Consider the following 112,439-nt stretch of genomic DNA (forward strand, 5'->3'; position numbering starts at 1 on the left):
AATGGCGAACCTCACTCCAGGCATCATCATCGATAAGAACACGGATGGTTGCCTGTGCGATTGATGCGCCGCTCAGATGAAACCGCTGCCAAGGCTTTCCGGTGGCTTCCAGCTCCTCAGATTTGCGGATTCCCTGTCGGGCGTAAATGTCGACGGAGAGTTCACCTCGGGGAATGAAGGCATCGTCCACCGTTTCAAAGTCGGCCTTGCCATCTTCAAGCAGCGCCCGGCACTGAGTTCCGGCCGGAATCGGTAGATCAAAATCGAGCGGAGCGGCAAGTGAAAAACGGATGGTGGTGGTAGAAGAGACCGGTGTATCGAGCTGATAGCCGATGAGCTTGCAGAGGTTGATGATATTCTGACGCTGACGGGCTGTCGGCAGAAATGCCTCGGCAGCCTGCGCATCGAGGTAATAGGCCAGCATGTCACCGACTCCACAGAACAGTTCCAGTAGAACAACTCCAAGGTCGGAGTGATTGAAATCGGTCCAGCGATCTGTCAGCTGCGGCACTTTGGCCAGCAGTTCCTGCCGGATCGATTCATAATCCTTGTTGATATATTCAATGCTTGCGCGGCCCATTGTGCCTCCGGTTCGTTCGATGTTTTTTAAGCGGAGCGATAAACTCCGCACACGCCGATTACTTACCGGAAGCCGTCTGGAAGTGTCGGAGGTCTAAGGAAGTTCCCGGAAGAACGGGTAAACGAGGTTTCCTTCGACCTGAGTATGGATGACCCGATAGGAAATGATGACAGGCAGTTGATTGAGGTCTTTGTTGCGGGCGGAATCATCGAAGGACACGTCCGTGATCACCACCCGTTTTTCCCAGCGGCGGATCGCATCGATGACATGATGGCGGATGAGACCTTTGAGCACTTCATCGTTCTGCTCGAACACAAGGTCTTTCAGCTTTGAACCGAATTCCGGGTTCATGAAGCGCTCACCGGGCCTTGTCCCAAGAATCTGAATGATGCTTTCCCGGATATGTTCATGCTCCCGGGAGGTCGATGTGGAGACTTCGGCTCCACCGGATATGGATTGAAAGTTCAGAGGGAATTTCAGCCCTGTACCGAGAAAATCGTAGTTCATAGATCACGCTCCTCACATTCAAGATTACAGAGCCCCTGACAGCTGATGGAGCCGTCATTTGTTGCCGAGCCATCATCCGGAAAGCGGACAATCAAACTGGTGCCGTTTTTCATGGAAAGATGAATGGTGCCGCCGCTCTCGATGAGGCCGCCATGCCCGCTCTCTTCACAGGAGAAACCCTTGGCTCCATCGGCCAGAATGCGGACAGTGATGGTCTCACCGACACCTTCAACACGGGTAATACCGAGGATATCGATGCTGCCCGAGGGATTGATGACGGACAGCGTTTTCATCTGCTGATCAAGTAGCAGCCTGTATGGGGCAAGCTCGATGCTGAAGCGATGCTCGGTCAATTGATCCACTTGGGCCGAGAGCGGGAGCCCCCTTATGCCAGCCTGTTCCACCGTGGTTACGATCCATTCGGGCACCAGTTCAAAGACACGCCCGGGGCTGACCTCCACGGATGTTCCGGGGCCGGGTGTAATGAGATGCGGCTCTCCATCGACAATGACCGAAATAGAGTGATCATCATTGGTTTTGAGAACCATGCCGTCAGACAAGGTAAAGAGACGGTTTCCGTCCGGCAGATCCCGGGGTTCGGTGCCCGCAGGCAATTCGACGAAGGGATAGAAATCCGGTGGGGGTTCGGTCGTGACCTGATCCATATAATCCTGTGTGTTCTGTATGTGTGCTTCCAGCGCCTCCTGTGCCTGCTGTTTCAATGCTTCTGATGCATTATGGGATGCCTCGATAATGGCTTTCATGCCTGCGATTTCAGTTCTGATCCCCGCAAGCTGGATAGCCATATCTCTGAGAATGAAATGGTTTTCTCCGGAATCGGTCTGTTCGATCACGGCTCCAGCCTGAGGTTCTTCTATGGATATCATGAGCGTTCTCCTAAATTCCTACGCTGCCCGGATTCGACTCAAACTCCATCTGGTTGAGGGCGGTGATCGCTCCGGTGGTTCCGTTGATTTCAAATACATTCCAGACGGTCCCGGGTTGATTGGGCACATTGAAGGTGTATTCCCGGCCATCGTAATAAAACACTTTCACGGTCGCGCCTGATCCGGCCAGACCTGTACTGGTGCTCGAGTTGCGGTTGGTGTAGTCGTGAACACTGTAGCGATAGGTTCCGGCCACCAGCCGATGCATGGTGATGGTCTCCGGCCCGTAAGATGAGGTGTCATCCACATCCAGCTCGCCGCAATCCTGCACATAATCTGTCGAGTAATAGACATGAAACGTGCCGCCACCCGGACGGGGACCGCGCAGGTGAGAATCAAGATCCCGGGGATTAAGTCCCCACTGCAAAACGATGCGGGCCACCTGTCCGTTGAGTTCCGGGGAGAGCACGATATTCTGGCCGGAGCTTCCTGATTCGAGGACGTTCAGCAGGCCATGGGCATCGATATAGTTGGGCGTGCTTGCTTCGTAAACATAGAGTCCTTCGAACAGCTCCATTTCATACTGGCCGGAGGCATCGGTGATCTGCTGCGCCACAATCGGACCTTCCTCGCTGCGCCGTATGGTTACCAAAACACCTGCAAGCGGCCGGGCATTGAGTGCATCCACTACAGATCCGATAAGATGCACACTGGTGCCCAGGTCGAGCAAAAAGTCCGGATGGTTGGCGAACCACGAGGGATCTCGGACCTCGACATTCAAATGACGTAGGCTTTGCCGGGCATCGGAATCCCAGGCCATGATCATGGCGTTGCCAATCTGCATTCCGCTGACCAGAAAGCCCTCGTCATCCACATAGGCCACAGCCGGGTTGGATGAAATGAACTGCGGGCTCAAGCCACTGCCGCGAACAGAGAGCGGGATGCGCTGCTCGAAATAGGATAGCGAGAGTCGGATGCTCTGAGGATAAATCTCCCAATAGGCCGGAATGTCGAGTTGTTCGGTCATGAGGGCATTTCTCCTCCGCCCATTGGAGTGCCGTACACTTCAACCTGAACATGGCGAACACTCAGATGATCATCTGAATGCCAGACCATAACAATGGCAGCGCCGGGCTGCATACCGCAGATCACATTTCCAGATTCATCCACCTCGGCGACATCGATGTTGGACGATTCAAACACCGGCGATTCAACCGAGCCCCGAATGGACAGCGGAATGGTTTGCGGCCATTCAGAAGTAGAGACGCGGATCAGTTTGGGGAAAACGTCCCAGTATGGATGTGTCGGTATGGTTGATTCTTCCGGCATGCAAAGCTCCTCAATTGTCTATGGTGTTCGGGCTGCCCGCCACAATAACCGCACCGCAGGCAGTAATGTCGCCGATTCTGGCGTTGGGACTGCCTTCGGTAATGGTGGTCATGCTTCCGGTCACGATGGGAGTAACGCCGTGTCCGGGGATGGGACAGACGTGCAGGTCACCCATGCGGGCCACTGGAATCCCATTCACCATGGTTCGAACGGCCGATGTGATGATCACACCGCCGTGACTGCTGACATCTCCGAGACGTGCCTGTGGTCCGCTCATGGTTTCAGCCTCAAGGTTAAATTGATCAGATAGCCGACAAGCCCGCCGACAGCGGTGCCGATTCCCAGTGTCAGCCCGACAATTTTCCACATGGTCTCCGTACCGACCTTGCCGCTGACCCGGGTGTGGAGCCGGTCAATTTCCTCAGCGTGGCGGTGCAGGTCTGAATTGATGCCGCGAACCAGCACCTCGACATTCTCCTTGTCAGATTTCTTTTCGATTTCCCGTTCGATCTTCTCCAGCCGGTCCTGAATTTCACGGCGGTGGTTTTCCAGAATCCCTCGAAATTCCTTACGCCATGTGTCGAAGGTTCTGGCGAGCATCTCTTCGGATGCAGTCAGCCCGGGTTGATTTGAATCACTCATGCAATGTTCCCTTATGTGTTAATCAATACTTGGTTTGTCGATTTGATGATGATGTTGCCAACGACACCATCCATGAAAATGAGGCTTCCCGCCTTGTCGGTTGCGCTGATGCTTTCCATGCCCGGAGCCGCGTTCATCCTGACCACCTGTCCGGCTTTGTCGGTCAGGCGGATCTGTTCAGCGCCTTTGGTGGAGTCGATCAGAATTTCTTGTGTGCCGTTAAGTCCCCAGATGTGGACCTTTTCCCGGCCTTTGGTGGTATCGATCAGAATCTTTTGCCAGCGGGAACGGCCTTTGTCGCAGGAAAGAATGTGAATCTTTTCCTTGTCATGCCATGCCTCCAGCAGCACCTGCTGACAGCAAAGGTCCGTGAGTTGGACCCGGGCTTTCGATCCGACGATCTGTGAAGCAATATCGAGCTGGTCGCCTTTTTCGGCATCCTTGGTCCCGCGTCTGAGGGCGTTGCCGCTCTGCATTTCCGGTTTGACCTTGGCTTCCATGGTGAGGATCTGACCGGCCCGGTCGATCAGGCGCATCAATTCATCACCATCACGGTCATCGGCCAGAATGGTGTGCCCGGTTTCCGTCTTCATCAGCACCCTGAAACGCGGGCAGTAGTATTCCGGATGGCCATGGTATTTCCGGTGTTCGAGATTGTCGTGGGGATTGCTCTGGTGCTCCAGCTTGTCCTCGCAGTCATGGCAGAAGGCATTGCCGCAGGTTCGCTTGGATTCCTCCGGCTGTTCCCCGGGATTACTTCCCGCGAGCCAGACTCCGGTCCAAATCGGATATTGAACAATGCCGCCTTCAAACTCGGCCCAGACCGAAGCGCCTTCTTCAGGCACGAGGAACATGCCGCAATCATCATTGCCGCCATAGGGAAAACAGGGAGATGCCCAATCCGACCAGTTTTCACGGCCTGTACCCAACACTGCAGGGATTTCGAGCCGAACCCTACCGAGCCGTTCCGGATCATTGTTGTCCCGGACAAAAGCCCGGTACTTGCCGTACCAGCGGTTGCGGTAGCGTTCTTCTGTCTGTTTATCGGAGGTTTCAAGCATGGCTGCCTTCCCTCCGGCGGCTGTCATTCCAAGCCTTCCAGCCACCCACGCGAACAGCCCAATACATCAGTCGGCGTTTCCATGCCGGAACACCGAGCTTGGTCATCAGGTCGAGAAATATGCGGTCGGCTTCAACTCGGGTCACCAGTCCGGTGTGATAGAGAAAGTCATGCACAACGGCAGCCGGAGAATAGCGTCCCCATGGCGGCACAATTCGCCAGAACAGACGCGGTACAGATGCAAAATCCGTTTCAAATCCGGCAGGCACGGTAATGGTTCGGCTGTCAGAGATCCTGACCTTGTAGTCTTTGATCAGACGGGCACTGCGGCCATTGGGCAGCAGTTCAAACTGCAAAGGCCCGTTCAGTCCGATTCCCGAGCCGACGGTGACGGTCTTTTGAAACTCAGTCATTACGCCACCTCGCTTTCCCGGTTGTCCGGACATCGAGATGGACCCATGAAGGATAGATTCCGATGCCGCCTTGTTGAAAAGCCGGAATGGTTTCCGCTGCACGAGCCAGGTCTTCGGCTGTCAGTCCATCCGAGCAGTCGACATCGGCAGCCATTCCCAAGGTGTGAAAACTCTGAGCGGCTCCGCCAACAGATTCATTATGGTGATTACATCGAAAGCCGCTGGTGATGCTCAGCGGCAGGCTTACTTGATCGCGCAGAGCCTGAAGCGCCGAAATCAGTTCAGGCTGTATCGGAGCCGAATGCCCGCAGCAGTTGGTTCCCTTGCAGGCAAATTCGGACCGGCTGAAATTTTTACTCAGATCTCCCATGGTTCCTCCTAAGAAACAGCACCGGAATCCGCATTGATGGTCACCATGGCCGGTGGCTCATTCTGCGGGGTTGCCGGTGCTTCTTTATCGTTTGGTTTTCCCTTGGCCTGGGCGGACTTGTCTCCTGCACCTTTGCCAAGGGCGTTCTTTTTTAGTTTGATTTCACAGGAATAGCCGGATGAACCGATGCTGTGGCGAACCGAGTGGCAGTAGTAAATGCCGGAAAACTTCCGGCCCACGCCTTTCACTTCGAGGTTCTTTTTGGCCCGCAGTGAGGGAATGCCGATGGTAGCGGCGGTGGCCTCCACCTGTTTGAGTTCGGCCTCTCTGAATTTGCCTTCGGCTGTATCCTGAGCAGGCTCCTGTGCCGGTTCTTCATGAAAGGCTTCGGAACGTTCATAGGCTGGAACGACCTGTCCGGTCTCCTGTTCTTTGAAACTGCCTTCACCCGTGTTGCCATCCACCAAATAGGTCTGCTTGCCGAGCGAGGTCCGTTCGGGAGTTGTGGCATTGTTGGCTTTATGTTCCACCACATCCTTTTTGCGGGGATCGACGCCGACTGATTTGGTTTCGACCCCGGCACCTTTGGCTCCCTGTGATTGGGTCGATGGTCTGAAAGAGCGCAGAACGCCCTTGCGGTCGGTGAAATACTCCAGCGTCAAAAGCGGAGCCTGTTCCAGCTCCCTTGGATGGAAGTGGAGCTCGTCGTCCTGAATGAAAAAGGAGTAGCCGCTGACACCCTGACCATCCCGGTCACGGGCTTTGGTTGCCAGCTCCTTGAGGAAGACGGCGTCGGACTGATTGCTCTGGGTTACGCGAAGATGATGGCCTTTGGTGGCCGTCACGACCGGCTTGAGGCCATTGGCCGAAGCGATCTGCTCGGCAATTTCGGAATAGAGAATGCCCGGCGCAGGTTTCTGCCAGACCTTCTGGTTTTCTTTCCCGGCCAGCTTGAAGCCTTTGTCGTAGGCTTTGATACGGATGGTGGGGTCGCCGTTTTCAGGGAAATCGTAATCGATGTCCTTGATGACAGCCTTTTTGCGGGGCGAGAGATTACCCACATAACCGAACCGGGCAATGATCTCGTTGCCTTCCTGAAAAAGCGAGTCATCTACAAACTGCAGGTTGCGGTTTGTGATGGACAGCTCGAGAACATCCAGTTCCTCTTCATTGTCGGTGAAGACAAAAGAAGTGATCTCCTGAGTGATATCCTTTGAGAGCGATTTGCCCTCTATCTGAATCAAAAATGTCGGTTTGAATGTATCGAGTTCCATGCACGTCTCCGGCTGTTCGCAGTTCACTGCTTACATACCGGAAGCGCCGATGGAGTGTCGGGGCTCAGTCGAGAATGTGCATGCTGACGTGGTCCATGGAAGGGATGCGAAGCACCGTGCCCGGCGTCAGTTCCAGCGGAAAAAAGATGTCGTTGTAGTCACAGATGATCCACCAGAGCTTTGGCTCTCCCAGATATCTGTGGGCCAGAAGATCCAGCCGATCACCTTCGGTCACGGTATGAAAGCGGTCATCGAATCGCGGTGATGTATCGATCGGAAAGCGCATGCCAAGGGAATCACCATTGCTGTCTCTGTATCGGAGACATTTAGCGTATCTGGAATCCTTGTCGATCATGAGCGCACCTCCGACCAGTTGACCGATTGATCGACGTATTCTTCGAGGGATATATCCACCTCGGCTCGCTGGGGAGCGAGATTGGTCTGGTCGAAAAGGCCGAAAAAGCGGGCCTTTACCTGTCTGACAATGCAGGTCACGCCGGGATACAGTTCCCCAAAAATGAGAATGACCCGGTGGGGCGCGTTCTTGAGCATGCTGCCAGCGTGTTCGGGATATTGCAGAGACCGCAGCCAGTCGACCTTCTGTTTCACCGGTCCTTTGAACAATTCGACCTTGAAAGTGATCCGACGTGGTTCACCGGCCACATACTGATAACGAGGATGGCTCATGCCGGGAATTTTGATGGCGGCGTAGCTGGTCGATTTTTCGTCGCTGATGTTGTTGGGATTGTATTGGAATTCCAGTCGATCGCCGGTGTCGGCATCAACCAGATATCCCTTTATCGGTTGCCGGTCCCAAGCCATCATTTGACCTCGTGGATTTCAACGACCGTCTTGCCGATCTCTCTGGCATGGGAGAGCTCCTGCTGCATCCCTTTTGAAATGCCGTTTCCGGTAAACGCCCAGACTTCAGAGCAGGTTTCCATGTAAGCGAGGCCGCAGCTGATAGCGGCAGAACGTTGTTGCGGATCATGGTCATCGACAAAGCGTGGGTACAACAGGTGTGGCGCGAATGGCGCATAGCCTTGATCCATGGCCATGCGGCACAGTTTTTTGGCCACTGTAACGTTTCTTTCAATGTCCCCGGCAAAGGGGCTACAAATAAACACTCTTTTCATCGGTTGCCTCACAGGGTTTCATAGTTTCTGATTTTTCGTTCCCGGAGGTCCTTGTAGACCGCCTCGGCCACCTGACGTCCATCGATATGCGTGGCCACGGAAACCTCCACGGGTCGTTCCGAAAGCGCATCGAGCTTGTTCAGCAGCGCCTCCAGAAGGCTGGCCACATCGGGACCTTCCTGCTGGCCTGCTGGCGATGAGACAAACGGACTTGTTCTTGCCGCTGCCAGCTTTTCAGGCGGATGCGGTTCCGGCTGCATTACCGAAGCTGCATTGACATCATGCAACACGCCGGTCCCGGCCGTATCCACCGAAGCTCTGACATCAGCCGGAATGCTCAACGCGGGAATCATCCCCATCGACGGGGCGATCTGCCCGGCAATGGTCACCGGCGGAACCGAGGGGGCCGCAATGGCGTCCGGGAACTGATAAGGCTTACTTACCGGAATTTTCGGTGTAATGTCGGGTGCTCCTACTGATCCTGCATTCACGACCGGCATTGCCGAAGCCATGACCGGCGAAAGCATAAGCACGGCGGAGAACACCGTCGGGATGAGCTTTTTATCGAGACTCGGGATCAGAGCGAATCGTCCGGCGCTTTGCTGAACAACAGAATGTTTGGCAGAAGCAATCTGTAATCTTGGTGCAGCTTTGGCTTCAGGTGCCGGTGAAGAAGAAAATAAGGACTTGATACCGGTCCAAGCACCGCTGAGCAGTCCGGATGCTTTCTGTTTTACTGACTGCATGACACCGCCCACACCGGACTTAACCTGGCTCCAGAGGGCTGTTCCTTTTTCAGCTACCGCAGAGATCCCCGAGCCAATGATGTTTTTCAGCCCGCTGAAGGTGGACGTGAAAGACTGTTTAACCGCCGTGGCACCGGCAGTCAGCTTATTCCAGACACCACTCCAAGAATCCGGCAAAGACAGTTCCGGGATGAGATTGCTTAACGCGCCTTTGATCATGCCACCGGCTTTGGATACCATCGCTCCGGCACCCTCAACCAGTGAACCCCAGAGGTTGCCAGCCGTCCTGAAGGGAGCAGAGAGTAAGTTCATCGCAGTCTGGCCCGCTGATTTAAGACCGTTCCAGACACCAGACAGTGCAGACAGAACTCCACGAGCCGCAAAGGAGAACACTTTTGCAGGCAATGCCAGCGTGGAAACCATTCCATCCGCCAGTGTTGTGAGCAGGGCTTTACCTGAAGCAGTCAGCGTCGAAAGCGGGCCTTCCTTGGCATCGGAGAACGGCAGCAGGCTTCGCAGCTTGCCGAGCGCATTCTTCAGCATGCGGAATGGATAGGTAACCGCCGACCAGATGCCTTCACCCAGCGTGACGAGCATCTTTTTCCCGGCCTCGAAAAAGGTCATGTCGCCTGAGAAGAAGCTTCTCACTGTGGCGAACAGATTCCGCAAAGTGCTGACGAGCGGTAGATTCATAAAGACACTGACGATACGCTCACCGGCAGCAACAAAGAACCGAACCATCCCGTCGAAAACTGAGGTGATAAAGTTCCAGACTCCGCTGATGACATCGCGTGCCCATCTGAATGGAGTAGCCAGAAAATCGAAGACCGCTCCGCCAATGGCCTTCAAACCATCCAGCAGGGAGACATTTCCGGTCAGTATCTGCCAGACGGAATAGATAATCTTCCCGGCAGCCACAAACGCCTGAGCAATCAGTCGGACCGGAAGCAGAAATTTATAGATGAATTTGGTGGCATAGATCAGTGAGCCGACGATCACCTTGCCGACCCAGACGACGCTTCTCACCACGATGGCCAGTGCTTTGACAACCATCGTGATATTCCAGACCACGATGCGGAGTGCATAGGCCAGTCCCTGAAGCAGAACACCGGCAACCGTTCCGACCACGGAACCGAACTGTCGCCACGCCGATCCGTCCGCTGAATTGGCCGAGACACCAAATATTTCCACCACCGAGAAGATGGCTTTGTAAAGGGTGGCATAGGCAGAAACCATCCCCTTTACGGCTGGTTCGAGAATGGCCCGGATTCGACCGAAAGCGTGTGAGAAGGCTTCCCACAGCCCGGAGAGGTATTCCCGCACCCGGTAATAGACTTTGAAGACAGTCACGACAAAACCGAGGAGCCCGGCTGACTTGAGCCGGTTGGCAAGCTCGGCCGACATCTGACCGGTGGAGCCGCTCAGGGATGAGATGAGGGTCTTCACGCCCTCGAAGACCAGTTTGATCTTGTTCCATGTCCCGAGAACGACATCCCGGATTCCTCCGAAATTTGTCTCCCATGCCCGTTTCAGCAGATAGACCGCCAGAACCACACCCGCAATGGCGGCGGTAACCGGCAGAAAGTATGTGGCAATGGCTGAGCCGACACCTGCGGCCGCTGCACTGATAGCAACGAACCCGGCCTTTATTGCCGGAAGCATGAGTCCGACCAGTCCGACGGCTGAAGTGACCGCTCCGGCAACAACCAGCACCGCTCCAAGAGCCATGGAAAGTGTCAAGACTACCCGGGTGACTCCGGGCATGGATTTGGCCAGTTTCTGCAGGAACAGAATAAAGCGGGAAATACCGTTCATCACCGGGGTCACGACTGGCAGCAAGGTGCGACCCAATATCTCGGTCAGGTTGGACACCTGCTGCCGGATCAATCCAAACTGGGCTCCGATATCCTGATTCATGGCACTGGCCATCTGATTGGTGACGGCTGTCCCGGTTTTCATGGCTGCGCCGACTGACTTGATATTGCTTTCGAGCGATTCCGTTCCGGCCGCCATCTGCAGGAGGAACTTGACCGCCTCGTCGGAGCCGAAGGCTTTCTTCAGCTTCACCTGAGCGGCTGCCTGCGACAAATCCGGGAACTGCTGTTTGATCTCCTGCAAAATGGGAATGACGCCTTTGAGACGGCCGGTTGTATCGGTGAACGAGAGCCCGAGCTGATCACCGGCCTCGGCTGCGTTCATGATGAATGCCTTGTAAAGTGTTCCGGCTTCTGAGCCCGGCATGGTGGTCTGCAACTGACCGAGGATTGCCAGCTGTTCCTGCAGAGGAATGTTGTTGGCAGCAGCAACAGCACCGATGTTTTTGATCGCATCGGCCATCTGGGTTCCGTTGGTCTTGAACGATGCCACGGTTTGGGCCATGGCTCCTGAAAAGGCGGTGGCCCATTCCATGTCGGTCATATCCGCCATGATGGGCTTGAATATGCCGTAAGCCGTGGTGAAGGTTCCGACCATCTCCTGTGTGGTCGCTTTGGTGGCTTTGGCTGTGAGACCGGCCATGTTGGTGAAGACACCGACGGCCTCATCGCTAAGATTGGACAACGCCGACTTCACATCGTAGGTAGCCGTGATGAAAGCCGCCTTGTTGGCTCCCGACCACTGGTTGGTGAAGGATTCGGCGGCATCTTCAATGGCACCGAGGTCCTTGACTCCAAGCGATGCCAATTCCCCGAGGGCTTTCTGAGTGGCAGCGGTAGATGCGACCAAGGCAACAGGCGCGGCCATGAGCGCAAGACCGGCACCAACCATCATGGTGCCTTTCTGGATACGATCCAGATTTTTGGTCATGCGTTCACTGGCGGCCGCAACGGTTCCGTCAAGGCTTGTCATCGAACTTTCAATGCGCTGGGCGTTCTGCGAGAACGCATCCTTCATCGATACGACAATGCCCAGCCCAAGGTCGTTATTCATCATCGCTTATCCATTTGCTCCCGTTCAAAATCAATCTGCCGCTCCAAGGCTTCCACAAACTGCTGTCGAAGCCTGAGCGGCAGTGATCGGATTTCCTGATAACTCCAGTGGAGCCCGCCATAGGCGAGAAAGAAGCTGTCGCTTACAAGCGAACTCCTGGAAATAAAAAAGCCGGTTCGGCCTCGAGACGTGTTCTGATCCGGGTGCCGCAGCCATCGCAGTCGACTTCGACCGTTGTATCGATACCGGCATCCACCCGGGCCATTTCCTGTCGCAGGGCACTGCGGTCGCGCATGGGCATTTCAGTGAGGGATTTCTTGCTGGGTGCCTTTCCGTCAATCTCGATGAGTCGAATCATCATGGCCGATGAAATGTTCGGCTCGCGCAAGGCGGCGAGACGCTTTTCCTTGTGGCCATCAAGCAGACCGAAACGGACCGCTTTCTTGGAGCCAGGCAGCTTGAATTCAAACTCACGCTCCTCGGTGTAGGGAGTGACTTTGAGATCCTCCAGATTGACCGTCACATAGTTGGTCATGCGACACGAGGCATTGGGGCACGTCAGTTCCAGTTCGACCTCGTCTCCGAGGGAAATCTGGCGCAGCTTGACCAATGCAAAAAGGCGGTCGCCCGAGAGCAGGTCGAGAATATCGTTCACCGCTGGCTTGTCATTCTCGCCAAGCCGGACGGTACAGTTTCTGAGCACCTGATTGATCGCCTCTCCATTGCGGATAAGACGCTGGTTGGTCAGGAGCTCTTCTTCGGCACCGGTCATCTCCTTGATTTCGATCTCGATGCCACTGGGTAATTCATAGGTATACATTTCTTCACTCCTTGTTTATCAGGTCCAGTACTGGTAGCAGATGGTCAGTTTCTCGATGGTGTTTTCGGTATTGCCGCCTTCGAGCTCGTCGTATTCCAAGGTCTTGATCCATGCGCCATGCAACGTCCAGCGTCTGGTTTCATTGCCGCTGCGGTCATAGCGCACCACATCGATGTCCTTCAGATAATCGGCAGGCAGACCGCCGGTCACCGCATTGACATCGACCTGCTTTTTCACCCATTCACGGGCAGCCTCGTCAGAGCCGTCCTGAAGGATTCCTTTTTCGAGGGTGATGTCCTCAAACTTCACGCGTCCGGCCACCTTCTGGTCGAACATGGAACCAGCAGGCGCAAAGGCCACTTCCTCCAATTCCGTTTTCGGCTCCTGTCCCTTGTGAAACAGGGCCACGTCAAAGCCATTCACCTCGATGGCAAATTGCCAGTTCTGGTAAAGACTCTTGGGCATATTTCCACTTCTCATGGTTGTATCTCCTGATTAAATGATTTCACTGAAGTCCGCGCCGGTGCCGGTCAGAATGAAATTCAGTTCGATGAATTCCGCTGTCTTGGTCGGCTTGACGAACACCCGGGCAATCATTTCATTGCGATCGATAACCGCCGGAGTGTTAGTTTCCTCATCACACTGGAAGGCGTAGTCATAGAGACCGCCTTTCTCCTTGATGTCCTGCAGGAAGGGGTTGATCAGACGACCGAGCGCCCGCCATGTCTGCGGATTGTTCGGTTCGAACACCACAAAACGGGATGACTCGGAAATGGCTTCCTCCATATACATCATCAGACGACGGACATTGATTCGGTCCACCGCTGAAGGCTGACTCTGGAGCGTTTTCTGGCCCCAGATGTTGATACCGGTATCCGGGAAAACGGCAATGACATTGACCCCTTCGGGATAGAGCACATCGCGTTCGCCCCGGCTGGTCTTGTAGGCGACCGATACCGCGTTGAAGATGCGGCCACGATCGATTCCAGCCGGAGCCCACCAGACGTAGGTCTTCTGGTCGCTTCGGGCACAGCACCCGGCTACAGCGCCACAGGGCGGGATGTATTTCTTGCGGGCGGTGATGGGATCGCTGATTTCCAGCCACGGGTAATAGAGAGCCGCGTAAGACGAGTTGAAGGCCGCATGGGTGTAGGTTCCCTGACCCTTCCTGAAGTCAACGACCTCCAGCGGTTCAAGCATGAACGGCGTGTCGGCAATGAATAGCAGGTCCTTGCGGTTCTCCGCATAGGTGATTCCGGCATTGATGACCGGGACGGTTGTAACACCGGGGACCATGAGCAGGTTCAGTGCATCGATCTCATCGAAGGCATAGAGCCCGGTATGCTGGGACGGGTCGCCGATGTAATCTGAATCGGTCATGCCGGAGAGACCGTTGCCGCCACCAATTAGCGGATAACTTCCAACAGCAGGTCTGTCATTTGCAGTCCCTGTAGATGGGGACAAATCACTGACAGTGATGTAATCTGAGACCTCATTGACCATAAGTTCCACATGATTGGCCGACGTCTCATCCATAGATAGGTCTTTGAACACCTCGACGATGTTGTCCTTGTGTTTGACAACAAGATTGAAGGCGTTGGCCGGGTCCAGAGAGCCGTCCTCGACCGTCACGGAAATACGGTCGCCCCATGTTCCGGGATTGGCTGCGTTCACTTGCAATGTGAGCTCAGGCGTTGACCCCCGATTGGAAAGAACGGCAACCGAGTTAACAGCACTCAGGGTGCTCTTGTCGGTAATATCGGTGTAGTGGCCAACGCGGCAGACATAGAGAATCGATCCTCCATTGTCGAAAAAGGCTCTGGCCGCATAAGCCAGGTATCCTTCGTTGATGTAGGAGCCGAATTTATTGATGAACTGCTCCCAGCTCGTTACCAGCACCGGTTTGTTGACCGGGCCTTTTTCAGTGATGCCCACCATGGCAGCTGCCGAGGTGGAGATCTGCTTCACATAAAAACTGAAGTCGGTTTCCCGGGTGTAAATGCCGGGTGATAGATATGCTGGCATCGTTATTTCCTCCGTTTCGTGGTTTTGGGTTCAGTGGTTTCAGCCGTCTCATCTGAAACGGAGGAATTTTTCTCTTCCGGTTTTGAAAGGCCCACCAAGCCGCGTTTTTCAGCAAGCGTGATTTCTGGTGAGATATCCTTTTGTGGAATCGAGGTGCGCTCACGCGGGCCGAGATGCAATGTTCTGTCTCCGGCCAGATTGAAGGTGAGCGGTTGAAACTGAAGGTTTCTGATTTCAATCACTGTTCATCTCCTTTGGGTTCATAGGTTCGTTCTTCATTCACGCTGCCGTGAAACTGGAAAGTTCGGTCCTTGATCAGATGGCCGTTTTGGATTTCGCCATCGTAAACAGGACAGTCTTCAATGCGGATGCGTCCGGAGCTTTGCTTCAGATTGGAAAGGTTGACCCGGTTCAGGCCGCCCAGCGGAGCGATCTCCGTCAGGTTGAGATGGCCCTGATCCGTAATGGTCAAAACGGGATTGCGCTGGACAAAGCGGGAGACCGACTCCTGAAATTCAAGGAGTTCAACCTCACGGTCCACCGTCACAATCAGGTCAAAGTCGAGATGATAGAGACGCGGGAAAGAACACTCCTCGAATAACAGAGCGTCCACGTCCTTTTCAATCAGGCGACTTTGGCTGCGGCGCAGTTTATTTTCACTGACTCTCGGCCCCTGCAAAATGACACTGGGCGTGCGCTGAACTTCAAAAACATCATCAGCCAGCACCAGCACGGCATCCGGGTGGATGTCGGCCTTGACCTGCCTGATCAGTGTTTCTGTAACGGTTCGTATTGTGCTCACGGTAGCCTCCGGTTGTTTCTGCCAGATTACTTACCGGAAGCGCTGCGGATGTGTCGGATCAGAGAATGCCTTTCAGAGCTGTGCGATAATTTTGCTCAATCTCTTTGCGGTATTTCTGCATGACGGGATGAAGAAAGGGTCTGGCCGGGATGATAATGGTCGCCCCGTTCGGATGGTTGATGGTGGCCCCGTATTCCATGACAGCCCCGATATTCACCATGCTTTCACCGTCCTTGTTGACGGTTCCACGGAGAAGACCGACAAATGCCTTGTCCGCCATGATCTTTTGGGTGATGGAATTGATCAGAAATCCGGTGTCGATAAGCGCCTTGCTGGAGCCCTTGCGGGCGATGGTGCTGTCGGCCAGCTTGGCGAAAGCCTGTCCGCCGGGGGCCTGATTGCGGATACCACGCTGAATCTCCCGAACAAGAAACAGGGCATTGCGGATGGTCGCCTGCTGAAGGGCCATGGCGATCCGGGGACCAAGGGTGCCATTCAGCTTTGCTTTGGCCTTGTTCCAGTCGCCGGTCCGCTTAGCGCCCATGGATCTTCACCAGTTTGATGGATTGGTGGGTAATGACTCCAAAAAAGTGTTCTTCTTCGAGTGTCTGTATTCTGTATGTAACTGTCTCTATCTGGAGTCTGTCCTCCGGGAGCACGTCGGCTTCCGGCAGAACAGAGACGGTGGCATCGATTTTTCCGGCGAGATCTTCCGGAGGTGTGTGGACTATTTCCACGGGGATCGAGCCTATTGGACTGTATTTCTGATCGTCGCTTCCATACAGATTTTCACCGGGAACAATGCGAAGCACTGTGGCGGTGATGCCGGAGGAGACAATCAGTTCTCTGACGTCCTTCACGGCCTGTTCTTTTTCCCGAACTGTCAAAAGCATCAGCAATCCTCTTCAAGACAGATTCCCTGTTCATAAATCACCGGAGTAAGGCTGCCGGGGGTGATGATATAGCCATCCTCGTTGACCTCGGTTCCCGGTTTCAAAGCGGCGAGTCTTTTGCGGTATTCCTCCAGCAGGTCCACTTCGAGCTTGGCCCAGTGTTCCGGCTGCTTGGATTTGTCGACCCGTTTGTCGCCACTGGAAAACGAGAAGGCATTGGCGGTGGCAGAGCGCATCACCTGACAGGCATGTATCTGCCCGATCAACAGAAGCAGCTCCCTGAGCTCGCCACTGATATCCGGCAGAATCTGCTCGCCCTCGATGGTCAGCGTAATCTCCGCATCCCGGGACAGCTTAAACACAGCCTTCCGGACGCATCTCTCCAGTGTTGAATCCACAAAGAGAGACGCATCCGGATCGGACAGGTCGATGCGCAGGTCGGCTATGAGCTCAGGAAGCGTCAACGTCAACCTCCGCAAGACGGGTCTTCAACGCGTCGATCACGGTTCTGCGTTTTTCGCCTTCCATATAGCCTTTGAGTTTGGCCGGGTCGGCTTCTTCATTGACCTTGGATATGGCATCGGTCGCGTTGAGCTTACTCAGATCATCATCCTGATCCTGCTTGCCCTGAGAGGAAGGCTTGTCTGCTTTCTCCTTGTCGACCTGAATCACCACTCCGGTTTGCAGGCAGTGTTTGATCTGGTCGGTCTGCTCTTCAACAGGTGTAACCTCTCCGGGAAACAGCTTCAGCCCGGCATCCGGGATGATGAGAATGCCGGGACGGACATTTTTTATCGTCAACATGATTCCTCCTTCGGCATTAAACACCAAGTTTCACTCGGGCCAGAACGTCCGGGCGGGTAATGCCCTGACCGATTTCAGACCATACCAGCCAGCCGGTTTTGAAGCGGGTCTTCTGGTCGATGGATTCGGCTTTGAGCTTCTCACGGACCGGCATTTTGCCCACTTCTTCATCCGGAATGATCAGGATTTCGTCGAGGGGCATGGATGCCGTCAACAGAATGCCGCCGGTGCCGTAGTTCTTGACCACGCCTTTCTGACGCAGCTCCAGCTTGGTCTGAGGATCGAGATCCCAGCCGCGCAGATCGTTGAAGCGGCGACCACGCATGACGATATACTTCACCGACAACTCGAGGTCCTCGATGATTGAGATCGCCTCGTTGAGGGCTTCCTCGGTCAGTGTGTTTCCGGCCACTTCAACGGTATTGGCAGCCGGAACCGCAGCCGACAATACGGAGATGGTTCTGCGGTCCATCTCTTTTCGAATGGCATCCGAGGCACTGGTCTGGATATCCATCAGCGTGCCGATGTTGCCGTTCTTGAGGACGGAGATATCCACCATTGGATTGGAATGGATGCGGTTGGTCGGAAACTCGACTTCATCCTTGCCGATCTCCTGTTCCTGCGCTTCACCGTCCTTGCTGATCCAGTGGGCTTTGACGGTCGGCTTTTTCTGGTAAAGCGGACGTTCACCCTTGGGCAGTGTGTGTTTGGTCAGCAGCAGCGAGGAGATTTCCTTGCGCCGGATCTCCTGTTCAATCGGAGCGGCAATTGCAGCAGCCAACGCCTGCATCCCTTCCGGGGACTCAAGAGCTTCACTCATGAGCCTTGCCATGGTCTCCATGTATTCCTGGCTGTGAATGTTCATTGGGTTGTTCTTCATGTGTACAGCTCCTGTGGTTAAATAAGCAGTTTGAATTTCAAAACGCCGCTCTGGACGGAAATGGCCTGAGCGATGACAAACTCGTCATTCCCGATATTTCCGCCGGTCAACTTACCGGTGCCCGAAACCTTCAGGTCATCCCCGGGATTGATCGTCCCTTCGAAGACGTCCGTTTCGTACACACCGCCGTTGCAGTAAATGCCGGGCATTTCACCGCCTGCGTAATCCTTGATCAGGATGCCGAAAGAACGGACCTCCGGATCGGTGTTGACAGAAAACAGATCGTTTCCCGCCAGACTCACCAGATGGCCAAGCTGGCCATCGCCTTGCATATAGCCGTCACCGTAAGCGAGGCCCCTGTGACATGGATTGATAAAAGACATAGCTCTTCTCCTTGTTAGTTGATTTCCACGGTTTCGTTCGATTCGTTACCGACACGGTTGTTGTAGGCAGCCATGAAGCCGCTGCGCAGGCGATCCTCGAGGGAGAGCTTGCGGTCATCCACGTCGTGCGGTCTCACCCCGGCTGAACTGCGCATGGGTGTTTCGCTCGATGCTTTGGACTTCTGCTTGTCAGGCTCCTTTTCCGGTTCCGGCTGAGCCTTGGCATCCGCCTTCTGGCTTTTGGCCATCTTTTCATAGGCGGCCTCGGTGGCGGCAAAAGCGTCATCCGACAATTCCGCCAGACGCTTGAGTTCCGTGTCGCGGTCTTCGCCGAAATCCATGCCTTGCTTTTCGAGCTTTGAAATCAGCTTGTGGGCGCGGGCTTTCGAAGCGGCAGCCTTCTGTTCGGCTTCCAGTTCCTGAATGCGTTTCTGAAGTTCGGCCACCTGAGCTTTCAGCTGGCGGTTTTCCTTTTCCAGCTCGCCTCCGGGAGCCGGATTGTCTTCCTGCCGTTCCTGTTTTTTCTTAGCGGCGTCGGCGGACGACTCATCTGGTTTCTTGGTTTTTTCGTCCATAGTTGGATCTCCTTTGGGTTGGTGTTCAACAGATGGTTCCTGAACCGACGCCACCTGCAGAATGCGGGCATTTTCATCTGCCCCTTTGCGGTCCAGCAGGCCCAGGCCCGTAAAAGTCACGCCGTGAAGAATCTCGAAGACGGGTTCCCCATCGAGTTCACGGCCTTTAAATTTTCTGAGGTGAGTGCAGTAATCGGCTTTGTTCTTGAAGCGCTTGTGGCAGACGGAGCATTCACCTTCTTCGTAATCACACTCCATCGATACCTGCGTGATGATGCCTCGCTTCATGAGCTTGTAGGCCAGCTGGGCATTGGGCGTGTCTCCGGTATAGAGCTCACCCACGCATTCGACCCGGCCGCCGATTTCATCTTCCAGATAGTCAGCCGCCACAATTCCACCGACGATGTCGCCAAACTCCTGCGAGTGCTGCAGGTCGACTTTCTTGTTGATGACGGTCATGTGCCTAGTGGCCAGCTCTTCAGCGGTGAAATGGTCACCATTCCGATTGGTGCCGGTTCGGCAGAGGATGAAGGTAAACTGCGGATCACCCGGCAGACCTCCGCTCATCGCTTCGGCGTTCAGCCCCGCATTTTCATCGAGACAGAGTTCCACCGGGATGGATGTATGGATATTGGCTGCGGCAGCCATCGGAACAGGCTTTGCCGCCTGATCGGTATCCGCATGGGACTGGTTACCTTTCAGGCAAACAAAAAGGCGCTCCTTGGCACTGGAAGCCTCGCCGTGCTTGGAGGTGATCGAATACTTGTGGTCCTTGGTCTTCATCCGGCTCTGACGCCCCAGACCGCCGATGATCTTTTTCATCTGCTGTTCGTTTGGATAGGCGTGGTCGCGGTATGAGATAAGCCAGTGTGGGATATGGGTGGCATTACCGAGAAACTCCTGAAAGAAGTCGGAGGCGTTGCCCTTGGTCACAGTCACATGGCTGGTTTCGTAGTTTTTGACCTTGGTATCCGCCTTGATGGTCAGGCCATCCCAATAGGTCATCAGCCCTTCGACAAAGTGATAGGCTTTCTCGTAATTGGTGGTCGAAAACTCGGTGGCATACGGCGGATCAAAATAAGCGAGGTCAGCCTTCACCTTGGGAAGGATCTCGTTAACATCCCCGCGATAGGCTTTGTTCTCCTTGCCGTTGTCGAATATCAGGGCGTTGATCCGTTCGATATTCGCTTTCAGGCGCTTTTTGAATTCTTCAGGCGTGTCCTGACGTTTCCCATAGTCGGTGGAAGACGAGAAGTGGCCAAACCCGCCTTTGCCGCTCATGCAGGTTTTGCCGAGAGCAAACAACGCGATGTCCTTTTTGTAACCGGACAGATCGTCGCAATTGGCTCTCAGCGAGTCGATGAGTGCGTGGACACCTTTGGCAAAGAAGATCCCTTTGAAATTATCCTGAACAAAGGTTTTGGCTTTGGGGTTGTCCGCCAGCAGTTTTTCGATCTCTGCCTCGGACAGCCTCGTCGAGCTGTTTTCGATAATGGCTTTGGCTGCGTGGTGACTGTAGCGAAGACGGTCATTGGCAAAAACTCGCAGCCCTTTGGATTTGTACATGTAAGCAACAACGGCCGAGCCGGAAAAGGCATCCATAACGGAGGAAACTCCGTCCGGGGTGTTACGCCAGATCCAGTCGACCAGTTTCTGTTTGCTGCCGATGTAATTGGTGATGTACTTGGGGCGTTTCTCCGGGGGCTGCTCTTCAGGAGCGTTCTGTTCGGCTGCATCGGTCCCGAGCTCGTCGGGATCGATAGCGAGCGCCGCATCTGCCTCAAGGAGGAACGCCAGCCTTTCCAGGTCAGTGGCAAACATTTCCATCAAATTCTCCGGTTCAATCACTGTTATTTGCCCCGATCGCACCGGGCGAGCGGGAGGTTTCAGCGATTACTTACCGGAAGGCTTTGAAATGTGTCGGAAAGGCGTCTCAAATATTTTTCAGCTTGATATCACTCAACACAGGAAGGTTGGTGCATCTGCAGAATGGATGTGTCGGTTGCCCCGGAAATTTATCAATTGGGAAGGTTTTACCATTGAGCGGACCACAGACCGGACAGGTCCGCTCGTCACCCATGGTCATCCACTCCAGCTTTTCAATTCCGACATGCTGGTGAAACTTGAGTCGCCCCATGTTGTGCGCCCGCAACACCTCGGTCCGGGCGATCATTTCCATACGGTACTGCGCCTTGCTGAAGACTTTTGTTCCGGCCTGCTTGAAGGAGTCTTTGTAGATGACAACCCGTCCGAGGTCCCGGACAATTTCATCCGTACCTTTTCCTTCTATTATTCCCTGCATGATGACGCGCTTTATGCCGTCGGCCAGTTCCCGATTTACGTCACCGGCCAGCGTCATGTTGTACTGGGTCATGAAGTCGAGGGCATTGGTATCGACGATGGAGAATACTTTGGTTGCCAGTTTGTCGATGCCATCAGGCTTGATGTCGGCATAGAAAGGCAGTGATGCGGATGTCAGCTCGGTGATGCCCTGAGCAATGCCACCTTTGAACGCGTCCTTGGTGCTTTTGCGGAAAACAACCGTCTGGTCCCGCTTCAACTGGCTCAGTATCTCGTTCAGCTCTTCCTGCAGCTTTTCCAGACCTTTCAAAGCAGCAAGCTTGTTGTCCGGCAGAGATCCCAGACTGCGGTATTTCAAAATGGCCTGAGCCACTTCCTGTTCAGCCTTGTTGAGGGACTGAGTCAGTTGGGCGGTAATGGAATCATTGTAACGATTGCGGGATTTCAGGCTCTTGAGCGTTGCCGCCTGAATGCGCTCTTTAAGGTCGGAGGGCATGATCAGGATTCCCGGCGGTCAATGAATCGACAGGCCGGGGAATCGAAGGTGCGCTCGCTGTTGTGTACCCGGCAACGGTTGGAATCGGGATTGAAGTGGCTGCATTCATCACACAAGGAAGTTGCCGCCGTTGCTTCCAGCTCCTCAGAATACTGATGGTGGGCCTCAGTATCGAGATCATTACCATCAGCGGGAATGCCGAGCATCTTTCTGGCGCTGGGCACACTCATGATGCCAGACACCACCATGTCGACGACCGGCTTTACCTGTTTTTCATCCATCAGGTCGATGTTCTTGCGCTCGGTCTCACAGTTGGCGGCCTCGATATCAGGGTCCAGATCCATCTTGAGCTGCAGGCTGGAACGGCTGATCAGTTTACGGTCATAGAGTTCGATGAGCAGCTTCTTAAAGTCGACGGCATCGCTTGGATCGAGGTCGTTGAAGATGAACTGCAGGGACTTGTCGGCGTGGCCTTTCAGTTCCATCCAGTCATCGAAGACCCAGTCGAGCAGTTTACGGGCGGCCTGTTTGATCTCCCGGATCATGACCATCATCTTCTGCATACTCACAGAGGCCGTGGCAAAGTTAGGACCGTCTCCGGTCACCAAGGAACGGGAAAGGCCAAGAGCCACCACAATGTCTTCTTTGACCTCCTTGACCTTGTCCTCGACGTTGAGAACCTGGCCGTCGGTGCCGTGAGTTTCCACATTCACATAAAACGGGACCACAAGGCCGCTTTTCATATCCATCTTGTTGACCATGTCACGGACCTGTTCCAGCATTCGCTGGTCCGGCATTACCATCTTCTGTCCGAAGGCACCGCCCACTTTGAGCAAGCGGAACGGCGTGGCCCAACGCTTGGCAATAGCCTGTTCGGCGCGGCGGTAGTCACGCAGCAGTTCAATGGCTTGAAACGCGGGAAGAACCAGTGAGTTCCCTCGTGGTGAAAAGCCCGGGGCATCCCATTTCAAGTGGATGACCTGATCCACCGGAAGATCGATGGGATCGCTGGCCGATCCTGAATCTTCGGCGTACTGCTTGGCTTCGATAAGCTCGCCTTGGGCATACTTCACCTTTACGGATACCGGATTGACGCATACCACTTCCTCGATGTCCTGACCGGAAGTTGCATATCGCTTGAAGCCGACGGCATCGCCTTTGACCAGCAACTGAAGAATCATGTCCTTTATGAACTCCGAGACATCGAGTCGCCATGCAGCGTTGACTGCATCATCTTTCAGCGTCTCGTCATCGCTGGTGATTTTGATCTCATCCCCGACCGCAAAGGTGCGCCATGAATTGACGCAGTTCTTTACCAGCGGCTCTTCGACATAGTATTCCCAAGCCTTTCTGGCTCGCTCTTCCCATGTGGCCGGAACCGCGTCCGAAGCGTTCACCTTGCTAAAGGCAGATGCGTCGAGGGCTGCCGCTGCGGCCATGGGCACAATGGCGTATCCATTGGATTCGTTGTCAGGCTGCTCGGTATCTGGCTGGGCGTTTGTATCCACGTAATCCTCTCGGGTTATTTCCGGTTTAACTGCCGCACATCTCCCCGCTGTGGGGCGATCACGGCAACACAGGGGTTACTTACCGGAGGGAGAGGAAAAACGTCGGGAAGGCGGGTTAAATAAAGACCGGCTCTGTCAGAACAGGTTTGAGCCAGACGGTCTCCTCACCGGCAAGGTCGAGGTTGCCTTGCTCCCGAATGAGCATGGCACAGCGGACCGCGTCGATGATGTGGTCGTTGCCTTTGGAGTAGATGATCTTACCGTCCCGCAGGGTGTACGTCTGGGTGGTGAACTGGTCTTCAATTTCCAGATCGTCTGACGGGAAGATGATCTGTTTGCGCTGGAGGGCACCGTTAATCAGGCTGGTCATCAGCTCTTTTGTCCGCTTCTTGATCTCCTTGCCATCGCGGATGGTGAGCCGGGTCATACCGCCGAAGTCGAAGCCTTTCAATCTGCCTCCCAGTTCCAGCTCTTTGTATTTGTCGAGAGTCAGCAGTTCCTGCACCACGGCCAGACCGTTGCCTCCATTGTCCACGCCGATTCCCGCCGGAGTGAAATAGCGCTCGAGCAGTGCGATGGTCTGGGCAATGTGCGGATACGAAACATGCTCCATGTGAATACGCAGCACCAGCTTCAGGATGCTGCGATCACCCACCTCGGCTTCCTGAAAGATAACCAGCTCGGTCGGGTCATTGGTATATCCAAGGTCACCGCCAATCCAGAATAACCCGGTTCGGGGCGTGAGGTTGAGCAGCAGTTCAAGCCGGTCATAGGCAGCTTCCTCCGTTTCACAATCACGCAGCTCGGTATCGGTAATGGTGACCTTCTGATATTCCAGTAATTCCTGTCGGCAGAGATTGAACTGCTCCACGTTGAACGTCCCGTATGAGGGTTTTCCGTGTTCCCCGGCAACCTCATGCTGCCAGCCCGAGGTGTCTTTGCCGCCATAAAACTCCAGCAGCTCCGATTCACGTTCAGCGGTCCAGAACGGGTTGAGCCATGAAGCCCAGCGGAACACCTTGAATTGTTCCGACAGGGTCAGCCGATAGTAGGTGGTGTTTCGCAGGCCATTGGGGGTGGAATAGATTTTCAGGCGGCCGCCTGTTTTCAAGCATTGTCTGAGCGCCTTCCATGCACGCTCGGAAAGCCACGCGCCTTCATCTACCCAAACCCGGTCTACATGAAGCGAGCGGAATGCATCGCCATACGCACCAGCCGGACGGAAATAGATCACGGAGCCATTGGTAAACTCCAGTCGGAAGTATGGCTTCCGGGTTATTTTGGGTTTACCGTATTTCGAGATGGCAATGCTGTTCATCAAGTCTTCATTGTGATCCAGCTGGTACTCAAGTTCTTCGATTACTGTGTCAAGATGTCCCTGATGAGGAGCGGCAATCAATCCCTTTCCGCCGCGAGTCGTGAAGGCATAGTGCAGTGCATCCGTTGAGAGCACGATCGACTTGCCAACATCACGGCCATCGAGGTGGATGATGTTTTTGTGGGAGCAGCGGAGATCTTCCTTCTGATGGTCCCAATACGACCGTGCCGAACCGTCGCGGTTGTAGAGATATGCTTGTCCCCACAAAACCGGGTCACGGAGTGTTTCGGCCAGTCTGCGCTCCTTATCAGAGACACCCATCAATTCATTCCTTTGCGGATGGCAATTCCAAGAACCGAGGAGATCAGCTCTGTGAGGATCTGCTGGACCGCCAATGTGTTCGTCCTGTTACTGACAGCCTCCTCGATATCCAGAATGGCCTGATCGAGCTCCTGCCATTCCACGTATTTCTGCCGGGCGGCTTCCATACGTTCGAATGCGTCATCTATGCGCCCGGCCGCCAGCTCAGAGCCGATATCGACCAGTGCCTGTCCGGCCTCCCGGATCGCATCGCTGTTTTGTTCGAGTATTTGTTTCATTGTTCACTGTCCTCCGGATTTGTGTTCGCCCAGCTATCCAGTGAATCAATGGCCTTCTGCAGACGCAGGCCGATTCCGACCAGACGCTCCGCATCCGGGTGGTTGGATTCAACCAGAGCTTTGTTTGCCTCCCGGACATATTCCGGGGTGTAGCGGTTCAGGGTGGATGTTGCCGACTGAATCTGCTCAGGCGGTCTGTACGTGGCGCAGCCAGCAACCATACCGGCCAGCGTCAATGGGATTACCCATTCGAGTGCTTTCTTTAACATGTTGCGCTCCTTTGTTTTAGGGCTGTCGTTTTAATGCAGAAACATCTCTGCAAATACTTGATTTCCAAGAGGATATAAGCGTCATTGGACATGACGCGGGACGGTCCCGCAGAACTATAAACCGAAGCAGGAGACGCCCCATGAAACAGGTAAAAAACAGTGACGACGCCAGAACAGCCTACAAAAAGCGCCAGGACAACATTGCCGAGTACATCCAGCAGATTCAGCAGAAGCTGGCCGCAGATGCCGGGCAATCGAATATCAACTGGGCGCATGTCGGGTCGCTCGGGCATGTCGAAGAGCTGCTCCAGCAGATCGAGGGACATCTGTCCCGTTAATAACCGCCCCTTCGGGGCTTTCTGGGTTAAGCCACCAGCTTCACAAACAAAGGAGTTAATGCCATGACAGAAATGACCATCCATGAAACCACAGCCGCCTTCATCAACCATCTTCGGGAGAACGGCAAAAAGGAGCGGACGCTCTACACCTACCGGAAGGACCTCGATCTCATCGAGGGATACTTCGGCAAAGACAAGAAGCTTCAGGAGCTGCGTATCACGCAGGTTGGAAAGTTCCTCAAATGCGATGCGCTGCTGAAGCTCGGAAACGGCAATGCCCGGGCCGAAAGAACCGTCGCCAAGACCATCCGCGTGTTCCGGATGATGCTGGTCTGGGCCAAGGATTCCGGATTTATCGATGAGCTGCCGCTGCCCAAGAGCACCCCGATGGGACACAGCAAGCAGACGGAGGTGACCGATGCCGAACAGCAGTGATCGACTGGAAGCGGCCATAGAGCGGTTCTGTGCCCACCTGTCGGCCGAAAACAAAGCGGAAGGGACTGTGACCGCATACCGGCGGGATCTGCGACTGGTGGCCTGTGTGGCCGAATCCTTCCAGCCCGGACTCTGCTGCCAAGATGTGACACCCGGCCTGCTGGATCGGGCTTTATCCTCGCCAGAGATTTTGACCACAAACTCGGGAGCACGATCCCCGGCATCGGTGCATCGGTTGAAGGCGGCGGTCCGTTCCTTCTTCACTTGGACTACCGATGCCGGGCTTACATCTGAAAACCCGGCCCGGGCGGTTCGCATGAAAAGGCTGGCGCAGAAGCCGCCGGTGTTTCTTACGGCTTCAGAAAAGAAGGCATTGCTGAAAGAGGTAAAAGGCCGCACGGGCTTTGCCGGAATGCGTGATCGGGTCATGATCGAAGTCCTGCTCGGCACCGGTATCCGCATCGGTGAGCTTGAAGCGCTGGACACAGATGATATCGACCTCGATGCAAAGCATCTGAGAGTCAGAGCCAAAGGGAATGTGGTGCAGGTCAAGTTCATAAAAACCGACCTCCGAATCCTGCTGAAAAGATATTTGAAAGAACGATCCCGGCAAAGCACAACGCCATGCAGCGCACTGTTTCTGTCCAATAGAGGAACACGTCTTTGCCAGCGGCAGATAGCCAACCGGATAGCCTTGTGGCTGAAGAAAGCCGGTATTGAAAAGAACCTGACTCCGCATGGCCTGCGACATACCTTTGCAACCCACCTTTACGGGGCCACCAGTGACCTGCTTGTCGTGCAGAGGGCGCTGGGGCACCGGGATATTTCAACGACCCAGATTTACACTCACCTTGTCGATGGTCAGCTTGAGGATGCTCTTGAAAGACTGTGACAGCATCCTTGACCTGAACATCCGGAGCGGCTCCTGCTGCTCCTTTTTCGTTCCCGGGCCGCATATTAAAATTGCGGCATATGCCGTTATGCGCGAACAAGGCCATACAGGCCACTTTGGGATTTATGGCGTTATGTGCGCATAAGCCAATAAAGTTGATTTTCTTATGTATGGTCTTATGCGCATAGGATTGGAGGGAACCGATGCTGAACCGATGGTTCGCACCTTTCATTTGAGAAATTTTACTTAACTGAAATTTCCGGGAACACGTCTTATCTGAAATTCCTGTCATCTTGAGCCTCCATAACTGCCTAATCCTTCGCGCTCTTTCTTTTCGAGGCTCTGGTGTTATCTGAACTTTTTTTCGGCTTTTTCACGGAAGCGGTCTTCTGGGCGGCGGCTTCACTCACTTTTTCAAGAAGAGCGGAGGCCCATTCGGCAGGAGACGTCTGCGGACCTTTCGGCTCCTCACCCTCGCGGGCAATCTTGGTGGTCTTGAGATCCTTCATGTGACAGCGGATCATCCGGTCGAGACTTTCGGCGGCCTGTGTGTTTCCTTCGATCTGTGCCCGGACCAGCTTTACCGAGTAGATGCCCACCAGCTCGACCTGCAGAAAGTCGCTGGATTTGTTGAACTGAAAGTCCTCGTGCAGCTTTTCGATGATGCTGTCGAACATGACCTTTTCTTCCGGAGTCAGGCAGCGGTCGGCAAAGATGCCATGCTTGAGCGTGCGAAGGTTTCCTTCTTTAGCTCCCGCTTTGCTCTTTGCCTGATCATGGTCTGTCCGGCCCTCATTCCGATGCCAGCGATCCAGATTCTGTTCGTCTTTTTTTGTAACGCCCAAGGCTCATCTCCGGTTTATCAATTTTGTTTCCAAATTTCGGGGTTCGGGGCGGAAGGCAGATTTAGCCCGTTTTCCCGAACCACAAGCCTTACATACCGGAAGAGTCCTCAACCTGTCGGGCGTCGGTTTCCTTTCTGTGGTCCGCGAGGATCTGATTGACCCTACGACGTGTGATACCGGCAAGGCTGGCAATTTCATCGGTTTCGATTCCCTGACTTTTGAGGGCGATAACCAGCTGTCTGCGCTCCTTGTAAAAGCTGCCCGGTGCGGGAATCCAAAGGATGCCGGAATGATGCTTCTGCACTTCCTTGAGAAGCTCTCTCGGGAGGATGTGTTCGGCATTGGCGTATTTCTTAATGCTCATGATTGTTCTCCACTTTCTTTAGCCACGGCTGCGGAACATCCGGGTTATGAAACCTGAGCGTGCTGGGGCGCGGGGTGTCCGGGCTGTGGATAATTTCGATATTCTTTTCTGTTACGGCACCAATCTTTCGATCACCGCCGACAAAGCAGACCAGCCCGTAATCCTGACCGCAGGGGAACCGATATCGTCCCTGATTCTGGTAAAGCCTGGCTTCAGACCATTTCTTGGACATGGCTTCCTCCTTGATTGCATCAACTTTGGCCAATGCTTCCGCACTGACTTGCTCTATACAATTCCAAGCTTCTTCTGGCGGATAAATCCAGTTGTTCTTGGGAGGTTCTGCAGGTTTCTCAGGTTTTGCCGGAACATGACGGGGAGCTTGGTAATTCTGTGGGCTGAACTGCCGGGATGCCTGCTGTAGAGATTCCTTGCCGAATTTCTGAACGGCATATTCCTGAAGCGGGTTGAATCGGCTTTTCAGGCTTTCCCATGTTGATTCAGGAAGCTTACCGGCTTTGAAAGTGGACTGGGCTGCCAGCATGCGTGACCGGAGCCATGCGAAATACTCCGGCTCGAGACGTCGATAGATTTTGCCATTGTATTCAACGTCACTGGCGGACGTGACGGCCCAGTCGAATTGTGCGGTATCCAGATCGGTGGATACAAAAAGATCGGGCTCCGGTGCGCTGCTGTCATTTTCAGCAGGCGGAGCAGCTTGTTGGGAAGGCTCACACTCAGGGGAATCGAGATGCGTGAGCATGGTTTGTAAAAGGCTCATGGGTGACCTCCGGAAGTTCGGGTTTATTTTTCTTCCCGTTACTTACCGGAGCCGGAGCCTGAGTGTCGGATGGTAGAAAGCGTAGAAAGGGGTTTCTACGCCCAGAGACCTTTCTACACCCCCTTTCTACATCTCTTAACAGCAGTAATAGCAGTTAGTTATAGATATTTTTGTAGAAAGTGTAGAAAGGTATGGAAATATTACTCACGCATAGCCCGTTTTTTTCAGGCATGCCGTCATCCCATGATTTGAAAAAATGAACAGTAAGGGGGAGTAACCTCTGAAACCTTTCTACACTTTCTACGCTTGCCGCGTAACACCATATATAACAGTGACTTGCGCTGTAGAAAGGTGCTCTTTGGACATTCTACATTGTAGAAAGGTCTTTCTACACCGGCGGCCTTTGTAACGATTTTACCGGCCAGATGCCGGTTTCTAATCGTTTTACCAGCGGGATAACAGTTTCGCCAGAATCTGCCGTGGATATAAACAAAAAGCCCGCAGAGGTGAATCCACGGGCCTGACTGGGTGATGGTATGAAGGGCGAAAATTATTCGACTGTCTGGATGGTGTAGAGCTTGGTTCCGTATCGTTTCTGGCTGATGACAACATCGAATCCAGCCTCGCGGATGGTTTCAAGGTCGTTGGCAAAGCGCTGAGCAAACTGCCTCGATGAATCCATTTCAAAGCGCAGACCGAAATCTCTGGCCACACGTTTGAGCGCCACGAACAGCTCCCGGGACAACACCTCCTTGAGACAGCCGTCTTCTTCGAGCTGCACCTGATAGCGGGCAACAAACTCCTGAATGTGATCCACCCGGCGATCGTTGTAGATATCTTTCCGGTCGGCCTCCACGGCGGTGCGCCACGCTTTGAACAATGTCGAGAGCGCCGTTGCGGTGTGATTGGAATCCCGGGCGGTTTCACGACTGGTCTGGTTGATGGTCTGGATCTGCTGCTTGAAAGCCGGTGCCAGCGTCGACATTCCCTGTTCGATCTGATCCTGAGATGATCCGGCCAGAAGCATCAGATACATCAGACTGAGATATTCGTTACAGCGTCGTTTGTCATGGTTTCCAAGGGCCTCGTGGAGCAATTTCATCGCCTGTGTCCGCATCCCGTCTTTCATCATGGCCAGCACCTCGCTGGTGCGTTTCATCAGAGCGGAAATGATCAGGTCCCGGTTGCGCTGCAGGGCGGCAATCACATCTGACTCAATGAAACAGTCGTTGCCCTGATTGCCAATATCGAAATTGATCACAAAGCTGCGGGACTGGATTTCGGACAGCTCTCCGCACAACGGCTCGATGCCGGTGGTATTGAGCAGGCATTTGGTCCGCTCGGTCACGGTTTCACTGTCTGTGCCGCTCTTGCGTTTCTCTTTGGCAATGCCGGTGATACTGGTCAGCATGAAGGTGGTCAGGTCCTCGGTCATCTGCTTGACCTCGATGTTGTCGAGGACAATAAGCGGATTCTGGGAACCATCGGTATAGTTGGCCGCATCGGTGGCTTTCTTGTGCTGGGGCTCACCGTAAAGCAGCGCCGAAATCAGCTTACTGGCCGTGGTCTTACCCGAACCGGCCGATCCTTCAAAACGGGTCATGGGCCGGGTTCCGGAAAAATCGATCAGCAGAAAACAGGTCAGCCAGGACAGAATCAGAAAGCGGTCACCCTGCGAGCAGGTCATATTGTTGATCAGGAGATCGACCAGCAGCTTGTCGGCTTCCTCCGGTGCGGCGTCTTTCAGAAACTTCAACGGCTTCATCTTGCGGGAACCGTCGAGAATGATCCCGTCGGCGTTCCCACCATTTTTCAGGATCTCGATGCCGTCGGGTGTTATCCGGGCAATCTCATGATCCTGATTGTTCAGGTTGAAATAGACCGTGAAATTGGAAATATCCGTGTGCAGCCACGAGAAATGGTCGCGCACCTGACCTCGAATCATCGCCAAACTGGGCAATACCTCGAAAAAGGTGCGGCCGCCGTTGGATGTCGGAACCATGCCAGTGTGCTTGTAGAGCATGGCTGCATACTGCCTTTTGCGTCCGCGATCGGGTGAATCCATCCAGTAAATGGAGTTGTCGAAATACATAAACGGCTCACCGGTCTGGGTGTGAAAGAACTGGGCTCCATTGGCGGTAAACCAGTCATAGCCCGCTTCGGCTGCGGCGGTATAATCCGGAGCACCGTTTTCCAGTTCCGTATCGATCAGTACTTCATCGACCCGGGCGCGACAGGAACCGGGCGGTGATCCGCTGAGACGTTTGGCTTTCTTTTTTTCCTTTTTGGCGTTGTCACGTCGGTTCTGCTGAACAGATCGCACCTGTTCCTTGAGTGTCGCCATTGGAACCGCTTTACCCAGCCGCTCCTGAACCAGTTTCAATAGACGGCTTTGCTCCAGCGGTGAATGAGCCGAAATTTCGGCCAGAACCGGCTCGAGCTGGCGGTTTCTCTCTTCCTCCGGGGCATCCTCGGGCAGACTTTGAATGCCGAACTCAACCGGCGTACAGGCCGCAGAAAGCAGCACCTCAAACTCAGCCTTACCATTGCCGGATGCAAAGAAATCGTTCACATCGATCTTGGCATTGGCCAGCAGCGTTTCAGCCTCCTGAATATCCTCGGCAGAGTGGCCTTCGAGTAATTTGGCGAGCTCCCGGGGGCCGACAGCCGCCGTCAGATTAAACCGTTCCTGCAGTTCCTGACGTGCCTGCTGCTGGGGGTCATTCAGAGGAATGGTAACCAGCTTCGTATCAATCTTGTGTTCGGCCAGCGTGCGAGCAGTCTGCAAGGCTCCCTTGAGCCCGGCCTCCGAGATTTCATTGTCCTGACAGATATAGACGGTCTTGAGCCCGCGCATCTTCGGGACCAGACGCTCCCAGTCTGCGGCCCTGATTCTTACCGTCACAGGAGAGAGCGCCGGGAAACCCTGTTGCATCAGAGCGATGCAATCGGTCACGCCTTCGGTAATGATGATGTGGTCGGGCTTACCCAGCAGGCAGTCCTCATTGAACAGCACCGCATTATTGATGAAGCGGGCGACATAAGGACGCTGATGTTCATCGTGAACCGGCAGCTTCTTGTACTTTCCCTGTTCCCAGTTTGCATCCGGTGTCCACGGAGTCTTGCGGCCGATCATGAACACCACGCGGCCACGACTCCAGTATGGAAAGATGATTCGTTTTTCAAAAAACGGATTCAATCCATCCTGACTGGTCGGGCGAAAGGCTCCTGTGGCGGAAAGCTCCCGTTTGCTAAATCCATGATCGCCGGATCGCAGGGCAGCAATGACACCGGACTCATTGTCGGCAAAACCGATCAACAGGTCGTCGATGGTCTCATCACTGATGGCATATTTTTCCTTCAGCCAGGTCAACGCCTCCTGATTATCCTTGAGCCGCTGGTGATAGTAGCGGGCCAGCTCGGTCAGGGCATCTTTGACCCGGATCTCAAAGGAACGATCATTTTCCGTCTGCTCCAAGCGTTCCTGCGTGAGGCCGTAACGTGACAACGGCGGCATCCCGGCTTTCCCTGCAAGAAAATCACGGGCCTGCCGATGGCTGTCGGGCATGGGACCGGATTGCCCGGCGGTGACCGTACCCGATTGAATAAACTCAACGAGCTGGAGGACATCACCACCCACACCGCAGCCGAAGCAATACCAGCCCTGTTTGTCGAGCATCACATGAAGTGAGCGATGGGACTGACTCTGGTGATGCGGGCAATCGCACTGGAGCCGCTGCCGGGATTCCTGTGTGATCCTTCCGGCCAGAAGATCCCTTGCCACATCACCAATATCGAGCTCGGTTATCAGGCGGTAGTATTCTCTGACATTATCTGAACCGCCCATGCTCATAATGCCCCCGCACAAGCTGACTGCTCTTCAGGGCAATTCACATTGTTCAACAGAATGGAGAGAAAGGTCTTTCGGTCATCCACCTGACATTTTTTGGCACAATTACGGATGCCCCATCGGTCGCCCAGCACAATCGCTGTCTTGCGGGCACGGGTCACGCCGGTGTACAGCAGATTACGATGATGCATAAAGGAATGAGCCTTGTGGACCACCACGACAGTGCATGGAAATTCCGATCCCTGGGTTTTGTGGATTGTCAGCGTATATGCCAGCTGGATGTCCTGAAGGTTCGGTGAGCCTTTTTCAATCTCAACCGCCACACCCTCGAAATCAATCAGAAGCGTGCCGTTGGGCAAAACATCGACCACATGGCCGATGGCACCGTTCATCACGTTCAGCTCATAGTTGTTGCGGGTCTGAATGACCTTGTCGTGTTTCAAAAATGGCGACCGACGGCCGGGCTGTGTTTCCGGAACACTCACATTCCATAGCCGCTTCTGGATAAGCCTCTGCAGGTCCTCATTGAGGGATTTGGTTCCCAGCGGCCCCTTGTGCGTTGGAGTCAACACCTGCACATCCTTGATTAGATCAAATCCAAGGGCATCGAGCCGCTTGTCAAAGAGATCCAACAGGAAATTTCGAGCAGCACCCGGGTCGGTGAACTGATCCGCCAGATACCAGTCCCGGCATCCCTGTGAACTGGCGTCGCTGGTCTTTCTGACTTCTCCTTTGAGAATAGCGGTACTGTTTTCCTTCAGGACACCGGCCTGCCTGACTACCTTATCCAGAATGACCGTGGGGATGGCATTGGAGTGGATCAGATCCCGAAGGATATTTCCCGGACCGACCGGCGGTAGCTGGTTGTGGTCTCCCACCATGACAATGGCCGTTCTGGCAAAGTCGACCGCATTGAAAAGGTGCCACGCCAACGGAACATCCACCATGGAAAATTCATCGATGATCAGAACGTCGGCATCGATTGGATTATTGCTATCTTTAGAAAAGGACTTGCCGTCATAGCCAAGCAGGCGATGGATGGTGGTTCCGGTGCGACCGCTCACTTCCTCGAGTCTCTTGGCCGCTTTGCCTGTCGGTGCGGACAGCACCACCTCCAGATCGCACTCTTCACATACCCCATTGATGACCGAAACCGTATAACTCTTACCCGATCCGGCTCCACCGGAGATCAGGCTGATGGAGTGCTGCAAAGCGGAGTGAACCGCTTCGAGCTGCTTTTCGTTGAGCGTTTCCGCCTGACGAAGAATCAGCTTCTGTAGATTGCGGGTCGATTTGAAATGAGGGTTCGAGGCATCCGCCTTGGTGAAAATGGCGGCGATGTCCTGTTCCATTTTCAGGATATCGGAAAGCGCCACCAGAAAACGTCCCGCGTGTGATTCACAGGAAAGCAGTCTTTCACTGATCAGATTGTCCAGCGATGCTTCGATACGGATGCGGCTGTCCAGATTATCCATCACCAGCAGCAGGTTGGCCTGATCAACAAGGTCCTCGTATTCGACCCAGCAGTTTCCCTGATCCAGCGCCTCGTGCATGCAGTACTGAATACCGGCACGGATTCTTGGCGTGTGGTCTTTGGGCGTACCCAGTTTGCGGGCAATCTTGTCGACTTTTTTGAAGCCGAATCCACGCAGTTCCCGGATGAGGATGTAAGGGTCGGCCTTGAGGATATCCAAACAGTTCCCGCCCAGCTTATCGACCAGCGTGGTTACCTGATGATGGGTCAACCCAAAGGCGGAGAGCCATGCAAGGACGGCATTGACGCTGCGGTTTTTGCACCATTCATCCTTCAGGCGATTGGCGGCATCGAGGGAAATTCTGGCTTTTGATGCGATGAGCTCCGGGGATTCAATCAGAGTCTCCTCGAATGAATCGCCGAACTCTTCGACAATAAGGCGGGCTTTGGCAGGGCCAATCCCTTTGATATCCGGGTGATTGGCCAGATAGTGAATCAATCCTTCCGGGTTCAGATCAAGATCGTGCTCCATGGCATCGACCTTGAACTGACGACCATATTTCGGATGGGTGGCCCACGTCCCCAAAAGGACCACGGGCTGGTTTTCACGGGCAAACAGGTTTACGGCAAACTGAATTTCATCTCCTGTGGAGGTGAGTAAACGGCCTGCAGAAAATTTTGGCCCGGCATAATAAACTCTCTCTATTCTTCCCCGGAGTTTTGCCGGGGAGTTTGTTTTTCTTGGCATTGAGCGAACCTCCGGTGAAAGCGCATTAAAAACTCTTCAACAAACCGGCAGGCTGCCTGACGGTCTGAACAGAAATAAACGGGCACACCGAAGTCGATGATGATGGAGGCAATGGTTCCTATGAGGGCGTTTGGATGGGCGTCGCTCTGGTAACAGGCACCGAGAACATCCCGGTAATTGGCCTCAACGACGACACAGGCTGCGTCATAATGCCGGAGTTTTTCGAGCTCCTTGTGAAAACGCTTGCGGCCTCGGATGACCGTGGAAACAAAATCCGCCATGGACTTCCTTTCCACCGCCACCCGGGTCTCGAATCCCTCGATGGAGTAATCTCCCGCCGGGAGGGCTTTACGGATTGATGCGACTGATTCCGAATCAAATCCGTAAGGCTCCTGTTCCCGGGTATCAACGACAACGGTAACCATGCCCATCCTCAAAACGGAATCATGTCGTCTACATCGTGACCGGCCGACGGTGCTGCGGCATCTTCATCCGAAAGCACAATCCGGCGGTTGAAGTAGATGTTCTCGAATTCGTTTTTCGTGCGCTTGGTCACCTCGAGCCCGACATCCAGAAGGGTTTCCAGTTTGCCCGGGAGATCGGAGAGCTTGTCCATCTGCAGGCCGCAGGTATAGAGATCCTGCTTGAGCCATTTCACATTGTCCTTGCTGGCAATGACGTTGTTACGCCACAGCAGACGGCCTTTGTGCGTGGGACCCAGAATCTTCAGCGCCCACTTGAGCATGGGATTGCCGGAAGTTTCCGAGCGGGTCAGTTCCACGCGATCGACCTTGACCTGATATTTCCCGTCGGGAACAGCTTCAAAGTCCTTTTCTTCAACATCCGCAGAAACGAAATCATCGTCGAACTGCGCGAGGTCCATGGTGTCATCGTTATTCCAACTCATTGTCATTACTCCTTATTTTGAGGTTTAGCCGTTGTAGCTGGCTCCGACTTAGTCCGGGCGGCACTCACCGCTGAACCGGCAGCCGTTTGATTGAAAGCTTTCAGGAAGGTCGGGAAATCCAGAGGGATCATCTCCGGAAGACGGCCGGTTCGATCTCCGGCGTCGTAATTGGGGCTGGGCTTGGTGCGCATGACACGCTGATACATGGGCTTGCCGTCGTCACCGGTTTTCATGTCCAGATCACAGAACAGAATCAGGTCCACCAGACCGGTGACCAGCTTGCGGGCCTTGTCCGGCAGGGTCGGCACAATGCGTGTGTGTTTCCCGGTACGCGTTTCGATGTCACGCTCGTGGGAATGGGAAATAAGGATCAGGCCGTAAGGCAGGAATGCCAGCTTGTTGAGAACGCGCTGGAACTCATTATTGATGAGGGCATAGCCTTTGCCGTAGCCAAGATCGGACTCATGCTCGATCTTGAACTTCTTGCAGACATAGTCCGCGCACATGCGATAGGCGTTATCCACCGTGTCGATGACGATGGTCTTGAAGTCGTGTTTGCCTTCGGCAATCTCGGCACACGCCTGCAGAAGGTCGTCCCAGCAGGTAATAGGCGCTTCGAACACTTCGAGGGCATTCAGGCCCGGTTCCGTGGCGAGAAACAGGGCGTTCTCAGCATGGGAGCACCATGTGCTCTTGCCGATTTTACTTGGACCGTAGACCAGCGCGGTCAGGTCGTTCAGGTTTGCTTTAGGTTTGGTTTTGCTTTTTGGAAGCATGGTTTATCTCCTTGTATGGTTTGGGTTAAAAAACAGGGGCAGCGTCTTCACTTGCTCCATCCCGCAGCTCTTCGTGCGGGAGCACCCGTTGGTAATGGTTTTCAATGACGTTGGGATTCTCACCGCTCCGGCACAGCGGGAAGTAGGGACAGGCGCGTCCATACTGAAAACAGAAAGCCGTATTGCGGTAGAAGGTGTTGCGGCGGCGGGCATCCAGCATGGCTTTGGATAATTCCCAAAGCTCACTGCGAAGCTCGTCGAATTGATCGCGGGAGATGTAGAGCAGCTCCCGGTGAAACATGCCCGGCTCGAGGTATTTGTCTTTGAGGCGCTGCTGAAAGGCATCATCCGGCTCGGGCATCTTGCGCTTGGCACTGCTCTTGCCGGTTTTGGATTTGGCAATCAGCTCGGCACGGCGGGTTTCAAACTCAGCTTCTGTCTCGCCTTTGCTCTGGCGTAGCTTGGCCTTGACCAGCACGTTGTAGATGATGCCGGAGATACGGATGCCGAGGGTCTGCTCCAGATACCACGCATAAATGATGATCTGAAAATCAGTCCAAAGCCGTTCCAGATAACCGGCATCGATTTGTGAGGCGGTCTTGTGCTCGAGCAGCAAGTATTGACCGTCCTGCTGGACCAGACCATCGACCTTGCCAGCCAGCACAAAACTTCTTGATGCGGCGTTGGTATCCGGATTGACGATGGGGCCTTCGAAGGTCTTCTCCAGAGCGACCACGTCAAAGTCCTCGACGGGATATTGCTCCGAGTATGAACTCATCATGGCGGTGGCCAGATGCCAGTCCGCGAGCTGATGGTCATCATGTGCCCGGTTGGCATAGACCTGATCGATGTGTTCGAGAACCTTTTCGAGCTCCCTCTGGCCATGCCAGATCTCAAGGCAGTCGTGAATGACTGATCCGAAAGCCAGGTTGTGATCCCGCTCCAGAGGAACAAGGTCCCTCAGGTAGCGGTATTCACAAGCCTTGCGGCAATTGCGGAAGAGTCGCCACATGGAATACGTGGTGGTCATCAATTCGCTCATACCGCCACCTCCATTCCTGAAGGTGCCTTTGCGTTGCAGGCGCATCCGCCACCGGCGGGTTCACGGTCGATCATTACCGCACGCTCGCCGTATTCCTTGGTGGCGAAGCCGGTAAAGATGCTCGCCAGATCACCACCGACCTTGGTCGCTGCATCGATAAAGCAGGTGCGATTCTGTTTATCCAGATTGAAGCGGGATTCCATCCTCACTCTGGAGTGTCCATACATGCTTTCCACAGCCAGCAACGCCAGCATGAAGGTGTCTTCCAAGTCCTGAGCCGGGACCGACTGATCAAAGCGATACTTGTAAGTTTCCATTATTAATCTCCTGTTGTTTCTCAGGTTTTCTGTTTACCGAGGCCCCGGTCGTCCGCTTCATGCGGCACGATGCTTACTTACCGGAACCCCGGGCGATGCGTCGGTCGATCAGAGGTATTCTTCCAATCCACCATCCCGGAATGCGTCCCGCAGCTTGGTCAGTTTCCCGTAGAGGGTGCTGCGCGGAACGCCCATCTCCCTTGCGATTTCAGCCATGTTGCTCGACTGCAGTTTTTCGCAGAGGTCCTGAAGGTCTTCCGGCAGGGCAGCAATGACCCGTTCGAGATCGAAGCGGATGTCGTTCTGGCGTTGCTCGTTGGTATCCCGGCCGTGATGTCCCATCTGCCCATCACTGCAGACCTGCTCGATACGCTCAGCGGAGTCGTTATCTCCGCCCGGAATGGGATCGTTGAGAGAGGCTGTGCATTTGCGCCAGTCCCGGCATTGCGCGAAGCGGGCTTCCAGAATGGTTGAAATCCGCCGCTCAACAATGCGGGTCATGAAGGTTGTCTTTTTGCCTTTGGCTGGGTTGAAGTGCTTCATTCTGCCCAGCAGATCGATCATCAGTTCCTGTTCGAGATCCTGCCGATCGTCTTCTGTCAGTCCTGCTTTACCCACCAGTTGTCTTGCTTTGTGCCGAATAAGGTCTGCGGCATAGCCATCGATGCCGTCATAGGAATTTCGATAAAACATTTGGTCCTCCTCGGAGCGAGGAGGAGCACCGCGTGGGTGTCGGCACGGGCCGGAAACAGAGGAAGGAGCTGATCCAACAAGCGGAGTGTCGCAGGTTCGCCTTTTCTGCCACCTGCCGTGCTGATAAACACACGGTCAGGTTTGGCTCGGCGACACCCACAACAGCCTCCGCCTTGCGTCCAGCTTGTTGTCGAAGTGTCTAAATTCTCAGTTTGTTATGCTGCCCGTTCCTCGATGCGGATCAGGAATGGCAACCCATGCTTGATTTCAAGATGCCGGATGATTCCATCACCCATGCCGGTCAGGTGTTCGATAAGCGCGAGCACCTCCTGCTTCAGGGTGAAGTCATCCTTGGCCAGCTCCGGACGATTGCCATTCTGGCTGCCCAGTTTGATTTCCCGCTCGATTATGGTGTCTGCGGTGAGTTCGGGATTTCCGGCCACAACCGGTATGTTGGAAATGCGCCCGAAGTTGATTTGCTGCATCAGCTCGATGAGCTTTTGCTGCGGTTCGTTTAGTTCTGTCTTCTTGATCTGGTTCATGCCGAACCTCCTTTGTTAAGGACCTCCCGGAAGACAGGTCCGGCATGATTTCTCCGGGTGAGGTCGTGAACGATTTTCTGTTCACCAGACCTGTCACCCTTCTTTGGCGAAATTTCGTTGGACCACTGAAATTCCACCCGATGCGGATGTGCTTGGATTGGCTAATGCCCTGAATTTGAGGGGGATTTGATTGGATGAGGTGGGGAAATATTTTTTAACTTTTTTTGCCACCCCTCAGTGAAATTTCGTTGAACTCACTCGTCAGGGCATAAAAAAAGCCGACACAAAGGTCGGCTGTTGAGGATGATGGATTGGGGTGGCAATCAGCTGAATCCAAAGAACGTTCGTTGCTCACTCCAATCGAGTGGGAATGTTTTCACCAACTTTGACAGTGACAATCCGCTGGGTTCTTCACCGTTAATGATGGATTCGATAATATCCGGGGCGAGCGTGGTCAGCTTCAGGGTTCTGGCCACATAGGATGAGTCCACATCGAGATCCCTTGCCAGCTCGCTGATAGACTTTATCTCACCGCTCTCGAGGATGTCCGCCCATGAAAAGGCTCTGGCCAGCGACTGGACAATAGCCGTCTGAACCGTTTCCGGCATGCCTTCGTTTTCACCGTCCAACGTATCCGGCGTGAACACCATTTTGCGGCCGCGCATTCTTCGGATGAACATGGGGATATGGATATGCAGGTTTCCGCTGTCTGAAAGTTTGATGGTTGGTTTGATCTTTTTCATCAGCTGTTACTCCTTTCCCTGACTTCACAGGCCAGACCGGCCAGCTCGGTGACAAGGTTTGTGAGGCCGTTGGTTTTCAGTTCCATGTCGATTCCTGTCTCCCGGATCTCAATGGTTTCCACCAGAAGCTGGATCAGCCGGTTGCGCTCGAGGGGGAACAGATCCTCCCAGAAGGTTTCCACACTCTGGAAGGCTTCGGATACATCACCTTCGGAAATCTGCTCCGTATCGATAACCCTCAATCGAGCTGATACGTTGGTGAGCTGCTTGGTCAAATCGACGGCCTGCTGGTTGACCAAGGGAAGTCGGTTATTCCGGTCGGGATCATCATTGTCAGGCGACATCAGTTTCAGTGCTTCCTGTCTGACGCTTTGAAGGGATTGTTCGAGCTCCTTTTTCTGGCTCTGCAGCCGTTCACGTTCCTCGGCCTCGATTTCTCTGGCGGCAAAGTAGGTCTTAGCCACCAAGGTCGGTGTTCTAAATACCGCTCCCAGCTGACCAAGCACCACCGACTCGATGTCTCCGGCAGGAACCCGCTTCAAGGGGCACCGGCTGACTGCGCGTTTGGTATCCTTTTCACATATATAATAGGAGTAGCGCCGGTCGCCTTTGTTGGTATAGGTGATGCCCATGGCGCTGTCGCAGTGGCCGCACCGGATCACTCCGCTCAGGGGTGAGACCATTTTTACCCGGGCCTTGCTCATCTTGGTGCGATTGTTTTCCGAAAGCAGCGCCTGAACCTTGTCCCAAGTGTTCTGGTCAATCAGGGCTTCATGCTCTGCCGGATAATTTTTACCTTTGTAGGCAATCTCCCCGATATAGAGCCTGTTGTTGAGAAGGCGGTAGACCTGAGCCGTGTTCCATTCGGTACCGATCCGCTCCTTGCCTTTCTTGGTGGTCCATGATTTGGTTTTGTATCCTTGCTCGTTCAATTCCTGCGCCACCTTCTTGGCTGATCCCACCTGTGTGTATCGCCGGAATATGAGTTTTATCAGCGGTGCCTCGCTCTGGTTGATCAGCAGCTTTTTGTTTTCCCGGTCCACGTCATAGCCGAGCACCGCTGGGCCGCCGCAGTATTTACCCCGACGCTTAGCGGCAGCGACTTTGTCCCGGATACGCTCGCCGATGACCTCTCGTTCGTACTGGGCAAAGGTGATCAGGATTCCCAGAAACATGCGGCCCGTCGAGTCGGTGGTGCTAAAGTGCTGGGTGACGGATACAAAGCTCACTTCCTTTTCATTGAAGAGCTCAATCATCTTCATGAAGTCCAGCAGGGAGCGGGACAATCGGTCGATCTTGTAAACGACGATGACATCGATCTTACCGGCATCGATATCCGCCAGCAGTCTCTGCAGTGCCGGACGTTCCATAGTTCCACCGGAAAAGCCGCCGTCATCATATCGGTAAGGGATGGCCTTCCATCCCTGCAGCTTCTGACTTTCGATGTAAGCTTCACCGGCCTCCCTCTGGGCATCGAGTGAATTGAACTCCTGATCCAGACCTTCCTCGTGGCTTTTGCGGGTATAGATGGCGCAACGGAGTGTTTTGCGCTGGCCGTTTTGAGTGTTGTTATTGTTAAGCATTCGGACCACCTTCCTTTTTTCTGTGACTGTTCTTCAGGCCGAAAAAGATCTTGCCGTTCCAGCGGGTGCCTGTGATTTCCCTCGCTATGGCGCTCAGAGACCTGAAGATGCGGCCGTCGTATTCAAAGCCGCTTTCTCGGGCGATCACCTCATAGCGCTGCTCGTTCCAGATCCGGACAAACCGGGTACCCGGCAGGATGGCCTCCTGTGATTTTCGTTCTTCCGGGATCTTGCGGATGACCGTTGCCACCGGATCGGTCTCGGCAACTTTCTTCAGGTGGGATTTGGCCTGCTCGGACAGGCCGCCGTAAAAGAGTTCCTGAATCCGGTGCGCCAGTCGTTTAACCAGAAACTGCTTCTTGTACTGGGGTGGCTCGGTTCCATAAAGGTCCAGCCACTTCTCTCTGAGCTGATCAAGGCTCATGTTCTGGAGCGTTGCCAGTTGCCTCAACACCGAGGTCTTGGTCGGCTCCATTTTTTTGTTTTTCAAGTCATTCATTTTCAACTCCTTATATTCGATTACAGGACTCGGTTGTCATGAATGACGCTCTTTCTGGCAGAAGAATCAAGTCCTTCTCCGAAGGTTCCGGAAGAATCTGCAACATTCTTTAAGTTGTTGGCATTATTGGCCTTACGATACCGACTCCTGAGCGCTGCAATAGCCAGAATGGCCGCAATGGCATCCAGCCGTTGCTCCGGGTTAATGCCTTCAGCATCCGGCAATTGGGCTTCAGTCAATTGGTTTGAGTAAGGGTTTTCGGGTGCTAATTCCACATCAAGCATAAGGGCCTCCGTTGGGCCGGTGCCGACGTGGGAAGCTGCGGGTGCCAAAAACAAAAGGCGGTTGGGATGCGCGTTTTTCAGCACCCACAACCGCCTCTGCCTGGCATCCGGCCAATTGTCTGGTTTCTAACTCATGTCCGAAGCGAATCTTCGGAACTTTCGGAGGTTACTTACCGGGAGGGACTTCAATCCGTCGGAAATTTTATTTACAAGATTTCTTGACCTGATGGGCATAAGGTCGTATATTTGTTTGTTATTCGGCCAAAAATGGGGCTCTCTGTCTTTTTAAAGGAAGGAGTACGCTATGGGCAGAAACAGAGAAGACGACATTACGCCGTTGCAGCAGGAAACACTTGATGAAATATGCCGGTACGTTTCAGCCAAAGGGTATCCGCCGACGGTTAAGGAAATGAGCGAAACATTTGGAATCAGTCACGCCAGTGTGCATGACCGGATCAACCAGCTGGTTCGCAAAGGTTATTTGAAAAGAGAGGAAGGTAAGGCTCGCGGTCTGACCGTGACCAAGCATCCTCAGACAAACGCGGTCGCCCTTGTGGCGGTTCCGATTGTCGGCACGGTTGCAGCCGGTCATCCGATTTTTGCCCATGAGAACATCACGGGCGAGGTTCTGGTGGAAGCATCCGTTGTCGGATCAGGTAAGTGCTTTGCCTTGTACACACAGGGCGACAGTATGATCGATGCCGGAATAAATGACGGCGACCTGATCATTGTGAGGCGTCAGCCAATTGCCGAGGACGGTGATATCGTTATTGCTCTGCTTGACGATGAAGCCACGGTCAAAAGGCTGAAAATTGATAATGAGCTCATCGAGCTGGTCCCGGAGAATCCGAGGCTGAAACCGATCAGGGTCAAACCTGAGGATGAATTGAGGATTCTCGGCAAAGTGGTGGGCCGGAAACGAATTTGAGAGAACACTATGTAAGGACAGCTATAAGCTAAAAAAACAGGAGATATTAATGGCAACTTTAAACCTTCGCCGCTTTTCGAAGCCGGAAATGCTCCGGAAGATCGACCGGAGCCATCTGATCACATTTTTTGAGCCCTACACCGAATATCTATCCGGGCGAGGGATAGAGTTGCCATCGGCAGCCGCAGAAAACGGACTGGACTATACAGTCATGAGTAACGTGCTGCTGAACCCGAACACCAGCACTCCACCTGAGATGTCGGAAGCCCTCTATTACATTAACGAGATGTCGACTCCTGAGGGTTTCGACCTGATACAGGAGGCCATTGCCGACACCGAGATCGATGTCAGTATTTCCGAAGATGCCGCTTACGGTGACCTGGCTCTACAGGTCTGGGTTCAGGACCGCAATATCATCGAGCGTCTCCATGCCGAGCAGTTCCTGTTTCGCCCACGATCCTTTGAATATTTCAAATGCACCCGGGAAACCATTCCGGATTTTGAAGAACCGAGCGAAGAAACCATCGCCGCCCTCGAAGCGGATCTGGATGAATGGTTTGCCAAGAAGCGTCGGGGTCGGGCTTCAAAGGTATTCAGCTATGTGAAAGATGATTTTGTCTGGTTTCTTGTCCGTCATGGAGAGCCTTTCACCCGGGAGTCCATTATTAAAGATGGAGAATCCAAAAGCCTGTTCTATCGGCCGGAAAAATATGACGTGATTGTTTACAACCCGGAGAATGGTGAGATCCGGATGAACGCACGCTCCAAAGGCGAAAAGGAGCTGTACCGCACCAAGTTTGGCCTTCATCTTTTCGGTGACAGCGAGTTTTTTGATGGCAAAAGCAAATTCACTCTGGAGCCGTTGAGGGAGTCTGGTTCAGCGTCCATCCTTTGTGAGGATATTGAAGGGATCGATTGGGTGCGCCTCAAGGAGTTCCAGATCTTCCGTGGTGGAACACATAAAGAGATCGAAATCCGCAAAGCCGAGGACATCTTTGCATCACTGGAAGAGCGGGATCGCAGCATCCCCAATGGCGGCCGATTGAGCAAAGCCAGCTTCCAGATCAAGTTTGCCGACTCCAAAACACCACGAACCGTCACACTCAGCTCCGGCAACCGTGCTCAGTTCAAACGGGATGATGATGCTGAAGTTCTGGAAAAATGGCTGATTCGCCGTGGATTTGTCATTTCCGGCTCGGAGGATAATGGTGAGTGAAACCCGGCTCTGGCAATTCTTAGAAGAGCACCCGAAACAGAATGCTCCGTGGTGTGAGTGGCAGGATGCGTTTGGCGGTTGGGAGTCCTTCAGTGGATTTGAAACGAAGTTCCTGCAGCTGACCAATCAGCGTGCGTCTGCAGTCAATTGCAGAACCGACTGTGGACTGGGCTGCCCACGAAAAGTTGTCGAGCATGCCACCAATGATATTGCTGCAGTGTGCCCTGAGCAGGAAGAGAAGCCATACAGCCTGAACAAGAGGGATGTGCTGGTCTATACATTGAACCGGTCCTCATTCCACAAAAGCATCTGTACCGGGCTTGGAATCACACGGAATGAAAATTCACTGGACGGCATTCCCGGTGTTTTCCGGCTGGGGGATTACACACCGACCGCCGGGTTCAATTTTCCGGTTTACCTGACCTTCAAGAATGACCCGGACGAACTTCTCGAAAGCGTCAGGAATATCAGCCTGCTTGGGCAGGACCCTTATGCGCTGATCATTCCAACCCGCAAACAACTGACACCCCGAGCGGAGAATCTCCTGAGCCGGAGTGGTTCAATATGTATTGTGTTGAGCGAGGATTTTTCCATTCAAACCAATGGCAGCCTGAAAGCTCTCAGGCCCGCGATCGATGTATTTGCAACCTTTCAGGCCGAAATACCTCAGCCGGATTCCGGTGGCATGGTCTATTTCGACACGCCTGCTGGTATCAACTGGAGTGGAATAACCATCAAATTCTTTGATGGACATACAGTTTCAATCCACACGACCAAACCGCATGGTCGATACAACTACACCCAGATGGGAATGGCTAACACCAGAAACGGTAATCCAACCATTCCTTGGGAGCTCCTCAGAGCTTTTGCCGAATCACGCGGGCAGATTGACTGGCAAAGCCAGTATGCATCTTTCAAGGTCAAGGACCAGAAGCCGCGTCTGTCAAAAAAGCTGCGTGAATTTTTCCGGCTGACAGACGACCCGATTGAATACCTAAAGGAGGAACGCTGCTACCGCTGCCTTTTCACAATCAAGCCAGAGGGTGATGACGACTCAACCTATATCAACGAGGATGCGCTCTATGAATAAAGTCAGACCGTCGGCGGAGCAGGTGGCCATGTATCTGGAGCGGTGGGATTCGTTGGACAATTATGTACTGCAGGAGAGCAGCCTCAGAAAACTGTTCGCTGAGACATACCCCAGAAATGTCGATATGGATGATGTCCTGATCAAGGTCTGTTCGCTGAACGACTTTTACAGCACGAACATTTTTTCACCATTTACCGTTGCCCAACACATAGTCGATTTGGATATCGACCAACGTCTTGGCAACCGGGATCTGACTCTCGTAAACGACATTGCCGTGGTTAAGGTTAACGGCCAGAAGACCATCAATTTTTATTCGTTTGCCACCAAGTATTGCAGCCACCATTTCCCGGAGGACTATCCGATCTATGACAGCTTTGTGGAAAAGATGCTCATGCACTTCAAGCGGGTGGATAAATTCTATAAGTTCAAGAAGGACGACCTGAAGCACTATCCGACATACCACGCAATTCTGATGGAGTTCAGCAGGTTCTATGGGCTGGAATGCTTCACCCTCAAAGAGGTCGATAAGTACCTCTGGCAGGCGGGCAAAGAATACTTTCCCAAGCAATACTGACCGCTGGAAATCTGAATAAATATCACTTCCCGAAACCTGCGAGAGACTTTTGGTTTGTGAAAACGGGTGGTTTGACCCGACCATTTGATGCCTTAACACAACCGCAAAATACCGTCATTCGGCTAAATGCTTAATCTGAAAGGATATCTGTAACCGGACGCGTGTCGGACCCTGTCCGAAGAAAACAGAGAATACCGCCCAAAACAGAGAATGAACGTGGGGAGAATGGAGAGAATCAGGTGGTTGGAGAGAGCTTCCGGAAAGATGTCAAAACGTCCGAAACCCTTTGAATACAAGGGGAAAAAGAAAACCCGTCTACCCAGAGAATCACTCTGGAGAGACGGGTTGTCACCATAAAAATGGTGGAGGCGGCGGGAGTCGAACCCGCGTCCGGAAATATTCCGCGGTGGCGTCTACATACTTGTCCCGAATATTGTATTTCGCCTGGCAGAGCCCATTCAGGCGGGGGCGGCTGGCAGGCTAGCCTGTTAAGGTTTCACATGGCATTGCAACAGGCGGGCAAGTCATGCTATCCCACTAGTCGACGCCCTATCCCGGTATGTGGGAGATGCCAGGTAGGACGATGGCCTTAAGCGGCCATAGCGTAGTTATAATCGTCTGCGATTATGTTTAGTTTCCACCCTTTTTACGAGTTGGCGGAGGGCTCGGTATGCAGCCACGGCTTCCTAATCCCCGTCGAAACCATTTCGCCCCCACGGCGCCGTGCACGGAGGGGTTGAATTAATAAAAAACTCTTCCAATACATTGCAACTACGCTTACAAACTGCGCAGACGTACCTAAATATAATTCTTAACCGAACTTTGTCAATCAACAAATGCAGTTGACATGAAAATGCTGTATGTTGTAACACTTAGTTAAATCCAGCCCTTTTTGCACATCTTTCAACAATCCCTACAAAGGAGAAACACGATGGCGAAAACGCTGACAGAGATTGCGGCAGAGATTGTGGCGGCGCAGGTCGGCAGCACCAGTATGACCTCCGAAGAAGTGGGTGAAGCTCTGAAATCCGTGTTTAAGACCTTGGTTCAACTGCGGATGGCGGAGGGAGGAGAGGAAGCCGAGGCCCTGACTCAGGTTCCGGCGGCTTTGGGCGAGGAGGGGGTTTCGGATCAATTGGCGGAATTGCGGCAAAGGCCCATCCGCTCCATCAGAAAGAACAAGGTGATCTGCCTGGAGTGCGGCGCCGAGTTCAAACAACTTACCAAAGGGCATTTGAAAGAGCACGACATGGACGCCAAGGAATACCGGAAAAAATACGGGTTCAAGGCGCGCCAGCCGTTGTCGGCCCAATCCCTTTCCGCCAAGCGCCGTCAGAGCGCCAAAGAGCGGAACCTGGGCGAAGTGCTCAAGGAAGCCCGCAGGCAAGGCAAGGGCGCAGGCAAAAAGGCCGCTCCCAAAAAAGCCGCCGCCAAGGGAAAGGCCAAGAAGTAACGGCCGGGTAGTCAGGTATGGAAAAACTTTATTCCTTTGCCGGGGAGCCCATCCCCTGGTATGATTCCAGCCCCGTTTGCGGGTTTTGTCTGGCGCTCATGGCCCTGGTGTTCCTTTTCGGCGCCTGGGGCGTCAAGGTCGGGTGGGAAATGCAGGAATTCCACCGGGACGTCTGGGTTCCGGGAGTTCTTATGGTCTTGGCCGCCTCCGTGATGCTGTCTTTAGTCGTTCGTCTGGTTCAGCGCCGGGCTAGTCGGAAGGGGTCCGTCCTTTAAATCATGTTCGTAATCGCAGACAATATCCAAATTACCAGATACCGGGTGGAAATGGCCGTCAAGGAAAGAAACCCGGAGCCCATCAAACAACTGGCCGCCCAGTGCCGGGAAGCCGGCGCCCAGGCCATTGACATCAACACCGGCCCCCTTTCCCGCCAGGGAGAGGAGATCATGCAGTTCATGGTGGAGGCGGTCCAGGAAGCCTGCGACCTGCCCGTGTGCCTGGACACCGTGAACGCCAAAGCCATGGAGGCCGGCCTCCGGGCCGCAAAAGGGCCCCGGCCCATTATCAACGGCATCTCCATGCAGCCTGAAAAGCTGGAGGGAATCCTCCCTCTGGCGAAAAACCACGACGCGGACCTGATCTGCTTTTTGCTCAAGCCCGACGGCCACGTGCCCAAGGACGCGGACTCCAGGCTGGCCCTGGCCGTGGAGCTTACGGGGATTCTGGATGAAGCGGGAATCTCCCGGGACCGCGTGGTCTTCGACCCCCTGGCCGTTCCCCTTATGTGGGACGACGGCGGAAGACAGGCCGTGGAGGTGGTGGAAACCGTGCGCCTCCTGCCCGAGGTCCTGGGCTTTGACGCCCGGGTGATGGTGGGCCTCTCCAACCTCACCACCGGCAGGCCTCCGGGCCCCCAGCGCCAGCTCGTGGAGCAAACCTACCTGGCCATGTTGGGCGGCGCCGGGCTCACGTGGGTGCTTATGAACATCTTCAATCCCGACACCATCGCCACGGCGCGGGCCGTCGGCGTTTTGGGCTCCGGCGGGATTTTCTCCTGGCATTTCTAATTCCTCCTGATTTTTCTCATGCGGCATAAGGGCGTTTTCATGGCGTCTTATGACGCGCCTGAAGTTTTCCAGTCGTTGAAAAATAACTAGCCATTTAAGAAAGATGAGATATTCAATCCGCTTTTTCATGCGATTTCCGCCTAATTTGACTAGTAAATAGTAATATTTTGCTTGACACGATGCGTCATCTTGCTTATCTTGCTAGTTATTAAGGCGAGGGGTCGTGGGTCGCTCCCACATTTCCAAACAAAGGAGAGACGTTATGAAAAAACTGGGAATTCTCGTCAGTCAGGTCGAACGCGACGAACTTCGCATCAAGTCCGACGTCCGCCCGTTGGTGGCGTTTTCCTACGCCAGGTCCGGGCTCATCCGCTTGGCGGGTCTAAAAAAACTGAAAAAGTAACTAGCCCCATCCCCCCGGAAAAGGGCGGGCTCACCGGCCCGCCCTGACCCGCAAAGTGCAGCCCTATCGGGTTCTTCCTCCTTTATGCCGTCTCGGCGCCGCGCCTTCCAAATTCTTCCCGGCGCTTCCTTGCTCCAGCCATCGTCCCAAACGCCCATTCCCTCGTGATTGCCTCTTCAGAAAAAATGTGCTGTTCCAAGCTGAACTGCGAATTCAGCCCCTTCTTTTTGCTCCAGACGTCGTTCTCAGCCCGCCTTAACTTTGCACCGTCTCTTAAATATTGATCATGCTGAAAAAATAATTTTTGGTAAGAATTATTATTGACATAGAACGAAGTTAGATATATCTTACAAATGTCGAAGGGGCGATTAGGGTTCGTTCATGCTAGATGGACGGCGAATCCCCAAAACCAATCAAACAATTCTGAAAAAGCAGGATGGCATATGAGAACAATCTGTCTGCGGAAAATGGAGCAAAAACAGGGTGGGACCATAAAGGCGGTGAAAGCCAGCGGAGAACTGGGGCGGCGCATCCGCGACATGGGGCTGGTTCCCGGAACCCGGATCAAAATTCAGGGCAGGGCCCCCTTGTACGACCCCGTGGCCCTGAGAGTGGGGGACTTCACGTTAACGCTCAGGAACAACGAAGCGGATTATATTGACGTGAATGTGGACTAGTCCGCCGCATTTTCGCAGGGTAAGCCGTTCCGTGCAGGAATTTTCATCAGCAACGCTTTTAAAACCATAGGAAACAAACAATGCAAGCTACCATAGCCTTGGCAGGCAATCCCAACTCCGGCAAGACCACTTTGTTTAACGCGCTTACCGGCGCAAGGCAGCATGTGGGCAACTATCCCGGCGTGACCGTGGAGCGCAAGGAGGGCCTTTGCTCCGTAGGGGCTCATACGGCCCATATCGTGGACCTTCCCGGGACCTATTCCCTGACCGCCTATTCCGAGGAGGAGAAGGTCGCCCGAGAATACCTGGCCCAGGAACGCCCGGATGTGGTCATTGACACCCTGGACGCTTCCAACCTGGAGCGCCATCTGTATTTAGTGGTGCAGCTCCTTGAAATGGGGCTGCCTTTGGTTTTGGCCTTGAATATGGTGGACGTGGCCAAGTCCCGGGGCATGGAGGTGGACGCGGAAAAACTGTCGGAGCTTTTAAGAACGCCCGTCGTCCCCACTATCGCCCGCACGGGCAAGGGCAAACAGGATCTTATTCAAATAGCCGCAGACTTGGCGCAGCAGCCTGTTAACCAGACTCCTCTGGTCATTTCCTATGGCGCGGACATAGACAAGGCCCTGCTTCAAATGCAATCCATGATTTCGGAAGGCGCTTTTTTGAAGAGCTATTATAATCCCCGCTGGGTGGCGATCAAGTACTTGGAGATGGACGAGGACGTCATTGTCAAAGGGCATGAAGCCAATCCTGATTTGTCCGACAGGTTGACGGCCGTTTCCGCCAGGGTCGCCGCTCATTTGGAAGCCACTTTGAACATGGATCCCGAAACCATGATCGCGGACCACCGCTGGGGCTTCATCCGTTCCATCATCCAGCAGGGCGTGATTACCAGGAGCAACGACTCCGACCGCCTTTATCTGTCCGACAAGATTGACATGGTCTTGACCAACCGGTTCGCCGGCCCAATCATCATGCTGGCCATATTGTATGGACTGTACCAGATCGTTTTTACTTACAGCGCGGCCCCCGTCGAGTGGGTGGAAGGCTTGTTCTCTTGGCTTTCCGACACGGTTTCGGCGATCCTGCCTCCGGGCATGCTGCAATCCCTGGTGGTTTCGGGCATTATTGACGGCGTGGGCGGGGTCATGGGCTTTGTTCCCTTGATTATGTTCATGTTCCTTGGCATCGCCATTATGGAGGACACGGGATACCTGGCCAGGGTGGCGTACATGCTGGACCGGGTGTTCAAGGCCTTTGGGCTGCACGGAAGCAGCGTCATGGCTTACGTGGTATCCGGCGGCATCGCCGGCGGATGCGCGGTCCCTGGCGTCATGGCGGCCAGGACCCTTCGGTCCCCCAAGGAAAGGCTGGCTACGTTGTTGACGGCCCCCTTTATGAACTGCGGCGCCAAGCTGCCCGTGTTCGCCCTGCTGATCGCTGCCTTTTTCCCGGCCAACGAAGCCTTGATGATGTTCGGCATCACCCTTTTGGCCTGGATGGGCGCGCTTGTCGCCGCCAAGATTTTGCGCATGACCATTATCCGGGGCGAGTCCACGCCGTTTGTCATGGAACTGCCCCCCTACCGCATGCCCACTTTCAGGGGATTGGCCACCCATACCTGGGAGCGCACCTGGCAGTACATTAAAAAGGCGGGAACCGTGATTCTGGGGATTTCCATCCTGCTGTGGGTAATCATGACCTTTCCCGGACTCCCGGAAAACAAGGCGGCCGAATTCGAGGCCATGCGCGGGCAGGTTTCAGCTGCCTATCCCGAGGCGGCGGCCCTGGAACTGGAAAACGCCGGAGAAGGCGCTGAGTTAAGCGAACAGGCCCAGGCCCTGAGCGGCGCCCTGGCGGCCGTGGACTCCCAGGAAGCCCAGGCGGCTTTGCGCAACTCCGTGGCCGGACGCATAGGCGGCGCCCTGGAGTCCGTGACCCAATGGGCCGGTTTTGACTGGCGCACCAACATCGCGCTGGTGGGCGGCTTTGCAGCCAAGGAAGTGGTGGTGTCGGCCTTGTCCACGGCGTACTCTCTGGGCGAAACCGACCCCGAGGAATACCAGACCCTGTCCCAGACCCTGGCCAAGGATTCTTCCTGGTCCCCGGCCGTGGCCCTGGCGCTCATCGTTTTCACCATGTTTTACGCCCCCTGCTTCGTGACGGTGGTTTGCATCGCAAGGGAAGCGGGGTCCTGGAAATGGGCGGCCTTCTCGGTGATATTCAATACGACTGCGGCGTTCATCCTGGCCGTGGGCGTGTACCAGATGGCAACCCTGCTGGGTTATTAAGGAGGCGGTCATGCAGGAAGTTATCGTGGCAATCATCGTAGCCCTGGCGGCTGGGGCCTTTGTCCGGCGCATTTATAAAAACCTGACTGCGGAAGAAGTTTCGTGCGGCTGCGGAGGCGGGTGCGCCGGATGCGGGCAAAGCCCCGGCTCCTGCGGGAGCCGGGACCTTTTAGCCAATATGCCTGAGGAGTCGAACTCCCAAAAAGACTAATCAGGCCTGAAAAAATTAGTATCTTTCGTAAACCCATGACTTGGTTTTGGGAAACAGGACGTCCGTCATCGGGGCGCTTTGATCCCGGGCCAGATAATCAAATGGCCGGACATGCTGGGCGGCGGGAAAGATGTCAGGCCGTGTGTGCTGCAATTCCCGCCAGGTCCGATGCCCAAGGGCCAGAAGGGGAAATAAATCCTGGTTGAGGCAGAATGTCAGGGGGCATTCCTCCGTTGTCCCCGGCCTGACCTCTTCCAGGACGCCCCGGCTCCAGACCAGATCCGCATTTTCAGCGAACATTTCCAAGCGATACACGCCGGAAAAACCCTTGAAGCAGCTTCCCGCCAGACGCTTTTCCAAGACCGGGGCGATCCCCCTTAGAAAAGCGACCTTGTCCGGAATGCTGATCTGCCACGCGTAGGGGTATCCCTTTTTGGCGCCCATGGCGATGGCCATGTTTCCCGCCGGGGAGTCGTTGTGCAGATCAAACCGGAGGTACGGCTTGTCCCTTTCCCGGGCCAGCTTTTTGGCGAAAACCAGCAAGGCCATGAATGCGTCCGGCGAGATGTCTATGCTGACTTCGCTGACAATCAGCCCGGAGCCGAATCCCTGGCCGGGGACGCGGCAGTAAAATCTTTGCCCGGTTTTTGAATGCTTGGTGATGAAGTAATCCGAACCGTACTCCGTGTTTTTGCTGTGGGTCAGCAGATAGTCCCAGACGGCCCGGTCTCTTTTCACCGAGATGGAGTAATAGCTCCGGTACCGTTCATCCTCTTCCAATAGAAAAGGAATGTCTTCCTTTGCCGCCGGGGCGAAGGTCCAGGGGGAGTCCTCCAATTCATCGGGCATGATATGAAACGGCGCGTCTATGTGGTTATTTAAGGGGACGGAGTAGTAATAGCCGAAGTTATGGTAAAAACCGGGTATGCCCTGGATTACCCCGAGGAGATACCCTTCATCCAGCATGATTTGGCGAAGGGCGTCGTTCAGCCCCCGCATCAGCCCTTTTTTGCGATGCTCGTCAAGGGTCCCAACAAGACCCTGCTCCCCAACCTTTATTGCAACCCCCTCCATCTCCCAGGTCCAGGGAATCAGGACGCAGGCGGCGGCGAGGGCATTGGTATTTTTCTCCCTGGCTAAAAGCCAGTTTTCGGGGGGAAGCCCAGGGGCGTGATGAAATAGAATATCGGCCAGTTCAGCCACGTCTTCTTGCTGAAATACGTCTCTGTACAGAGTTTTAAGTTCGGAGACGTCCAGAGCGGCGTCCCCCCGGCAAATGGTGTAATTTGAGTCCATCAAAAAAAATCTTTCCCGGGAACAAAGATTCTATTCAGGCAGGCGAGCTATTTTTCAATGCCGACCCTGGCTTGCACCCCCTGCTTGTAATAATGCTTGATTTCCCGCATTTCAGTCACCAGGTCCGCCACTTCGATCAGTCTCTCGTGGGCGCCCCGGCCTGTAATAAGCAATTCGGTTGTGGGCGGCCGCATTTCCACGACCTTCATCAGGTCGTCTATGGAGAACAATTCGCAGGTCACGGCCACGTTGCCTTCTTCCAGCACGACCAGATCGTAGTCTCCGGAAACCAAGGCTGCCTTGGCCTCCCTGAGTCCGGCCTGCGCCGTATCAATATCTTCCTGAGCGGGTTTTCCCTTGATAAAACGGCCTAACCCGTACTGCTTTACGGTAATCAGGTCGTCAAAGCGTTTAAGCGCTTTAATTTCACTGTAATCGCCCATTTTGATGAATTGCGCGACGTAAACTTTAAACCCGGCGCCTGCAGCCCGAACACAGAGGCCCAAGGCCGCCGTGGTTTTGCCTTTGCCCTCGCCCGTATAAACCTGCACATATCCGTTTTTCATAAAATATCCTGTATAATTAAAGTGTAACCGCTCCTTAACTGTTTATACATTGCCAATACCATGTTTTTATGGCACGTGTACATAGACCTTTCACCATTCGTCCAAAAACAGACGAGCGCATCCGCAGATCATAAGGAGGTAAAATGGCAGGCTGTCCGGTTTCCGTATTGAAGTGCCAGGATTACTCCCCGGAAAATCTTCGCAAAACCATAATGCAGAGCCTTGAAAACATCGGGTTTGACCCTCAAACCTTCCACGGCGCCAGGGTCGCCTTAAAGCCTAACCTTTTGGTTCCCGCGCCCCCGGAAAAGGCGGTGATCACGCATCATGAGTTTTTTCGAGCCGCGGCGCGGATTGTCAAGGAATACGGTGGTGACCCCGTGCTCATCGAGTCCCCTTCCATCCATTCCACGGATCGCGTGATTAAAAAAACAGCCTACGCCCAGGTCGTCGCCGAAGAGGGCGTGGAAGTCGCCAGCGTGGACAAAACCCGCACGCTGAATTATGCAGGCAGCCGCCGCTACAAACACGTGGATGTCGCCGAAGCCTTTTTCGAAGCCGATATTATAATCAACCTTCCCAAATTCAAAACCCACGGCCTGACCTACGTAACCGGAGCGGTAAAGAACATGTTCGGCGCCATACCCGGCCTGCAAAAGTCGAAGATGCACGTCAAGGCGCCTGCCGCGGACGAGTTTTCTGAATTCCTCCTGGACCTCTACGGCTGCCTTTTGTACGGCTTTGACAAGCCTAAAACCTTCCTGCACCTCATGGACGGAATCATAGTCATGGAAGGGGAGGGGCCGGGCGCTTCGGGCTCCCCGGCGCGCATGGACGCGATTTTGGCCTCCACGGACGCAGTGGCTCTGGATTATGTCGCCACAACCCTGTCCGGCCTGGATGTGGAAAAGGCGCTTATCACCATGCGCGGCTTTGAACGGGGTTTTAACGTTACCTCCCCCGAGGAAGTGCAATGGATCGGCGACCCGAAAGATTCCTTCACTCATAAACCCCTCAGGCCGTCCAGGGGAACCATTCTTTCCAACATGGTCCGGTGGCCCATCACCTCCAAACGGTTCAGAAATCTTTTTATAGACAGGCCGGTCCCAGGCCAGGAAAAGTGCACCCTGTGCTATCAGTGCATGAAGATCTGCCCCGCGGGCGCCATCAGCAAGGCCGGATCCGGGGGGAAGAAGCCTACGTATGACTACAACAAATGCATTCGCTGCTATTGCTGCATGGAGGTTTGCCCCGAGGCCGCCATCGAGAAAGGACGCGGCAGGCTGCAATGGCTTCTCAGAATGTGATTTGAAAAGTTTTTCTCGCCAAAATAAAAAAGGCCGGCCGCCCGAAGGCGAACCGGCCTTTGCCGTCAATTGTTTTTTTAAACTGCAAATGGAGTTGGGCTCGGCAGAGCCTTCCCTGTAGGGGACTCGGACATCCCGTTTTTCCAGGGTTCAACAGACTTTTCTTTCGCCTTGAAAACCTTGGAGGCAGGCCTTTTGGGCGGAGGCGCGGCTCCTACGGAAAGGCTTTTAAGGGGCTGTTTTTTGAAAACCGCCGTAAACCACAGATTCAATCCGCCGTCGGGAGTTTCCTCCACGCCGGTCTTGCCGCCCATGGCCTCCACCAACTGCCTGGCGACTGTCAGGTCCAGAGTCGGACCAACGGGGCACTGGAACCCCTCTTTGTCATCCAAAGGCTTAAACGGCTCTAAAATTTCCAAGGCCTTGTTCAGCCAATCGCCGCCTTTTCCCTTTTTACCCATTTCCTTCATGCTAATACGCAAGGTTATGCGGTCTTCCAAATCCTCCAATAGATCTACATGCACGTTGACATCGCCTTGATTGGAAAATTTCACGGAGGTAGTGATCAACGTCAGCATGATTTGGCGCAGCCTGGTGGAGTCGCCCACCAGCAACGGGGGAACATTGGGATCCCTGGTGCACCGGTAAGAGATCTGCCTTTCCCGGGCTCTCAGCCCCAGGACGTAGTCCACGTCCCTCAGTACATGCTCCAGGTTAAAATTTTTCGGGCGAATCCGGTTTTCCTTAATTTCACCGCTTGTGTACTGGAACAAGGCGTCCGTTGCGGAAATCAGCCTGTCTGTTTGCTCCAGAAGTTCGGCCGCCGTCTCTTTGCACTGCTCGTCCAGGCCGTTTTCAAGCAGTCTCTTCGCCAGACCCATAATCCGGAACAACGGCTTGCGGAGACTGTCGCCTGCTTCCTCAAGGAATTCGCTTTTGCTTTGATCCGTCTGCGCAAGATCCTTGTTTGTTTTTTCCAGTTCCGCCCTCTGCTTGTGCAACGCCATAAAAACATTGATTTTACTTTTCAGAATGTGCGGATTCAAAGGCTTGGAAAGAAAATCCACCGCCCCTGACTCATACCCCTGGGAAATATTTTTTGCATCTGCATGATGAGCCGTCACAAAGATTATGGGAATATGCTTGGTCGCTTCGTCCAGGCTCAACAGGTTGGCGGTCTCAAACCCATTCATCCCCGGCATTTGCACGTCCATGAGGATCACGGAAAAATCGTGCTCTAAAGCCATGGCAAGGGCGTCGTTGCCCGACACAGCCGTGAGAACGTCATAGGCCGGATTTTCCAATAGTTTTTTCAGAGCAAACAGGTTTTGCGGCTTGTCATCAACAACCAGAATGCTCGGCTTGTGTTCACACTGTGATTCCAAACTCATTTTGGCCTCGATTGAAATTTTTTTTCTGAAAAAATGAACTACTGCTTAAGTATGTACATCGGCGCCCAACAGGCCAATCTTGAGTTGTAAATAGGAGAGTGATATTTTCAATTTGTTTGGATAGTATATAAAAACGGTATGTTAACAAAGTTAATCATACCTGAAAAAACTTTTCAAACAATTTTTCAGAGTTTAATTGGCGGGCAAATAGATGCTTCCTGCTAATTTTGGGAAGCGCGAAATTCCGGGATCGAAAACTCCTTCTCCACGGCGTAGGCCTCATATAAATCCTTGCAATAGTTACAGGATCCGCAATCCTTATTGCAATAAGCCAAGGTTTGCCAAAAGTGCCCGGGCAGGTCCTGATTGGGAATATGGACTCTTTCTCCAAGCCATTCCATGGAGTCCGTCAATTCCAAAAGGTTGCCCTCATAGGTTTTGCTAAGATAAGCGCCAAGGACCATGGCGGGAAAAGCTGCATCCCCTTTGTTGCGGCCGCACAGCTTGATAACGTCCGCCGTCTGCTCATAGCGGTCGGCGTCCTCGGGCCGGATCAGAGGCGAGGAGAATATATGGTGGGGATGTTCATTCAGATGCCTCATGCAGCCCAGTTTTTTGTTGATGGAGTGGGTGTTGTCAGGATGCAGGTCCATGTTGCAGAACGCAATGAGAGCGTCGTGAGCCGGTTTAAAGGGGCACTGATACAAGCATCCTTCATTGGCCAGCAGTTCAATCAGCATTTCCGGGTATTTCTCCCTGATTTGAGCGGAAACTTTTTTCAGCTTGGTCATGTTCCGGTTAAGGGCGCGGTCCAGGACGATTTTTTGCGGGGCTTTGAATTGGGTCATGCCGATTTCGGAAATCAGCACGCGGATTTTTTCCAGGGAGTCCGGCGAGAAGTTGACGCTGGGAACAGCCTCCAGTTGGGAGCAAAGCTCCGGGGCGGCGTCGGACAGCGCCTGAAGCTGATAAAAATCCCCGAAAACCACCCCGTCCAGGCAATTGCTATCCAATAGCGCCTGAAGCGCTTCCACAACTCCGGCGCATGACTGAGCATCAAAATACCAGCCGGGATGATTGAATCGGGAGTTCAGCAGAGCGAATTTTTTCACGCCCGGAACCCGTGACAGCAAGGCTGCCAGTTCTTCGGCCTTCCGGGTTTCAAACCTGGCCCTGGCGTCCAGGGCCTTGGGAGAATACAGGCTGAAATACAGTGAATAAATACGCGTCGCGTTTTCACGGAGAAAATCCGCGTATGATTCCTCGGGTGCAAAAGGCACGTCAAATTGCAGCATAGGGCGCCTCCCTTCCTTGGGTTTGAACAAAATTTTGAGATAGGATATCACCATTTTATGCTGGATATCAACCCGGGAAAAAACTTGACCGGGCGTATAATTATTGTTAAGGCTATTTATAGTCACTAGTATGCCGTCCACGAACGGCGCTTTGTCCGCCCTCACAACGATTTTGTCACTTTTTTAAGATCCAAAAAAAAATCCACGGCGTATGCCCGGCTCGGCCGCGCCGTTCCGTTCGCCTGGACTCATCTGTTTTTCCGCTTCATAAGTAAAGGGGGGAGTTATGAAATCAATCAAGGGAGAAAATCCGCGTGTTGGGAGCATATTTGTCCTGGCGCTGTTTGCGCTGAGTCTGTTCGCCTGCTCCAGCAGCGATTCAGGCTACACGGAAGCCGTGAAGGATGCGGTTGATAAGGGCGTGGCGGCGATAACCGGAGCCGTTGGCGGGACCATTATTGTGGCTGTCGCGGATAACGAAATCGTCGCACAATACGACACGGCCGGGCAGGAGCCAGACCTGGACCTGGACGGTGATGGGGTCAAGGAAGCCTATTCTTTCAATTTGCAGGGCATTCCCGTGGGCGTGGACGTCCAGGTTTTTATCATCGAGGACGGGTGGATTTTCCCTGTGTATTTTGCCGACGGCTCGGGCGGGACGACCAACCTGTTTTCCCTGGGAAGCCAGGCGGACGTGGATTTCGGCTATATTGATCCCAACAATGAGGACGCCAAGGGCATTGCGCTTGCCGCCAATAACATCGTCGGCGACACTCCCTCCTTGTCCCCTGGAATCAAGGACGCCTCCATTCCTGAAGTGCTCTACAAAGCAGAAATTCTGGGCCTGAGCCTGAAAGAGCTTGTAGCGCAGGGTCTTGACGCCCTTAAGGAAGGCTGGATGTGCCGCGCCAAATGCTATTTTGAGGCTGCTGCTGCCTTGGAGCCGGGAGACGACAAAGAGGCCTGGGACGCTGCAAATTTTTTCCTGGCCGGAACCCGCGTGGTGTATTTATGGCACGACATGTCAGACAGCTACACGCCCGGCGGCGAACTGGACAACTTTGGGGAAATCCTGGACCGGTTCGGGTTTGAGTTTGAAAACGAAGCCCGTACGAATTTTTTAGCCATAGCGCCATACGACATTTACGACATGCCCCAGGACTGCCCCACCGGCGCCGAATTGCAGGATTTCTTTTATAATAAGGTCAGGCCCGAAGTGGAGGCCGCCATTTCCAACTGCGCGGTGATAAGCGACGCGTTCGCCGTGGACTGGACGGTTCCCTATTTCGAGGAGCAGGTGCACTCCGACTATGCGGACGTCAAATACCTCAAAGCAATGCTGGAGTTGGGGCTGGCAGCCATCCAGGCGCAATACCACTACAACATGGACGCCGATTTCGACGCTATGATGCGCGGCGAGCAAACCATGCAGGACCTGTTTGAAAACGGGTTCCTGACCCCGGCGCAGCATTGGGACCTGCGCAAGTGGACCAACGTCTCCATGACGCTCATGACGGACAGCCGGGACAGCCTGTTCGCCGCCCTGAACGACTTCTGGGAGGGCGTTGGCTGCATGTCCCAGCGCGAGGGGGATTACACTTATTTCGAAGACCTGCTGGACCTGCCAAGCGACTTCACCAATACTGCGTTAAACCAGTCCATTCCCTGGCCGTTTGATCTGCCGGACTCCCTGGGTTATGAGTTCACCTTAACGGAGCTTTTAAACGCGTTGACCAATGAAATGTTGGATGAGGGCGTTGACCTGGGCCTGATTTACACGATCCTGGAGCTCATGGGCGTGGAGACCGGCAGCCTGCCCGCGCTGGAAAACGCCAGGGTGAATCCTTTTGTCCTGTGGGATTACGGCGGAGTGGATTTTAACGCGGTGCTTCCCGAATTTGAAGGCAACAGGGTTGTGGGCCTGTTCAACGACGGCTCCATTGAAGGGCTTTTCGGAGGCTCGGTGGGTGACATCCCGCTGGCGGCCTGGGTGAATATGGACATCAACCAGGACGGCGCGGTGGACCTCGCTCAATGGCTGGACCCGGTGGACTTTCTGCCGATTCTTTACGAAGATCTGGTTGTGGAAGACCTCTACGGCCTGGGTGATTTGCTTGGCTTTGATCCTGAGGAGCTGCTGGACATTCTGCCCTTTTTCCTGGATGACTCCCTTGTGAGCTTTGCGCCCGCCCTGATTGAGTCGATCCTTTATGATTACGTGCCGGAGCAGATTGGAATCTTTTTTGAGGATCATTTAAATGACGATCTGCAATACTCCTTGGAGCGCTTTCTGCCTCTTGAGGTGGGGATTCCGGTTGTGGAGTTTTTTGTGGATCGGGCGGCCCAGTTCTGTAATCAGCCGGAAAGCTGACAGACAGCCTGATTTGTTACTCAACGGGGGACGCTCGCCAGGCGGGCGCCCCTCGTTTTTTGTTATTTCACCAAACCGCCCGATGGAACTCCGTGAGGCCGCGAATCCCTTCAAACTCCACCAGCTCCCCGCCCTTGGGATGCAGCTTGCCGGAAAAGGTTCCGAACAACTGGTTGAAGTTGGACTTTATCAAAAAGGCGTTGATGCGCTCTCCCCTGTCCGCCTGAGGGACGAAATGTAGATCCACGGTTCCGTCTTCGTCCCAGATGCGCCAGGGCTGGTAAAGATCCGTCTGGTTGAAGTCGTAAATGCAGCGTGCGACCCGGGTGCGCTCTTTGCCGACCCAAAAGGCGTTTTCGCTGAAAAAGGATTCATTGGTGAGCGCGGCGAAATTGGCGCCGACTATTTCCTCGTCCCCGCCGGGCAGGGGGCTTGAAAAAGCCGCCCAATACCAATTGGTTTCCCGCCTTAAATATCCGCCGGACCAGTCGTACAGCAGGGTGGGCGCCGGGCCTGGATCCAGCTTGTTGCCGTCCAGGGAAATCTCCAGGGTGTCGGGAACAATGGGCGAGCATTTTTCCGTAAAGGTCCATCGGTATGGATCGGAAGGATTTAAAACGCGTAAAGGCTGGTACTGCTCCAGACCGTAGGGGGCGGTCAGGGAGATTTCCAGTCGGCCGTCCAGACAGGCCTGAAGCGCCAGGGTGTTGCGCGAGTGGGATTTGACGAAAACCAACCTGTCTTTGGCCGTGCTGTAATTAATGGAATACTCGTCCGGGTTTACGGGAAAGATCAGCTTGCCCTTGCCCGGCCCCTTTTTGTCCATTTCAAACAGCATGCCCTGATTGTAATCGTAAACATAAGCAAAAACCAGGTGCATGTACCCCAGCCTGACCGCAGCCAGGCCCACAAAATAGTCTCCTGCATTTATGCCGATATAATTGAACATGTGCAGGGCCAGGTATTTGCGAATTCCCTTGATTTCCTTCCCAAAGAAATTCATCAACCTGAAATCTTTGTAATTAAAATCAACAAGCTCGTCGTAAACGCCGTAATTTACTTTATTATTCGGCCCGATTATGCGCTTCATCGTTCCCTCCTGCATATTTCGGCGGGCGTCCCTTTAATCAGACGCCTCATCATCATATAAACGCTTGCTCATCACCACAACAGGATCTGATTGATAGCCTATATTTCTATAAAAATCCAAAACCAGCGTATTGCTTTTCCTGACCATCAGGTCGATCTTGGGGCAGCCTGAGTCCAAGAGCGCTTTTTCCGCATGGCGCATGATCCTTGCGCCCAAACCTTTTCCTTGCAAGGATGGGGCCACGGCAAGATAATAAATCCATCCTCTGTGTCCGTCAAAGCCCGCCATGCAGGATGCGACGATTTTTCCCTGGTGTTCGCCCACGAAAAAAAGCTCCGGGCTGTCCGCCGTCTTCCTTTGGATGTCCCTATAAGGATTGTTTGCAGCCGTGGTAAGGCCGCATTCTTTCCAAAGCGCCACGACCTGATCCAGATCCGATGTTTGATATCGTCTGAGTTCCATAGGCCGGGAGTTTAGCACAAAGGCGGCCTTACAGAAAGGATTTCAGGCTTTAGAAAACGGAAAAATTGAAGCAGGTTAACAGCTAATGCAGGGGAATGGCAAAGGGGAGCGGGCGGCCCCGCAATAAATGCGGGGCTACTTAATAACTCGTACAAGATCGGAGGCGGGAACCAGCCTCACCTCCGCATCCACGGCGGGCAAACGGGCCGCAAGCACCTTATAGGTCACCTTATAGGGGTGCCCGATGCCAATGGCCTGGCCGCGTTTTTTCGCCACGCTGACCAGGAGCTTGAGCTGCTTTTCCACAAAGGCTTCCGTCCTCACATGGTCCAGAAAAACGTCCCGTTGGGCGAAAGGAAGCTGGAAAAGCCGCGCCGAAGGCCCGCACACGCTATGGCGGGTGGTCCTGGAGTCCACAAAAAACAGGCCCTGTTTTTTCAGGACCGTGAATATGGGATACAAAGCGCCGGATTCCATGGTCAGCCGGGAGCCCATGTGATTGTTCACGCCTGCGATGTAAGGCACCGCAGCCAGATCCTCCTTAAGGATATCCATCATGGTATCCGTAGTCATGGAGGCCAGCAAAGTACCGGGGCCCGGATCCACCTCCGGGTATTGCATGGGCTCCATGGGCAGATGGAGCAATACCTGTCGGCCTTTGTCATGCGCCAGATTGGCGATTTCAATCTGATCCGGGCTGTGAGGCAGGATGGAGTAGGTTAGGACGTAAGGCAGATCCAGAAATTTGTGCTGAATGCCGTTGCCGTAGCCCATGTCGTCTATGATGATGGCGACCCGAGGCCTGTCATCCGCGAGTTCCACGGGCGGCTCTTCGGGAACCTCCGGCTCGTGGTCGGGAATCTCCTCAATATGCTTGTCGTCGAAAATTTCGTAAACAGGCTTTTTGATTGGCGCCTTTTCCACTGGCGCCGCCGGAGCCGGTTGGGGCTTGGCGGCCGCGGGTTTAGGCGGCTCAGCAGGCCGGGGCGCCTTGGCGCCGGTCTTGGCCGCTTGAGACTGGGCCGCTTCCTCCAAAGCCGGAGCGTAGCGGTTCGCCATGTAAGCCACGGCGCCGGCGGCGGCTATAACCAGGATAATTGCGACAGCCAGCTTGATTAAGACGTTTTTACCGTTCTGAGGCTTTTTCTTGGTTTTCTTTTTAGCTCCGCCCTTTTTGGGCGGAGCTTTTTTGGTTGGACTCTTTTTCTGCACCATCTATTTTTCCAAACCCGATAACAAACTGTACCCTTTAAGTATGTCGAGCGCTCTTTTAATCTGATGATCCTTCAATAGTTGGTCAACATCCAGATAGCCGAATATCTTGGTGGGATCTTGCTCCGGCCCCACAGGCTCCCCTGTCTTTACCTCTTCTTTCGGAGTTTCGGAAGGAATATCCAACTCCTGCTCCTGGTCATCTGCGGTTTCCTCCTGGCCTTGCTCCTCTTCGCCTGCGTCCGACTCAGCGTCCAGGTGGTTTTTAAGATCCTTTTCCTTCAGATAGACGAATTCAGAATTTTCTTCATCGTCTTTGTCATCTTTCTTTTTCTTGTCAAACCCGGCCTTGACAATGATGTCCGGAACAATGCCCTCGGCCTGGATGGAACGGCCGCTGGGAGTATAGTAACGGGCGATGGTCAGCTTCAAGGCGTATCCGTCGCGCAAAGGCTCGACAGTTTGGACGGAGCCTTTGCCAAAAGAGGTGGTTCCAAGCAGCACTGCTCTTCTGTGATCCTGCAGAGCTCCGGCCACAATCTCCGATGCGCTGGCCGAGCCTCCGTTGATCAAAACCACCATGGGGCATTTGACGTCCCTGCGGCTAGGGCTTGCATGGTACTCCTGGCTCGAGGTGGCGCGTCTGCCTTTATGAGAAACTATGACCCCTTTACTTAAAAATACGTCGGAAACGGAAATCGCCTGATGCAAGAGGCCGCCCGGATTGTTTCTGAGGTCCAGAATCAAACCGCTGAGTTCCTGTTCGTCCTGCCTGAGCCCTTCTATGGCTTCCAAAAGATCGGTCTCGGTGGATTCCGTGAAATTGGTTATGCGCACATATCCGAAATGGGGCGCCAAAGAGGTTTCATGGACGCTTGCAACCTCAATGATATCCCTTAATATTTTGTAATCTTTGGCTTTTTTCATGCCCTTGCGGTAGATGGACAAGGTCACGTAGGTGCCTTTTTCCCCCCGCATTTTTTTGACGGCCTCGGTCAGCTTCATATCCAGCGTGGACTCTCCGTCCACCGCCACAATCACGTCGCCGGCCTGGATGCCGGCCCTGAAACCCGGAGTTCCCATGATGGGAGCTATTACGGTGACGTATCCGTCCTTCATGGAAATTTGAATTCCAATGCCGCCGAATTCCCCTTTGGTGCTTTCCTTAAGGTCCTTGTACGATTCAGGGGGCATGAATTCGCTATGAGGATCCAGCGTCTGCACCATTCCCTGGATGGCGCCGGAGATCAAGTCCTCGGTCTTGACTTCGTCCACGTAATTGTTCTCGATGATTTCAATCACCTGAGAAAAAAGTTTGAGGTTTTTGTATGCCTCCTCATCCGCTTGCGCCGTTTGGACCGAAAAGACGGCGGCGAGCAGGAGGGAACAAAATAGGGTGAAAAAGGCTGCATAACCTGTTTTGTGGAATCTTTTGGTAAAAGTCATCAATTTTCCTTTCTCAACCACTCAGCGGGGTCAAGCGGCGTTGAATGATGTCTGATTTCAAAATATAAGCCCGGACCTGAAAAAGAGCCCGAGTCTCCAACGGTGCCTATTACCTCCCCGGTTTCCACTGTTTGCCCTTTTTCCTTAAAAAGGTCTTCAGCATGGGCGCAAACCGAAAAATAGGCTTCTCCGTGGTCAATAATTATCATGTTGCCATACCCTTTGAACCAACCTGAGTAGACGACCTTGCCGTCATGGATGGCGTGAAAGGGCTCCCCGATTTCCGAGGCGATATCCACGCCGCTTCGGAATTGGGTGGCCTTGAACTGTGGATCTTTATGGGCGCCAAAGGCGGCCATGATTTTGCCTCCGGGAATCGGCAGGCCCATTTTTCCCTTGAGCGAAGCAAAGGAACTGGATGGCGCCTTGGATGATTTGGGAGGCGGCTTGACCGACGGTTTGATGCGGTTGATGGTCTTGCTCAACTCCTTGGCCGCCTGCTCCAGAGATCTTAGCGCAGCCTGGGCAAGGCCCTTTTCTTTGCTGACCCGGGCTAACAACTTCTTTTTTTCCGCCCTTTGACTTTTTAGCTCAGCAAGCTCCCGATCCAACTCCTTTTCCAGCCTGGCCTGCTCGTCCCGGTTGTTCTCCAGGCTGTCCGTCAAAGTCTTAAGCCGGTTTTTGTCCTGGTTCAGATCCTCCCAAACCTGGTTGTCAAAGGCGATGATCCGTTTCAGGGCGTCCTGCCTGATCGACGCGTCAAAGACCGAGTTGGACCCCAGAATGACCGAAGCGGTTCCGGTCTGGGTCAGTTTATAATACTCAGCCAGCCGCCTTGCGGCGTAATCCTCTGCCTCTTTCACCCTTTGTGTTACCTGTTCCAGGTCGCTTTTGGCAAGGGCTATTTCTTCTCCGGTCTTTTGCAAATCCTTTTTTAATTGCGAAGCGCGCTTTTGCGCGCTTGCCACGGATTTATCCGCTTTTTCCAGTTCAGCAAGCATCTTACGATGCGTCACTTCCAGATTCTTGATTTTCTCCTGGGTTTCTCCAATCTGCTCCTGGATTTTTTCCTTCTTGCCGTCGCCGGCCCAAGCCGGCTGTTGCAGACTCGTCGCCGTCAGCGCCAGGCAGACTAAAACCAGAATTTTTTTTCCCATTGAAAAAGGCAAAATCAATCCTTAGTAAATTGGGCGAAGGAAAGATGGCATCCGGCGGCGCCGACGCCTACGGACAGAAGCAGCCCCAATATGCAGTATTTTATGGGGATGAATTGAAACTCAAACCTGCCTAACAATTCCTGAGCGGGGGCGCCCGCAACAATAATGAAAAAGACCAAAGCCAATAGGCCCAAGGCGGCCAGCCCGCCAAGCAGGCCTTGAATCATGCCTTGTATGTAAAAAGACGCACGAATAAACCCGTTGGTTGCGCCTACCAGTTCCATGATTTTTATTTCATCCCGCCTGTTGTACAAGACCAGCCTGATGGTGTTGGCTGTGATGGACAAGGCCGCGACCATCAGCAAAAAGCCTATGGCTATGGCCGCCGCGCGGGACAGTTCTGCGACCATAGAGAATTTCTCCAGCCAGGCCTGGCCGAAATTTACTTCGTCCACGCCCGCAATTTTTTTGATTGTCGCGGCGGTCATCTTCACGCCTTGCCATCCTCCTTCTCCTGGGGAGGCGACAACCTCAAACGCGTCGGGCAGGGGGTTGTCCGAAAGATCGTCCAGCAGGCCCGCCTGATTGTCCATGGACGTGCGCAGCCTTTCAAGGGCCTGGTCTTTGCTGACGAACTCCGCGGATTTCACCCGGTTGGTTTTTTCAATGGCCTGTTGAATGGGGCCCAACTCAGGCGCCGTCAATCCCGATTTGAGATAAACCATCATGCGCACATTGTCCTGCTGCGCGGTCATCAGCTGGGAGACGTTGATGAACACCAGGGCGAAAACCCCAGTAAGTAAAAAGATAAGCGTGATCGTGGAAATAGCCAGCCCATGGAGCACTTTGGCCCCCCTGATATCGTCTAACGCCTGCTTGAAATAGTACATAGGCTGCATGGTTATAACCCCAGATCCACTACGCGACCCTGCTTCAGGGTGACTATGCGGCGCCGCGTACTGTGCAGCAACGCCTCGTCATGGGTCGCCACCATCACAGTCGCCCCCCGGGCGTGAATGCCGAACAGCAGCTCCATAATGACTCTGGCGCTCTCTGCATCCAGGCTGCCGGTGGGTTCATCCGCCAGGACGATGTCCGGATCTCCGCAAATGGCCCGGGCCACCGCCACCCGTTGCTGCTCGCCGCCGGACAGGCTTTGGGGAAAGGCGCCCGCCTTGTGCTCCATATCCACGGTGCGGAGCAGGTAGCCGACTTTTCGCTTGATCTGCTTGGCGCTGGCGCCGGCCACTTCCATGACCAGGGCGATGTTGTCAAACACAGTGCGGGTGGGGATGAGCTTGTAATCCTGAAAGACCACGCCTATATTGCGCCTCAGGAAAGGCAGGCGTTTTTTGGGAAGCCGGGAGAGGTTCATGCCTTTGAGCAGAACCTGTCCCTCGGAAATCGTATCGGCCAGATATAAAAGTTTTAGCAAGGTGCTTTTTCCGGCCCCGCTGGGACCGGTAAGAAACAGAAACTCATTAGCCTCCACGTCCAGGCTCACGTCATCCAGGGCGAGTTGGGCGCCATACCGCTTGGTGACATGAAACATCCGAATGATGGCGTTTTTATTTTCCAGCTCCGGGTATTGGTTGTCCATACCTTATCAATGGTGGCCTTGCAATAATCAATACTGAGATTGTTCGGCCGGTTAGAATCATTCTGTGATTGACCCGGAAAAAGGGTCTTGATATGTTCAATCCAAGGTCCGGGGAGTGCCCTAGTCGGTTTTTCCCGGGTCAGGACCCCCACTGAATTCCCGATTAGAAAGGGCTTCTTCCAGTTCGGTGGGGGTTCAATTTATAGTATCTAATGCATTTAAAAGCAACCTTTTCTTTAAGAGGAAAACCCTTAAATGAAACAAGAACTTATTGATTTTCTTTGTAAAAAGTCCGTAAATTTTTCTGACGAGCCTTCTTTCAAACTGGTGTCCGGCCGGCTGAGCCGGTTTTACGTCAATTGCAAGCCCACCATTCTTCATCCCCGTGGAATGTACCTTGTGGGACATTTGGTCATGGAAGCCGTGAAAGAGGCCAAGTTGGACGGCATCGGAGGCCTGACTTTCGGAGCCGATCCCGTGGCCATGGCCGCCGCCTTCGCCTCGGAGCTTATGGGCTGCCCCATCAAGGCGTTTTCCATCCGCAAGGAACCCAAAGACCACGGCATTATCAAGTGGGTGGAAGGCGACATGCAGGAAGGGGAGCGCGTGGCCGTGGTGGACGACGTGGTGACTACCGGCGGCTCCACCATCAAGGCCATTGAGCGGGCCCGCTCCCAGGGCCTGGAAGTGGCCAAGGCCGTTATCCTGGTGGATCGTCAGGAAGGCGGACTGGAAAACGTGGCCAAACTGGTCCCGGACGCCAGCGCTATCGTGACCCGTGCGGAATTGCTCGAAGCCTGGAACAAACTCAATAAATAAGACGAGCCTGAAAGCCAGCCGTGCCTTCCAAAGATAAAATCGTGGTCATTGCAGGCCCGACCGGAGTGGGAAAAAGCGCCTCCACCCTTCCTCTCGCCAGGGAGTTTGGAGGCGAAATTATCAGCGCCGACGCCGTATCGGTATACCGATGCCTGGACATCGGCGCCGCCAAACCGGGAATGGAGGACCGCCGGCTGGTTCCCCACCACATGATCGACGTGGTGGATCCGGACGAGGATTTTGACGCTAACATCTTCGCCGCCCAGGCCCGGGCAATCGCCCAATCTCTCCATGAATCAGGCAAACGGGTCTTTGTGGACGGCGGGACCGGCTTTTACATTAAAGCCCTTCTTCACGGCCTGTTCACCCAAGGCCGGTCCGATCCCGAACTCAGGGAATCCCTAAGACGGGAAGCCGCTCAACTGGGCTCCCACGCCCTGCACGACCGCCTGAAGGAACTGGATCCCCCATCTGCTAAGCGCATTCACCCCAACGACGCTTATCGCATTACACGCGCCCTGGAAATCTGCATCCTGACGGGAAAGCCAGCCTCGGCCCAACAGGCCGCCCACGGTTTTGAAGAATCGCCCTACGACGTGCTTTTTTTCTGCCTGCACAGGGAGCGGGAAATCCTTTACCAGCGCACGGACCAACGGGTGGACCAAATGCTGGCCATGGGGCTGGAACAGGAGGTCCGGGGCCTGTTAAAAAACGGCTACGGCCCGGAATTGAAATCCATGCAATCCATCGGATACAGACACATGTGCCAATATATAACCGGGGCGCTGAATTACGAGGACGCCGTCACTCTCATGAAAAGGGACACCCGTCGCCTGGCCAAAAGGCAGATGACCTGGTTTAAGGCCTACCCGGAAATACGATGGATGGCGCCTGACGAGACGGAGGCAATGCGCCGGGAGATCTCTCTGTTTCTGGAATGAGGGTGTATTCAGATTTTATAAAATAACCGACCGTCATTTTTCAATATTTTCCTTTCGTGTAAATTATTCGATTTTAATCAAATCAAATTAAGTGGTTATGCCCGTTAAGCATGGATTAGAAATCTGTTAGCCTTTTTTTCTTGACAAGGAAAAACTCATCAGTTAAAAATGAATCCACCCTCAGTTGAGGGAATTTCTCTCGTGAGGTTGATACAGTGGAGCCCAAGCAAAAAAATGGCAAGCACGAACAGATTATGTCGGCAGCCATAAAAGTATTTGCAGAAAAAGGGTATTTTCAATCAACCATCGCGCAGATCGCCCGGGCTGCCGGGGTTGCTGACGGAACCATATATCTTTATTTCAAGAACAAGGAAGATATCATGGCGCAATTCGTCAACCAGCAGTCCAAGAAGTTCTTTGACACCTTTACGTCCATGTTCGAAGGCAAGCAAAGCGCCATTGAAAGGCTGAAGGCCTTAATCAGGCTTCACTTTCAGGTATCCCAGGAAGACCGGTATGTAGCCCTGGTCTACCAGGTGGAAATGCGGCGGAGCGACCGCCTTATGAAAGAGGACATAAAGGACGCCTTGAGGATGTACCACGATTTGGTGGGCCAGATCGTGGAGGAAGGCCAGCAAGAGGGCGCGATTCGGCACGACGTGCAGATTGGCCTGGTCAAGCGCATGATTTTCGCCACCGTGGATGAGGTGATCACATCATGGGTTATGGCCGGCGGAAAATACGATCTGGAGCCCTTGGCCGAGCCTCTGGCGAATTTATTATTGCAAGGCATCCAGGCAACGCCTACCGCGTGATGTTTAAACGCGGTGGACGGCGGGCCTGACGGGTTTGGCAGCTTTCTTCCCCCCCAGAAAGATTTCGCTGCCAAGCCCCTGGTTTCACGGTCCAGCCCATAGAAGTACAAACCGGCTGACGACCGTTCTATATAATAGCCCGCTCCGAACTTTGTTCGGGGCGGGCTTGTTGATTTTGGGGCGTTCTAACCTCTTTTCGCCATTTCTTCGGCGCGAAGGTCTTTGCGGAGGATTTTTCCTACATTGGTTTTGGGGAGTTCCGTGCGGAATTCGATTTCCACAGGCCATTTGTACTTGGCCAGCCTGTCCTTGACGAAGTCCAGCATTTCTTTTTCCGTGGCTTTCACGCCTTCTTTCAGCACGATGAAAACCTTGGCCGCTTCGCCCCTTGATGGGTGGGGGATGCCCACGGTGCAGACTTCCTGCACCTTGTCGTTCAGGTAATAAACCTCGTCAATGTCGCGAGGGTACACATTGTATCCGCCGGAAAGGATCATGTCCTTTTTGCGGTCTACAATGTAAAAATAGCCGTCATCATCCATTTTGGCGATGTCCCCGGTATACAGCCATCCGTCCCGGATGGTTTCTGCCGTATCGTCCATGCGGTTCCAGTAGCCCTTCATCACCTGGGGGCCGCGGATGATCAGCTCGCCGCTCTCGCCCTGGGGCAGTTCATTGTCTCCCGTTTCCAGATCCACGATTTTGGCGTCGGTGTTGGGGATTGGAATGCCGATGCTGCCGGGCTTGCGGGTTCCCCGAAGCGGGTTGATATGGGTCACCGGGCTGGATTCCGTCATGCCGAAGCCTTCCACGATGGTGGCGCCGGTGATTTTTTCGAATTCCTTGATCACTTCCACGGGCAAGGGGGCGCTGCCCGAAAAGCACGCCGAGATGCTGGTCAGGTCCGTGGTTTTGATCCTGGGGTCGGACAGCATGCCGATGTACATGGTGGGCACCAAAGGCGCAAAGGTCGGCTTGAACTTGCTGATGGCGTCCAGCAGCGGCTCCGCCTGGGGCTTGGGCACCAGAACATTGGTCCAGCCCTGGCAGGCGGCCATGTTCATGGACGTGGTCAGGCCGAAAACATGGAAAAAGGGCAGGGCGCCCAGCATGACTTCCTTGCCGCGGTCAAAGCCGTTAAACCAGGCTCTTACCTGCTGGAACTGGCGGCTCAGGTTGCCGTGGGTCAGCATAACGCCTTTGGAAACGCCCGTGGTCCCGCCGGTGTATTGGAACATGGCCAGGTCATCCAAGTCCAAATCAGCTTGGACGGATGCGGGGGACGACCCGGAAATCAATTCCTTCCACTTGTAAACGTCCGAAGCCTGCTTGACGTCTGCTGCCAGGCCTTTTTTCTTTCCGATTAAAGGGAACAAAAGATTTTTCGGGAAGGGCAGGTAATCGCCCATGGACGTGTATACAATCTGGCGGACGCGCGTCATGGGCCGAAGGTCGATCATGCGGTTGGCCAAAAGGTCCAGGGTGATGAGGGCCTTGGCCCCGGAGTCGTTGAACTGGTGCGACAACTCCCGGTCGGAATACAGGGGGTTGTTCATGACCACCACGCCGCCGATTTTCAGGATAGCGTAATAAGCCGCCACGCAAGGGATGGAGTTGGGCAGCAAAATGGCGACGGCGTCCCCTTTTTCAATGCCAAACCCGCTCAAGGCCGAGGCGAAGCGATCCACCATGTCCTTGAGTCCGGCGAAACTAAGTTTGTACCCCTGAAAAACCAGAGCCGCGTTGTTGGGAAAGTCGCTAAAAGACTGGCCCAGATAATCCAGAATGGTCCGGTTCTCAAATTTGAGTTCCGGAACCACTTCAGGCTCGTAGTGTTTAGTCCAAGGCTTTGGACTGTCATTATTTAAAGGCATTGCGTTCTCCTTGGTTCGTAGTTATTCTGCATCTTTTGCAGCCAATACCATGGCATACACTTTTTTTTTCTCAATTCCAAATTGTTTCGCTAGTTTCGCCGAAAGTTTAGAGGCTGAAAGCTCGCCCTTGGCGACTTCCGCTTTAATTACGTTTTCCAAGGAGCCAAAGTCCGGAGTTTGGTCTTCAGACCCGCCCACGATCAACGTGCACTCGCCTTTAACTCCTTCTCGGGAGTTCAATTCCTTTGCTATCTCGGAAAGGGCGCCGCGCAAAAATTCTTCGTGGATTTTAGTGATTTCCCTGGCGAGAACCGCCTTCCTGTCCCCCAAAACCTCCGTCATTCCCTCTATGACTTTCAAAACCCTCTTGGGAGACTCATAAAAAATCAGAGTGGCCTGGACGTCTTTAACGCTTTCCAGCGCTTCCCTTAGCTTCCCCTTCTTTTTGGGCAAAAATCCGCAGAACATAAACCGGTCCGTAGGCAGGCCGGCCCCGCATAAACCGGCGATGGCCGCGCAGGCTCCGGGAATGGGAACCGCCTCCAGGCCTTGTTCCACCGCCATGGATACCAACCGGAATCCCGGGTCGGAAACCAGCGGGGCGCCGCCGTCCGAGACCAAAGCCACATTTTGACCCTGCTGCATTTGGTCAATCAAGCCTTTGGCGGCCTCCTGCTCGTTGTGCTCGTGGCAGGCGACCAGTTTTTTTTTGATATTGTAATGGTTCAGCAGCTTGAGCGTTTGGCGCGTATCCTCCGCAGCAATAATGTCCACTTCCCCAAGGGTTCTGATGGCCCTGTAGGTGATATCCTCCAGGTTGCCTATAGGAGTGGACACAATATACAGCTTTCCGGAATTCAAGTCATGGGTATGCGAGTTCAAAGGCATTTTGAATTATCTCTATTTTGGGATCTTCTCCGTCAGATAAAATTGACACCACATCAAACCGAGCCGGTTGGTCAAGTTTTCGATTTTTTTTCAAATACTCCAGGGCGACCATGGAAATTTTGCGCTGCTTTTTGGGCGTGACGGCGCTTTTGGGATGGCCGAAAGCTGTGCTGGTCCGGGTTTTGACCTCCACAAAAGCCAATACCTTTTTGTGCCTGGCAATGATGTCGATTTCGCCTAAGGCGCAACGGTAATTGGTTTCCAGAATTTTGTAGCCTTGCTTTTTCAGGAATCGGGCCGCCAGTTCTTCCCCCCGGCTGCCGCGGGCTTTATGGTCGGACTTCATGAGGCTTCCAAAGGCGAATCGCCCACGCCTCGAAAGGAAAATCGGTGGATGGAGCAGGGGCCGTTAAGGGAGATTGCCTCTCGATGCGCCTTGGTGCCGTAGCCCTTATGCTTGGCAAAGCCGAAAGCAGGAAACTCCTGGTCATAGCGTTCCATGAGTCTGTCCCGCGTAACTTTAGCGACAATAGATGCCGCGGCAATGGAAATAGAAAGGGAATCCCCATGTTTTATAGGGGTTTGCGGCAAAAAACTCTTGATGCTGAAAGGCCCGTCAATGAGCAGATAGTCCGGCGCGGGCTCCAGATTTTCCACGCTGACCAGCATGCTGAGCAGAGAGGCCTGGAGAATATTAATCCGGTCTATCTCAACCGGATCGATGATGCCAATTCCTATGCCGATGGCCTGTTCATAAATGCTTTCGAACAAGGCGTCGCGCTTTTTGGGAGTCAGTTTTTTGGAGTCGTCCACCCCGGGTAGGTCGGCGTTGCCCGGCAACACCACTGCGGCGGAAACCACCGGGCCGGCCAAAGGCCCACGTCCGGCTTCGTCCACTCCGGCAATGCGAGTGTAGCCTTTCTTGTGAGCCTCGTTTTCAAAAGACCAAGGGTCTTTCATGGCGTCCCGATCCAGGAGATTAAAAGTAGCTAACCAAAAAAACGCCCGATGGGGCATGCCTGCGCGCGATTTCTCCCAAACAAAGACTCGCCCGGGCCGGCGGCGGAATTCCAGCCGGCCCTTCGGCGACCTGCATAAAACTAGAAGCGCTTTTCTTTGATTCTGGCAGCTTTGCCGCGAAGTTTGCGCAGGTAGTACAGCTTGGCCCTGCGGACCTTGCCGCGGCTGACCACTTCAATGTGGTCGATGCTGGGAGAATGGGCATGGAAAACCCTTTCTACGCCCACGCCGTAAGACACTTTGCGCACGGTGAAGGTGGCGTTGGTGGTGCCGCTTTTCTTGGCGATGACCACGCCTTTGAACGCCTGGAGGCGCTCTTTGGTGCCTTCGATGATTCTAACGTGCACGTTGACAGTGTCGCCCGCCTCAAATTGGGGCAGGTCGTAACGCATTTGCTCTTGTTCGATCTGTTTGATTACATCCATTGGTTGTCGTGCTCCTGATAGCCGTATAATATCCTCAGGGTTTTGGCCCGAGGTAAAGGGTTATCACTCTGGTTTAGGGCTTATCGGCCCAATAGTCTGTCCAATATGATGGAAGCGGCCGATCTCACGGATAAGTGATTATAGTCCGTGGGGCCTACAATGGGATCCAGGACGATATCCGCCGCTTCTATAAACTCTTTTGTCATGCCCCAAGCGGTTCCGAAAACCAGAATAAAGGGCTTGCCCAACTCCATCCGGCTGCGAAAATCCGCATAACCCATGCTCCGGGCTTGAGGTCTGGCGTCTGTTACCACGATTTCAGGCCTTTCGCCAGTCTCTTGTTCAATCTCCCGGGCCGCATCCTCCAGCGAGTCCGCAATGCGGATCAGCGATAGAGCCTGCTGGCGTTTGGGGTTGTACTCGCTGCCGGCCCCGGTCACCCAGTGCCCAATTATTTTTTGGGCGAGGGATTTTTGGTCTTCCAGGGGCGTTACCACATAAAAACGGCTCACTCCAAAAGTTCTGGAGGCCCTGGCTATGTCGTGCAGGTCCAGGTTGGTCACCGCTGAGTGGATAACCTGCCCGTTTTTATCGGTTACGGGATAATGCATCAGGGCCATGTAAACCCTGGGTCCTGATGATGTCGGCAATTTGCCTGCCCCAATTCTCCAAAATGGTTATTTCTTCCTTGGAGAACTCCCGGCCTTCCAGCAGGTCGGGCCGATTGGCCAGGGTGTACAACAAGCTGGCCCTGGTTCTCCATTGGTCTATCTTGCCATGGTCTCCGGAAAGGAGAATTTCCGGCGTTTCCATGCCTTCGAACACCGGAGGCCGCGTAAAATGCGAATGCTCCAAAAGCTGATTGGAAAAAGACTCCTGCTCCGCAGAACTTTCGTTTCCCAAGGCTCCTGGAATCAGCCTTATTATCGCGTCCATGACCACCATGGCTGCGGTTTCCCCGCCTGACAGGATATAATCCCCTATGGAGATCTCCTCGTCTATCAGGGTGGCTGCTATGCGTTCGTCAATGCCTTCATAGCGCCCGCAAACCATAATTATGTCTTTTCCCCCGGCCAGCCTGGCCGCCGTTTCCTGATCAAACAGCCTGCCCCGCGGTCCGAGGAAAACCACCCTGGCGTCCGTATGGACTTCCTTGGCGGCCCTTATGGCTTTGGCGAGAGGTTCGGGCTTAAGCACCATGCCGTTGCCCCCGCCGTAAGGCCTGTCGTCCGTCGTGGAATGCCGGCCTTCGGCAAAGTCCCTGATGTTAAGGGCCTCTATATCCACAAGACCCTGCTCCACCGCTCGTCGAACGATGCCATGCCCGGCGAAAGCCGGAAACATGAGGGGAAACAGGGTGAGTACAACAAAATTCACAATTACAACCCTTCGGGCAGGTCCACGGTCATGACGCCCGCCTCCAGGTCTATGGACAAAATCACCCACGGAAGCGCCGGCGCCAGGATTTCCTTTTCGCCGTCCTTGATCACATAGACGTCATTGGCGCCCGTTTCAATGATGGCGTCCAGAACGCCAAGCCTGGAGCCGTCCGGGGCCGCCACTTCCATGCCGATCAGGTCGAACCAGTAATACTCGTCCGGTTCCAGTTCCGGCAGGGCGTCCCTGTGCACCAGGATCATTCTGCCCTTTAAGGCCTCAGCGCCGCTTCGGTCCGATACTCCCTGGAGTTCGGCCAGCAGCTTCCCCTTATGGGGGCGGGAGGATTCCAGAATAAATTCCTGAAGGTTCTCTCCCGGGCCTTTTAGAAGTATTTTTCCGCCTTTGGCGAAGATGTCCGGGTTCTCGGCGAATGAGCGCAATAATACTGCGCCTCGGATGCCATGCACTCCGGCCACTTGTCCTACTTCAACGAAATCCTTGGAAGTCATCGGCCCTATTCAATAATTTCCAGCACGGAGCGTTTTTTGACCTTGGCGGACGCTGCGCTTAAAATCGTGCGCATTGCCCGGGCCGTTCGTCCCTGCTTTCCAATGACTTTCCCAAGGTCCTCTTTGGCCACCTTGAGCTCAATTACAGATGTCTGTTCCCCCTCCACCTCCGAAACTTCTACCTTCTCAGGATAGTCAACGAGAGCTTCAGCTACGTACTTGATCAGTTCTTTCATCGCTCAATCTCCTTATGGGGCCCATGGCCGCGGAGACCAACCCATTTTCCGCGGAAGAATCAGAGTCAGATACAAGTGCGAACATTAGACATCGTGCTGCAAAACCCGGAGCTTAATTAAGCTTCCTGGGGGGCTTCGGAAAAAAAACCCTGGTTCTTCAAGATGTTGCGCACCGTATGGGTGGGCAGGGCGCCGCTTTCCATCCAATGCTTAATGCGTTCGTCCTTCAGGTCGATTTGTGCGGGCTCCGCCACGGGATTGTAAGTTCCCACGATTTCGATGAACCTGCCGTCGCGGGGGCTTTCGCTGTCCGTCACAACGATGCGGTAAAAAGGACGTTTTTTGGCGCCGTGCCTTGCCAAACGAATTTTAACTGCCATTTCTGTTATCTCTCCTTAAGTTATAAGCCGAGCATGCGGCCCATTTTTTTCATGCCGCCTTTGTTTATTTTTTTCATCATCTTCATGACCTGAGTGTAGTTTTTCAATAGCTGGTTGACATCGGTCACCGTGGCGCCGCTGCCTTTGGCTATACGCTTTCTCCGGCTGCCGTTGATGATGGTGTGGTTTCTTCTTTCTTCAAGGGTCATGGAGTTGATGATAGCCTCTATCTTGATCATCTCCTTATCGCTGCCCTTGAGCTGCTTCAAATGCTTGCTTTTGCCCATCCCGGGAATCATGGACATAATGTCTTCCAAGGATCCCATTTTACGGACCTGAACCATCTGGTCCTTGAAATCCTCCAGGGTGAACTGGCTTTTCCGGAGCTTTTTCTCCAGTTCGGCCGCTTTTTTCACGTCCACGGCGTCCTGGGCTTTTTCGATGAGGGTCATAACGTCCCCCATGCCCAGGATGCGGCTGGCCATCCTGTTGGGATGGAAAGCCTCAAAGGCGTTGGACTTTTCTCCGGTCCCTATGAACTTAATAGGCTTGCCCGTAATGGACCGGATGGACAATGCCGCGCCGCCCCTGGCGTCGCCGTCCATTTTGGTCAGGATTACGCCGCCCACGTCCATGGCGTCGTTAAACGCCTTGGCCATGTTCACCGCGTCCTGCCCGGTCATGGCGTCCGCCACCAGCAGGATGTCCGAAGGGGGCGTTGTTGCCTTGATGCGCCCAAGCTCCGCCATCAACTCATCGTCTATATGCAGGCGGCCAGCGGTATCCAGAATCATGGTGTCGCAGCCTTCCTGCGCGCACTTGATCCTGGCGAGTTCCGCAATTTTTTCCGGCTTGGAGTCCGTGTCCGAAGGATAAACCGGAATGGACAACTCTTTGCCGATTTTCGTCAACTGCTCAATGGCGGCCGGGCGATAAACGTCCGCCGGGACCAAATAGGGCTTACGCCCCTGTCCCCTGAGATACACGGCCAGCTTGCCGGCTGTGGTGGTCTTACCCGAACCCTGCAAGCCCACAAGCATGATGCTTGCCGGATGCCCGCCGCCCAGGTTGATCTCCTCGTTGGCGCCGCCCATGAGGTTCGTCAATTCTTCGTTGACGATCTTCACCACCTGCTGGCCTGGCGTGAGGCTTTCCAACACCTCCTGACCCACGGCCCGTTCTTTGATGGCGGCGATAAGGGTTTTAACGACCTTATAATGAACGTCCGCCTCCAGGAGGGCCAGTCTCACTTCCTTCAGGCCGTCCTGGATATTTTTTTCGCTCAGTTTTCCTTGGCCTTTCAGCTTTTTGAATACTGAGCCTAATCTATCGCTTAGACTTTCAAACATCCCTTTTTCCTTCTCCCAAAACAAGGAGTGGGCGCTCCTATCCGGAGGTCACCCAAAGAAAACGTTGAAAATAATCTCATAAAGGTGATATGTCAAGCCAAAACAACGATTTGGGAAAAAGGATGTCTTTTCCTCCTAACCAGTCGTTTTTATATTAAAACCTTTATCTGCAGCGGGTCACGCCGCCTCCAAGGGGGGGGGCGAAACTCCCAACCTGCAGAGTTAGAAGAAAACTATAACATGGAAAATTCTTCAGATCAAACTGATATTATATCCTGCACCCATGAAGAGCTGGTCCGGTGGCTGGCCGATCATAAGCTCAAGCCGTACCGGGCCTTCCAGATTCTTCAATGGGTTTATCAACGGCAGGCCGATTCCTTTGACGTCATGACCAATCTGGCCAAAAGGCATCGCCAGCTCCTGTCCGACCATTTTACCATCGGGCGTTTGAAAATCCTGCAGACCCAGGATTCCTCCGACGGATCGCGCAAGTTTCTTTTCCAGTGCGCGGACGGGGCCAGCATCGAAACCGTGCTTATCCCGGAAAAGGGGCATCACACCCTGTGCGTGTCCACTCAGGTGGGGTGCGCCATGGGCTGCAAGTTCTGCTGCACGGCGTCCATGGGCCTGACCCGCAGCCTGCAGGCCAACGAAATCATTTCCCAGATTCGGGACGTGCAGGCGACCATGGAGGACCCGGAGCATTTGCGCAACCTGGTCTTCATGGGCATGGGCGAACCCCTGGCCAATTGGGATAACGTCAAACAGGCCATGGATATCATCACGGATAATGACTGGGGCCTGCGCTTCTCCGGCAGGAGGGTGACCATTTCCACCGTGGGCCTGGTCCCCAAAATGGCCGCCGTGGGCAAGGACACCCGGGTGAAGCTGGCGGTGTCTTTGAACGCGCCGGACAACGAAATCCGGGACCAAATTATGCCCGTGAACAAGAAATACCCCATCGAGGAGCTGCTTCAGGCCTGCAAGGATTTTCCCCTGCGGCCGGGCAGGCGGGTGACTTTCGAGTACGTGCTGCTAAAAGGCGTCAACGACTCTCCGGCGCACGCCAGAAAGCTGGGCAAGCTCCTGGCGCACCAGCCCTGCAAGATCAACCTGATTCCGTACAATCCCCACGAAAACAGCCCTTTTGAAAGGCCGGACCCCGAAGCGGTGGACGCCTTTTATAAGGTGCTTATGGACAAGAATTACACCGTGATTGTGCGGCACAGCAAAGGCCTGGACATCAAGGCCGCCTGCGGACAATTGAAGGCGGCCAACCAGGCCAAAAAAGACGCATGCGCGCCGAAAACTACAGAATAGAGTTGTAGAAGATCTCCTTTTCCGGAACCTCCACCTGGATAACCTGTTTGGAGCCCCCGGCCAGGATGGATACCCCGGCAGTCTCACCCTCTTTGGCCTTGCTGTACGCCCCGCAAAGCTGGGCGGCGAGACGCACGGCCTGCTCGTCGGCGCCGTGGGGAAGGATTACGCTGGGGCCGGGAATGCCCGCCATCTTGATGATGATGTCCTCATCCTCCTTGATATGGGCGTTTATCTGCTCGTTGTCCGAACGGTTTCTGCCCACAATCGCCTTTACGGTCTCGGAAAGGCGAAAATGCCTTCCGTACTTCAAAAACTCAAAATCCCTTGCAGCGTAGGATTTCTGATAGGCGAACAAATCCCGCAGCCGGTCCGAAAAACCCTTGTCCGTGAGCAGACAGCCTCCGGCCGGAGCGGGATACTCTTTGATCCCGTATTTCTCCGCCAGGGCCATCTGAGGCTTGCGGCTTCTGCCGTTTAAGTCCAGAAGCTGCTCCCTGTCTATCAGCCCCTGGTTCTCCAGGATGGTGGGAGTCAGTTTTTTTGCGGACAAAGGCCTGAGGATGTATCCGGGCGCGCCGGAGTGCTTGTTTACATAGTTGAGCGCGTTTTGCGTCTGGCTTTTGGGCCGCTGCCCCAGCACTTCGCCCGAAAACAAGAAGTCGGCGCCAATTTCCTGCATTACCTGATGGGCCAGGCGGAACATGAGTGCATGGCAGTCCATGCAGGGGTTCATGTTTTTTCCGTAGCCTGCAGGAGGATTCAGCAGCATTTCCAGGTAATCGTCAAGAATGTATCTGGTTATCAGGGGGATGCCCGTATCCGCGGACGCCTTCCGGGCGTTGTCCGCTGAAAAGAAAGGGGTTTCAAAGCTGATCCAAGACACCTCAATCCCCTGTTCCTTAAGAACAAGGGCGGAAAGAATGCTGTCCAGGCCTCCGGAACTGAGGCCCAGGGCTGAAAGTTTTTTTGCGGGTTCTCCCATTCACATCTCCGGTTGCGCATGCAAGGCTTGACCCCTGCTGAAAAAATGATAAAAAGTATTAAAACTAAAAACACAAAGGACATTCCATGCCAGGCAACAAAAAGAACGTCAAAAAAATTCTCGAAGGTCTACAAAAGGCTTACCCTGCTGTCAAGACCCAGTTGGAGCACAACAGCCCTTTTCAATTGCTGATCGCAACCATGTTGTCAGCCCAATGTACGGACAAGCAGGTGAATTCCGTTACGCCCGCCCTTTTCGCCAGGGCGTCCACGCCCGAGGAGATCATGGAGTTGCCCCTCAAAGAGCTTGAGGAGCTGATTCATGCTACCGGATTTTTTCATACCAAGGCCAAGCGGGTCAAGGAATGCGCCGCAGCATTGATGGAAAAACACGGCGGCGTGGTGCCCCGGGACATGGAATCCCTGCTGGCCCTGCCGGGCGTGGGGCGAAAAACCGCTAACGTGGTTTTAAACGCCGCGTTTGAGATTCCCGGGATTGTGGTGGACACCCATGTTCAGCGGATTTCCCAAAGGCTGGGCTTCACCAAGTTCAAGGATCCGGTCAAGATAGAGTTCGATCTGATGAAGCTCCTGCCCAAAGAGTCGTGGATCGATTTTTCCCTGCACCTGATTTATCACGGAAGAGCGGTTTGCACGGCCAGAAAGCCCAAATGCGGAGAGTGCACTTTGGCGGAATGGTGTAAGGGGGCGGGAAAGTTCTAATCCCGTTCTTAACTTGTTTTCCCGATTTTATTTGTCAAAAAAAAGCCCCGGACGCACCATGCGTCCGGGGCTGATTTGTAACCGGGCCTTATTTTTTTACACGTGGCTTAGAAGGACAGCTTAAGCTGTTGCCAGAAGCACCAGGTGTTTTCCAGTTCCCTGTAGGGGTTGCCGAACTGCCAATAGTCGCCGGCGTCCAGGTAAGCCAGGATGGCGGTGTAGTTCAGGTTGTCATAGATGTCCCAATCCACGGTCAGGTCGTACTCGGTGCCGTGATCGGAAGCGAAGTTGCGGCTGTCAACAGGCAGCCCGCCCAGGTCGGCGTAGCCCGGAGATTCCGCCTTGGAGTTGGCGATCAAACCGGCGATTTTCAGGTTGTCCAGGGGAGCGTAGGAGCCGCCAATATAAAACATTTTGCAGCCGTTCGTGGCAGCAGAGCTGCCTTCTTCGCCCAGGTTGCCCTCGGTGGCGCCTGCGGCGGCTGCTCCGGAGTGTCCGCCCAGGGTTCCTTCAAAACCGGAGTCGGTGTTGGTCAGGATGAACACTTTGCCCCAGTCAGCGCCCACGCCGCCCACGGATTCATATTTGTCGTCAAAAGGATCGTCTTCGCCCTTGACCCAGACGTAGCCGAGTTTGGCGGAGAAAGGTCCGGAAGCCCAGGTTCCTTCGATGTTCCAGGCGTAGGCATCGTAGTCAACGTCCGGCAGGGGGCCGAGACCCATGCCTTTGCGGGCGGCGTCCGCCAGCTTGATGCTGTCATAGTACACGTCGCGATCGTATTCCTGGTATTTTCCAAAACGGAGCAGGGCTTCGGCATTCACCCCAAAGTCGCCGAAAGAAGCGTCAATGAAGGGGTTGATGTCAAAGCGCGTGGAGTCCCATCCCAGGTTGCCTGCGGCGGGGACGTAAGCAAGAATGTCGGAATCGGTTTTGTCAAAAGCATAGCCAACCAGCACGCCGCCCGTCAGGTCTTCGCTCTTGTAGGTTGCGCCGGCATAGTAGACGTCAAAGTCAGCATCGGTCAGGACAGTACCAGCGTCGCCTTCAGCTTGCTTTTCGTACATCAGGGTAAGGGTCCATTTATCCATTTTGGCGTCAAAAGCAATACGGTCGCGTTCCGTACCGGAATCCAGGAAATCGTTTCCATAGGCTTCGCCGCCCATACGGCCGATTTTGAAGGTTCCGAAGTCGGCTTTGATGATCATGTAAGCGCGGTCCCAGTCGATGTTACGCTTGGTGCCCACAGTGTCGCCTTCGCCGTATTTTTTGCCGTCCAGGGCGTCAAAACGGGTCACAACGGCCAGACGGTCGGAAACGGTGAACTTGCTCTGCATGCGAAAACGCATGTCCAGGTAAGACTGGGAAGGGCCTTCGCCTTCCGCGGCGATGGGCAGGGTTTCGCTGGCTTTGCCAACCGTGCCGGTGGCTTTCACGGCAGCTTGATCAGCCTGAAGGCTGGGGTTGGAAAGCATGAAGCCGCGCACCCGGTATGCGCCTTTGAAGCTGAACTTGGTTTCGGCCATGGCGGGAAGCGTAAAGGCCGCAACCAGCGTGATCACCATGGCAATGGTGAAAATCTTTTTCATCTGTTTTCCTCCTCAAGAAAACTGCAAAATGTCGTTCCAAAATTTACTGACTGTACAAACAGTGGGGCAAGGCCCGGTCTGGCGCTTGTTTATGGGGAGCGGCGGGGCCTGTCAACGGAGGCGGGCTGCAACCGGCGTGAATTAACGTTATAATAACCTTGTGCTAACAAACGGCGTGTTTTGTTAGGAAATTGTAAGTTCCATAGGGAAGGGAGGAATTACTTATGGTTTCAGTAGGAAGTAAAGAATTTTTAAAAAGCAAGTTAAAAGTACGTGAGATATTTGATAGGCAATTCTATTGAGGCGAAGAGCTATTTAAGGAAGCGGACAGCGGAGGTCCGTTTCTGGGTGGTGGAGGCTATTCTATGCAGAAAATTTTTGTTTGGAGAATAAAAAGGGCGGGTGCGCCGGACATTTAGCACGAAAACCTGCAAAAAAAGGCCCCAACCGCCTGGGCGGCTGGGGCCTATTTTTTGCTGGAACTTAGGTTCCCCTTAGCTAAGAATTTCTTAGAAGGAGAGCTGGATCTGTTGCCAGAAGGCCCAGGTGTTTTCCAGTTCCCTGTAGGGGTTGCCGAACTGCCAGTAATCGCCGGCGTCCAGGAACGCAGCGATGAAGGTGTAGTTCAGGTTGTCGTAGATGTCCCAATTGATGGTCAGGTCGTACTCGGAACCGTGATCGGAAGCAAAGCTGCGGGTTTTGCCCGGAACCGTGCCGGTTCTGTAACCAATGTAACCCGGGGATTCCGCCTTGGAGTTAGCGAACAGAGCGGAAACTTTCAGGTTAGCCAAAGGAGAGTAAGAACCGCCCAGGTAGAACATTTTCATACCGTTCTCAGCAGCGGTGGATCCGGAGGCCAAGTTGCCGGCGACAGCGCCGGCGGCTGCGGCTCCGCCGTGTCCGCCAAGGCTTCCTTCAAAGCCGGAGTCGGTGTTGGTCAGAATGAAGGCTTTGCCCCAGTCATCTCCAACGCCGCCAACGGATTCGTATTTGTCGTCAAAGTAGTTGTCTTCACCCTTGACCCAAGCGTAACCAATTTCAGCGCCGAAAGGACCGGAAGCCCAAGTTCCTTCTACGTTCCATGCGTAAGCGTCGTAATCAACGTCCGGCAGGGGGCCGAGGCCGGCGGCCTTGCGAGCGGCGTCTGCCAGCTTTACGCTTGCATTGTAAACATCGCGGTCGTATTCCCTGTATTTTCCGAACAGCAGTTCGGCTTCAGCACTAACGCCGAAGTCGCCGAAAGCAGCAGTTACGAAGGGGTTGAACATGATCTGTGTGGAGTCCCATGCCAGGTTTCCAGCGGCGGGGACATAAGCCAGAATGTCGGAGCCGGATTTATCGGCGCCGTAACCGGCCAGGAGGCCAGCGCTCAGATCTTCCGCAGTGTAAGTGGCGGCTGCGTAGTAGTAATCGAAGTCAGAATCGGTCATGACGTCCGTGGGCGCACTGGCATCGCCTTCGCTCAGCTTTTCATAGATAACGGAGAACATCCATTTGTCCATGGTAGTGTCAAAGCGGACGCGATCGCCTTCGGTCTCGGAGTCAACAAACAGTGTACCATAAGCGCCGGCGGACTGACGGCCCAGGGTGAAAACGCCGAAATCGGAGTTGATCACCATGTAGGCGCGGTCAAAGTCGATGTTATCTTTGGTGCCCACAGTATCGGGATCGCCGTATCTTTTGTTGTCCAGGGCGTCAAAACGCGTCACCACGGACAGACGGTCGGACACGGTGAAGGTGCTTTCCATACGAAAGCGCATATCCATCCAGGATTGGGAAGCGCCTTCCCCTGTCACCGGGATGGCGGGAGTGGAACTGGTTGCCTTAGCGGCAGCCTGGTCTCCCTGCAGGGAGGGATTGGACAGCATGAAGCCGCGGACGCGATAAGCGCCGTTAAAGCTGAACTTGGTTTCAGCCATGGCGGGCGCGGTGAAAGCCGCTACCAGGGCGATAACCACAGCAATGGTAAAAATCTTTCTCATTCGTTTTCCTCCTTTAGGAATTGCTTCCTAAAAAAAATAGTTCTTTTTCCTCTAAAAATGCGCGAACCTTCCTCAAAGTTCGCTTTTTCGCAACGTCCAAGACTCTCCTCAAAGTCGTTGATAGGGCGTTGCAGCACAGGCCCTCCTAAAAACCTGCGCCAGGGTGCTTCGCTACGAACTCTCCTCAAAGTCCGCATCGGGTTTGGGGCGCCAACCCTCGTTCCACAGGCGGCTCATTACCCTCCATTTTTCAAGCCATGCAGCTTGGCTAAAGGGTTTTCGGCGTCTGAGGGCGCCGAATTAGGGTGCTTGTTTAGAGCTAAGCCGCTGGTTCTGTCAAGGGAATTCCAAGGCGCGGAAAAACTGTTTTGTATTTTTTCACTAGGTTCACATGAAGATTTTGACAACCATAGGTCCGGGAAAGCAGGTTTTAATACCTTGCTATGATGGGAAATCCTTAATCCATAAGAAGCCGGGCTGCATATTTGTACAAAAGATGAAAAATTCAATGCATTTTTTTTAAACGAGAAGGCCTGCAAACTGAAAAAATAGGAGTATAACAGCGTTTCGGCGGCTTTGGCTTACGGGGACGGCCGTTATGAGAGAGGAGGGCGGTAAAAACCACTGATAATAAAAAGAAAGCCCCGGGCTTGCGCCCGGGGCTTTGTATTACTGCCTGGAGCTTGCGCTCGCCTTGCTAAGAAAATCTTAGAAGGAGAGTTGCAGCTGTTGCCAGAAGCACCAGGTGTTTTCCAGTTCCCTGTAGGGGTTGCCGAACTGCCAGTAATCGCCTACGTCCAAGAAAGCAGCGATGAAGGTGTAGTTCAGGTTGTCGTAGATGTCCCAATCGATGGTCAGGTCGTACTCGGAACCATGATCGGAAGCAAAATCGCGGCTGTCAACGGGCAGCCCGCCCAGGTCAACGTAACCCGGGGATTCGGACTTGGAGTTAGCGAACATAGCAGAAATGGTCAGGTTGTCCAGGGGGGAGTAAGAACCGCCCACGTAGATCATTTTGCAGCCGTTCAGAGCGGCAGTGGAACCGGAGGACAGGTTGCCAGCGGCGGCGCCAGCAGCGGCAGCGCCATTGTGTCCGCCCAGGATTCCTTCAAAACCGGAGTCGGTGTTGGTCAGGATGAAGACCTTGCCCCAGTCATCGCCAATTCCGCCCACGGATTCCCATTTGTCATCGTAAGGATCGTTTTCACCCTTGACCCAGACGTAGCCGAGTTCAGCGGAGAAAGGTCCGGAAGCCCAGGATCCTTCGAGGTTCCATGCGTAAGCGTCCCAATCGACGTCAGGTTGAGGTCCGAGGCCAGCGAGTTTTCTGGCGGCGTCCATAGCTTTTATGGAGGCGGCATACACGTCGCGATCAAATTCAGCGAACTTGCCCCAACGAATCTGAGCTTCAGCCTTGACGTTGAAGTCGCCGAAGTTGGCGTCCACAAAAGGATCGGCCAGGATGAGGGACATGTCGGAGCAAGGACCGACGCCCAAGAAGTCATCGGAATTGTTTTTAGCGTTGCCGTAACCCATCAGCAGACCGCCGCGGAGGTCTTCGGACAGATAAGTGGCTGCAGCATAGTAGAAATCCACGTCAGAGTCGGTCCAAATGGTCATGCCATCGCCTTCGAATTGTTTTTCGTAGATCAGGGAGATGACCCATTTGTCCAGCATGGTGTCAAAGCGGACGCGGTCGCGTTCGGTTTCGGTGTCCAGGAACACGTTGCCGTAGGTTCCGCCAGCCATGCGGCCAGCCTGGAACTTACCGAAATCGGTGGTGACGACCATATAAGCGCGGTCCCAGTCGATGTTGTCGGTGGTGCCCACAGTGTCGGGATCGCCGTATCTTTTGTTGTCCAGAGCGTCAAAGCGGGTCACAACGGCCAGACGGTCAGAGACGGTGAAGGTGCTTTCCATGCGGAAACGCATGTCCATCCAGGACTGGGAAGCCGTTTCGCCGGTAGCCGGGATGGCCAGGGTGTAGCCAGACTGAGCCGGATTGCCGGTAGCCTTGACGGCGAGCTGATCAGCCTGCAGTTGAGGATTGGAGAGCATGAAGCCGCGGACGCGGTAGGTGCCCTTGAAGCTGAACTTGGTTTCGGCCATGGCGGGCAGGGTGAATGCTGCCACCAGAGCGATAACCATAGCAATGGTAAAAATCTTTTTCATCTGTTTTCCCCCTAAAAGTTGGGTGTTTTTTAAACTTCTCTTTTTCTTTTTCCTCTCTGGTGCTACTTCGCCGATTCCCCTTCAGAATCAGCGCCCACCGGGTTGTCAGCCCCAATTTTGACCTATCTTCTCCTTTGCCCCTCCTGGGATCCCGGAAGATCCCTCAAAATGCGTTTAAGGCCTGATTAACGGCAATCCTGGGATTACCGGAAAATCCAAACGGATTCTCGTTCTTGGAATCTCTACACAATTGGCGAAAAAGGATTTTCGTCCTGATATGAACGGAATCATTCCCGCTTCGTGAGAGATGCTGCGAACAGTTTTTTTTGCTTACTTAAAAAAAAATGGATCGTCCGCCGATTTGCATTAGGGTCTTTGCCAAAGCGCCTTGGCTGTGCCCCATGGACAGGATTTTGATATGCTAAATCCCCCGAATCCCGTAAAATCGGCTTGAAATACGCCAAATCCCCTGACCTGCTATCCATTTGTTTTTACTATGCTAAATCATTTGGGAATTATCTCGCCCTTGTTGGAGGCGGCGAAAATGCTGCATATTTCATTTTGTTAGTTTGACCTTGTATTCGTAAACAAGCCCCAATGTCAAGAATTTTTTACAAAAAAATAATTAGTACTGTACGGTTTTTTAAGGTTTAAAGATTAAATATTAAAGCCAAAACGCCTTTTTTTATGAATTCAAAAATGATGGTTGTGGCAAAGAACATCGCATTCACAAGAGGCAAAATGGGGGTGAAGATCAGGAAGGCGGGAGCAAAAAAAAAGCATCCCGGAAAGGGCAAACATTCCGGGATGCTTATCATATATTCTTAAAATTTAGTTATTTGTCGTTCAAAATGCCCAATTCGTAGGCGATGAGCGAGCTTTTTTCCTGGCCGCCTAAAATAGCATTGCCGGAAACCACGGCGCCTACCAGTTCCTGCTGGCCGTCGTTGTCAAAGTCGCCCACGAAGAAGTCGGCAAGGTAGCCTGAAATTTTTCGGGTGTGCCAAAGGGGCGCCAAACCCAGACCGTCCCATCCCAGGCAGACAAAAGAGCCGCTGGTGTATTTGCGGTATCTTTCAAACAGCTTGCCCGTGGAGCCGGTGTTCTGATTCACAATGATTTCGCCAACGCCGTCTCCGTTCAGGTCTGCCGTAACAATGCGCTGCCTGAGGTACACCCTGCTCTGGGAATCGGGCAGCTTCAGGTGTTTGTGGCTTCCGCCGTAGGATTCATCCCCTTTCCACTCAACCTTGCCTTTGGCGTTAATCAGGCGCAAATTGTCGTCGTTGTTATAGACAATGGGCCTGAGCGCCTGGACGTCCCCCACCTTGGCGAAGTTGACGCCGAAAACCTGAGCGTAATCCGGGGCGTTGACCTTGGTCCCCGTTACGTATTCTCCGGCTTCCCAGTATAAAGGATAGACGCCGGGAAGCAGAGGCTCCATATTGCTGGGCCGTTGCCCGTAAAGCGCCGGCTCCTGGCCGGCGGTGCGCAGGACGGCAAAGTACATACGCTGTTTTTCCGCGATCATTTCCAGGGCGGTTCCGTTCCATTCCAAGACAAAGGATTCCGCGCGCCGGGTGTGTCCGCTGGCTGCGGATACAAAAATTTCGTCCCGTCCGTTGCCATTGACGTCCAAAACATCCAACCAGAAACATTCTTGATATTGTTCCCCTTGATATTCGGCGACGTTCACAAAGCGGCCCTGCTCCATGCGTTTGACCAGGATGCTGTGAGGGCCCAGTATAACGGTTTCATTGAGTCCGTCCCCGGTAATATCTCCTAACGCGATGCCCTGGACGTCCATTTTCATGTTGGGGCTTTTCCAGAACTTGCCCGCGGAGGTCCCGGTCATTACAAAAGGCGAGGCCGCGTTTTGCCTTCCCGTGGAGTCCACCATGCCGCCGTCGGACAGGCTGGGTATCAACGTGTCGGGATGGGCGTGGGTGCTGGGAACGGCGGGCGCGGGCCGGGTTTGCTGCGCCGCGGGGGCGGGGCTTCTTCCGAAGATTTTGTCGTTGATTTCCATGGCGAAATCATTGACGCGGGGAATAAGTCCGTCCATTCCCTGGGTCTGCTCGAAAACCGTCACCGGCGGCCTTTGGCCTTCCATGTCCAGCATGGTGGCGTCCAGGCTAACGCTGTTGCCGAAAACCGTCAAGCTGCCGAAGAGGACGTAGTCCGCTCCAAGCTCCGCCCCTATTTTTCGGGCCTTATCCTTGTCCACACTGTCGCCGAGGGCGGCGACCTTCTCCTGGACCGCCTTTTTTTCAACCACCGTGACCTCGCCCTCGTAGGCAAGCCGGGTGGTGAGCATGTCCTGAATGCCGCTTTGCAAAAAGGAAAGGTCCTTGTCTGCGTTCATGGTAAAGGGCATTATGGCAACCTTGACCGGTTCCTGAGCGTACAACACGCCTGCAAAAGCCATCAGAACCAATAGGGCGGTCAGCCCTGCTTTGAAAATAGGTCCAGCCTTGATTTTTCCTGCCATATTAATCCTTCTCCTTACTGTCGGCTGCCGGGCGTAGCGCCCGCACGCCAATAAATAATGATCCCGCAACCGGGAATTCCGACCTTATACTGAATCCTAAAATGCTTTGCAAGAGAGGGGATCAGGATAGGCGGTTTTTGTAATCCTGATAGGTGAATGCGCGCAAGACCTCAATTTCTCCGGTTTTTTTTCGGACGGCGATGGATGGAAGATTGATGCCGTTGAAGGTGTTGTTCTTCACCATGGTGTAATGGGCCATGTCATGGAATATGAGTTGGTCTCCGGGCTTAAGCTCAGCAGCGAAAGAATAGTCTCCTATCACATCCCCGGCCAGGCAGCTGGGGCCGGCCAGCCTGTACGTGACGGCCAGTTTGCCGGGGGCGCCCGCCCCCTCCACTTCCGGCCGGTAGGGCATTTCCAGGACGTCCGGCATGTGCGTGGCCGCCGATGCATCCAAAATGGCGATGGGCATCTGGTTGTGCACCACGTCCAGGACGCTGGCGACCAGGACTCCCGTATTAAGCGCTACGGCCTCTCCCGGCTCCAGGTAAATCTCAACCCCGTATTTCTCCTTAAAGGCCTTGAGGGTCGAACACAGAAGCTCCACGTCGTAATCCCCGCGCGTGATATGATGCCCCCCGCCCATGTTGATCCATTCCATGGAGCTGATATATCTCCCGAACTTTTCTTCCACAATTTTTAAAGTTCGAGCCAGGGCGTCCGCCCCTTTTTCGCACAGGTTGTGGAAATGAAGCCCGGTGATCCCTTCCAGGTCTCCGTCCTGAAAATTTTCCAGGGCGACCCCGAGCCGGGAGCAGGGGCCGCATGGGTCGTAAATGGCCGTCTCCACCTCCCGGTGCTCCGGGTTGATCCGCAGGCCGCACCGGACGCCTTTTTTCAGAGCCGCGGCCAGGTATTTGTCCTTTTGGGAAAAGGAATTAAAAACCACATGGCCGCAACAGTCCAGCAGTTGGCCGAATTCCTCCGCCCGGTAAGCAGGCGCGCAAAGATGCACCTCGCCGCCGAACTCCTCGCGCCCCAAGCGGGCTTCGTTAAGGGAGCTGGCCGTCACGCCGGGAAGATACTGCCTGATCAAGGGAAAGACCCCGAACATGGCGAAGCCTTTCAAGGCCAGGAGAATTTTCACTCCGGCCTGCTTCTGAACCCGGTCCAGGATTCGGAGGTTGTTTTCCAGCAAGGCTTCATCAACCACATAGCACGGAGTTTGCTGGTCTTCGAGGTTGTATTTCATCATACTCCATTGGTCGCGCAAGCCTGGGCTCAAGTGACATCTTAAAGAAATTTTTCCGTCCAGGGCAGGCCGTGGATGTTCAGTTTTTCCATAAACGGGCTGGGGTCGAACTGCTCCATATTGAAAACGCCTTCCCCGCGCCAGACGCCGGTGACCATAAGCATGGCGCCGATCATGGCGGGAACCCCGGTGGTGTATGAAATAGCCTGGGCCTTTACTTCTTTATAAGCCTGGGCGTGGTCGCAGATGTTGTACACGTAATATTTTTGAGGCTGCCCGTCTTTGACGCCCTCGATCATGCAGCCGATGCACGTCTTGCCAGAATAGTTTTCGCCTAAAGAGCTTGGCTCGGGAAGCAGCGCCTTCAAAAATTTCAAAGGCACGATTTCATGGCCTTCGAATACCACCGGGTCGATGCGGGTCATGCCTACGTTTTCCAGGACCCTTAAATGGGTCAGGTATTCCTGGCCGAAAGTCATCCAGAACCGCATGCGTTTGATGTGGGGAATGTGTTTGGTCAGGGATTCCATTTCCTCGTGATACATCAAGTACATTTCCCGGGGGCCAATGCCGGGGAAATCAAAGGTCTTGTGCACGGACAAGGGATCGGTTTCCAGCCACCGGCCGTTTTCGAAATATTTTCCCCTTTGAGTGATTTCGCGAATATTGATTTCCGGGTTGAAATTGGTGGCGAAAGGATGGCCGTGATCTCCGGCGTTGCAGTCCATGATGTCCACGTAATGGATTTCGTCAAAATGCTCCTTGGCGGCATGGGCGCAAAACACATTGGTCACGCCGGGGTCGAATCCGCTGCCCAAAAGGGCCATGACGCCGGCCTCCCGGAACCTTTCCTGGTAGTCCCATTGCCACTTGTAGCAAAATTTGGCTTCGTCCGGCGGTTCGTAATTGGCGGTGTCCAGATAATCGGTCTTGGTTTCCAGGCACGCGTCCATAATATGCAAATCCTGGTAGGGGAGGGCGACGTTGACCACCAGGTCGGGCTTTATCTCCCGGATGAGGGCGGCCAGTTCCGGGACGTTGTCCGCATCAACCTGTTCGGTGCGTATGGGCCTGTCTATTTGCGAGGCGATGGCGTCGCATTTTTCCAGGGTGCGGCTGGCCAGGGTAATGCGTTCAAAAACCTCAGGGACCTGGGCGCACTTATGGGTGACCACCCCGCCCACTCCGCCTGCTCCGATTATCAATACATTGGCCATGTTATAGACCTCCTTGCATGGTTGAAATGACTCCATGGGACGCTTGACTCCACCCGCAAATTTTTAAAATAAGACATTGGGGCGGCAGGGTCAAATCCCAAAAGCCCCTGATTGAGTTTTTTTTCCTCCTATGATAAAAAAAATGATCAGGATGGGCTGGGTAATCTGGCCTTGCAGCCCTTTTCATCCTGATACGGGGGGGAAATGCACCACTATTCCGAGCACCGCCGAACTGCGCTGACTTTGCTTTTTCTGTGCTTTGTCGCCTGGGCGGCCCACTATAGCCTGTTAGGCCGGTTTTTACTTTACGAAGACGATTACGCGGTCATGGGCCGCAGCCTGGACATGGACCTGGCGGCCCTGTGGGGGATTTTGCGCGCCCTCTGGCTGGAGTGCCCCATGGCAAGGCCGCTGCATTTCACCTTCGGACGCGTGTTCGCCTATCTGGGCTTTCAATTGGCCGGGCTTCAGGGCATGTACTGGATCGCCTGGGCGATCATTTGCTTCAACACCGTCCTTTTTTTCAGCCTCCTGAAAAAGATGGCCCCCGGCGCCGTGGCTTTTTTCGGGGCGCTCAGCTTTTTATTGTTTCCGGCGGACACAACCAAGCCCCTGCTGACCCACGCTCTCATGATTCAACCGGGTGTGACATGCCTTCTGGGCGCCCTGTTGATTTATACGGGAAAGCGCCCCTGGCTGTCGTATGTCATTATCCTTGGCGCCTTGCTGAGCTACGAGCCCACGGCCTTGCCTTTTCTTGCGGCGCCTCTGCTGAAAAAGCCCTGGGACAGGCAAAGGATGAAGAAACTGGCCCATCACATCCTGATTGTTTTTTCCCTTATGGCTTTGGCCGGGCTTGTCCGCCTTATGTTCCATGAGGCCAGAATGAATGATTTGGCCTCCGGCCATTTGCTGGAGGCGGCGGCCAAAGCTCTGGCTTCCATGGCCCTTGGGCCCCTCACCATTGTTTGGAGTTATGCCGCCCGGATGTTCGACGGCGCCTGGAGCGTCAGGCCGTGGGGAGCGATGATGGCGGGCTTGTTTCTGGTTATGGGAATCCCCCTTGCCATGGCCTTGCAACAGCCCGGCGTTCGCGCGCAAAACATCAATCCCCGGGTTGTGGGTTTTAAGATCAAGACGAGAATTCTTAATTTTTCCTTCCAAATCAACACAACCTATCATCACCGGGGCATTTTCAGGCTGTTGGTCACGGGAATGGCCATGAGGTTTTGCAGCTATTTATTGGCGTTTTCGTACTGGCCGCCCATGATAACGGCGGGCAGGGAAACCTGTGTGCATATCGCGGCGTCCGTAGGGTCTTCCATGGTTTTCGCCGCCGTGGCCTGGCTCTTCATGATCGTCTGCAAAGCCTACGAGGGGAGGTGGGGCGGCATATTGGCCCTTTGCGCCTATCTGTCGCTATTGGTTTGTTTTCACACCACGGTCCAGGATTCTTTTGCCAAAAGCGCCCAGGTGCAGCGTAGCTTCTGGAATCAAATCATTGCCTTGTGCCCGGATTTGGAGGATGGGACCGTCATTCTCGTCCGGGAGGAAGGATTGCCGAAAACACAATATATCCGGTCCAATTTTTGGACGGATCGATTGATTTTGGAGTTGATGTACGACTTTCCTTCTGATTGGAAGGAACCGCCCCGGTTGTACGTCATGGACTACCGGATTTCCCATAGTTTTCGGCAGGGGCCCAACGGCGAAATTTTATGGGACCGCCCTGTCCCCCCTCCTGAAAACGTAAGGCCTTCCGTTTTGGAGCCCGGAAACGTGATTTTACTGGAAACGGAGGAGAGACGGCTTGTACGCCGCTTCGGCGCCGGCGCATTGGGGCCGGACCTGCAGGTGCAGTTAAGGACCCAAGGCGATGATTTGTTGAACGGCTTTTCCACACGCTCTTTGTTCGCCTTGATCTCGAATAAGCAAACCGGCAAGCCTAAGTAAAACCCGCCTTGTTGCGGCGCTTTTCGCGCATACACATTATCCGTGCAAAAAACTCAAATTTGTGTTGAAATGCGTCTGAATTCTGTCTGAAACACAGAGAAGAGACGCCACGGCGCCGCTTTTGTTTTTAAATGCGCGACAATGCGGAGAATAGCGATGAAAGAGCAAATATCCACGGGCAAGGCCCCGGCCGCCATCGGGCCGTATTCCCAGGCAATCAAATGCAACGGGCTGGTTTTCGTCTCCGGCCAGTTGGCCATCGACCCGGAATCCGGCGAGGTGAAAGGGGACGTGAAAGAGCAGACAAAAACCGTGCTGGCCAATCTGAGCGCCATCCTGGAGGCTGCGGGAACCGGCTTGGCAAACGTCTTGAAAACCACAGTGTACCTGGACGACATCGGCGACTTCGCCGCCATGAACGAGGTGTACGCAACCTTTTTTACGGATGCGCCTCCGGCCAGGGCGGCCTTTGAGGTCGCCAAGCTGCCCAAAAACGCGCTGGTGGAAATCGAGGCTGTGGCGGCTGCGGAATAGCTTGAAAATTGTCTTCCATCAGATAGGGTTAAGCGTAAGAATCTGGGCCAGGGATTTGGCGTCCGTGTAATGCATGGGCGCCTGCCTGCCTTCCGCCCACAACTGGGCCTGGTTGGCGTAATAGGGGCTCAGGTAATGGCCGGACTGCCCGGGCGGGCTGACGATGGTGGCTTTGTCGCCCCGGCTGAAATCCACTGCCATGCGGATTACGCCTCCGGACCTCATGCGAAAGGGATTCTCGGGATCCCAATCCCAAAAGCCGGAATTGATGGTGTGATGGGAGCCCTGGGTGGGGATGGGCTTGAGATTGAGCATGGGGAGTTTGGAGCCCAAGGGGTGATTGAAGTGCATCTGGTGCACCCGGCCCCACTGCCACTGAGCGGGATCGTCGCCAAGCAGATCTTCCAAAACTTCCTTGGTTTGCTTCAGGCTCCTTATAACAATGTCGTTTCTGTTTTCCTTCACGGTCGGCGTGCCTGCATCGTCAAAAAAAGCGTGGTCCGGGTCGTGCAGGATTTTGGTCAAAGCCAGGTCCGGAACATAATAAAGGTAGGGCTGGGACAATTCCTCGGACCAAATCTGATCCCCCACTTCGTCGCGTAGCGTGTTTTCCATCATTTTATAATAGAACACATTGAACACCGTCGCCGCGCAGCTATCTACATTGACGCCGCAATTCCAGGCTTTAATCAGATCCCGGCACTCATTTACGCCTTCGGCATTTTCGCACGCTTCAAGCACGAGAGGCTTCCACCTTTTGGCCACCACGGAAATCGTATCGGTCTGCATTTCCATGATTTTCGACTGATCCACCTTTTGATCGCCCAGCTCCCTGATGATTTCGTCGAATCGGATGGCCCGTTCAAACAAATAATAGTTGGTCAGGTGATAAGGCGCGTTGCCGGGTTCGTTGTTGAATGAGGCGGTGTAGCCTTTTTCCGGGTTGTAGTCGAAGGGGAGCTTTTCAAAGGGGATAAACCCCGTCCACTCATGCCGGCCGGTCCAGCCGGGGACGGGCAGGGCGCCGCCGCCTGATTTACGGATGGGGGGGCTGGCTGTGAACTGCCAGCCGATGTTCCCGTTTTTATCCGCATAACCCAGGTTGAGGTTCATGGTCTTGACGTTGGACAGGGCCTGCCTGAACTCGTCAAAATTGGAAGCCCGGTTCATGGCCAGCAAGCCGTGGATGTCCCATGGCTTTTCAATGTTCAGGGCGGCCCATTGCATGGCGCAGTTTTCGGGCGCCAAGGGCATAACCTCGGAGATGATAGGCCCGTGCCGGGAAACTTTTATCTCCAGGGGGAGCTCTTTGAATTCATCCTCGTCTTTCACCCTGATGGTTTCCGAGATCAGGGCGAAGTCCTTGTATCCGTCTTCCGTCAGATACTGCCCCGGTTCGTCCGGGTTGGTTTTTTCGATAAAGTAATCCAGCTCATCGCCCCGGCCGTTGACTGCGCTCCAGGCGATGTCGCCGTTAAATCCCAAGGGGCCGATGCCGGGGCAGCCCGGCAGGGCGCCGCCCATGACGTTATAGTCCCCGCCGTTAAGATGCATGATGTAAAACAAGGCGGGGAGGGTGGGCTCCAGGTCCGGGCTTCCTGCAAACAGGGGCTTGCCGGACTTTGTCCAGCTTCCTGAAAAAATCATCCAATTGCTTGCTGGAATTTCCATGTCAAAAAAATCGTTGATCCCCGGGCCTTTCCTTGAGGAAGCGTCGGTCAACATGGCCTCCTGAGGGCCTTGATCAAAACTCGCCGGCTTGGCGCCGGTAAGGGTGGGCGCAAACTCGGGATAGGACGGAATAAGGGCCGCTAAAACCTCCTCGCCGGCCTTTTGGCCGATTTGATGCAGCACCAGGTCGATTTTTTTGGAGCGGGTGAGGCTGTAGGACATTAAAAGGGTTATGACGACGCTGTCTTCCGGCGTCCATTCTTGAGGCCGGGCGCCCAAAAAGAGATACTCCCGGGGCAGGTATTCGACGGTTTCAATATAGGCGTTGACGCCTCGTGTATAGTCCAGAATGGCCTGGGCGGTGCGGGGAGGCAGGCTGTCCATGACCTCCTGGGCTCTCCGGTAAAAGCCCACGGTGCGAAGGAATTTGTCCTTTTCCAGGGTGACTTCTCCCAAAACTGAGGACAACTCCCCCCGGCCGGCCAGACGGGCCAGATCCATTTGGAACAACCGCTCCCGGGCGGTTAAATATCCTTGGGCGAAAAAAAGGTCTTGTTCGTTTTTTGCAAAAACATGAGGAATGCCGAACTCATCCGTGTGGACTTCCACCGGCTCTGATAAGCCTTCGAGGCTGAGGCCGCCGGCGTACTCGGGCAGCGCTATTCGAAAAAACAGGTGATAAAGGGGCGGCGCAGCCAAAACCAGTATTACCAGTCCGAACAAGAGATATTTTACGGTCTTCATGCTTTACTCCAAACGCTGCCGAGTCTTGCCTGATGCGCCTTCGCCTGTGCAAACCGCCGTCCCGTCACTGTTCCTTCAACTCCCGCAGGAGATCCAACGCTTTTTTCTGCCGCACCGGATCGCGCACAAAGGTGTGGATGATGGTCAGGATATTGTAGCGCCCCTGCACCACCAGATCCCGGTCGCTTAATTCCCCCTCAGCCCACAGTGCGGCCACGGAAAAATAATTGCGGTACATCAGGATGGCTGCGGTTTCCAAATCCACGTCGCCCCAAAGAAGCTCCTTGTCCACTGCGGTGTTGAGAGTGTTCAGGAATTTTTGCGTACGACGCTGGTGCATTTCGTGGGCCGCGCCCGACCCCATGCGATGAAGCGACGCACTGGCCTGGATGGCGGGCTTGAGCAATTTTTGATTGTCAAAAAACACCTTTTCCATCGCTCTCAGCAATATGATGTAGTACGAAGGCTGCCATTCTCCTTCGCACATGGCCCGCTCCACATCGTCCAGGGCTTTTTCAATACCCTCCGTGCCCTGTTCGAAAATGGCCAGAACCACGTTTTCCTTAGCGCCGAACAGATTATAGATGGTCCGTAAAGCCAGGCCCGACTCCTGGGCCAGCTTGCGCATGGAAAGCGCTTCCATGCCTTCGTTCAAGATAAGGGACCGGGCGGCCTCCAGAATGCGCTTTCGATTGATTTCCGGACTGGATAATCCTTGATTTGACATGGTATTTCCTAAAATCAGCTTAAGATCTTGATAGGTTACAACGGTATGACAGCGCCCTTCCGCTGGTCAACCAATATTTCGCCGAAAGACGCCGACCGACCCAGCAATATCAAGAATAAGGATAAAAATCAAAAAAAGCCTGATTTTGGGCTGTCTATGCTTAATCTGCAGTTTGCTGCAAAATATACAACGCATCTTCCAGGCCGATTTGAACGCCGGAGAGAGGCCTGGCGTCCACGCAACCTCCGATTTCCGGAGTTAAACCAGCCAAGACTTGCAGCGCAATCACCGCATCAGCCAAATCAGGTCCGCCGCTACAGTTGAAATTACAGGGCTTTAAATCCATTTCAACGTCTACGCGGGCGGCATCCCCCTCTTGAACAATAATCCCTGTAATTGTCTTGGTTGCGTACCCGTCCGCGGAAAAAGTCAAGGTATAGGGCTCCTCGCTGGGCAGGAGAATGCGATGGTAGTCGCCTACGTCAGGGTCTGTATAGGCTTTAAAATCCGACTCCCAGGAATCGCTCTTTGCTGTGACTGTCGCCGTGATGGGCAAGCCCGTTTCTTTGTCCGTCACCACACCCCGCACCCCTTTGAGCGCCCAGCCCATGTACGCCAACAGGGAAGCGCGGTTGTCGTTCCAAAGGCCGTCCATGTAGGAATAAGGAGGTGTTTTGATGTTGCTCAATTCCAGGGTGATTTCCATACAACCCATCCATACATAGTTCCAGTCCTGCATGCCTCCGTAGGCGGTGTACCAGTCCGCGCCGTTGGTGATGCCCTGGGTGAACTCTCCATTGTACATTGGCAAGTTCAGGGTGGAGTAGGTCAGAGACATGTCTATAAACAAGTCGTCGTCATCGCACGCCGTGTAAACATAATCGCCTGACGAATTGCTGTCGTAGGGATAATTGGCCACCAGGGCGCCGCCATGTATGTTGGCGGATAGAGTGGAGGACTGCCCGAAAGCCCAGGTCATAATGCGCTGGACTTCAATAGGACGGGGGTCTCCGCTGTAATTAACCAGTGTGTTTGCCGGGTCGTCAATTCGATCCGGGAAATTGCGGTTAAGGTCGTAACCAATGCCTTGCATATTATATCTTTGGTTGGCTGCGTATCCGTCCGGATTCATCAAGGGCATGATCCAGATTTCCATCTCATCAATCAACTTGGTTATATCGGCGTCCGTTCCATAGTTGTTTAGCATGTGGTCGATCAGCCGGAGCATGAGGTCCGTGCCGATTTTTTCATCCCCATGCATGGTGGAGATATACTTAAACTCCGGCTCGTCCTCTTCCACATCCACATTGTCGGAGATTTTCAGAAACAGCAGCTTGCGGCCTTGGTAAGAGTCGCCTATATCCACGACCTTGCATAGGGCTGGATAATTGTTTTCAAAGGTATTCAGCGCGGAAACAATATCATCATAGTCCGGGTAGTCGGTGTAATCCGGGGCGTCCAGGCCCTGGTCTTTTCGCGTTTCTAGAACGACTCTTTGGGCTGTATATCCCAAATCCAAAATGCTTTGAAACTGGGCGCCGCTCACATAGGCCCAGACAGTCGTCCCGTTTCGATTGGTAACGTTGACGCCGCTTTTCGTCAACCGGGAGGCCTGGGCTTTGGAAATATCCGTAATCTTGATTTCAAAGACGGGTTCCATATCGGCTGCGTTAGCGCGGCTTGGAAGAGCGAAAGATGCTGCAGACGCCAGAACGGCTGTTAAAACAAAAAATAAAAAAAAGCGGCAAAGCCGTTTATGGAGAAAGCGGGGCTTATTCATGGGGTCCGACTCTGGATGCAAACAGTAAATATGGCTCCCATCCGGTAAAAAACGCACTATGGCCTATCCTTCCTGATAACGTCATTGGCAATAACCGGGGCGCTAAGCCCGTATTGCCGGGCAAAGGGCGTAATAAGCAAATACAATGCCATGTGCAACAAAAGCACGGCAGCCCTTCGCCCTAATGTCAGGCGCATGGAAAACAGGAACCTGATTCTGCGGAACCCCCTTTAATTCCGCAGCTTGTCGGTAGGGTCGTCCTCGTCTAACATGGTTTGCAGAGCCTCTTTTTCTTCCTGGTTGGGAAGAATTCCCCTTAGGTCTGCTTTTAAAACGCAATCATTGTTCCGGGAAGGTAAACCCTTTCCGTTTGATCACCTTGACGCAGGCGTCCACGACGGCGGGGTCGAAAATCGTCCCCTTCTTGGTGATGACTTCCTCCAGGGCTTTTTCCATGCCCAAGGCCGGCCTGTAGGGCCTGTGAGACGACATGGCCTCCACCACGTCCGCCACGGCCAGGATTTTGGCTTCCAGCAGGATTTCATCCCCGGAAAGGCCTTTGGGATATCCGGACCCGTCCAGCCTTTCGTGATGCTGGACCACGATATCGGCGATGGGCCAGGGGAATTCCACCTTTTTCAGGATGTCGTACCCGACTTCCGAATGGGTCTTGATGAGAGTGAACTCCGTGTCCGTAATTTTTCCCGGCTTGTTCAAGATGGCCAGAGGAATGGCTATTTTTCCAATGTCGTGGATAACGCCGGCCATTCTGAGGCCGTCCATTTTGCCCTTGGAGATGTCCATTTCCTCGCCGATGGCCACCGCCAGCTTCACAACCCGCCTTTGATGGTCGGCGGTGTAAGGATCGCGAATGTCCAGGGTGTTGGCCATGGCGGTGATGGTGCCCTCCATGGCTTTGCGGAGCATTTTCAGGTTGGACCGGAGCTTGCCGGTTGTGGCTTTGTGCTCCAGGATTTCCATCTCCAGGGCCACGGTCCTTTCCACCACCTTGGCTTCCAGACTGTCGTTCAGCTCTTTAAGCTGCTTTTCCGCTTCTTCCTGAGCCGAGACCTTTTTCTCCAGTTTCTGGGTGATTTCCTCCAGGGCTTCTTCCGTCTGGGTCAACTCGTAGTTTCTCAGGACCGAGTCTTCGTAGATGGAAAGGAGCAGTCCCAGCATCTGGCCGGGCGTGGACTTGACCGAGTAGTCCTTGCCCTTGAAGGTAAAGTCCAGGGACGGGATGGCGTCCGGGTCCGGCCCTATAATGGGGGTCATGAGATGGTGCTCGATTTTTGACGAAAGAAAGTAGCCGTTATAGGGCTTGGTGACGTAGCAGTCGCCCCTGGCGCTCACCCCCCGGATAACGTCCACCGGATCTGACAGGGAGGTCAGGAGGAGGACGGGTATGTGCATGAGCTCCGGGTCGTTTTTTACAGCCTCGCAAAACTCGTAACCCGACATTTCAGGCATTTCAATGTCCGTGATGATCAGATTGGGCGGGTCGGCCTGGCACATTTCCAGGGCCTCCTTGCCGTTGGACGCCGCCATCACCTGGTATTTTTGTTCTTCCAGCAATATTTGCAGTTTGAGGGACTGGGTAGGGCTGTCTTCAGCAATGAGAATTTTAGTTTCCGCCTTGTTGATTACGCTCATATTACTTGTCCTTCCGAGAATAGATCCTCTTGCTTTACTTCTTGTCCACCAGGGAATTTAAAAACGCGGCTATTTCCATGGGATTCATGATTTCCTTGGCGCCGTTCAGGCGGATAGCCTCCCCGGGCATGCCGTGCACCACCGAAGACTCTTCATCCTGGGCGATTGTGATGGCGCCTTTGTCGCGCATTTCCTTCAGTTCGGCGGAACCGTCCGATCCCATGCCGGAAAGCAGGATTCCCACGGCTGAATCTCCGTAGCTTCTCGCCACAGAGGTGAATAAGAACGATACTGAGGGGCGAACCCCGTTTTCCAAGGATGCTTTGGATAATACCACCTTCCCGCTTTTCATTACCCCCATATGATAATCATCGGGAGCGAAATATACATGTCCTGGCTTGATAATACCGCCGTGTTCAGGAATTTCAACCGGGAGGGAGCTTTCTTTATTCAACCAACCCACCATACCGGATAAAAAACCCTGGGAAATATGCTGGACAAACAAAATGGGCAAATGGAAATCGCGTCTGATATTCGTCAAGATGGTTCGAATGACCGGAGGCCCGCCCGTGGAGGCGCCTACGGCGACAAGTTTGATTTCCGCCTTTTCCTTCGCCGGCATGGGCGCGGGGGAAGGCGGCAGTTCCGGCGTTACCTTTCTAAGCCTGGAGGAGCGCCGCACCACTTTGACTTCGCTCATGAGCTTGACCGTGGAAATGAGCTTGCGGCACATCTGGGCGTATTCAGGATGCCCCGGGCCTTTGGGCTTTTCCATGGCGGCCACGGCTCCGGCCTGCATGGCCCGGAAGGTGTTTTCCACATGGTCTGCAGACAGCAGGGTGCTGTTGATGACGATGGGAACCGGGCTTTGCTCCATGATGATTTGCGTAGCTTCAAACCCGTCCATTTTATCCATATGGATGTCCATGATAACGACATCTGGCTTCTTTCTCGCCACCATATCAACGGCCTGAACGCCATTGTGGGCCATACCCACCAAGTTCAACTCACCGTCCGACTCGATAATGGCGGCGAGTTGTTCTCGCACTGTGGGAGAATCGTCCACAACCAGAACTTTTATCATCCCAACCTCTCAATTAGATCAAACGATCAATGACTTCCAATAGATTACTTTGATCAAAACTGGCTTTAACAATGTACGCATTGGCGCCGACCTCGATGCCGCGCTCCTTGTCTTCCTTGGAGTCCAGGCTGGTTACCAACACCACGGGGGTTTCCGCGCGGGATTGGTGTCCCCTGATTTTCGCCGTCAACTCAAATCCGTTCATGCGAGGCATTTCCACGTCCGAAACCACGGCGTCGAAGACGCCGGTCTCAAATATGTTGTAGGCCTCCAGGCCGTCAACCGCCGTGGTGACGACATAACCCGCCGCTTCCAGGATGTTTTTAATAAGCATCCGGGACGTAATGGAGTCCTCGGCGATGAGTATGGTCCGTTTTCTGGCGGAGTCCCTGTCTCCTTCCATGGCTTCGCCCATGGCGGCCCGGAAGCTGAGCGCGGCGCTCTTCATAAGATCCGATACATTGAGCACAGGCACAACCTTGCCCGATCCCAAAATGGTGGCGCCCGCCACATTGGGAACCCGGGACAACTGGCGGCCCAGACTCTTGACCACAACCTCCTGCTCGCAAACCACCTGGTCCACGGAAAAAGCCATGCGTTTGTCGCCCGCCGCCATAATAACCAAGGTCAGAAGGGGCTCGCGGGCCTTTTCCAGGGAGGCTTCCAGACTTAGGACGCCGCCCAGGTTGGCGACGGATAAAATCTGGTCGTTTATCGTCACGGAAGCGCGGTTTTCCACGGTTTGAATTTCTTCTCTGGGCAGGCGAAGCACCCTCTCCACCTGAGCGCCGGGCACGATGAAAGGCTGTTTTTCCGCTTCAATAAGAACGCCCCGGAAAGTAGCCAGGGTGACGGGCAGGCCGATCTTGAAGCTCGTTCCCACGCCTTCTTCCGTCTCCACGGAAAGAACGCCGCCCAGCTTCTCCACGGTTTCCGCCACAATGGCCATGCCCAGGCCGCGTCCGGAAATCTCCGTGATAATGGGGCTGGTGGAAATCTCGGAGCGAAAAATGAGGCTGACGGCCTCCTGATCCTGCATTTGCTCCGCTTCCTGTTGGGTGATAACGCCCTTTTTGATGGCTTTTTCCTTGAGGCGGGGGAAGTTGATGCCGCCGCCGTCGTCCTTCAGCAGAATTTCCACCTTGCCGCCTTCATCCTGCGAAACCGTCAGGTTGATGGTTCCTGCACGGTGTTTGCCTCTTTCCACCCGTTCTTCGGGCGTTTCCAGGCCGTGGTCCACCGAGTTGCGCAGCAGATGAATGAAGGGGCTTTTCATTTGCTCCAGAATCCGCCGGTCGATTTCAATTTCGCCGCCCTGGAGGATAAGATCCACTTCCTTGTTCTGATTGCGGGAAATATCCCGGATCATGCGCGGAAAGCCATCGAACAAAGTGGAAAAGGGGAGCATGGTGACCCTTTTTACTTCATCCAGAAGGTCGTCCGCAAAGCGGGAAAGGTTGCGATGGTCCTGTTCCGAGGCCTTGGTCAGGTTCCGGATTTCGTGGCCCAGGTTTTGAACATGGTTCTGGTTCCAGTCCAAAAACTCCATGATCTGAGCGAGATGACCGGCGCCGCGGTCGCTGTCGCCCTGGACGCCTTGCTGCTGGACTTCCCTGCGCAGCCACCGGATTTCCGTTTTAAAACGGGACCATTTCTTTTCCCAGAGCTCAATGCCTGAAGCCGTATCTTTCAGGTTTTGGGAATGCTGCAGAGAAACCAGTTTTAAAGAAACCAGCTCCTCGGCCTTTAGCAGAATGGAGTCCAGCTTGGAGGTGGCAATGCGAACGGTTTCCGCGATTTGCGAGCGTACGGCCGCTGCTTCTCCCGGCCTGGGCGTTTTGGAGGCGGCCGGCTTGGCGCTTTCCGCTTTGGGCTTGGCTTCCTTGGCCGCAGGCTTGGCCTTTTTGGCCGCCTTGGGTTTTGCCTTGGGCTCCGGTTCAGGCTCCGGTTCAGGCTCCGGCTCGGCTTCCGGTTCAGGCTCCGGCTCCGGCTCGGCTTCCGGTTCGGGCTCCGGCGAGGACGCCTTTAGAGGCTGGTCTTCATCCTCGTCAAAATACTCGTACTCTTCGTCCTCGTCATCCTCGTCGTCGTAAAGGCCGCCGTAATCCTCGTCCTCGTCTTCCGCCTCCTCGACGTCTTCAGGCTCCTCCGCTTCCGCGGCGGCTTCCTGAACTTCTTCAACCTGATCCGTTGCGTCGTCATCCCCTTCAGATTTGCCGTCGCGCCAATCCATAAGCCTTTTGGTGACGTCGGCCATTTCGTCTTTATTGACGTTGGGATCGTCGTCAATATTGGCAAGGCAGTTTTCAAAGGCGTTTACGGAATCATGCAGGGTGTCAAAAAGTTCCGTGCAGAGTCCTATTTCCCGCCTTTTAATGCCAGCCAGGACGCTTTCCGCCACCTGGGCCAGGGATTCGATTTCCTTGAGGTTGACGGCCCGCGCCGCTCCCTTCAAACTATGGGCCTCACGGAAAACCTCTTCCACCAGGGCTGCCTGGCTTTCGGGATCCTTGGCCTTTTCCAGCCCAAGAAGCCCGGATGACATGTTTGCCAGGCGCTCGTCAGCTTCCAGCCTGAACGCGCTCCGAAGTCTTTTTAACAGTTCCTCTTCATTCATAACTCATCACCTTCACACTTTGAACTTGCCTGCCAGTTCCTTCATGCGTTGACCAAGTTCGTGCATGTCTGAAATCGCGCCTTCCAATTGCTTGGCGCCATCCACATTCTGGAGGCTGGCGTCTTTGATGCTTGTCATGGCCTGGCTAAGTTGATCCATACCCGCCATCTGCTGGCGATTTGACGCTGCAATCTGGGCCGCAGCCCGGGCCGCCTGATTGACGCTTTCCACCAAGTCCTGGATGGTTTGTCCGGATTGGCTGGACAGGCCGACTCCGCTGTCCACAGCCTTGCTTCCTCTTTCCGTGGCCATGACGGCCGTGCTGGTGGCGCTCTGAATATCGTTCAGAATAGTGCGCACCTGACCGGTGGCCTGTTTGGATTGGTCCGCCAGATTTTTCACTTCCTGGGCGACGACCGAGAAGCCCTTGCCGTATTCCCCCGCCTTAGCCGCTTCAATGGAAGCGTTGACCGACAACAGGTTGGATTCGTTGGCTAAGTCGCCCACCGCGTCAATAATGTCTCCAATGCTTTGGGTTTGCTCCGAAAGTTTGACAATGCTTTCAGCAATAAACTCCATTTCCTCTTTGACGTGGTTCATGCCCATGAGGGCGTCATGAGTGGCTTTTTCTCCGGACTCGGAGTGTTGCGCTGCGGACTCCGCCGTGTCCGCCACTATTTCAGCTTTTTCGCTGGTAAGGGCGGCGGTTTGCTTGACTTCCTCCATGGTTGTGGAAATCTCGGAAATGGAGCTGGATGTCTGGGCCGAACTGCTCGCCAGTTCGGACGCGGTGGACGATATCTGGCTGGATGAAACCGCCAGAAGCTCCGAGCCTTCCTTGATCTCTATCACCATGGCCTGCAGTTTGCCCATGAACACGTTGAACCATTTCGCCAGGTCCGTCAGTTCGTCGCGTCCCTCTTCCTTAAGGCGAACCGTAAGATCTCCGTCTCCTTCTGACATGTCCCGCACCATCAGGGCGATGCGCCTGATGGGCCGCGTAATGCCTTCGGATATGAACAGGGAAAGCAGGATAAAAGCTCCCATGGCAAGGACTCCCACCCCGGAAATCCACTTGGCGACCTTTTTCAGCATGTTTTGTCCGTGCTGGTCCAGATTGTTTTCCATGGCGTGGACCTGGTTCATGGGGAGGCCGGCAAGGGCGAAGCCCAGGACGGTTCCTTGGTTGGTTTCTAGGGGGATGGTTTTGACCAGGTAATCGTTACCCGCCAAAGAGGCGATGACAGGGGCGTTAACCCCTTCCGTCAGCAGCTTTTGCGAGGCATTGCCCTCGAGTTTAAGAGCTTCGTAAATATCCCGGCCGTCCCTCACCTTAAAGCCGGCTTGAGACGCCGCCTGGTTTCCGAGAAAAATCGCCGCGGGCGCTCCGGTGGCTTCATTAAAAGACGCCAAAGCGTATTCCAAGTGGTCGTAAAGCTTGCCGGTCAGCAGAAAAGCTCTGGTGTTGTCAAATTCGTCCTTGATCAAATTGGCGGAGATCAAAGCAGCCGTTTCCCGTTCATAGCTCTTGCCCTGATTCGTCAGGCCTACGGCGGAAAGGAATTCTTTGGAAAGATTCCGGGCGTGAATCTGGGCGGTATTTTCCCTTGCCGAGGCCGCCAAATCCATCGCCTTGCAGAAGTCGGCCAGAACCTGGGCGTTTTCGTTATTGGGGTAGGCGGTCAGAATTTCGTTTTTTAAAGAAACGATAACGGCAAAGTCAAACTTGCCGGATTCAACTACTGCGTATGAGCTCATTTTCGAAGATTGCTCTTCGTCATTTTCCAGTCTGGAGGAAAAAGCGATCTCCTCAAGCAGGATATTGGTCTTTAATTGCAGTTCATAGCTGCTGAGAACATTAAGCTGTACAAAATCGATATTTTCGCTCAGGTCCGTATTTCCTGCAATTTCAAGGGCCGCGGAAAGCATGTCCTTGCCCACCAGGCTAAGATGTTTGTTCAAAAAGTTTTCGTAAGTGCTCAGCCTTTCCTTTTCCCGACTGGTGGCTTCCTGTACAAGGTCCTGGAACTGATTCTCAATTCCTCCACGCAAAGTAATGTTTACCGCAAGGAGTATGATCAGGATGATAACGGCAACGCTGGTGCAAAAGTAAATCAGGATACGGTTTTTTATACTTCCCATGCCACCTCCGCCACTAGTCCCAGGGGGTACTTTATTCCACTTCCAAGTTCACCACGATTCTTTTATCCTGTAGAATGCGTAAACCATCCAAGATCACAAGGCCTCCGGCCGTGACGCCCTTCAAGTACTGCGCCCTTAATCCCGTCAATGTAGGCAGGGAGGGCTGAATTTTTTCCGAGGGAATGGAGTTGACTCCCTTTAACTCGTCCGCCAGGACGCCGAATTCCATGTCGTCCGAAGCAAGGATGATGACCCGGGAGTTCTCCGTGATTTTTTGCTTGGGCAGTTCAAAAAATTCTTTCAGGTCCACTACGGAAAGAATTCTGCTGCGCACATTGATCACGCCCAAAACGAATGACGGGGTGCACGGAATAGGCGTGCAGTCTTTGTAGGGGTATACTTCCCTGATGCATGAAAGTTCAATGGCGTATTTTTCGTGCGCCAGCAGGAACTCCACCACATCCAGCTTTTCCCCCGCGCCCTTTCCCTCGTCCTTGGACCGGGCGGCCAGAAGTTTGGCTCTTTTTTTCAAGGCGCTCTTGATTTCTTCTCCGGACATTTCTCCGGCCTGATTGTAAGACGCCCTGGCCTCGTCCAATTGTTTTCTGACTTCCGTCCACCGTTCATCGACGGAAAGATTGGCTTTCTCTATTGTTTTTTGCGCCTGGCTGTTCATAGGATCAATCCCCTAAAATCATGGAACGAACAATCTCCGTAAGCCGCCCCGCTGTCATTCCCCCGGAGTGGGGGATTACTGCATCCGAGTCAAGGTCCAGCAGCAAGGATAAGGCGTTTTTAAAATGCCTCCTCGCTTCATTGGCCTTGCCCTGTTTTTTCATTGTGTTGCCCAACGTGAAATGGGCCAATATAAATCGGGAGTCCAGGAAAAGGGAGGCTTGAAGCAAGTCCGCCGCTTTTTCCGAGTCGCCCAACTCTGCATAAACCGTGGCCAGCAAATAGCGGTGGCCGGGGTTTAATTTGTCCGCGTCCACGGCCTTCCCGCCCCATTTGCGGGCTTCTTCCAGCTTGCCCATATTGGCGTAAGTCCTGGCCAAAAGGGCCATGGCCCTGCTGTCCGGCTTCATTCCCGCCTTCGCGTCGGCCGCTGAAATAATTTCAAGCAGGCAATTCACCGCGTCGTCGTAATTGCCTTTTTCCACAAGTTCAAGCGCCTTATCAAGCATGCGGTCCGCGTCCAAGGGCTCCATTTTTTTCGCCCGGTCGACTTCCGGCCTGGGCGGAGCCGTACGCTCGACTCTGGGCGGGCGCCTGGTCAACGGCGTTCTTGCGGGAAAATTCGGCAGAGGCGTCTCTTTTTTTACGGGGGCGGACTCAGCCTTTGTATCCACAAGGTCCGCGCCTTGCACTTTATTTCTTGCGGCTTGCTTTTGAAAAATAATGGCGCCTGGATACCGTATATGCGCCAAATTGGGATGCTCCACAAAAGCCGCTTCGCTAGGCCCTACAAAAAACCAGCCATTGTCCGCCAAGGCCCAGGCTATTCTCTCTATAACCGTGTCCCGCAACTTCTGATTGAAGTACATCAACACGTTGCGGCAAAATACCACGTTGACGTCTTCCGTGTGCGTCACCGCCGAGGGATAAACCGGGTCCACCAAGTTGAGGTTGGTGAAGCGTATGGCCTTTTTCAGGCCCTTTTCCACCTCAAACCGGTTGTTCCCGTGTACGGTGAAATATTTTTCCACCATCCAATTGGGAGCGTTCCGCAAAGACCAGTTGGTGTATATGCCCTTTCTGGCTTTTTCCAAAAACCGGGAGTTGATGTCCGTCGCCAGGATGGAAAAGTCTTTGGCCGTCCAGTAAGGCTTCATGCGGTCAACAACCATGGCCATGGTGTATGGCTCTTCCCCCGTGCAGCATGCGGCGCTCCAAAAACGCGGCGGCTTGCCTTTTTTGGCGCATTTTTCGAAAATGTCCGGCAGGATTTGATGTTGGAGGGCGTTAAAGTGGCTTTCGTCACGGAGAAAAAAAGTTTCCCCCACCGTCAGGTGCGCAACCAATGTGTCCAATTGAACCTTGGTGACCGGGGACCCCAACAATCCCTGAATGCAGGATGTGGTGTCCTCGAAACCCAGCTCCAAAGCGGCTGCGCGCACCCCCCTCTCTAAATCGTGCCACCTCTCCGGCGGAAAAAAAAGGCCGATTTTATTCTGTATTAACTCGCTAAGGCGAGCAAATAAATTTTTTTCTATGTTTTGGGCCATGGAGCACTTAAGGCTGTGAGTGGTTTTCCACCTGGCTGCTTACCTTGTGGATTTCCTGTCCGGAAAACAGGTTGTCGATATCATAGATCAGGACGCTTTCATCTCCGGATTTTCCCACGCCTTCCATGAATTGCCCCATTTCGGGGAAAAGCTCTTCTGCGTCGGATAAATCTTCCGGACCAAACTCAGCCACGCCCTCCACTTTATCCACAACAATGGAGGTCGTCCAGGTGGATGTCTGGAAAATGATGATTCGGTCCTCCATCTCCATCCGGCGGGGACGCAGCCCGAATTTTTTTCTGATATCGACTACGGGAATCATCCTGCCGCGAAGGTTGATCAGGCCGGACATGATTTCCGGCGCTTCGGGAAGAGTGATCAACTCCACGGCGGGGATCACCCGCTCCACAGCTTGAAGGTCAATACCGTATCGCTGTTCATCTAAAATGAACACAAAGTATTGTTTTTTCTGACTCATAAAGTACCCGCCACATATTTTGCTTGGAATAATCAGGCAAGGAGGATGGCCCATTGCACTGTCAAACCAGAACTTTAGCACAATACTGGCCGAGAGTCAAAGCTCCTTAAGCCAGATTTGGTCCGAAGCAGTAATTCTTTTTCGGGCGGGACTTTTGTGAGGAAGGAACTATGCTGAAATAACATAAAAAAATGACTTTATGCTTGCAAACTGTTAAGGCTTGGCCAATCTTCGCCCCGTTCTCCACAAGGGTGCGGCGGATCCCCCTTAAAGATCAAAGTTGCTTGCAGCGTTTTAAAATAATTGCTGTTTATAACGATTTGAAATAGAGCCCCAAAACGCCTCCGCTTTTGTCCTGGTATAATGCTTGAGCCTGGAATCCCGTGAGATCGCACAGATAAAATTTGGCCGCGTCATTGGCCGTGTTGGAAACCATCATGCCCATAACCACGGGGCTGTATTGGCTGAGGTCCACGTTTTTCATGGCCTCATAGCAGGCCAGGACCTTTTCGCAGGTTTTGTCCGAAACCGCGTCTCCCCCCTGATTCCCGTATCCGGCGGGAGGATTGGCAACCTTGGGCGCAGCATCCTGGTCCGTGTCTGCGTGGAGTTCGCAGGTCAGGCTTATGGCGATTTTTTTAGGGCCGCCGCCTGCAACCAGCAAATCCGCTGCCACGTCCGGGTTGGAATGCACCGTTTGATACCGCGTCACTGTCACGTTCCCAAAGGTGTTGATGAACTGAAGCGCCTGCTCCACCTGAGCCCACGGCGACCAGTCCCCCTCAGACAAGTAGGCCTGCTGAACTGCCGAGCCCCTTGATTTTCCCCATTTGGTCATGGCCTGAACAAGGTCCGCTATCGGTTTGCTTATCATAATGGACTCCTGTAAAAATGCGCGGCCTGGATCTTAAAGGCGCGCGTTTGAACGCGGTTAGCTTTCTTTGTGCTCCGCCTTTTTTTCCAGATCCACCAGGATGGCGATCTCCACAAGAATCTCCTGGCATTTTTCAAAAAAGCGCCCAAAGCCCTCCTGGAGCATTTCAAACTCCTTTTTCAATTGCAGCAGAGATTCTTCCAAAGGAACCTTTTTGGGCGCCTTGCCTTTGCCGTTCATATCCTGAATACGGTGCTGGGCCTGCTCCTGGCGTTTGTTGACCAGATTGGCGGCTTGGGTGACGGCTTCACATGCTTCGTTGGATAAAATCATGGCCTTTTCCACTGCGATCAGCTGGGACTCGGCCGCTTCCTGCATGGCTTCCTCTTGGAGGGCGCCATGGCTTCCGTAATCTTCGTAGTATACTTCGTCTTCCATGGGTTTATCCTTTCAATTCGGTTCGCCTTTGCAGGCATGAAGCCGGTTTATGCAGCAGCATCCTTAGAAAGGACGCTATACGTCCCCGGGCGTAAAAGGGGGCGCTTCCGGATCTCCCTCCGCTTCCTGAACTTCAGCGCCGGACTGATCCTCCGGCTGTTCGCTGTTCCGGTTCATTTCTTCATGCTCTTTTTGATGATGCTTTTTGAACAATTCAGCGAATTTTGCCAAAATGCCCTGGCCGCCGTTTTCCCCGTTCTGTTTGTCTTTTTCCGGCGCATGGCTGTCTTGGGCCGTATTTCTTTGGGACGCCGTCCCGGAGCAATGGTCGCAGTTAAAAAATTTGGACCCTGTCTTGGCGGCGTTGGGTAGGGCGTCGGCCGCATTCCGGGGTTTCTCCGGGGGCGCCAAGACCCCCAGCATTCGGGCGCAGGTTGAGGTGGTGGAGGCGCCGCCGATCATCTGTGCGTGATGTTGGGTGGAAACGGCGTTATGCAAAGCCATGCCCATGGTGTCCGCCATCACGGCGTTTATCATGGCCATGGATTGGGGCGGGGACTCCCCAACCATCATGGCGTTGAGCTGGGTGACGGCGTCCGTTATCTGGCTGTTGACGGATTGGTCGGACATGGTTTTGCTCCTTTCATATTATATTTTCCACAACGGCGGAGGCCACGGTCACAAGCCCCAGACGGTTGACTTCCACTGTCGCCGACCCTCCGGGGGCGATCAGGGCCGAGGCGTAGGTAAGCCGCATGACTCCGTCCTGGCCCACGGAAGTGGATTCAACGGTTCCCGCAGCGATCAGGTTGAATATTGCACTCATGTAATCCCTGACTATTTTTCGGGCCTGAGGCTGGTCTTCGCATTTGAGAATCGTATTCCGGATGAGGTTGAGCATGGCCGTCGCCTTGCAGGAGAATCCAACTTGCCGAAGGTCGGCCAGGGCGCTTTTTATTTCCATGTCCAGGTCGTCGGGATTGTACTTTTTACCCAAAGTTACAGTCTCCACAAGACCGTCGCATAATTCGTTGTAATCCTCCCAGACCAACTGGGCCCGTTTTTGGCGGGCGCTGCGGCTTTTGGCGCTATACTTGTTGCAGACCGCTTCGTAAAGGCGGAACAGGGCCTGGAATTCCTTGGGGGTCTGGCAGAGCTGCAGGGCGAATTCGCAGGACTCCTTTCTGATTGCAAGATCCTTTTTGGTCGCCTCCCGCTCCTGTCGGCCTATGGCGATTGCATACAGGGCCAGGCGGTCCGCCAGGTTCATGACCTGAAACACGGGCTTGTCCTTGATTTCAAAGGACCGTAAAAAATCAATCCCCTTGCCTAGCTGCTTGAAATTGAGGATGGAGTGCCTCGTCAGGACGTCCCGGACGCTTTCCTCCCTCCTGG

Annotated in this window: 115 protein-coding genes and 1 other RNA gene (2 of these 116 cut by a window edge); 24 read left to right on the plus strand and 92 right to left on the minus strand. The window is 54.0% G+C overall.

Features of this window, described 5'->3' with window-relative positions:
* The 32 genes from G491_RS0114890 to G491_RS0115045 form a co-directional block, all read right to left on the minus strand.
* Positions 1 to 580: the start of a baseplate J/gp47 family protein gene (locus tag G491_RS0114890; RefSeq protein ID WP_028315162.1), read on the minus strand. Its footprint begins 830 nt before the window's first position; the window shows 580 of its 1,410 coding nt (coding positions 1–580); it begins with the start codon at positions 578 to 580; the stop codon falls past the left edge of the window.
* Positions 581 to 673: 93 nt separating this feature from the next.
* Positions 674 to 1,087, minus strand: a complete 414-nt coding sequence (locus tag G491_RS0114895) for a GPW/gp25 family protein (RefSeq protein ID WP_028315163.1) — start codon at positions 1,085 to 1,087, stop codon at positions 674 to 676.
* Positions 1,084 to 1,974, minus strand: a complete 891-nt coding sequence (locus G491_RS0114900; protein ID WP_028315164.1) for a hypothetical protein — start codon at positions 1,972 to 1,974, stop codon at positions 1,084 to 1,086. The genes G491_RS0114895 and G491_RS0114900 overlap by 4 nt, the downstream gene beginning before the upstream one ends.
* Before the next feature lie 10 nt (positions 1,975 to 1,984).
* Positions 1,985 to 3,001: a hypothetical protein gene (locus G491_RS36320; protein WP_028315165.1), complete on the minus strand. Its 1,017-nt coding sequence runs from the start codon at positions 2,999 to 3,001 to the stop codon at positions 1,985 to 1,987.
* Entirely contained in the window at positions 2,998 to 3,303 is a 306-nt protein-coding gene (locus G491_RS0114910) for a hypothetical protein (protein WP_028315166.1), read from the minus strand. The genes G491_RS36320 and G491_RS0114910 overlap by 4 nt, the downstream gene beginning before the upstream one ends.
* Before the next feature lie 10 nt (positions 3,304 to 3,313).
* Entirely contained in the window at positions 3,314 to 3,580 is a 267-nt protein-coding gene (locus G491_RS0114915; RefSeq protein ID WP_028315167.1) for a PAAR domain-containing protein, read from the minus strand.
* Positions 3,577 to 3,945 (minus strand): hypothetical protein, encoded by a 369-nt coding sequence (locus tag G491_RS0114920; protein WP_028315168.1) that lies wholly within the window; start codon positions 3,943 to 3,945, stop codon positions 3,577 to 3,579. The genes G491_RS0114915 and G491_RS0114920 overlap by 4 nt, the downstream gene beginning before the upstream one ends.
* Positions 3,946 to 3,956: 11 nt before the next feature.
* Positions 3,957 to 5,006 carry a phage baseplate assembly protein V gene (locus tag G491_RS0114925; RefSeq protein WP_028315169.1) on the minus strand — a complete coding sequence of 350 codons (1,050 nt, stop codon included), beginning with the start codon at positions 5,004 to 5,006 and terminating at the stop codon, positions 3,957 to 3,959.
* Positions 4,999 to 5,418 carry a DUF1353 domain-containing protein gene (locus G491_RS0114930; RefSeq protein WP_028315170.1) on the minus strand — a complete coding sequence of 140 codons (420 nt, stop codon included), beginning with the start codon at positions 5,416 to 5,418 and terminating at the stop codon, positions 4,999 to 5,001. The genes G491_RS0114925 and G491_RS0114930 overlap by 8 nt, the downstream gene beginning before the upstream one ends.
* Positions 5,411 to 5,788, minus strand: coding sequence for a YcbK family protein (locus tag G491_RS0114935; protein WP_028315171.1), 378 nt, complete (start codon positions 5,786 to 5,788; stop codon positions 5,411 to 5,413). The genes G491_RS0114930 and G491_RS0114935 overlap by 8 nt, the downstream gene beginning before the upstream one ends.
* Positions 5,789 to 5,796: 8 nt before the next feature.
* Positions 5,797 to 7,062, minus strand: coding sequence for a phage late control D family protein (locus G491_RS0114940; RefSeq protein WP_028315172.1), 1,266 nt, complete (start codon positions 7,060 to 7,062; stop codon positions 5,797 to 5,799).
* 64 nt (positions 7,063 to 7,126) lie between these two features.
* Complete coding sequence (locus tag G491_RS0114945) at positions 7,127 to 7,417, minus strand: LysM peptidoglycan-binding domain-containing protein (RefSeq protein WP_028315173.1); 291 nt, start codon at positions 7,415 to 7,417, stop codon at positions 7,127 to 7,129.
* Positions 7,414 to 7,887, minus strand: a complete 474-nt coding sequence (locus tag G491_RS0114950) for a CIS tube protein (RefSeq protein ID WP_248635406.1) — start codon at positions 7,885 to 7,887, stop codon at positions 7,414 to 7,416. The genes G491_RS0114945 and G491_RS0114950 overlap by 4 nt, the downstream gene beginning before the upstream one ends.
* Positions 7,884 to 8,198, minus strand: coding sequence for a DUF7768 domain-containing protein (locus tag G491_RS0114955; RefSeq protein ID WP_028315175.1), 315 nt, complete (start codon positions 8,196 to 8,198; stop codon positions 7,884 to 7,886). The genes G491_RS0114950 and G491_RS0114955 overlap by 4 nt, the downstream gene beginning before the upstream one ends.
* An 8-nt stretch (positions 8,199 to 8,206) precedes the next feature.
* Positions 8,207 to 11,875 (minus strand): phage tail tape measure protein, encoded by a 3,669-nt coding sequence (locus tag G491_RS0114960; protein ID WP_211239149.1) that lies wholly within the window; start codon positions 11,873 to 11,875, stop codon positions 8,207 to 8,209.
* A gap of 139 nt (positions 11,876 to 12,014) precedes the next feature.
* Positions 12,015 to 12,692, minus strand: a complete 678-nt coding sequence (locus G491_RS0114965; RefSeq protein WP_028315177.1) for a T4 family baseplate hub assembly chaperone — start codon at positions 12,690 to 12,692, stop codon at positions 12,015 to 12,017.
* An 18-nt stretch (positions 12,693 to 12,710) separates the two neighbouring features.
* Positions 12,711 to 13,172, minus strand: coding sequence for a phage tail protein (locus G491_RS0114970; protein ID WP_028315178.1), 462 nt, complete (start codon positions 13,170 to 13,172; stop codon positions 12,711 to 12,713).
* Between the two features lie 15 nt (positions 13,173 to 13,187).
* Positions 13,188 to 14,717, minus strand: coding sequence for a phage tail sheath C-terminal domain-containing protein (locus tag G491_RS0114975; protein ID WP_028315179.1), 1,530 nt, complete (start codon positions 14,715 to 14,717; stop codon positions 13,188 to 13,190).
* A 2-nt stretch (positions 14,718 to 14,719) separates the two neighbouring features.
* Positions 14,720 to 14,959 carry a hypothetical protein gene (locus tag G491_RS0114980; protein WP_028315180.1) on the minus strand — a complete coding sequence of 80 codons (240 nt, stop codon included), beginning with the start codon at positions 14,957 to 14,959 and terminating at the stop codon, positions 14,720 to 14,722.
* A complete protein-coding gene (locus tag G491_RS0114985) occupies positions 14,956 to 15,519 on the minus strand; it encodes a hypothetical protein (protein WP_028315181.1) in 564 nt (187 codons plus the stop codon). The genes G491_RS0114980 and G491_RS0114985 overlap by 4 nt, the downstream gene beginning before the upstream one ends.
* A gap of 58 nt (positions 15,520 to 15,577) precedes the next feature.
* Positions 15,578 to 16,063, minus strand: coding sequence for a phage virion morphogenesis family protein (locus tag G491_RS0114990; protein ID WP_028315182.1), 486 nt, complete (start codon positions 16,061 to 16,063; stop codon positions 15,578 to 15,580).
* On the minus strand, positions 16,053 to 16,412 hold the full coding sequence (locus G491_RS0114995; RefSeq protein WP_028315183.1) for a hypothetical protein: 360 nt from the start codon (positions 16,410 to 16,412) through the stop codon (positions 16,053 to 16,055). Before G491_RS0114995 ends, G491_RS0114990 begins: the two co-directional genes overlap by 11 nt.
* Positions 16,412 to 16,876 (minus strand): hypothetical protein, encoded by a 465-nt coding sequence (locus G491_RS0115000; RefSeq protein ID WP_028315184.1) that lies wholly within the window; start codon positions 16,874 to 16,876, stop codon positions 16,412 to 16,414. Before G491_RS0115000 ends, G491_RS0114995 begins: the two co-directional genes overlap by 1 nt.
* On the minus strand, positions 16,863 to 17,216 hold the full coding sequence (locus G491_RS0115005; protein ID WP_028315185.1) for a hypothetical protein: 354 nt from the start codon (positions 17,214 to 17,216) through the stop codon (positions 16,863 to 16,865). The genes G491_RS0115000 and G491_RS0115005 overlap by 14 nt, the downstream gene beginning before the upstream one ends.
* A 16-nt stretch (positions 17,217 to 17,232) precedes the next feature.
* Positions 17,233 to 18,096, minus strand: coding sequence for an HK97-fold major capsid protein (locus G491_RS0115010; protein WP_028315186.1), 864 nt, complete (start codon positions 18,094 to 18,096; stop codon positions 17,233 to 17,235).
* Between the two features lie 17 nt (positions 18,097 to 18,113).
* Entirely contained in the window at positions 18,114 to 18,479 is a 366-nt protein-coding gene (locus G491_RS0115015; protein WP_028315187.1) for a hypothetical protein, read from the minus strand.
* A 14-nt stretch (positions 18,480 to 18,493) separates the two neighbouring features.
* Positions 18,494 to 20,881: a DNA adenine methylase gene (locus tag G491_RS0115020; RefSeq protein ID WP_028315188.1), complete on the minus strand. Its 2,388-nt coding sequence runs from the start codon at positions 20,879 to 20,881 to the stop codon at positions 18,494 to 18,496.
* Between the two features lie 106 nt (positions 20,882 to 20,987).
* Complete coding sequence (locus G491_RS0115025; RefSeq protein ID WP_028315189.1) at positions 20,988 to 21,851, minus strand: phage head morphogenesis protein; 864 nt, start codon at positions 21,849 to 21,851, stop codon at positions 20,988 to 20,990.
* Between the two features lie 2 nt (positions 21,852 to 21,853).
* A complete protein-coding gene (locus G491_RS0115030; RefSeq protein WP_028315190.1) occupies positions 21,854 to 23,359 on the minus strand; it encodes a phage portal protein family protein in 1,506 nt (501 codons plus the stop codon).
* A gap of 115 nt (positions 23,360 to 23,474) precedes the next feature.
* The gene (locus G491_RS0115035) at positions 23,475 to 24,998 is read right to left on the minus strand and encodes a terminase large subunit domain-containing protein (RefSeq protein ID WP_028315191.1); all 1,524 of its coding nucleotides are present in this window, start codon (positions 24,996 to 24,998) and stop codon (positions 23,475 to 23,477) included.
* Positions 24,998 to 25,276, minus strand: coding sequence for a hypothetical protein (locus G491_RS0115040; RefSeq protein ID WP_028315192.1), 279 nt, complete (start codon positions 25,274 to 25,276; stop codon positions 24,998 to 25,000). The genes G491_RS0115035 and G491_RS0115040 overlap by 1 nt, the downstream gene beginning before the upstream one ends.
* Positions 25,273 to 25,545, minus strand: a complete 273-nt coding sequence (locus G491_RS0115045) for a hypothetical protein (protein WP_028315193.1) — start codon at positions 25,543 to 25,545, stop codon at positions 25,273 to 25,275. Before G491_RS0115045 ends, G491_RS0115040 begins: the two co-directional genes overlap by 4 nt.
* A gap of 140 nt (positions 25,546 to 25,685) precedes the next feature.
* Between G491_RS0115045 and G491_RS0115050 the strand changes: the two genes are divergently transcribed.
* The 3 genes from G491_RS0115050 (at position 25,686) to G491_RS0115060 (ending at position 27,210) form a co-directional block, all read left to right on the plus strand.
* Entirely contained in the window at positions 25,686 to 25,883 is a 198-nt protein-coding gene (locus G491_RS0115050; RefSeq protein ID WP_028315194.1) for a hypothetical protein, read from the plus strand.
* A gap of 63 nt (positions 25,884 to 25,946) precedes the next feature.
* On the plus strand, positions 25,947 to 26,318 hold the full coding sequence (locus tag G491_RS0115055) for a hypothetical protein (RefSeq protein WP_028315195.1): 372 nt from the start codon (positions 25,947 to 25,949) through the stop codon (positions 26,316 to 26,318).
* Positions 26,302 to 27,210 carry a tyrosine-type recombinase/integrase gene (locus tag G491_RS0115060; RefSeq protein ID WP_028315196.1) on the plus strand — a complete coding sequence of 303 codons (909 nt, stop codon included), beginning with the start codon at positions 26,302 to 26,304 and terminating at the stop codon, positions 27,208 to 27,210. Before G491_RS0115055 ends, G491_RS0115060 begins: the two co-directional genes overlap by 17 nt.
* A gap of 311 nt (positions 27,211 to 27,521) precedes the next feature.
* Here the strand turns inward: G491_RS0115060 and G491_RS0115065 are convergent, their stop codons facing one another.
* The 16 genes from G491_RS0115065 to G491_RS0115140 form a co-directional block, all read right to left on the minus strand.
* Positions 27,522 to 28,055, minus strand: coding sequence for a hypothetical protein (locus G491_RS0115065; protein ID WP_028315197.1), 534 nt, complete (start codon positions 28,053 to 28,055; stop codon positions 27,522 to 27,524).
* Positions 28,056 to 28,143: 88 nt separating this feature from the next.
* Positions 28,144 to 28,419, minus strand: a complete 276-nt coding sequence (locus G491_RS0115070) for a hypothetical protein (RefSeq protein WP_028315198.1) — start codon at positions 28,417 to 28,419, stop codon at positions 28,144 to 28,146.
* The gene (locus G491_RS0115075) at positions 28,409 to 29,197 is read right to left on the minus strand and encodes a hypothetical protein (RefSeq protein WP_028315199.1); all 789 of its coding nucleotides are present in this window, start codon (positions 29,195 to 29,197) and stop codon (positions 28,409 to 28,411) included. Before G491_RS0115075 ends, G491_RS0115070 begins: the two co-directional genes overlap by 11 nt.
* Before the next feature lie 550 nt (positions 29,198 to 29,747).
* Positions 29,748 to 33,050 (minus strand): CHC2 zinc finger domain-containing protein, encoded by a 3,303-nt coding sequence (locus G491_RS0115080; RefSeq protein WP_028315200.1) that lies wholly within the window; start codon positions 33,048 to 33,050, stop codon positions 29,748 to 29,750.
* Positions 33,047 to 35,269: an SF1B family DNA helicase RecD2 gene (gene recD2, locus G491_RS0115085; protein WP_028315201.1), complete on the minus strand. Its 2,223-nt coding sequence runs from the start codon at positions 35,267 to 35,269 to the stop codon at positions 33,047 to 33,049. The genes G491_RS0115080 and recD2 overlap by 4 nt, the downstream gene beginning before the upstream one ends.
* Positions 35,224 to 35,694, minus strand: a complete 471-nt coding sequence (locus G491_RS0115090) for an ERCC4 domain-containing protein (protein WP_028315202.1) — start codon at positions 35,692 to 35,694, stop codon at positions 35,224 to 35,226. The genes recD2 and G491_RS0115090 overlap by 46 nt, the downstream gene beginning before the upstream one ends.
* A gap of 8 nt (positions 35,695 to 35,702) precedes the next feature.
* A complete protein-coding gene (locus G491_RS0115095; protein WP_028315203.1) occupies positions 35,703 to 36,176 on the minus strand; it encodes a DUF669 domain-containing protein in 474 nt (157 codons plus the stop codon).
* 5 nt (positions 36,177 to 36,181) lie between these two features.
* Complete coding sequence (locus G491_RS0115100) at positions 36,182 to 36,952, minus strand: ATP-binding protein (protein WP_028315204.1); 771 nt, start codon at positions 36,950 to 36,952, stop codon at positions 36,182 to 36,184.
* 25 nt (positions 36,953 to 36,977) lie between these two features.
* On the minus strand, positions 36,978 to 37,994 hold the full coding sequence (locus G491_RS0115105) for a PD-(D/E)XK nuclease family protein (RefSeq protein WP_028315205.1): 1,017 nt from the start codon (positions 37,992 to 37,994) through the stop codon (positions 36,978 to 36,980).
* Positions 37,991 to 38,311, minus strand: a complete 321-nt coding sequence (locus tag G491_RS0115110) for a hypothetical protein (RefSeq protein WP_028315206.1) — start codon at positions 38,309 to 38,311, stop codon at positions 37,991 to 37,993. Before G491_RS0115110 ends, G491_RS0115105 begins: the two co-directional genes overlap by 4 nt.
* Before the next feature lie 108 nt (positions 38,312 to 38,419).
* The gene (locus tag G491_RS0115115) at positions 38,420 to 39,004 is read right to left on the minus strand and encodes a sigma-70 family RNA polymerase sigma factor (RefSeq protein ID WP_028315207.1); all 585 of its coding nucleotides are present in this window, start codon (positions 39,002 to 39,004) and stop codon (positions 38,420 to 38,422) included.
* Between the two features lie 215 nt (positions 39,005 to 39,219).
* On the minus strand, positions 39,220 to 39,546 hold the full coding sequence (locus G491_RS0115120) for a hypothetical protein (RefSeq protein WP_028315208.1): 327 nt from the start codon (positions 39,544 to 39,546) through the stop codon (positions 39,220 to 39,222).
* 323 nt (positions 39,547 to 39,869) lie between these two features.
* Entirely contained in the window at positions 39,870 to 40,289 is a 420-nt protein-coding gene (locus G491_RS0115125; RefSeq protein WP_028315209.1) for a hypothetical protein, read from the minus strand.
* A complete protein-coding gene (locus G491_RS0115130; RefSeq protein ID WP_028315210.1) occupies positions 40,289 to 41,872 on the minus strand; it encodes a recombinase family protein in 1,584 nt (527 codons plus the stop codon). Before G491_RS0115130 ends, G491_RS0115125 begins: the two co-directional genes overlap by 1 nt.
* Positions 41,865 to 42,371: a DUF2924 domain-containing protein gene (locus tag G491_RS0115135; protein ID WP_028315211.1), complete on the minus strand. Its 507-nt coding sequence runs from the start codon at positions 42,369 to 42,371 to the stop codon at positions 41,865 to 41,867. The genes G491_RS0115130 and G491_RS0115135 overlap by 8 nt, the downstream gene beginning before the upstream one ends.
* A gap of 20 nt (positions 42,372 to 42,391) precedes the next feature.
* Positions 42,392 to 42,655, minus strand: a complete 264-nt coding sequence (locus G491_RS0115140) for a hypothetical protein (RefSeq protein ID WP_028315212.1) — start codon at positions 42,653 to 42,655, stop codon at positions 42,392 to 42,394.
* 304 nt (positions 42,656 to 42,959) lie between these two features.
* Here G491_RS0115140 and lexA point away from each other — a divergent pair, with 304 nt between their 5' ends.
* From lexA to G491_RS0115160, 4 genes are read left to right on the plus strand one after another with little or no spacing between them, the layout of a single operon-like run.
* A complete protein-coding gene (gene lexA / locus G491_RS0115145; RefSeq protein ID WP_011366939.1) occupies positions 42,960 to 43,583 on the plus strand; it encodes a transcriptional repressor LexA in 624 nt (207 codons plus the stop codon).
* A 49-nt stretch (positions 43,584 to 43,632) separates the two neighbouring features.
* Positions 43,633 to 44,799 carry a hypothetical protein gene (locus tag G491_RS0115150; protein ID WP_028315213.1) on the plus strand — a complete coding sequence of 389 codons (1,167 nt, stop codon included), beginning with the start codon at positions 43,633 to 43,635 and terminating at the stop codon, positions 44,797 to 44,799.
* On the plus strand, positions 44,789 to 45,889 hold the full coding sequence (locus G491_RS0115155) for a hypothetical protein (RefSeq protein WP_035219050.1): 1,101 nt from the start codon (positions 44,789 to 44,791) through the stop codon (positions 45,887 to 45,889). Before G491_RS0115150 ends, G491_RS0115155 begins: the two co-directional genes overlap by 11 nt.
* Complete coding sequence (locus G491_RS0115160) at positions 45,882 to 46,463, plus strand: hypothetical protein (protein WP_051327283.1); 582 nt, start codon at positions 45,882 to 45,884, stop codon at positions 46,461 to 46,463. The genes G491_RS0115155 and G491_RS0115160 overlap by 8 nt, the downstream gene beginning before the upstream one ends.
* Positions 46,464 to 46,823: 360 nt before the next feature.
* Here the strand turns inward: G491_RS0115160 and ssrA are convergent.
* Positions 46,824 to 47,178: a transfer-messenger RNA gene (ssrA, locus tag G491_RS34955) on the minus strand.
* A 216-nt stretch (positions 47,179 to 47,394) separates the two neighbouring features.
* Between ssrA and G491_RS0115165 the strand changes: the two genes are divergently transcribed.
* The 7 genes from G491_RS0115165 (at position 47,395) to G491_RS30965 (ending at position 52,568) form a co-directional block, all read left to right on the plus strand.
* Positions 47,395 to 47,916 carry a Ros/MucR family transcriptional regulator gene (locus G491_RS0115165; protein WP_015949334.1) on the plus strand — a complete coding sequence of 174 codons (522 nt, stop codon included), beginning with the start codon at positions 47,395 to 47,397 and terminating at the stop codon, positions 47,914 to 47,916.
* A gap of 17 nt (positions 47,917 to 47,933) precedes the next feature.
* Positions 47,934 to 48,191: a hypothetical protein gene (locus G491_RS0115170; protein WP_028315216.1), complete on the plus strand. Its 258-nt coding sequence runs from the start codon at positions 47,934 to 47,936 to the stop codon at positions 48,189 to 48,191.
* A gap of 3 nt (positions 48,192 to 48,194) precedes the next feature.
* Positions 48,195 to 48,983, plus strand: a complete 789-nt coding sequence (locus tag G491_RS0115175; RefSeq protein WP_028315217.1) for a dihydropteroate synthase — start codon at positions 48,195 to 48,197, stop codon at positions 48,981 to 48,983.
* Between the two features lie 262 nt (positions 48,984 to 49,245).
* Complete coding sequence (locus tag G491_RS35515) at positions 49,246 to 49,386, plus strand: hypothetical protein (protein WP_015949337.1); 141 nt, start codon at positions 49,246 to 49,248, stop codon at positions 49,384 to 49,386.
* 443 nt (positions 49,387 to 49,829) lie between these two features.
* Positions 49,830 to 50,063, plus strand: a complete 234-nt coding sequence (locus G491_RS0115185; protein WP_015949338.1) for a FeoA family protein — start codon at positions 49,830 to 49,832, stop codon at positions 50,061 to 50,063.
* An 80-nt stretch (positions 50,064 to 50,143) separates the two neighbouring features.
* Entirely contained in the window at positions 50,144 to 52,357 is a 2,214-nt protein-coding gene (gene feoB, locus G491_RS0115190) for a ferrous iron transport protein B (protein WP_028315218.1), read from the plus strand.
* A gap of 10 nt (positions 52,358 to 52,367) precedes the next feature.
* A complete protein-coding gene (locus G491_RS30965) occupies positions 52,368 to 52,568 on the plus strand; it encodes a FeoB-associated Cys-rich membrane protein (protein ID WP_035219051.1) in 201 nt (66 codons plus the stop codon).
* A 15-nt stretch (positions 52,569 to 52,583) separates the two neighbouring features.
* Here G491_RS30965 and G491_RS0115200 read toward each other — a convergent pair whose 3' ends face one another.
* Together G491_RS0115200 and G491_RS0115205 are read right to left on the minus strand one after the other, a co-directional pair.
* Positions 52,584 to 53,864, minus strand: a complete 1,281-nt coding sequence (locus G491_RS0115200; protein WP_028315219.1) for a GNAT family N-acetyltransferase — start codon at positions 53,862 to 53,864, stop codon at positions 52,584 to 52,586.
* Positions 53,865 to 53,911: 47 nt separating this feature from the next.
* Entirely contained in the window at positions 53,912 to 54,430 is a 519-nt protein-coding gene (locus G491_RS0115205) for a cob(I)yrinic acid a,c-diamide adenosyltransferase (RefSeq protein ID WP_028315220.1), read from the minus strand.
* 143 nt (positions 54,431 to 54,573) lie between these two features.
* Here G491_RS0115205 and G491_RS0115210 point away from each other — a divergent pair, with 143 nt between their 5' ends.
* Positions 54,574 to 55,737 carry a DUF362 domain-containing protein gene (locus G491_RS0115210; protein ID WP_028315221.1) on the plus strand — a complete coding sequence of 388 codons (1,164 nt, stop codon included), beginning with the start codon at positions 54,574 to 54,576 and terminating at the stop codon, positions 55,735 to 55,737.
* A gap of 77 nt (positions 55,738 to 55,814) precedes the next feature.
* Here G491_RS0115210 and G491_RS0115220 read toward each other — a convergent pair whose 3' ends face one another.
* Together G491_RS0115220 and G491_RS30970 are read right to left on the minus strand one after the other, a co-directional pair.
* Positions 55,815 to 57,128, minus strand: a complete 1,314-nt coding sequence (locus G491_RS0115220; RefSeq protein ID WP_028315222.1) for a hybrid sensor histidine kinase/response regulator — start codon at positions 57,126 to 57,128, stop codon at positions 55,815 to 55,817.
* Positions 57,129 to 57,349: 221 nt separating this feature from the next.
* Entirely contained in the window at positions 57,350 to 58,423 is a 1,074-nt protein-coding gene (locus G491_RS30970) for a hypothetical protein (RefSeq protein WP_051327284.1), read from the minus strand.
* A gap of 286 nt (positions 58,424 to 58,709) precedes the next feature.
* Between G491_RS30970 and G491_RS0115230 the strand changes: the two genes are divergently transcribed.
* Positions 58,710 to 60,794 (plus strand): hypothetical protein, encoded by a 2,085-nt coding sequence (locus tag G491_RS0115230; RefSeq protein ID WP_028315223.1) that lies wholly within the window; start codon positions 58,710 to 58,712, stop codon positions 60,792 to 60,794.
* A 67-nt stretch (positions 60,795 to 60,861) separates the two neighbouring features.
* Here the strand turns inward: G491_RS0115230 and G491_RS0115235 are convergent, their stop codons facing one another.
* The 7 genes from G491_RS0115235 to ftsE all read right to left on the minus strand — a co-directional run bounded on the left by G491_RS0115235 (position 60,862) and on the right by ftsE (position 67,761).
* Positions 60,862 to 61,884, minus strand: a complete 1,023-nt coding sequence (locus G491_RS0115235; RefSeq protein ID WP_028315224.1) for a DUF2804 domain-containing protein — start codon at positions 61,882 to 61,884, stop codon at positions 60,862 to 60,864.
* A 33-nt stretch (positions 61,885 to 61,917) separates the two neighbouring features.
* Positions 61,918 to 62,346 carry a GNAT family acetyltransferase gene (locus tag G491_RS0115240; RefSeq protein WP_028315225.1) on the minus strand — a complete coding sequence of 143 codons (429 nt, stop codon included), beginning with the start codon at positions 62,344 to 62,346 and terminating at the stop codon, positions 61,918 to 61,920.
* A 135-nt stretch (positions 62,347 to 62,481) separates the two neighbouring features.
* The gene (locus G491_RS33990) at positions 62,482 to 63,561 is read right to left on the minus strand and encodes a divergent polysaccharide deacetylase family protein (protein ID WP_051327285.1); all 1,080 of its coding nucleotides are present in this window, start codon (positions 63,559 to 63,561) and stop codon (positions 62,482 to 62,484) included.
* Entirely contained in the window at positions 63,562 to 65,004 is a 1,443-nt protein-coding gene (locus G491_RS0115250; RefSeq protein ID WP_028315226.1) for a S41 family peptidase, read from the minus strand.
* Positions 65,004 to 66,173 (minus strand): murein hydrolase activator EnvC family protein, encoded by a 1,170-nt coding sequence (locus tag G491_RS0115255; protein WP_035219052.1) that lies wholly within the window; start codon positions 66,171 to 66,173, stop codon positions 65,004 to 65,006. The genes G491_RS0115250 and G491_RS0115255 overlap by 1 nt, the downstream gene beginning before the upstream one ends.
* A gap of 2 nt (positions 66,174 to 66,175) precedes the next feature.
* The gene (locus G491_RS0115260; RefSeq protein ID WP_028315228.1) at positions 66,176 to 67,060 is read right to left on the minus strand and encodes a cell division protein FtsX; all 885 of its coding nucleotides are present in this window, start codon (positions 67,058 to 67,060) and stop codon (positions 66,176 to 66,178) included.
* 2 nt (positions 67,061 to 67,062) lie between these two features.
* Positions 67,063 to 67,761, minus strand: coding sequence for a cell division ATP-binding protein FtsE (gene ftsE / locus G491_RS0115265; RefSeq protein ID WP_028315229.1), 699 nt, complete (start codon positions 67,759 to 67,761; stop codon positions 67,063 to 67,065).
* A gap of 255 nt (positions 67,762 to 68,016) precedes the next feature.
* On the opposite strand from ftsE, the gene pyrE reads away from it, so the two are divergent.
* The 3 genes from pyrE to fadR all read left to right on the plus strand — a co-directional run bounded on the left by pyrE (position 68,017) and on the right by fadR (position 70,336).
* Complete coding sequence (gene pyrE / locus G491_RS0115270; RefSeq protein ID WP_028315230.1) at positions 68,017 to 68,580, plus strand: orotate phosphoribosyltransferase; 564 nt, start codon at positions 68,017 to 68,019, stop codon at positions 68,578 to 68,580.
* A gap of 20 nt (positions 68,581 to 68,600) precedes the next feature.
* Positions 68,601 to 69,521 carry a tRNA (adenosine(37)-N6)-dimethylallyltransferase MiaA gene (gene miaA, locus G491_RS0115275; RefSeq protein ID WP_028315231.1) on the plus strand — a complete coding sequence of 307 codons (921 nt, stop codon included), beginning with the start codon at positions 68,601 to 68,603 and terminating at the stop codon, positions 69,519 to 69,521.
* 215 nt (positions 69,522 to 69,736) lie between these two features.
* Positions 69,737 to 70,336: a fatty acid metabolism transcriptional regulator FadR gene (gene fadR / locus G491_RS0115280; protein WP_015949356.1), complete on the plus strand. Its 600-nt coding sequence runs from the start codon at positions 69,737 to 69,739 to the stop codon at positions 70,334 to 70,336.
* A 185-nt stretch (positions 70,337 to 70,521) separates the two neighbouring features.
* Here fadR and G491_RS0115285 read toward each other — a convergent pair whose 3' ends face one another.
* The 11 genes from G491_RS0115285 to ffh all read right to left on the minus strand — a co-directional run bounded on the left by G491_RS0115285 (position 70,522) and on the right by ffh (position 78,397).
* Complete coding sequence (locus tag G491_RS0115285; RefSeq protein ID WP_028315232.1) at positions 70,522 to 72,210, minus strand: long-chain-fatty-acid--CoA ligase; 1,689 nt, start codon at positions 72,208 to 72,210, stop codon at positions 70,522 to 70,524.
* 21 nt (positions 72,211 to 72,231) lie between these two features.
* Positions 72,232 to 73,047 carry a 16S rRNA (cytidine(1402)-2'-O)-methyltransferase gene (gene rsmI, locus G491_RS0115290; protein ID WP_345917598.1) on the minus strand — a complete coding sequence of 272 codons (816 nt, stop codon included), beginning with the start codon at positions 73,045 to 73,047 and terminating at the stop codon, positions 72,232 to 72,234.
* 25 nt (positions 73,048 to 73,072) lie between these two features.
* Positions 73,073 to 73,444 carry a YraN family protein gene (locus G491_RS0115295; protein ID WP_015949359.1) on the minus strand — a complete coding sequence of 124 codons (372 nt, stop codon included), beginning with the start codon at positions 73,442 to 73,444 and terminating at the stop codon, positions 73,073 to 73,075.
* Complete coding sequence (locus G491_RS0115300) at positions 73,441 to 74,058, minus strand: ribonuclease HII (RefSeq protein ID WP_035219063.1); 618 nt, start codon at positions 74,056 to 74,058, stop codon at positions 73,441 to 73,443. The genes G491_RS0115295 and G491_RS0115300 overlap by 4 nt, the downstream gene beginning before the upstream one ends.
* 140 nt (positions 74,059 to 74,198) lie before the next feature.
* The gene (gene rplS / locus G491_RS0115305; protein ID WP_015949361.1) at positions 74,199 to 74,543 is read right to left on the minus strand and encodes a 50S ribosomal protein L19; all 345 of its coding nucleotides are present in this window, start codon (positions 74,541 to 74,543) and stop codon (positions 74,199 to 74,201) included.
* A gap of 80 nt (positions 74,544 to 74,623) precedes the next feature.
* A complete protein-coding gene (locus tag G491_RS0115310) occupies positions 74,624 to 75,163 on the minus strand; it encodes an RNA methyltransferase (RefSeq protein WP_035219053.1) in 540 nt (179 codons plus the stop codon).
* Positions 75,132 to 75,920, minus strand: coding sequence for a tRNA (guanosine(37)-N1)-methyltransferase TrmD (gene trmD / locus G491_RS0115315; RefSeq protein ID WP_015949363.1), 789 nt, complete (start codon positions 75,918 to 75,920; stop codon positions 75,132 to 75,134). Before trmD ends, G491_RS0115310 begins: the two co-directional genes overlap by 32 nt.
* Positions 75,921 to 75,922: 2 nt before the next feature.
* Positions 75,923 to 76,432: a ribosome maturation factor RimM gene (gene rimM / locus G491_RS0115320; RefSeq protein ID WP_028315236.1), complete on the minus strand. Its 510-nt coding sequence runs from the start codon at positions 76,430 to 76,432 to the stop codon at positions 75,923 to 75,925.
* Positions 76,433 to 76,437: 5 nt separating this feature from the next.
* Entirely contained in the window at positions 76,438 to 76,668 is a 231-nt protein-coding gene (locus G491_RS0115325) for a KH domain-containing protein (protein WP_015949365.1), read from the minus strand.
* Between the two features lie 116 nt (positions 76,669 to 76,784).
* Positions 76,785 to 77,048, minus strand: coding sequence for a 30S ribosomal protein S16 (rpsP, locus tag G491_RS0115330; protein WP_015949366.1), 264 nt, complete (start codon positions 77,046 to 77,048; stop codon positions 76,785 to 76,787).
* A 20-nt stretch (positions 77,049 to 77,068) separates the two neighbouring features.
* Positions 77,069 to 78,397, minus strand: a complete 1,329-nt coding sequence (ffh, locus tag G491_RS0115335; protein WP_015949367.1) for a signal recognition particle protein — start codon at positions 78,395 to 78,397, stop codon at positions 77,069 to 77,071.
* A 240-nt stretch (positions 78,398 to 78,637) separates the two neighbouring features.
* Between ffh and rlmN the strand changes: the two genes are divergently transcribed.
* Positions 78,638 to 79,717, plus strand: a complete 1,080-nt coding sequence (gene rlmN, locus G491_RS0115340) for a dual-specificity RNA methyltransferase RlmN (protein ID WP_028315237.1) — start codon at positions 78,638 to 78,640, stop codon at positions 79,715 to 79,717.
* On the opposite strand, the gene G491_RS0115345 is transcribed toward rlmN, so the two are convergent.
* Entirely contained in the window at positions 79,707 to 80,702 is a 996-nt protein-coding gene (locus G491_RS0115345) for a DUF814 domain-containing protein (RefSeq protein WP_028315238.1), read from the minus strand. The two genes, rlmN and G491_RS0115345, sit on opposite strands and share 11 nt — an antisense overlap.
* Before the next feature lie 86 nt (positions 80,703 to 80,788).
* Between G491_RS0115345 and nth the strand changes: the two genes are divergently transcribed.
* Positions 80,789 to 81,424, plus strand: coding sequence for an endonuclease III (nth, locus tag G491_RS0115350; RefSeq protein WP_028315239.1), 636 nt, complete (start codon positions 80,789 to 80,791; stop codon positions 81,422 to 81,424).
* A 107-nt stretch (positions 81,425 to 81,531) separates the two neighbouring features.
* On the opposite strand, the gene G491_RS0115355 is transcribed toward nth, so the two are convergent.
* From G491_RS0115355 to G491_RS0115390, 6 genes are all read right to left on the minus strand, one after another.
* A complete protein-coding gene (locus G491_RS0115355) occupies positions 81,532 to 83,010 on the minus strand; it encodes a hypothetical protein (protein ID WP_028315240.1) in 1,479 nt (492 codons plus the stop codon).
* Positions 83,011 to 83,519: 509 nt separating this feature from the next.
* Entirely contained in the window at positions 83,520 to 84,992 is a 1,473-nt protein-coding gene (locus tag G491_RS0115360; protein WP_028315241.1) for a porin family protein, read from the minus strand.
* A gap of 708 nt (positions 84,993 to 85,700) precedes the next feature.
* A complete protein-coding gene (locus tag G491_RS0115370; RefSeq protein WP_028315242.1) occupies positions 85,701 to 87,164 on the minus strand; it encodes a porin family protein in 1,464 nt (487 codons plus the stop codon).
* 835 nt (positions 87,165 to 87,999) lie between these two features.
* Complete coding sequence (locus G491_RS0115380) at positions 88,000 to 89,655, minus strand: FG-GAP-like repeat-containing protein (protein WP_028315243.1); 1,656 nt, start codon at positions 89,653 to 89,655, stop codon at positions 88,000 to 88,002.
* A 121-nt stretch (positions 89,656 to 89,776) separates the two neighbouring features.
* Positions 89,777 to 90,910 carry a carboxynorspermidine decarboxylase gene (gene nspC, locus G491_RS0115385; protein ID WP_282705991.1) on the minus strand — a complete coding sequence of 378 codons (1,134 nt, stop codon included), beginning with the start codon at positions 90,908 to 90,910 and terminating at the stop codon, positions 89,777 to 89,779.
* Between the two features lie 38 nt (positions 90,911 to 90,948).
* Positions 90,949 to 92,124: a saccharopine dehydrogenase family protein gene (locus G491_RS0115390; protein ID WP_028315245.1), complete on the minus strand. Its 1,176-nt coding sequence runs from the start codon at positions 92,122 to 92,124 to the stop codon at positions 90,949 to 90,951.
* 204 nt (positions 92,125 to 92,328) lie between these two features.
* Between G491_RS0115390 and G491_RS0115395 the strand changes: the two genes are divergently transcribed.
* Both G491_RS0115395 and G491_RS0115400 read left to right on the plus strand, forming a co-directional pair.
* Complete coding sequence (locus tag G491_RS0115395) at positions 92,329 to 94,077, plus strand: hypothetical protein (RefSeq protein WP_028315246.1); 1,749 nt, start codon at positions 92,329 to 92,331, stop codon at positions 94,075 to 94,077.
* A gap of 156 nt (positions 94,078 to 94,233) precedes the next feature.
* Complete coding sequence (locus G491_RS0115400; RefSeq protein WP_028315247.1) at positions 94,234 to 94,611, plus strand: RidA family protein; 378 nt, start codon at positions 94,234 to 94,236, stop codon at positions 94,609 to 94,611.
* 18 nt (positions 94,612 to 94,629) lie between these two features.
* On the opposite strand, the gene G491_RS0115405 is transcribed toward G491_RS0115400, so the two are convergent.
* The 3 genes from G491_RS0115405 to G491_RS30985 form a co-directional block, all read right to left on the minus strand.
* On the minus strand, positions 94,630 to 97,026 hold the full coding sequence (locus G491_RS0115405) for a penicillin acylase family protein (protein WP_028315248.1): 2,397 nt from the start codon (positions 97,024 to 97,026) through the stop codon (positions 94,630 to 94,632).
* A 64-nt stretch (positions 97,027 to 97,090) separates the two neighbouring features.
* Positions 97,091 to 97,753, minus strand: a complete 663-nt coding sequence (locus G491_RS33995) for a TetR/AcrR family transcriptional regulator (protein WP_028315249.1) — start codon at positions 97,751 to 97,753, stop codon at positions 97,091 to 97,093.
* Between the two features lie 160 nt (positions 97,754 to 97,913).
* Positions 97,914 to 99,413, minus strand: a complete 1,500-nt coding sequence (locus G491_RS30985; protein ID WP_169829441.1) for a M14 family zinc carboxypeptidase — start codon at positions 99,411 to 99,413, stop codon at positions 97,914 to 97,916.
* A gap of 35 nt (positions 99,414 to 99,448) precedes the next feature.
* Here G491_RS30985 and G491_RS35895 point away from each other — a divergent pair, with 35 nt between their 5' ends.
* Positions 99,449 to 99,718 carry a hypothetical protein gene (locus G491_RS35895; RefSeq protein WP_169829442.1) on the plus strand — a complete coding sequence of 90 codons (270 nt, stop codon included), beginning with the start codon at positions 99,449 to 99,451 and terminating at the stop codon, positions 99,716 to 99,718.
* 154 nt (positions 99,719 to 99,872) lie between these two features.
* Here the strand turns inward: G491_RS35895 and G491_RS34000 are convergent, their stop codons facing one another.
* From G491_RS34000 to G491_RS0115470, 11 genes are all read right to left on the minus strand, one after another.
* The gene (locus tag G491_RS34000) at positions 99,873 to 101,186 is read right to left on the minus strand and encodes an HD domain-containing phosphohydrolase (protein ID WP_015949381.1); all 1,314 of its coding nucleotides are present in this window, start codon (positions 101,184 to 101,186) and stop codon (positions 99,873 to 99,875) included.
* A gap of 34 nt (positions 101,187 to 101,220) precedes the next feature.
* The gene (gene cheB / locus G491_RS0115425) at positions 101,221 to 102,270 is read right to left on the minus strand and encodes a chemotaxis-specific protein-glutamate methyltransferase CheB (protein ID WP_015949382.1); all 1,050 of its coding nucleotides are present in this window, start codon (positions 102,268 to 102,270) and stop codon (positions 101,221 to 101,223) included.
* Between the two features lie 13 nt (positions 102,271 to 102,283).
* Positions 102,284 to 104,887, minus strand: coding sequence for a hybrid sensor histidine kinase/response regulator (locus G491_RS0115430; protein WP_028315250.1), 2,604 nt, complete (start codon positions 104,885 to 104,887; stop codon positions 102,284 to 102,286).
* A gap of 12 nt (positions 104,888 to 104,899) precedes the next feature.
* Positions 104,900 to 107,029 carry a methyl-accepting chemotaxis protein gene (locus G491_RS34005; protein ID WP_015949384.1) on the minus strand — a complete coding sequence of 710 codons (2,130 nt, stop codon included), beginning with the start codon at positions 107,027 to 107,029 and terminating at the stop codon, positions 104,900 to 104,902.
* A 31-nt stretch (positions 107,030 to 107,060) separates the two neighbouring features.
* The gene (locus G491_RS0115440; RefSeq protein ID WP_028315251.1) at positions 107,061 to 107,705 is read right to left on the minus strand and encodes a chemotaxis protein CheW; all 645 of its coding nucleotides are present in this window, start codon (positions 107,703 to 107,705) and stop codon (positions 107,061 to 107,063) included.
* A gap of 4 nt (positions 107,706 to 107,709) precedes the next feature.
* The gene (locus tag G491_RS0115445) at positions 107,710 to 109,146 is read right to left on the minus strand and encodes a CheR family methyltransferase (RefSeq protein WP_169829443.1); all 1,437 of its coding nucleotides are present in this window, start codon (positions 109,144 to 109,146) and stop codon (positions 107,710 to 107,712) included.
* Between the two features lie 115 nt (positions 109,147 to 109,261).
* Positions 109,262 to 109,732, minus strand: coding sequence for a chemotaxis protein CheW (locus tag G491_RS31000; protein WP_051327287.1), 471 nt, complete (start codon positions 109,730 to 109,732; stop codon positions 109,262 to 109,264).
* A gap of 310 nt (positions 109,733 to 110,042) precedes the next feature.
* Positions 110,043 to 110,606 (minus strand): hypothetical protein, encoded by a 564-nt coding sequence (locus G491_RS0115455; RefSeq protein ID WP_015949388.1) that lies wholly within the window; start codon positions 110,604 to 110,606, stop codon positions 110,043 to 110,045.
* Between the two features lie 57 nt (positions 110,607 to 110,663).
* A complete protein-coding gene (locus tag G491_RS0115460; RefSeq protein ID WP_015949389.1) occupies positions 110,664 to 111,044 on the minus strand; it encodes a hypothetical protein in 381 nt (126 codons plus the stop codon).
* 75 nt (positions 111,045 to 111,119) lie between these two features.
* Entirely contained in the window at positions 111,120 to 111,674 is a 555-nt protein-coding gene (locus G491_RS34010; protein ID WP_051327288.1) for a RebB family R body protein, read from the minus strand.
* 13 nt (positions 111,675 to 111,687) lie between these two features.
* Positions 111,688 to 112,439: the 3' portion of a hypothetical protein gene (locus tag G491_RS0115470; protein ID WP_028315253.1), read on the minus strand. Its footprint extends 280 nt past the window's final position; the window shows 752 of its 1,032 coding nt (coding positions 281–1,032); the start codon falls outside the window, past its right edge; its stop codon occupies positions 111,688 to 111,690.

Source organism: Desulfatibacillum aliphaticivorans DSM 15576 (assembly GCF_000429905.1).
Lineage (GTDB): Bacteria > Desulfobacterota > Desulfobacteria > Desulfobacterales > Desulfatibacillaceae > Desulfatibacillum > Desulfatibacillum aliphaticivorans.

Excerpts from the sequence above, each read along its gene's own strand:
- G491_RS0114895 (WP_028315163.1), bottom strand. The coding sequence starts at position 1,087 with ATGAACTACGATTTTCTCGGTACAGGGCTGAAATTCCCTCTGAACTTT.
- G491_RS0114900 (WP_028315164.1), bottom strand. The coding sequence starts at position 1,974 with ATGATATCCATAGAAGAACCTCAGGCTGGAGCCGTGATCGAACAGACC.
- G491_RS36320 (WP_028315165.1), bottom strand. The coding sequence starts at position 3,001 with ATGACCGAACAACTCGACATTCCGGCCTATTGGGAGATTTATCCTCAG.
- G491_RS0114910 (WP_028315166.1), bottom strand. The coding sequence starts at position 3,303 with ATGCCGGAAGAATCAACCATACCGACACATCCATACTGGGACGTTTTC.
- G491_RS0114915 (WP_028315167.1), bottom strand. The coding sequence starts at position 3,580 with ATGAGCGGACCACAGGCACGTCTCGGAGATGTCAGCAGTCACGGCGGT.
- G491_RS0114920 (WP_028315168.1), bottom strand. The coding sequence starts at position 3,945 with ATGAGTGATTCAAATCAACCCGGGCTGACTGCATCCGAAGAGATGCTC.
- G491_RS0114925 (WP_028315169.1), bottom strand. The coding sequence starts at position 5,006 with ATGCTTGAAACCTCCGATAAACAGACAGAAGAACGCTACCGCAACCGC.
- G491_RS0114930 (WP_028315170.1), bottom strand. The coding sequence starts at position 5,418 with ATGACTGAGTTTCAAAAGACCGTCACCGTCGGCTCGGGAATCGGACTG.
- G491_RS0114935 (WP_028315171.1), bottom strand. The coding sequence starts at position 5,788 with ATGGGAGATCTGAGTAAAAATTTCAGCCGGTCCGAATTTGCCTGCAAG.
- G491_RS0114940 (WP_028315172.1), bottom strand. The coding sequence starts at position 7,062 with ATGGAACTCGATACATTCAAACCGACATTTTTGATTCAGATAGAGGGC.
- G491_RS0114945 (WP_028315173.1), bottom strand. The coding sequence starts at position 7,417 with ATGATCGACAAGGATTCCAGATACGCTAAATGTCTCCGATACAGAGAC.
- G491_RS0114950 (WP_248635406.1), bottom strand. The coding sequence starts at position 7,887 with ATGATGGCTTGGGACCGGCAACCGATAAAGGGATATCTGGTTGATGCC.
- G491_RS0114955 (WP_028315175.1), bottom strand. The coding sequence starts at position 8,198 with ATGAAAAGAGTGTTTATTTGTAGCCCCTTTGCCGGGGACATTGAAAGA.
- G491_RS0114960 (WP_211239149.1), bottom strand. The coding sequence starts at position 11,875 with ATGATGAATAACGACCTTGGGCTGGGCATTGTCGTATCGATGAAGGAT.
- G491_RS0114965 (WP_028315177.1), bottom strand. The coding sequence starts at position 12,692 with ATGTATACCTATGAATTACCCAGTGGCATCGAGATCGAAATCAAGGAG.
- G491_RS0114970 (WP_028315178.1), bottom strand. The coding sequence starts at position 13,172 with ATGAGAAGTGGAAATATGCCCAAGAGTCTTTACCAGAACTGGCAATTT.
- G491_RS0114975 (WP_028315179.1), bottom strand. The coding sequence starts at position 14,717 with ATGCCAGCATATCTATCACCCGGCATTTACACCCGGGAAACCGACTTC.
- G491_RS0114990 (WP_028315182.1), bottom strand. The coding sequence starts at position 16,063 with ATGGGCGCTAAGCGGACCGGCGACTGGAACAAGGCCAAAGCAAAGCTG.
- G491_RS0114995 (WP_028315183.1), bottom strand. The coding sequence starts at position 16,412 with ATGCTTTTGACAGTTCGGGAAAAAGAACAGGCCGTGAAGGACGTCAGA.
- G491_RS0115005 (WP_028315185.1), bottom strand. The coding sequence starts at position 17,216 with ATGTTGACGATAAAAAATGTCCGTCCCGGCATTCTCATCATCCCGGAT.
- G491_RS0115010 (WP_028315186.1), bottom strand. The coding sequence starts at position 18,096 with ATGAAGAACAACCCAATGAACATTCACAGCCAGGAATACATGGAGACC.
- G491_RS0115015 (WP_028315187.1), bottom strand. The coding sequence starts at position 18,479 with ATGTCTTTTATCAATCCATGTCACAGGGGCCTCGCTTACGGTGACGGC.
- G491_RS0115020 (WP_028315188.1), bottom strand. The coding sequence starts at position 20,881 with ATGGAAATGTTTGCCACTGACCTGGAAAGGCTGGCGTTCCTCCTTGAG.
- G491_RS0115025 (WP_028315189.1), bottom strand. The coding sequence starts at position 21,851 with ATGCCCTCCGACCTTAAAGAGCGCATTCAGGCGGCAACGCTCAAGAGC.
- G491_RS0115035 (WP_028315191.1), bottom strand. The coding sequence starts at position 24,998 with ATGGGTGTCTCTGATAAGGAGCGCAGACTGGCCGAAACACTCCGTGAC.
- G491_RS0115040 (WP_028315192.1), bottom strand. The coding sequence starts at position 25,276 with ATGAAACAAATACTCGAACAAAACAGCGATGCGATCCGGGAGGCCGGA.
- G491_RS0115045 (WP_028315193.1), bottom strand. The coding sequence starts at position 25,545 with ATGTTAAAGAAAGCACTCGAATGGGTAATCCCATTGACGCTGGCCGGT.
- G491_RS0115050 (WP_028315194.1), top strand. The coding sequence starts at position 25,686 with ATGAAACAGGTAAAAAACAGTGACGACGCCAGAACAGCCTACAAAAAG.
- G491_RS0115055 (WP_028315195.1), top strand. The coding sequence starts at position 25,947 with ATGACAGAAATGACCATCCATGAAACCACAGCCGCCTTCATCAACCAT.
- G491_RS0115060 (WP_028315196.1), top strand. The coding sequence starts at position 26,302 with ATGCCGAACAGCAGTGATCGACTGGAAGCGGCCATAGAGCGGTTCTGT.
- G491_RS0115070 (WP_028315198.1), bottom strand. The coding sequence starts at position 28,419 with ATGAGCATTAAGAAATACGCCAATGCCGAACACATCCTCCCGAGAGAG.
- G491_RS0115075 (WP_028315199.1), bottom strand. The coding sequence starts at position 29,197 with ATGAGCCTTTTACAAACCATGCTCACGCATCTCGATTCCCCTGAGTGT.
- G491_RS0115080 (WP_028315200.1), bottom strand. The coding sequence starts at position 33,050 with ATGAGCATGGGCGGTTCAGATAATGTCAGAGAATACTACCGCCTGATA.
- recD2 (WP_028315201.1), bottom strand. The coding sequence starts at position 35,269 with ATGCCAAGAAAAACAAACTCCCCGGCAAAACTCCGGGGAAGAATAGAG.
- G491_RS0115090 (WP_028315202.1), bottom strand. The coding sequence starts at position 35,694 with ATGGTTACCGTTGTCGTTGATACCCGGGAACAGGAGCCTTACGGATTT.
- G491_RS0115095 (WP_028315203.1), bottom strand. The coding sequence starts at position 36,176 with ATGAGTTGGAATAACGATGACACCATGGACCTCGCGCAGTTCGACGAT.
- G491_RS0115100 (WP_028315204.1), bottom strand. The coding sequence starts at position 36,952 with ATGCTTCCAAAAAGCAAAACCAAACCTAAAGCAAACCTGAACGACCTG.
- G491_RS0115105 (WP_028315205.1), bottom strand. The coding sequence starts at position 37,994 with ATGAGCGAATTGATGACCACCACGTATTCCATGTGGCGACTCTTCCGC.
- G491_RS0115110 (WP_028315206.1), bottom strand. The coding sequence starts at position 38,311 with ATGGAAACTTACAAGTATCGCTTTGATCAGTCGGTCCCGGCTCAGGAC.
- G491_RS0115115 (WP_028315207.1), bottom strand. The coding sequence starts at position 39,004 with ATGTTTTATCGAAATTCCTATGACGGCATCGATGGCTATGCCGCAGAC.
- G491_RS0115120 (WP_028315208.1), bottom strand. The coding sequence starts at position 39,546 with ATGAACCAGATCAAGAAGACAGAACTAAACGAACCGCAGCAAAAGCTC.
- G491_RS0115125 (WP_028315209.1), bottom strand. The coding sequence starts at position 40,289 with ATGAAAAAGATCAAACCAACCATCAAACTTTCAGACAGCGGAAACCTG.
- G491_RS0115130 (WP_028315210.1), bottom strand. The coding sequence starts at position 41,872 with ATGCTTAACAATAACAACACTCAAAACGGCCAGCGCAAAACACTCCGT.
- G491_RS0115135 (WP_028315211.1), bottom strand. The coding sequence starts at position 42,371 with ATGAATGACTTGAAAAACAAAAAAATGGAGCCGACCAAGACCTCGGTG.
- G491_RS0115140 (WP_028315212.1), bottom strand. The coding sequence starts at position 42,655 with ATGCTTGATGTGGAATTAGCACCCGAAAACCCTTACTCAAACCAATTG.
- lexA (WP_011366939.1), top strand. The coding sequence starts at position 42,960 with ATGGGCAGAAACAGAGAAGACGACATTACGCCGTTGCAGCAGGAAACA.
- G491_RS0115150 (WP_028315213.1), top strand. The coding sequence starts at position 43,633 with ATGGCAACTTTAAACCTTCGCCGCTTTTCGAAGCCGGAAATGCTCCGG.
- G491_RS0115155 (WP_035219050.1), top strand. The coding sequence starts at position 44,789 with ATGGTGAGTGAAACCCGGCTCTGGCAATTCTTAGAAGAGCACCCGAAA.
- G491_RS0115160 (WP_051327283.1), top strand. The coding sequence starts at position 45,882 with ATGAATAAAGTCAGACCGTCGGCGGAGCAGGTGGCCATGTATCTGGAG.
- G491_RS0115165 (WP_015949334.1), top strand. The coding sequence starts at position 47,395 with ATGGCGAAAACGCTGACAGAGATTGCGGCAGAGATTGTGGCGGCGCAG.
- G491_RS0115170 (WP_028315216.1), top strand. The coding sequence starts at position 47,934 with ATGGAAAAACTTTATTCCTTTGCCGGGGAGCCCATCCCCTGGTATGAT.
- G491_RS0115175 (WP_028315217.1), top strand. The coding sequence starts at position 48,195 with ATGTTCGTAATCGCAGACAATATCCAAATTACCAGATACCGGGTGGAA.
- G491_RS35515 (WP_015949337.1), top strand. The coding sequence starts at position 49,246 with ATGAAAAAACTGGGAATTCTCGTCAGTCAGGTCGAACGCGACGAACTT.
- G491_RS0115185 (WP_015949338.1), top strand. The coding sequence starts at position 49,830 with ATGAGAACAATCTGTCTGCGGAAAATGGAGCAAAAACAGGGTGGGACC.
- feoB (WP_028315218.1), top strand. The coding sequence starts at position 50,144 with ATGCAAGCTACCATAGCCTTGGCAGGCAATCCCAACTCCGGCAAGACC.
- G491_RS30965 (WP_035219051.1), top strand. The coding sequence starts at position 52,368 with ATGCAGGAAGTTATCGTGGCAATCATCGTAGCCCTGGCGGCTGGGGCC.
- G491_RS0115200 (WP_028315219.1), bottom strand. The coding sequence starts at position 53,864 with ATGGACTCAAATTACACCATTTGCCGGGGGGACGCCGCTCTGGACGTC.
- G491_RS0115205 (WP_028315220.1), bottom strand. The coding sequence starts at position 54,430 with ATGAAAAACGGATATGTGCAGGTTTATACGGGCGAGGGCAAAGGCAAA.
- G491_RS0115210 (WP_028315221.1), top strand. The coding sequence starts at position 54,574 with ATGGCAGGCTGTCCGGTTTCCGTATTGAAGTGCCAGGATTACTCCCCG.
- G491_RS0115220 (WP_028315222.1), bottom strand. The coding sequence starts at position 57,128 with ATGAGTTTGGAATCACAGTGTGAACACAAGCCGAGCATTCTGGTTGTT.
- G491_RS30970 (WP_051327284.1), bottom strand. The coding sequence starts at position 58,423 with ATGCTGCAATTTGACGTGCCTTTTGCACCCGAGGAATCATACGCGGAT.
- G491_RS0115230 (WP_028315223.1), top strand. The coding sequence starts at position 58,710 with ATGAAATCAATCAAGGGAGAAAATCCGCGTGTTGGGAGCATATTTGTC.
- G491_RS0115235 (WP_028315224.1), bottom strand. The coding sequence starts at position 61,884 with ATGAAGCGCATAATCGGGCCGAATAATAAAGTAAATTACGGCGTTTAC.
- G491_RS0115240 (WP_028315225.1), bottom strand. The coding sequence starts at position 62,346 with ATGGAACTCAGACGATATCAAACATCGGATCTGGATCAGGTCGTGGCG.
- G491_RS33990 (WP_051327285.1), bottom strand. The coding sequence starts at position 63,561 with ATGGTGCAGAAAAAGAGTCCAACCAAAAAAGCTCCGCCCAAAAAGGGC.
- G491_RS0115250 (WP_028315226.1), bottom strand. The coding sequence starts at position 65,004 with ATGACTTTTACCAAAAGATTCCACAAAACAGGTTATGCAGCCTTTTTC.
- G491_RS0115260 (WP_028315228.1), bottom strand. The coding sequence starts at position 67,060 with ATGCAGCCTATGTACTATTTCAAGCAGGCGTTAGACGATATCAGGGGG.
- ftsE (WP_028315229.1), bottom strand. The coding sequence starts at position 67,761 with ATGGACAACCAATACCCGGAGCTGGAAAATAAAAACGCCATCATTCGG.
- pyrE (WP_028315230.1), top strand. The coding sequence starts at position 68,017 with ATGAAACAAGAACTTATTGATTTTCTTTGTAAAAAGTCCGTAAATTTT.
- G491_RS0115285 (WP_028315232.1), bottom strand. The coding sequence starts at position 72,210 with ATGCCTTTAAATAATGACAGTCCAAAGCCTTGGACTAAACACTACGAG.
- G491_RS0115295 (WP_015949359.1), bottom strand. The coding sequence starts at position 73,444 with ATGAAGTCCGACCATAAAGCCCGCGGCAGCCGGGGGGAAGAACTGGCG.
- G491_RS0115300 (WP_035219063.1), bottom strand. The coding sequence starts at position 74,058 with ATGAAAGACCCTTGGTCTTTTGAAAACGAGGCTCACAAGAAAGGCTAC.
- rplS (WP_015949361.1), bottom strand. The coding sequence starts at position 74,543 with ATGGATGTAATCAAACAGATCGAACAAGAGCAAATGCGTTACGACCTG.
- G491_RS0115310 (WP_035219053.1), bottom strand. The coding sequence starts at position 75,163 with ATGGCCCTGATGCATTATCCCGTAACCGATAAAAACGGGCAGGTTATC.
- rimM (WP_028315236.1), bottom strand. The coding sequence starts at position 76,432 with ATGACTTCCAAGGATTTCGTTGAAGTAGGACAAGTGGCCGGAGTGCAT.
- G491_RS0115325 (WP_015949365.1), bottom strand. The coding sequence starts at position 76,668 with ATGAAAGAACTGATCAAGTACGTAGCTGAAGCTCTCGTTGACTATCCT.
- rpsP (WP_015949366.1), bottom strand. The coding sequence starts at position 77,048 with ATGGCAGTTAAAATTCGTTTGGCAAGGCACGGCGCCAAAAAACGTCCT.
- ffh (WP_015949367.1), bottom strand. The coding sequence starts at position 78,397 with ATGTTTGAAAGTCTAAGCGATAGATTAGGCTCAGTATTCAAAAAGCTG.
- rlmN (WP_028315237.1), top strand. The coding sequence starts at position 78,638 with ATGGAAAATTCTTCAGATCAAACTGATATTATATCCTGCACCCATGAA.
- G491_RS0115345 (WP_028315238.1), bottom strand. The coding sequence starts at position 80,702 with ATGGGAGAACCCGCAAAAAAACTTTCAGCCCTGGGCCTCAGTTCCGGA.
- nth (WP_028315239.1), top strand. The coding sequence starts at position 80,789 with ATGCCAGGCAACAAAAAGAACGTCAAAAAAATTCTCGAAGGTCTACAA.
- G491_RS0115355 (WP_028315240.1), bottom strand. The coding sequence starts at position 83,010 with ATGAAAAAGATTTTCACCATTGCCATGGTGATCACGCTGGTTGCGGCC.
- G491_RS0115360 (WP_028315241.1), bottom strand. The coding sequence starts at position 84,992 with ATGAGAAAGATTTTTACCATTGCTGTGGTTATCGCCCTGGTAGCGGCT.
- G491_RS0115370 (WP_028315242.1), bottom strand. The coding sequence starts at position 87,164 with ATGAAAAAGATTTTTACCATTGCTATGGTTATCGCTCTGGTGGCAGCA.
- G491_RS0115380 (WP_028315243.1), bottom strand. The coding sequence starts at position 89,655 with ATGGCAGGAAAAATCAAGGCTGGACCTATTTTCAAAGCAGGGCTGACC.
- nspC (WP_282705991.1), bottom strand. The coding sequence starts at position 90,910 with ATGATGAAATACAACCTCGAAGACCAGCAAACTCCGTGCTATGTGGTT.
- G491_RS0115390 (WP_028315245.1), bottom strand. The coding sequence starts at position 92,124 with ATGGCCAATGTATTGATAATCGGAGCAGGCGGAGTGGGCGGGGTGGTC.
- G491_RS0115395 (WP_028315246.1), top strand. The coding sequence starts at position 92,329 with ATGCACCACTATTCCGAGCACCGCCGAACTGCGCTGACTTTGCTTTTT.
- G491_RS0115400 (WP_028315247.1), top strand. The coding sequence starts at position 94,234 with ATGAAAGAGCAAATATCCACGGGCAAGGCCCCGGCCGCCATCGGGCCG.
- G491_RS0115405 (WP_028315248.1), bottom strand. The coding sequence starts at position 97,026 with ATGAAGACCGTAAAATATCTCTTGTTCGGACTGGTAATACTGGTTTTG.
- G491_RS33995 (WP_028315249.1), bottom strand. The coding sequence starts at position 97,753 with ATGTCAAATCAAGGATTATCCAGTCCGGAAATCAATCGAAAGCGCATT.
- G491_RS30985 (WP_169829441.1), bottom strand. The coding sequence starts at position 99,413 with ATGGAACCCGTCTTTGAAATCAAGATTACGGATATTTCCAAAGCCCAG.
- G491_RS35895 (WP_169829442.1), top strand. The coding sequence starts at position 99,449 with ATGCTGCAGACGCCAGAACGGCTGTTAAAACAAAAAATAAAAAAAAGC.
- G491_RS34000 (WP_015949381.1), bottom strand. The coding sequence starts at position 101,186 with ATGAGCGTAATCAACAAGGCGGAAACTAAAATTCTCATTGCTGAAGAC.
- cheB (WP_015949382.1), bottom strand. The coding sequence starts at position 102,270 with ATGATAAAAGTTCTGGTTGTGGACGATTCTCCCACAGTGCGAGAACAA.
- G491_RS0115430 (WP_028315250.1), bottom strand. The coding sequence starts at position 104,887 with ATGAATGAAGAGGAACTGTTAAAAAGACTTCGGAGCGCGTTCAGGCTG.
- G491_RS34005 (WP_015949384.1), bottom strand. The coding sequence starts at position 107,029 with ATGGGAAGTATAAAAAACCGTATCCTGATTTACTTTTGCACCAGCGTT.
- G491_RS0115440 (WP_028315251.1), bottom strand. The coding sequence starts at position 107,705 with ATGAACAGCCAGGCGCAAAAAACAATAGAGAAAGCCAATCTTTCCGTC.
- G491_RS31000 (WP_051327287.1), bottom strand. The coding sequence starts at position 109,732 with ATGAGTCAGAAAAAACAATACTTTGTGTTCATTTTAGATGAACAGCGA.
- G491_RS0115455 (WP_015949388.1), bottom strand. The coding sequence starts at position 110,606 with ATGATAAGCAAACCGATAGCGGACCTTGTTCAGGCCATGACCAAATGG.
- G491_RS0115460 (WP_015949389.1), bottom strand. The coding sequence starts at position 111,044 with ATGGAAGACGAAGTATACTACGAAGATTACGGAAGCCATGGCGCCCTC.
- G491_RS34010 (WP_051327288.1), bottom strand. The coding sequence starts at position 111,674 with ATGTCCGACCAATCCGTCAACAGCCAGATAACGGACGCCGTCACCCAG.